117 protein-coding genes, 4 tRNA genes and 1 CRISPR repeat array (2 of these 122 running past the window's edge) are annotated in these 111,309 nt (G+C 60.7%); of the genes, 32 read left to right on the top strand and 89 right to left on the bottom strand.

Going from position 1 to position 111,309, the window contains the following annotated elements; all coding sequences use genetic code 11:
- Positions 1–338: the 3' portion of a hypothetical protein gene (locus B5495_RS14625; RefSeq protein ID WP_154045241.1), read on the top strand. 52 nt of this gene lie to the left of the window's left edge; the window shows 338 of its 390 coding nt (coding positions 53–390); its start codon lies off the left edge, out of view; it ends in the stop codon at positions 336–338.
- Positions 328–564 carry a hypothetical protein gene (locus B5495_RS14630; RefSeq protein ID WP_154045242.1) on the top strand — a complete coding sequence of 79 codons (237 nt, stop codon included), beginning with the start codon at positions 328–330 and terminating at the stop codon, positions 562–564. The genes B5495_RS14625 and B5495_RS14630 overlap by 11 nt, the downstream gene beginning before the upstream one ends.
- Positions 565–869: 305 nt before the next feature.
- On the opposite strand, the gene B5495_RS15125 is transcribed toward B5495_RS14630, so the two are convergent.
- The 12 genes from B5495_RS15125 to B5495_RS07735 all read right to left on the bottom strand — a co-directional run bounded on the left by B5495_RS15125 (position 870) and on the right by B5495_RS07735 (position 14,993).
- Positions 870–1,175 (bottom strand): NINE protein, encoded by a 306-nt coding sequence (locus B5495_RS15125; protein WP_079552684.1) that lies wholly within the window; start codon positions 1,173–1,175, stop codon positions 870–872.
- Positions 1,175–1,528: a histone-like nucleoid-structuring protein, MvaT/MvaU family gene (locus tag B5495_RS07690; RefSeq protein ID WP_079552686.1), complete on the bottom strand. Its 354-nt coding sequence runs from the start codon at positions 1,526–1,528 to the stop codon at positions 1,175–1,177. The genes B5495_RS15125 and B5495_RS07690 overlap by 1 nt, the downstream gene beginning before the upstream one ends.
- A 37-nt stretch (positions 1,529–1,565) precedes the next feature.
- Entirely contained in the window at positions 1,566–1,946 is a 381-nt protein-coding gene (locus tag B5495_RS07695; protein ID WP_079552688.1) for a hypothetical protein, read from the bottom strand.
- Between the two features lie 8 nt (positions 1,947–1,954).
- Entirely contained in the window at positions 1,955–2,410 is a 456-nt protein-coding gene (locus B5495_RS14635; RefSeq protein WP_154045243.1) for a hypothetical protein, read from the bottom strand.
- Positions 2,411–2,443: 33 nt separating this feature from the next.
- Positions 2,444–5,951: a CRISPR direct-repeat array (repeat unit 29 nt; unit sequence CGGTTCATCCCCGCGGGTGCGGGGAACGG).
- 110 nt (positions 5,952–6,061) lie between these two features.
- Positions 6,062–6,355, bottom strand: a complete 294-nt coding sequence (gene cas2e / locus B5495_RS07700; protein WP_079552689.1) for a type I-E CRISPR-associated endoribonuclease Cas2e — start codon at positions 6,353–6,355, stop codon at positions 6,062–6,064.
- Positions 6,356–6,359: 4 nt separating this feature from the next.
- Positions 6,360–7,277: a type I-E CRISPR-associated endonuclease Cas1e gene (gene cas1e, locus B5495_RS07705; protein WP_079552691.1), complete on the bottom strand. Its 918-nt coding sequence runs from the start codon at positions 7,275–7,277 to the stop codon at positions 6,360–6,362.
- A 9-nt stretch (positions 7,278–7,286) separates the two neighbouring features.
- Positions 7,287–7,976 (bottom strand): type I-E CRISPR-associated protein Cas6/Cse3/CasE, encoded by a 690-nt coding sequence (gene cas6e, locus B5495_RS07710; protein ID WP_079552692.1) that lies wholly within the window; start codon positions 7,974–7,976, stop codon positions 7,287–7,289.
- Positions 7,976–8,728, bottom strand: coding sequence for a type I-E CRISPR-associated protein Cas5/CasD (gene cas5e / locus B5495_RS07715; protein WP_079552694.1), 753 nt, complete (start codon positions 8,726–8,728; stop codon positions 7,976–7,978). The genes cas6e and cas5e overlap by 1 nt, the downstream gene beginning before the upstream one ends.
- 12 nt (positions 8,729–8,740) lie before the next feature.
- Positions 8,741–9,829, bottom strand: coding sequence for a type I-E CRISPR-associated protein Cas7/Cse4/CasC (gene cas7e, locus B5495_RS07720; protein ID WP_079552695.1), 1,089 nt, complete (start codon positions 9,827–9,829; stop codon positions 8,741–8,743).
- Positions 9,830–9,885: 56 nt separating this feature from the next.
- The gene (gene casB / locus B5495_RS07725) at positions 9,886–10,548 is read right to left on the bottom strand and encodes a type I-E CRISPR-associated protein Cse2/CasB (RefSeq protein ID WP_079552697.1); all 663 of its coding nucleotides are present in this window, start codon (positions 10,546–10,548) and stop codon (positions 9,886–9,888) included.
- Complete coding sequence (gene casA / locus B5495_RS07730; protein ID WP_079552698.1) at positions 10,545–12,239, bottom strand: type I-E CRISPR-associated protein Cse1/CasA; 1,695 nt, start codon at positions 12,237–12,239, stop codon at positions 10,545–10,547. Before casA ends, casB begins: the two co-directional genes overlap by 4 nt.
- A 93-nt stretch (positions 12,240–12,332) precedes the next feature.
- Positions 12,333–14,993: a CRISPR-associated helicase/endonuclease Cas3 gene (locus B5495_RS07735; RefSeq protein WP_079552700.1), complete on the bottom strand. Its 2,661-nt coding sequence runs from the start codon at positions 14,991–14,993 to the stop codon at positions 12,333–12,335.
- A 402-nt stretch (positions 14,994–15,395) separates the two neighbouring features.
- Between B5495_RS07735 and B5495_RS07745 the strand changes: the two genes are divergently transcribed.
- From B5495_RS07745 to B5495_RS07755, 3 genes are read left to right on the top strand one after another with little or no spacing between them, the layout of a single operon-like run.
- Positions 15,396–16,106, top strand: coding sequence for a metal ABC transporter ATP-binding protein (locus B5495_RS07745; protein WP_079552704.1), 711 nt, complete (start codon positions 15,396–15,398; stop codon positions 16,104–16,106).
- Positions 16,090–16,971 (top strand): metal ABC transporter permease, encoded by an 882-nt coding sequence (locus tag B5495_RS07750; protein ID WP_079552706.1) that lies wholly within the window; start codon positions 16,090–16,092, stop codon positions 16,969–16,971. The genes B5495_RS07745 and B5495_RS07750 overlap by 17 nt, the downstream gene beginning before the upstream one ends.
- A gap of 16 nt (positions 16,972–16,987) precedes the next feature.
- A complete protein-coding gene (locus B5495_RS07755) occupies positions 16,988–17,953 on the top strand; it encodes a metal ABC transporter solute-binding protein, Zn/Mn family (RefSeq protein ID WP_079552707.1) in 966 nt (321 codons plus the stop codon).
- Between the two features lie 18 nt (positions 17,954–17,971).
- Here B5495_RS07755 and B5495_RS07760 read toward each other — a convergent pair whose 3' ends face one another.
- A complete protein-coding gene (locus B5495_RS07760; RefSeq protein WP_079552709.1) occupies positions 17,972–18,343 on the bottom strand; it encodes a DUF6164 family protein in 372 nt (123 codons plus the stop codon).
- 2 nt (positions 18,344–18,345) lie between these two features.
- On the bottom strand, positions 18,346–18,879 hold the full coding sequence (gloA, locus tag B5495_RS07765) for a lactoylglutathione lyase (protein ID WP_079552711.1): 534 nt from the start codon (positions 18,877–18,879) through the stop codon (positions 18,346–18,348).
- 82 nt (positions 18,880–18,961) lie between these two features.
- Here gloA and thiM point away from each other — a divergent pair, with 82 nt between their 5' ends.
- On the top strand, positions 18,962–19,780 hold the full coding sequence (gene thiM / locus B5495_RS07770) for a hydroxyethylthiazole kinase (protein WP_079552713.1): 819 nt from the start codon (positions 18,962–18,964) through the stop codon (positions 19,778–19,780).
- Entirely contained in the window at positions 19,770–20,426 is a 657-nt protein-coding gene (gene thiE, locus B5495_RS07775) for a thiamine phosphate synthase (RefSeq protein ID WP_079552715.1), read from the top strand. The genes thiM and thiE overlap by 11 nt, the downstream gene beginning before the upstream one ends.
- 54 nt (positions 20,427–20,480) lie before the next feature.
- On the opposite strand, the gene B5495_RS07780 is transcribed toward thiE, so the two are convergent.
- From B5495_RS07780 to B5495_RS08010, 47 genes are all read right to left on the bottom strand, one after another.
- Positions 20,481–21,791, bottom strand: coding sequence for a D-alanyl-D-alanine carboxypeptidase (locus B5495_RS07780; RefSeq protein ID WP_231897134.1), 1,311 nt, complete (start codon positions 21,789–21,791; stop codon positions 20,481–20,483).
- A 170-nt stretch (positions 21,792–21,961) separates the two neighbouring features.
- The gene (rplQ, locus tag B5495_RS07785; RefSeq protein WP_079552718.1) at positions 21,962–22,345 is read right to left on the bottom strand and encodes a 50S ribosomal protein L17; all 384 of its coding nucleotides are present in this window, start codon (positions 22,343–22,345) and stop codon (positions 21,962–21,964) included.
- A gap of 39 nt (positions 22,346–22,384) precedes the next feature.
- On the bottom strand, positions 22,385–23,380 hold the full coding sequence (locus B5495_RS07790) for a DNA-directed RNA polymerase subunit alpha (RefSeq protein WP_079552720.1): 996 nt from the start codon (positions 23,378–23,380) through the stop codon (positions 22,385–22,387).
- 112 nt (positions 23,381–23,492) lie between these two features.
- Positions 23,493–24,113, bottom strand: coding sequence for a 30S ribosomal protein S4 (rpsD, locus tag B5495_RS07795; protein ID WP_079552722.1), 621 nt, complete (start codon positions 24,111–24,113; stop codon positions 23,493–23,495).
- 12 nt (positions 24,114–24,125) lie between these two features.
- A complete protein-coding gene (rpsK, locus tag B5495_RS07800) occupies positions 24,126–24,512 on the bottom strand; it encodes a 30S ribosomal protein S11 (protein WP_027337525.1) in 387 nt (128 codons plus the stop codon).
- Between the two features lie 39 nt (positions 24,513–24,551).
- Positions 24,552–24,908, bottom strand: coding sequence for a 30S ribosomal protein S13 (rpsM, locus tag B5495_RS07805; RefSeq protein WP_079552724.1), 357 nt, complete (start codon positions 24,906–24,908; stop codon positions 24,552–24,554).
- Positions 24,909–25,044: 136 nt separating this feature from the next.
- Positions 25,045–25,158, bottom strand: a complete 114-nt coding sequence (gene rpmJ, locus B5495_RS07810) for a 50S ribosomal protein L36 (RefSeq protein ID WP_008959154.1) — start codon at positions 25,156–25,158, stop codon at positions 25,045–25,047.
- 31 nt (positions 25,159–25,189) lie between these two features.
- The gene (gene secY / locus B5495_RS07815) at positions 25,190–26,521 is read right to left on the bottom strand and encodes a preprotein translocase subunit SecY (RefSeq protein ID WP_079552726.1); all 1,332 of its coding nucleotides are present in this window, start codon (positions 26,519–26,521) and stop codon (positions 25,190–25,192) included.
- Positions 26,522–26,956, bottom strand: coding sequence for a 50S ribosomal protein L15 (gene rplO, locus B5495_RS07820; protein ID WP_079552728.1), 435 nt, complete (start codon positions 26,954–26,956; stop codon positions 26,522–26,524).
- 3 nt (positions 26,957–26,959) lie between these two features.
- Positions 26,960–27,142 carry a 50S ribosomal protein L30 gene (gene rpmD / locus B5495_RS07825; RefSeq protein ID WP_079552729.1) on the bottom strand — a complete coding sequence of 61 codons (183 nt, stop codon included), beginning with the start codon at positions 27,140–27,142 and terminating at the stop codon, positions 26,960–26,962.
- A gap of 6 nt (positions 27,143–27,148) precedes the next feature.
- Positions 27,149–27,649, bottom strand: coding sequence for a 30S ribosomal protein S5 (gene rpsE / locus B5495_RS07830; RefSeq protein ID WP_079552731.1), 501 nt, complete (start codon positions 27,647–27,649; stop codon positions 27,149–27,151).
- A gap of 11 nt (positions 27,650–27,660) precedes the next feature.
- Positions 27,661–28,011, bottom strand: coding sequence for a 50S ribosomal protein L18 (gene rplR, locus B5495_RS07835; RefSeq protein WP_079552733.1), 351 nt, complete (start codon positions 28,009–28,011; stop codon positions 27,661–27,663).
- Positions 28,012–28,020: 9 nt separating this feature from the next.
- Positions 28,021–28,551 carry a 50S ribosomal protein L6 gene (gene rplF / locus B5495_RS07840; RefSeq protein ID WP_079552735.1) on the bottom strand — a complete coding sequence of 177 codons (531 nt, stop codon included), beginning with the start codon at positions 28,549–28,551 and terminating at the stop codon, positions 28,021–28,023.
- Positions 28,552–28,560: 9 nt separating this feature from the next.
- A complete protein-coding gene (rpsH, locus tag B5495_RS07845; RefSeq protein ID WP_079552737.1) occupies positions 28,561–28,953 on the bottom strand; it encodes a 30S ribosomal protein S8 in 393 nt (130 codons plus the stop codon).
- Between the two features lie 34 nt (positions 28,954–28,987).
- Positions 28,988–29,293 carry a 30S ribosomal protein S14 gene (gene rpsN, locus B5495_RS07850; RefSeq protein ID WP_079552739.1) on the bottom strand — a complete coding sequence of 102 codons (306 nt, stop codon included), beginning with the start codon at positions 29,291–29,293 and terminating at the stop codon, positions 28,988–28,990.
- Positions 29,294–29,303: 10 nt separating this feature from the next.
- Positions 29,304–29,843, bottom strand: a complete 540-nt coding sequence (gene rplE / locus B5495_RS07855; protein WP_079552741.1) for a 50S ribosomal protein L5 — start codon at positions 29,841–29,843, stop codon at positions 29,304–29,306.
- Positions 29,844–29,861: 18 nt separating this feature from the next.
- Positions 29,862–30,176: a 50S ribosomal protein L24 gene (rplX, locus tag B5495_RS07860; RefSeq protein WP_079552743.1), complete on the bottom strand. Its 315-nt coding sequence runs from the start codon at positions 30,174–30,176 to the stop codon at positions 29,862–29,864.
- Between the two features lie 14 nt (positions 30,177–30,190).
- Positions 30,191–30,562: a 50S ribosomal protein L14 gene (gene rplN, locus B5495_RS07865; protein ID WP_079552745.1), complete on the bottom strand. Its 372-nt coding sequence runs from the start codon at positions 30,560–30,562 to the stop codon at positions 30,191–30,193.
- Between the two features lie 51 nt (positions 30,563–30,613).
- Positions 30,614–30,874 carry a 30S ribosomal protein S17 gene (gene rpsQ / locus B5495_RS07870; RefSeq protein WP_079552746.1) on the bottom strand — a complete coding sequence of 87 codons (261 nt, stop codon included), beginning with the start codon at positions 30,872–30,874 and terminating at the stop codon, positions 30,614–30,616.
- Between the two features lies 1 nt (position 30,875).
- A complete protein-coding gene (gene rpmC, locus B5495_RS07875) occupies positions 30,876–31,067 on the bottom strand; it encodes a 50S ribosomal protein L29 (RefSeq protein ID WP_079552748.1) in 192 nt (63 codons plus the stop codon).
- Positions 31,067–31,480 carry a 50S ribosomal protein L16 gene (gene rplP / locus B5495_RS07880; protein ID WP_079552750.1) on the bottom strand — a complete coding sequence of 138 codons (414 nt, stop codon included), beginning with the start codon at positions 31,478–31,480 and terminating at the stop codon, positions 31,067–31,069. Before rplP ends, rpmC begins: the two co-directional genes overlap by 1 nt.
- Before the next feature lie 15 nt (positions 31,481–31,495).
- Positions 31,496–32,194, bottom strand: a complete 699-nt coding sequence (gene rpsC / locus B5495_RS07885) for a 30S ribosomal protein S3 (protein WP_079552752.1) — start codon at positions 32,192–32,194, stop codon at positions 31,496–31,498.
- Positions 32,195–32,205: 11 nt separating this feature from the next.
- Positions 32,206–32,538, bottom strand: a complete 333-nt coding sequence (rplV, locus tag B5495_RS07890; protein ID WP_079552754.1) for a 50S ribosomal protein L22 — start codon at positions 32,536–32,538, stop codon at positions 32,206–32,208.
- 17 nt (positions 32,539–32,555) lie between these two features.
- On the bottom strand, positions 32,556–32,831 hold the full coding sequence (rpsS, locus tag B5495_RS07895; protein ID WP_079552756.1) for a 30S ribosomal protein S19: 276 nt from the start codon (positions 32,829–32,831) through the stop codon (positions 32,556–32,558).
- Between the two features lie 33 nt (positions 32,832–32,864).
- On the bottom strand, positions 32,865–33,695 hold the full coding sequence (gene rplB / locus B5495_RS07900; protein ID WP_079552758.1) for a 50S ribosomal protein L2: 831 nt from the start codon (positions 33,693–33,695) through the stop codon (positions 32,865–32,867).
- Positions 33,696–33,712: 17 nt separating this feature from the next.
- The gene (rplW, locus tag B5495_RS07905; RefSeq protein ID WP_079552760.1) at positions 33,713–34,009 is read right to left on the bottom strand and encodes a 50S ribosomal protein L23; all 297 of its coding nucleotides are present in this window, start codon (positions 34,007–34,009) and stop codon (positions 33,713–33,715) included.
- Positions 34,006–34,611 carry a 50S ribosomal protein L4 gene (rplD, locus tag B5495_RS07910; RefSeq protein ID WP_079552762.1) on the bottom strand — a complete coding sequence of 202 codons (606 nt, stop codon included), beginning with the start codon at positions 34,609–34,611 and terminating at the stop codon, positions 34,006–34,008. The genes rplW and rplD overlap by 4 nt, the downstream gene beginning before the upstream one ends.
- Before the next feature lie 14 nt (positions 34,612–34,625).
- Positions 34,626–35,264: a 50S ribosomal protein L3 gene (rplC, locus tag B5495_RS07915; protein WP_079552764.1), complete on the bottom strand. Its 639-nt coding sequence runs from the start codon at positions 35,262–35,264 to the stop codon at positions 34,626–34,628.
- Positions 35,265–35,425: 161 nt separating this feature from the next.
- A complete protein-coding gene (gene rpsJ / locus B5495_RS07920) occupies positions 35,426–35,737 on the bottom strand; it encodes a 30S ribosomal protein S10 (protein ID WP_079552766.1) in 312 nt (103 codons plus the stop codon).
- Between the two features lie 159 nt (positions 35,738–35,896).
- Complete coding sequence (tuf, locus tag B5495_RS07925) at positions 35,897–37,090, bottom strand: elongation factor Tu (RefSeq protein WP_079552768.1); 1,194 nt, start codon at positions 37,088–37,090, stop codon at positions 35,897–35,899.
- A gap of 31 nt (positions 37,091–37,121) precedes the next feature.
- The gene (fusA, locus tag B5495_RS07930; RefSeq protein ID WP_079552770.1) at positions 37,122–39,245 is read right to left on the bottom strand and encodes an elongation factor G; all 2,124 of its coding nucleotides are present in this window, start codon (positions 39,243–39,245) and stop codon (positions 37,122–37,124) included.
- A 192-nt stretch (positions 39,246–39,437) separates the two neighbouring features.
- Complete coding sequence (gene rpsG, locus B5495_RS07935; RefSeq protein ID WP_079552772.1) at positions 39,438–39,908, bottom strand: 30S ribosomal protein S7; 471 nt, start codon at positions 39,906–39,908, stop codon at positions 39,438–39,440.
- A gap of 166 nt (positions 39,909–40,074) precedes the next feature.
- Positions 40,075–40,449 (bottom strand): 30S ribosomal protein S12, encoded by a 375-nt coding sequence (rpsL, locus tag B5495_RS07940; protein ID WP_079552774.1) that lies wholly within the window; start codon positions 40,447–40,449, stop codon positions 40,075–40,077.
- Positions 40,450–40,612: 163 nt separating this feature from the next.
- The gene (gene rpoC, locus B5495_RS07945; RefSeq protein WP_079552775.1) at positions 40,613–44,830 is read right to left on the bottom strand and encodes a DNA-directed RNA polymerase subunit beta'; all 4,218 of its coding nucleotides are present in this window, start codon (positions 44,828–44,830) and stop codon (positions 40,613–40,615) included.
- A 9-nt stretch (positions 44,831–44,839) separates the two neighbouring features.
- A complete protein-coding gene (rpoB, locus tag B5495_RS07950) occupies positions 44,840–48,919 on the bottom strand; it encodes a DNA-directed RNA polymerase subunit beta (protein WP_079552777.1) in 4,080 nt (1,359 codons plus the stop codon).
- A gap of 259 nt (positions 48,920–49,178) precedes the next feature.
- Positions 49,179–49,547: a 50S ribosomal protein L7/L12 gene (rplL, locus tag B5495_RS07955; protein WP_079552779.1), complete on the bottom strand. Its 369-nt coding sequence runs from the start codon at positions 49,545–49,547 to the stop codon at positions 49,179–49,181.
- Between the two features lie 107 nt (positions 49,548–49,654).
- A complete protein-coding gene (gene rplJ, locus B5495_RS07960) occupies positions 49,655–50,158 on the bottom strand; it encodes a 50S ribosomal protein L10 (RefSeq protein ID WP_079552780.1) in 504 nt (167 codons plus the stop codon).
- Between the two features lie 375 nt (positions 50,159–50,533).
- On the bottom strand, positions 50,534–51,226 hold the full coding sequence (rplA, locus tag B5495_RS07965; RefSeq protein ID WP_079552782.1) for a 50S ribosomal protein L1: 693 nt from the start codon (positions 51,224–51,226) through the stop codon (positions 50,534–50,536).
- A gap of 2 nt (positions 51,227–51,228) precedes the next feature.
- Entirely contained in the window at positions 51,229–51,660 is a 432-nt protein-coding gene (gene rplK, locus B5495_RS07970) for a 50S ribosomal protein L11 (protein ID WP_079552784.1), read from the bottom strand.
- A gap of 114 nt (positions 51,661–51,774) precedes the next feature.
- Positions 51,775–52,308 carry a transcription termination/antitermination protein NusG gene (nusG, locus tag B5495_RS07975; RefSeq protein ID WP_079552786.1) on the bottom strand — a complete coding sequence of 178 codons (534 nt, stop codon included), beginning with the start codon at positions 52,306–52,308 and terminating at the stop codon, positions 51,775–51,777.
- An 8-nt stretch (positions 52,309–52,316) separates the two neighbouring features.
- A complete protein-coding gene (gene secE, locus B5495_RS07980; RefSeq protein WP_079552788.1) occupies positions 52,317–52,700 on the bottom strand; it encodes a preprotein translocase subunit SecE in 384 nt (127 codons plus the stop codon).
- Between the two features lie 72 nt (positions 52,701–52,772).
- A tRNA-Trp gene (locus B5495_RS07985) sits at positions 52,773–52,848 on the bottom strand.
- A gap of 155 nt (positions 52,849–53,003) precedes the next feature.
- Positions 53,004–53,078: transfer RNA gene (locus B5495_RS07990), tRNA-Thr, on the bottom strand.
- A gap of 27 nt (positions 53,079–53,105) precedes the next feature.
- A tRNA-Gly gene (locus B5495_RS07995) sits at positions 53,106–53,179 on the bottom strand.
- Between the two features lie 27 nt (positions 53,180–53,206).
- Positions 53,207–53,290: transfer RNA gene (locus tag B5495_RS08000), tRNA-Tyr, on the bottom strand.
- Positions 53,291–53,440: 150 nt separating this feature from the next.
- A complete protein-coding gene (locus tag B5495_RS08005) occupies positions 53,441–54,280 on the bottom strand; it encodes a type III pantothenate kinase (protein WP_079552789.1) in 840 nt (279 codons plus the stop codon).
- Positions 54,277–55,260 (bottom strand): biotin--[acetyl-CoA-carboxylase] ligase, encoded by a 984-nt coding sequence (locus B5495_RS08010; protein WP_079552791.1) that lies wholly within the window; start codon positions 55,258–55,260, stop codon positions 54,277–54,279. Before B5495_RS08010 ends, B5495_RS08005 begins: the two co-directional genes overlap by 4 nt.
- 210 nt (positions 55,261–55,470) lie before the next feature.
- Between B5495_RS08010 and typA the strand changes: the two genes are divergently transcribed.
- Positions 55,471–57,297 (top strand): translational GTPase TypA, encoded by a 1,827-nt coding sequence (gene typA, locus B5495_RS08015; RefSeq protein WP_079552793.1) that lies wholly within the window; start codon positions 55,471–55,473, stop codon positions 57,295–57,297.
- Positions 57,298–57,392: 95 nt separating this feature from the next.
- On the opposite strand, the gene B5495_RS08020 is transcribed toward typA, so the two are convergent.
- Positions 57,393–57,629 carry a hypothetical protein gene (locus B5495_RS08020; protein WP_079552795.1) on the bottom strand — a complete coding sequence of 79 codons (237 nt, stop codon included), beginning with the start codon at positions 57,627–57,629 and terminating at the stop codon, positions 57,393–57,395.
- Positions 57,630–57,709: 80 nt separating this feature from the next.
- On the opposite strand from B5495_RS08020, the gene B5495_RS08025 reads away from it, so the two are divergent.
- The gene (locus B5495_RS08025) at positions 57,710–58,516 is read left to right on the top strand and encodes a TlpA family protein disulfide reductase (protein ID WP_079552797.1); all 807 of its coding nucleotides are present in this window, start codon (positions 57,710–57,712) and stop codon (positions 58,514–58,516) included.
- A gap of 151 nt (positions 58,517–58,667) precedes the next feature.
- The gene (rapA, locus tag B5495_RS08030) at positions 58,668–61,613 is read left to right on the top strand and encodes an RNA polymerase-associated protein RapA (RefSeq protein WP_079552799.1); all 2,946 of its coding nucleotides are present in this window, start codon (positions 58,668–58,670) and stop codon (positions 61,611–61,613) included.
- On the opposite strand, the gene B5495_RS08035 is transcribed toward rapA, so the two are convergent.
- Entirely contained in the window at positions 61,610–62,551 is a 942-nt protein-coding gene (locus B5495_RS08035; RefSeq protein WP_079552800.1) for a TIGR01777 family oxidoreductase, read from the bottom strand. The genes rapA and B5495_RS08035 overlap by 4 nt on opposite strands.
- A 162-nt stretch (positions 62,552–62,713) precedes the next feature.
- On the opposite strand from B5495_RS08035, the gene B5495_RS08040 reads away from it, so the two are divergent.
- From B5495_RS08040 to B5495_RS08080, 9 genes are all read left to right on the top strand, one after another.
- Complete coding sequence (locus B5495_RS08040; protein WP_079554973.1) at positions 62,714–63,796, top strand: NAD(P)/FAD-dependent oxidoreductase; 1,083 nt, start codon at positions 62,714–62,716, stop codon at positions 63,794–63,796.
- Between the two features lie 132 nt (positions 63,797–63,928).
- Positions 63,929–64,849: a MerR family transcriptional regulator gene (locus B5495_RS08045; protein WP_079552802.1), complete on the top strand. Its 921-nt coding sequence runs from the start codon at positions 63,929–63,931 to the stop codon at positions 64,847–64,849.
- A gap of 19 nt (positions 64,850–64,868) precedes the next feature.
- Entirely contained in the window at positions 64,869–66,290 is a 1,422-nt protein-coding gene (phrB, locus tag B5495_RS08050; RefSeq protein ID WP_079552804.1) for a deoxyribodipyrimidine photo-lyase, read from the top strand.
- A 27-nt stretch (positions 66,291–66,317) separates the two neighbouring features.
- A complete protein-coding gene (locus B5495_RS08055; RefSeq protein WP_079552805.1) occupies positions 66,318–66,752 on the top strand; it encodes a nuclear transport factor 2 family protein in 435 nt (144 codons plus the stop codon).
- A gap of 40 nt (positions 66,753–66,792) precedes the next feature.
- Positions 66,793–67,572 (top strand): SDR family NAD(P)-dependent oxidoreductase, encoded by a 780-nt coding sequence (locus B5495_RS08060; protein ID WP_079552807.1) that lies wholly within the window; start codon positions 66,793–66,795, stop codon positions 67,570–67,572.
- Entirely contained in the window at positions 67,569–68,927 is a 1,359-nt protein-coding gene (locus B5495_RS08065; RefSeq protein ID WP_079552809.1) for an NAD(P)/FAD-dependent oxidoreductase, read from the top strand. Before B5495_RS08060 ends, B5495_RS08065 begins: the two co-directional genes overlap by 4 nt.
- Positions 68,924–69,763 (top strand): DUF1365 domain-containing protein, encoded by an 840-nt coding sequence (locus tag B5495_RS08070; RefSeq protein WP_079552810.1) that lies wholly within the window; start codon positions 68,924–68,926, stop codon positions 69,761–69,763. The genes B5495_RS08065 and B5495_RS08070 overlap by 4 nt, the downstream gene beginning before the upstream one ends.
- Positions 69,760–71,028, top strand: a complete 1,269-nt coding sequence (locus tag B5495_RS08075; RefSeq protein ID WP_079552812.1) for an SAM-dependent methyltransferase — start codon at positions 69,760–69,762, stop codon at positions 71,026–71,028. The genes B5495_RS08070 and B5495_RS08075 overlap by 4 nt, the downstream gene beginning before the upstream one ends.
- Positions 71,025–71,543 (top strand): DUF2878 domain-containing protein, encoded by a 519-nt coding sequence (locus tag B5495_RS08080; RefSeq protein WP_079552814.1) that lies wholly within the window; start codon positions 71,025–71,027, stop codon positions 71,541–71,543. The genes B5495_RS08075 and B5495_RS08080 overlap by 4 nt, the downstream gene beginning before the upstream one ends.
- Before the next feature lie 12 nt (positions 71,544–71,555).
- On the opposite strand, the gene B5495_RS08085 is transcribed toward B5495_RS08080, so the two are convergent.
- Positions 71,556–73,415, bottom strand: a complete 1,860-nt coding sequence (locus B5495_RS08085) for a putative bifunctional diguanylate cyclase/phosphodiesterase (RefSeq protein ID WP_079552816.1) — start codon at positions 73,413–73,415, stop codon at positions 71,556–71,558.
- A 319-nt stretch (positions 73,416–73,734) separates the two neighbouring features.
- Between B5495_RS08085 and fabA the strand changes: the two genes are divergently transcribed.
- The gene (fabA, locus tag B5495_RS08090; RefSeq protein ID WP_079554975.1) at positions 73,735–74,250 is read left to right on the top strand and encodes a 3-hydroxyacyl-[acyl-carrier-protein] dehydratase FabA; all 516 of its coding nucleotides are present in this window, start codon (positions 73,735–73,737) and stop codon (positions 74,248–74,250) included.
- A gap of 12 nt (positions 74,251–74,262) precedes the next feature.
- The gene (gene fabB, locus B5495_RS08095; protein WP_079552817.1) at positions 74,263–75,480 is read left to right on the top strand and encodes a beta-ketoacyl-ACP synthase I; all 1,218 of its coding nucleotides are present in this window, start codon (positions 74,263–74,265) and stop codon (positions 75,478–75,480) included.
- An 84-nt stretch (positions 75,481–75,564) separates the two neighbouring features.
- Here fabB and B5495_RS08100 read toward each other — a convergent pair whose 3' ends face one another.
- From B5495_RS08100 to B5495_RS08110, 3 genes are all read right to left on the bottom strand, one after another.
- Complete coding sequence (locus B5495_RS08100) at positions 75,565–76,320, bottom strand: lysophospholipid acyltransferase family protein (RefSeq protein ID WP_079552819.1); 756 nt, start codon at positions 76,318–76,320, stop codon at positions 75,565–75,567.
- Positions 76,317–77,207: a sugar nucleotide-binding protein gene (locus tag B5495_RS08105; RefSeq protein ID WP_079552821.1), complete on the bottom strand. Its 891-nt coding sequence runs from the start codon at positions 77,205–77,207 to the stop codon at positions 76,317–76,319. Before B5495_RS08105 ends, B5495_RS08100 begins: the two co-directional genes overlap by 4 nt.
- Positions 77,208–77,337: 130 nt before the next feature.
- On the bottom strand, positions 77,338–78,165 hold the full coding sequence (locus B5495_RS08110; protein ID WP_079552823.1) for a LysR family transcriptional regulator: 828 nt from the start codon (positions 78,163–78,165) through the stop codon (positions 77,338–77,340).
- A 148-nt stretch (positions 78,166–78,313) separates the two neighbouring features.
- On the opposite strand from B5495_RS08110, the gene B5495_RS08115 reads away from it, so the two are divergent.
- From B5495_RS08115 to B5495_RS08135, 5 genes are all read left to right on the top strand, one after another.
- Positions 78,314–78,694 carry a DUF488 domain-containing protein gene (locus tag B5495_RS08115; protein WP_079552825.1) on the top strand — a complete coding sequence of 127 codons (381 nt, stop codon included), beginning with the start codon at positions 78,314–78,316 and terminating at the stop codon, positions 78,692–78,694.
- Positions 78,695–78,864: 170 nt separating this feature from the next.
- On the top strand, positions 78,865–80,481 hold the full coding sequence (locus B5495_RS08120) for a cbb3-type cytochrome c oxidase subunit I (protein WP_079552826.1): 1,617 nt from the start codon (positions 78,865–78,867) through the stop codon (positions 80,479–80,481).
- Positions 80,478–81,083: a cbb3-type cytochrome c oxidase subunit II gene (locus B5495_RS08125; protein WP_079552828.1), complete on the top strand. Its 606-nt coding sequence runs from the start codon at positions 80,478–80,480 to the stop codon at positions 81,081–81,083. Before B5495_RS08120 ends, B5495_RS08125 begins: the two co-directional genes overlap by 4 nt.
- Positions 81,084–81,089: 6 nt before the next feature.
- Complete coding sequence (locus B5495_RS08130) at positions 81,090–81,692, top strand: c-type cytochrome (RefSeq protein WP_079552830.1); 603 nt, start codon at positions 81,090–81,092, stop codon at positions 81,690–81,692.
- A complete protein-coding gene (locus B5495_RS08135) occupies positions 81,693–83,879 on the top strand; it encodes a heavy metal translocating P-type ATPase (protein ID WP_079552832.1) in 2,187 nt (728 codons plus the stop codon). It begins immediately after the preceding gene.
- A 92-nt stretch (positions 83,880–83,971) separates the two neighbouring features.
- On the opposite strand, the gene B5495_RS14960 is transcribed toward B5495_RS08135, so the two are convergent.
- From B5495_RS14960 to B5495_RS08155, 5 genes are all read right to left on the bottom strand, one after another.
- Complete coding sequence (locus tag B5495_RS14960; protein ID WP_231897135.1) at positions 83,972–84,100, bottom strand: putative transporter small subunit; 129 nt, start codon at positions 84,098–84,100, stop codon at positions 83,972–83,974.
- A 44-nt stretch (positions 84,101–84,144) separates the two neighbouring features.
- Positions 84,145–85,854: a sodium:solute symporter family protein gene (locus B5495_RS08140; RefSeq protein ID WP_079552834.1), complete on the bottom strand. Its 1,710-nt coding sequence runs from the start codon at positions 85,852–85,854 to the stop codon at positions 84,145–84,147.
- Positions 85,855–86,338: 484 nt separating this feature from the next.
- A complete protein-coding gene (locus B5495_RS08145; RefSeq protein ID WP_231897137.1) occupies positions 86,339–87,424 on the bottom strand; it encodes a DUF2955 domain-containing protein in 1,086 nt (361 codons plus the stop codon).
- Positions 87,414–88,475 (bottom strand): HlyD family secretion protein, encoded by a 1,062-nt coding sequence (locus B5495_RS08150; protein ID WP_079552836.1) that lies wholly within the window; start codon positions 88,473–88,475, stop codon positions 87,414–87,416. The genes B5495_RS08145 and B5495_RS08150 overlap by 11 nt, the downstream gene beginning before the upstream one ends.
- A 195-nt stretch (positions 88,476–88,670) precedes the next feature.
- Positions 88,671–89,012, bottom strand: a complete 342-nt coding sequence (locus tag B5495_RS08155) for a zinc ribbon domain-containing protein YjdM (RefSeq protein WP_079552838.1) — start codon at positions 89,010–89,012, stop codon at positions 88,671–88,673.
- 206 nt (positions 89,013–89,218) lie between these two features.
- On the opposite strand from B5495_RS08155, the gene B5495_RS08160 reads away from it, so the two are divergent.
- The 3 genes from B5495_RS08160 (at position 89,219) to B5495_RS08170 (ending at position 92,558) form a co-directional block, all read left to right on the top strand.
- The gene (locus tag B5495_RS08160; RefSeq protein ID WP_079552840.1) at positions 89,219–90,118 is read left to right on the top strand and encodes an aldo/keto reductase; all 900 of its coding nucleotides are present in this window, start codon (positions 89,219–89,221) and stop codon (positions 90,116–90,118) included.
- Positions 90,119–90,285: 167 nt separating this feature from the next.
- A complete protein-coding gene (locus tag B5495_RS08165; RefSeq protein ID WP_079552842.1) occupies positions 90,286–90,660 on the top strand; it encodes a hypothetical protein in 375 nt (124 codons plus the stop codon).
- Positions 90,661–91,049: 389 nt separating this feature from the next.
- Entirely contained in the window at positions 91,050–92,558 is a 1,509-nt protein-coding gene (locus tag B5495_RS08170) for a methyl-accepting chemotaxis protein (RefSeq protein ID WP_231897139.1), read from the top strand.
- A gap of 88 nt (positions 92,559–92,646) precedes the next feature.
- Here B5495_RS08170 and B5495_RS08175 read toward each other — a convergent pair whose 3' ends face one another.
- The 5 genes from B5495_RS08175 to B5495_RS08195 form a co-directional block, all read right to left on the bottom strand.
- Positions 92,647–92,880: a glycine zipper 2TM domain-containing protein gene (locus tag B5495_RS08175; protein WP_331712875.1), complete on the bottom strand. Its 234-nt coding sequence runs from the start codon at positions 92,878–92,880 to the stop codon at positions 92,647–92,649.
- A 100-nt stretch (positions 92,881–92,980) separates the two neighbouring features.
- Positions 92,981–93,298: a hypothetical protein gene (locus B5495_RS08180; RefSeq protein ID WP_154045244.1), complete on the bottom strand. Its 318-nt coding sequence runs from the start codon at positions 93,296–93,298 to the stop codon at positions 92,981–92,983.
- Positions 93,299–93,341: 43 nt separating this feature from the next.
- Entirely contained in the window at positions 93,342–94,115 is a 774-nt protein-coding gene (gene cysQ, locus B5495_RS08185; RefSeq protein ID WP_079552844.1) for a 3'(2'),5'-bisphosphate nucleotidase CysQ, read from the bottom strand.
- A gap of 13 nt (positions 94,116–94,128) precedes the next feature.
- A complete protein-coding gene (locus B5495_RS08190; RefSeq protein ID WP_079552846.1) occupies positions 94,129–94,716 on the bottom strand; it encodes a hypothetical protein in 588 nt (195 codons plus the stop codon).
- A 100-nt stretch (positions 94,717–94,816) separates the two neighbouring features.
- Positions 94,817–95,527, bottom strand: coding sequence for an SIMPL domain-containing protein (locus B5495_RS08195; protein WP_079554981.1), 711 nt, complete (start codon positions 95,525–95,527; stop codon positions 94,817–94,819).
- 113 nt (positions 95,528–95,640) lie between these two features.
- Here B5495_RS08195 and B5495_RS08200 point away from each other — a divergent pair, with 113 nt between their 5' ends.
- Positions 95,641–96,966, top strand: a complete 1,326-nt coding sequence (locus tag B5495_RS08200; protein WP_079552848.1) for a serine hydrolase domain-containing protein — start codon at positions 95,641–95,643, stop codon at positions 96,964–96,966.
- Positions 96,967–97,136: 170 nt separating this feature from the next.
- Positions 97,137–98,135, top strand: coding sequence for an LLM class flavin-dependent oxidoreductase (locus tag B5495_RS08205; RefSeq protein ID WP_079552850.1), 999 nt, complete (start codon positions 97,137–97,139; stop codon positions 98,133–98,135).
- Between the two features lie 29 nt (positions 98,136–98,164).
- Here the strand turns inward: B5495_RS08205 and B5495_RS08210 are convergent, their stop codons facing one another.
- The 7 genes from B5495_RS08210 to B5495_RS08240 form a co-directional block, all read right to left on the bottom strand.
- A complete protein-coding gene (locus B5495_RS08210; protein WP_079552852.1) occupies positions 98,165–99,310 on the bottom strand; it encodes an iron-containing alcohol dehydrogenase in 1,146 nt (381 codons plus the stop codon).
- Between the two features lie 76 nt (positions 99,311–99,386).
- A complete protein-coding gene (locus B5495_RS08215; RefSeq protein ID WP_079552854.1) occupies positions 99,387–100,766 on the bottom strand; it encodes an aldehyde dehydrogenase family protein in 1,380 nt (459 codons plus the stop codon).
- 57 nt (positions 100,767–100,823) lie between these two features.
- Positions 100,824–102,185, bottom strand: a complete 1,362-nt coding sequence (locus B5495_RS08220; RefSeq protein ID WP_079552856.1) for a glutamine synthetase family protein — start codon at positions 102,183–102,185, stop codon at positions 100,824–100,826.
- 140 nt (positions 102,186–102,325) lie between these two features.
- A complete protein-coding gene (locus B5495_RS08225) occupies positions 102,326–103,378 on the bottom strand; it encodes a TRAP transporter substrate-binding protein (RefSeq protein ID WP_079552857.1) in 1,053 nt (350 codons plus the stop codon).
- Positions 103,379–103,554: 176 nt separating this feature from the next.
- A complete protein-coding gene (locus B5495_RS08230) occupies positions 103,555–104,877 on the bottom strand; it encodes a TRAP transporter large permease (protein WP_079552859.1) in 1,323 nt (440 codons plus the stop codon).
- Complete coding sequence (locus B5495_RS08235; RefSeq protein ID WP_079552861.1) at positions 104,877–105,473, bottom strand: TRAP transporter small permease subunit; 597 nt, start codon at positions 105,471–105,473, stop codon at positions 104,877–104,879. The genes B5495_RS08230 and B5495_RS08235 overlap by 1 nt, the downstream gene beginning before the upstream one ends.
- Positions 105,466–106,278: an N-formylglutamate amidohydrolase gene (locus B5495_RS08240; protein ID WP_079552862.1), complete on the bottom strand. Its 813-nt coding sequence runs from the start codon at positions 106,276–106,278 to the stop codon at positions 105,466–105,468. The genes B5495_RS08235 and B5495_RS08240 overlap by 8 nt, the downstream gene beginning before the upstream one ends.
- Positions 106,279–106,405: 127 nt before the next feature.
- On the opposite strand from B5495_RS08240, the gene B5495_RS08245 reads away from it, so the two are divergent.
- Positions 106,406–107,290, top strand: a complete 885-nt coding sequence (locus B5495_RS08245) for a MurR/RpiR family transcriptional regulator (RefSeq protein ID WP_079552864.1) — start codon at positions 106,406–106,408, stop codon at positions 107,288–107,290.
- 33 nt (positions 107,291–107,323) lie between these two features.
- Here the strand turns inward: B5495_RS08245 and B5495_RS08250 are convergent, their stop codons facing one another.
- The 5 genes in view from B5495_RS08250 to B5495_RS08270 are tightly spaced (at most 60 nt apart) and all read right to left on the bottom strand, a layout consistent with a single transcriptional unit that may run on beyond the window.
- Positions 107,324–108,085, bottom strand: a complete 762-nt coding sequence (locus tag B5495_RS08250) for a 2-keto-4-pentenoate hydratase (protein WP_079552866.1) — start codon at positions 108,083–108,085, stop codon at positions 107,324–107,326.
- A gap of 2 nt (positions 108,086–108,087) precedes the next feature.
- Positions 108,088–109,518: a dihydropyrimidinase gene (hydA, locus tag B5495_RS08255; RefSeq protein ID WP_079552867.1), complete on the bottom strand. Its 1,431-nt coding sequence runs from the start codon at positions 109,516–109,518 to the stop codon at positions 108,088–108,090.
- 60 nt (positions 109,519–109,578) lie between these two features.
- Positions 109,579–109,992, bottom strand: a complete 414-nt coding sequence (locus tag B5495_RS08260; RefSeq protein WP_079552869.1) for an allophanate hydrolase-related protein — start codon at positions 109,990–109,992, stop codon at positions 109,579–109,581.
- Positions 109,993–110,024: 32 nt separating this feature from the next.
- Entirely contained in the window at positions 110,025–110,729 is a 705-nt protein-coding gene (locus B5495_RS08265) for a GntR family transcriptional regulator (RefSeq protein WP_079552871.1), read from the bottom strand.
- 45 nt (positions 110,730–110,774) lie between these two features.
- Positions 110,775–111,309: the 3' portion of a serine hydrolase domain-containing protein gene (locus tag B5495_RS08270; protein WP_197685612.1), read on the bottom strand. 605 nt of this gene lie beyond the right edge of the window; only the last 535 of its 1,140 coding nucleotides appear in the window; its start codon lies off the right edge, out of view; its stop codon occupies positions 110,775–110,777.

Genomic DNA, 111,309 nt, shown 5'->3' on the forward strand with positions numbered 1-111,309 from the left:
TCGCAGACGCTGCAATAATACCTGTTGGGGCTTCAAATTTTGATTCTGCCGCTGTGTCGGGGTTTCTAGAAGTCGTGGAACTGGCTAAAGACTTCAACCCAAACCTTTCAATAAGGGTTCTCCTGGCACGTATAGACGCAAGGACTAAGGACACTGGCGAGATGTTAGATTGGCTTGAGAAGCGGGAATTACCCCTACTGACTTCTAAGATTTGTGAAAGGGTGGCTTTCAGAAGAGTTTTACCACTAGGTTTATCAGTACATGAGCATAAGAAGGACAATGTAGCTATTGAAGAAATGGAGAAGTTTTTTTTGAGGAGGTCACAGCATGAAAGATAGCCCAAGCAACCTTGATGGTTTTCTGAACGGTGCAAGTAAGAAGCCGGAAGTAGAAGCGGCACCCTCAAGACCTGAGCCAAAGGTTCAAAAGAACTTCAGAGTCCGTCGAAGTATTGCAGAGGAGCTAACGCGTGAAGCTCTAGAGGAGTCGATAAGGACGGGTGTTAGAGTCACACAAGAAGGTATTGTTGAGGCTATCTTAGAAGAACGATATAAAGACAGGTAGGAAGGTAGTTTTAAAGCCGCTTATGAAGCTCTCTAGGCGGCTTTTTCTATAGATGTACATACGCCTAGGCTCGTACCTTCAAAGCCCTATAGAAGCTTTTATAGCTACTGACAATGCTATATAGATGCATAGACAAAAAGAAAGCCTTGAAGCTGTTTATGCAACAAGGCTTATAGAGTTATTTCTAGCCATCTAGTCGAAGTCTTCCTTACATATCCACTTGAATAAGCCAAGAGTATTAAGAATACCCAGGAACATAGCGAATACAAAAGCACCAATAATCATATCCATCTCTCTTTCTCCTTTTATCGTTCGTTGACGTAGTTGTCAAAGCTTTCTTGTGAAGCAAATACAAAGTAGATTGCCATTAATGCTGGCGGGAATAGGAACAGGTTAGACCACCAGCTACTAGAGGGTAACAAGGCTAAGCAAGAGAAGGTGATAAACCACATTGCAAAACCTTCAAATGAGTGCCTTGTGTAGAAGTGATGGACACCTAATGCTCCTAGTGTTATAGCTAGAATAAAAGCTATCCATCTATCTCTCTTGTAAACTTTGTAGGTGATAGTAGACCCATCATCCTCTAGCTCGGTTATCTCTCGATAAGACATTAAGTTGTCAACAGCCAGTCTTCCACTGCTCCAGCACCGTACTCTTCTTTCCACTCCCGTAAAACCTTGTTGTTGCCGCCGTAAGTCTCAACAACTTCGCCGGAATGTGGATTCTTGAAAATCTTCAGCTTACGAGGCTTGCGTGACTGCTTTTGCATCGTCTTTGAAGCATGGGGTTTCAAGAGACTGACAAGATCATCAGCATCCTTTCCGTACTTAGTCATGACTTCTTCAATCTTTTGCTTAAATTCAAGCTCAGTTTTCAAGTCCTTATTAGTCTCTAAAGACCTGATCTTAGACTGGATTTGCAGAAGTTGAGCTTCTAGTTCTGTGTACTGATCAAGTAATGACATTCTTTGATTCCTTTATTTAGTTGCTTACAAGTTCAGACTATTGGTTTTTAGATAAGAGGTCAAGAAATTTCTTATGTTTTTCTTCCACTATCTTAATCCAGTAGATATCTTCTAATCTAACCCTGTACTTTCGAATAGAACCTTCAACAAGCTCTCCATCGTAGACTACACAGTTATCTCCTATGAGAGTTATATCATCACGGTTGTCCGTACAAGCAACACCAAGTAAGTTACCTAGCGCTGAGAAACCGTAGTCGTAATCACTATCAACAAATATATCAAACTCAGTAGGCGGGTTCATGTGAAACAGCCATATCTCTAGGTCGGCAGCTTCCTCTTCAGTAAGGGCAGAACCCCTGTTGAGGAGTTCTAAACCCTGTTCGTTAGTAATTACCACTTCGCTCTCTAGGTCTTCCATACATCACCTCAACTCTGCTCGGGAATCTCAACGCCTTCTAGCTCAAGAATCATCTCGTAAGCTTCTCCGGCAGTAGGGTAAGGGCCATGGCCAGAATCATAGACACCTTCTGAATTGAATTTGACAAGAAAGAAACCCTTTCCACTAACGTGATCCTTGCGGATTTTGTAGAACTGGCGGATACGAAGCTTCTGTTCAGTTGTTAAAAAGTCAGTCAGCTTACCAGGAGCCTTTGAGGCCTCGTCTTCATCGTCTACCTGAGTTTGAGATTCAGTCTTGAAGGCTGCTTTCTCAGGCTTAGACTCCTTAAAGAAGTCACTTTCTACGTACTTCTTAGACTCACCTAGAGCGACATCAGTCCCGTACTGCCCACGTTTACCGTATTGACGAATCGGTTTATCAGCAAGCACCCAATCTAGCCGCTTCTGTTCAGCGTTTAAGACGTTCTTATAAGCCTCAATCAACGCCTTTGAGCGAGTTCCCGCAGCAGCTAAGAGCGGTTCATCCCCGCGGGTGCGGGGAACGGATCCTAAAATTCGCCCCGGTGAACAGTTGATTCGGTTCATCCCCGCGGGTGCGGGGAACGGTGCTGCGTCCGCGACCGGCGTCCAGCGCTGATCGGTTCATCCCCGCGGGTGCGGGGAACGGCTTTTCTTGGTGCTGAACGGTGGCGATGTCGACGGTTCATCCCCGCGGGTGCGGGGAACGGCACTCGCAGGGGTTACAAAAAGGTCTCAATCTCGGTTCATCCCCGCGGGTGCGGGGAACGGTGCCTGTCTTGAATACTCCATGTCACACCCGCCGGTTCATCCCCGCGGGTGCGGGGAACGGTTTGAGGGCGTTGACAGGCAGTTACGGATTACCGGTTCATCCCCGCGGGTGCGGGGAACGGTGGCCCAGATATATCACCCGAAGGAGACATTACGGTTCATCCCCGCGGGTGCGGGGAACGGCGGCTGCGTCTAGGACGTCTTTTCTCTCCCAGCGGTTCATCCCCGCGGGTGCGGGGAACGGGCCAGATCACCGAATACATAGGCGCCGTGGTCGGTTCATCCCCGCGGGTGCGGGGAACGGATGCGGCCGTAAAAGCCGGCCACGGCGGCGTCCGGTTCATCCCCGCGGGTGCGGGGAACGGGCTGTACCCGTTGCGAAGCGGCTGGAAGTAGCCGGTTCATCCCCGCGGGTGCGGGGAACGGTTTAGAGGACTTTACAGGAAATGATCGAATTACGGTTCATCCCCGCGGGTGCGGGGAACGGAAAGGGAAGGTGCGACGAGACTTCAGTTTCAACGGTTCATCCCCGCGGGTGCGGGGAACGGTTCGTCAGGCTCGAACAGGTTCTCTTTGCCTTCGGTTCATCCCCGCGGGTGCGGGGAACGGGAGGCGTTCAGTCCAGTAGCCTGCCGACTCTGCGGTTCATCCCCGCGGGTGCGGGGAACGGAAATGCGCGAAATACTCCATCCAAGCGATAGCCGGTTCATCCCCGCGGGTGCGGGGAACGGGCCACCATCTGGCGCACAAGCTGTGCTGCGATCGGTTCATCCCCGCGGGTGCGGGGAACGGTGGGGCGCGATTCGTGCAGGCACCAACGTGTTCGGTTCATCCCCGCGGGTGCGGGGAACGGGGTAAGCTAATCACTACGCTGGACAAACTACGCGGTTCATCCCCGCGGGTGCGGGGAACGGTAGGCTTTGATGCCGACGGAAACCTAACGCTGCGGTTCATCCCCGCGGGTGCGGGGAACGGCTGCTCAATCGCCCACTCGAGCAGGCTGTCGCCGGTTCATCCCCGCGGGTGCGGGGAACGGGCTCTTCGCCAAAAGTGACGCCGGTGCCATACGCGGTTCATCCCCGCGGGTGCGGGGAACGGATCAAGCATGCGCAGAGCCTGATCGGCGATTTCGGTTCATCCCCGCGGGTGCGGGGAACGGGCATCAAAAAATGTCATAACGTTCTCCTTGATCGGTTCATCCCCGCGGGTGCGGGGAACGGTCGCGCCGATTAGCGCGACATTAGCTGAATACCGGTTCATCCCCGCGGGTGCGGGGAACGGCTGTTCTAACACCAAGCGCCACGCAGGCCATGCGGTTCATCCCCGCGGGTGCGGGGAACGGGATGCTGCCGGTGTCGTATTTAACGAATCGGCCGGTTCATCCCCGCGGGTGCGGGGAACGGCGGCACGCCAAAGCCAAAAATGCTGGAACCGTCGGTTCATCCCCGCGGGTGCGGGGAACGGGCCTGAAAGTTTTTTCCACCCTACAGCATTGGCGGTTCATCCCCGCGGGTGCGGGGAACGGAGGGATTTGAAACGGATCACAGATAATGTCTTCGGTTCATCCCCGCGGGTGCGGGGAACGGATGCCCACGAACCGGCAAGCAGGGTTCATAATCGGTTCATCCCCGCGGGTGCGGGGAACGGGCCAGCGGGTTTCAATCTGGTTCTTAGCGGCCACGGTTCATCCCCGCGGGTGCGGGGAACGGTGAACCACGGGCTTTGCCAGCCTATTGGTACACGGTTCATCCCCGCGGGTGCGGGGAACGGTGCAGCGGCTCGAGCTCATTGGCCACGAACACCGGTTCATCCCCGCGGGTGCGGGGAACGGTCATTACGTGGGCGCGTCTGGTGCCACTCGCGCGGTTCATCCCCGCGGGTGCGGGGAACGGGGTGAGTTGCCAGCTACCATCCAGGCGTTTGGCGGTTCATCCCCGCGGGTGCGGGGAACGGTCTGTCATTGTAGCCTCCTCCTCCTGTAAATGCGGTTCATCCCCGCGGGTGCGGGGAACGGGCTTTCGCCACCGGCTAATAGCGCGGTACCCGCGGTTCATCCCCGCGGGTGCGGGGAACGGTGCTTGCCGGTTCGTGGGCATGACTGCCACTCCGGTTCATCCCCGCGGGTGCGGGGAACGGTGGGCCACGCCGCCGGCGTCGCCTGGTACCGCCGGTTCATCCCCGCGGGTGCGGGGAACGGTACCAGAACCTGACCGAGGGCCAAGACGAACCCGGTTCATCCCCGCGGGTGCGGGGAACGGGACCTGTACGACCTGCTTGTTGAGCACCAAACCGGTTCATCCCCGCGGGTGCGGGGAACGGTGGCGGCGTCGGCAAGGGTGTGCCCAGATTGCCGGTTCATCCCCGCGGGTGCGGGGAACGGCTATGCGAACACACCCCGGAAAGACGGATGCCCGGTTCATCCCCGCGGGTGCGGGGAACGGCGGAGAGATGGCTATGCATTGTGGGCTAAAGGCGGTTCATCCCCGCGGGTGCGGGGAACGGGGCGTTGCGGTGGGCACCATTATCATCAATGTCGGTTCATCCCCGCGGGTGCGGGGAACGGCTCATGGCTCTGATGCCTCCCAACTCCCCTTTCGGTTCATCCCCGCGGGTGCGGGGAACGGTAGCGGGTGGCGTCCATCAGGTGGTCATTCTGCGGTTCATCCCCGCGGGTGCGGGGAACGGATTAACGTTAGAGGGTAGGGTCAGGCGGCTTGCGGTTCATCCCCGCGGGTGCGGGGAACGGCGTATGACGTAATCCGAGCGCCGCTGAAAGCACGGTTCATCCCCGCGGGTGCGGGGAACGGCAATACGAACCACGCGCCATATTTGATGTGCGCGGTTCATCCCCGCGGGTGCGGGGAACGGGCCTTCGATACAATCAGCCGTTACCGTGAGTCGCGGTTCATCCCCGCGGGTGCGGGGAACGGCAACATCCGCGTTAATCATCTTGCGGTTGTGCCGGTTCATCCCCGCGGGTGCGGGGAACGGCAGTAATTGACAAGTCTCTCCCTCTGAAAAAACGGTTCATCCCCGCGGGTGCGGGGAACGGTCCTGTTAGCTGGATAGGGCTTCGAAACGGCTCGGTTCATCCCCGCGGGTGCGGGGAACGGAAGGACACCAGCCGGTTTTTGTCCAATAACAACGGTTCATCCCCGCGGGTGCGGGGAACGGTCCAAATCAACCATGCGGCTGTCGGCTTCGGCCGGTTCATCCCCGCGGGTGCGGGGAACGGACTAATTGTAGCCAATTGTTTTACAACAAGAAAATAGGCGGCATCTTTTCCACCGACTATTTTGCTTGTTTTTCAGTTAAGCCGAATTATTAAAGATCCTTTTAAAACAGCTAGTTAGTTTTTTCAGGCAAAAACCGCACCAACCTTAGTCCATCATAATCAATGGGTTGTCGACGGTTATCACCGTAAGTCTGAAATTCAAAGCCGGATTCGTGGGAGCTGGCCCAAGCCATTACGACGTTGCCGCCTTCAGCAAGCGCCTGTACTTGCTCCCAGATCATTTCCCGAATTCGTTTAGTGACGTCTCCCACATAAACCCCAGCGCGCACTTCAAGTAGCCATATCGCCAATCGGCCGCGCATACGCGGAGGAACCGCCTCGGTTACCACCACCAGCATTGCCATATCGTTAACTCCTGTGGCCGGCATCGCCTATCGAAGGCGGTTCGGGAATAGCCGGTGGAACCGCCTCGGGTGCTGGCAGTGGCGGATCAATATCGCCGGCACTCAGCACTTCTTCGATCATGGGAATCAGGCGCTGTAAAAGGCGCGACTGCTTGAAAGCATCGCGGCAGGCGATACGTACATCACGATCGGGCCTGGTGGGGTTGCGTGCGGCGACGCGAAAAGCGGCGGGCACCACCGTTTCAAACTTGACGATATCGGCAATGTCATACACAAAACTAAGCGGTTTCCCCGTATGCAAAAAGCCAATAGCCGGCGCATAGCCCGCCGCCAGGATTGCCGCCTCGGTAATGCCATAAAGGCAGGCGGTGGCTGCCGATAAGCACTGGTTAGGGACATCCGAAGCGCCCCACTCAGCCGGATTGTAGCGCCGCCCGTGCCATTTAACGCCGTATTGTTTGGCTAACAGCTGATAGGTTTTCCGCACCCGCGCGCCTTCCAGCCCACGCAACTGCTCAATACTGCGCCGCGACGGTGGCTCTTCGCCAAAACGCAGCTCGAACATTTTACGCACGACTTTCAGCCGTAGAGAGTCGTCCAGTGCCAGCTTGGCTTGATATAACAGCTTGTCGGAACGGGCGCCGCCGGGCTGGCCGGCGCTGTAAAGGCGTACTCCGGCGTCTCCCACCCAAATCAACAGCGTACCTACCGTGGCCGCCAGCTTGACCGCGGCGTGTGATACGCGCGTCCCCGGCTCCAGCAGCAGGCAAGCCACTGAGCCCACGGGAATATGCATACGCTCGCCGTTGACTTCATCAATCACGACGAAGGCGCCGTCGCGCACATCAATCTGCCCCATTCCTATAAAAATCATCGACATGCGATCTTTTTCCGGAATGGGCTTCAGCGGAATAAAACCCATGCTTCCTCCCTAAGGCCGGCGCAGCAGGAACAGCCCGCAGCCAAAGGCTTTTGCGCGGCCCAGCCCGTTTGCCAGCGTTTCCATCAGAGCGCCTGGATCCTGGACTTCCAGCAAGCCTTCATAATCCACAGAAGAAAATTGCACGCGCTGGCCGCTGCCCTTATTCAGCGCATGCTGGCGATAGGCTCCCAACTCAGGCTCCACGGGCAAGATAAAACCGGCGGCCTCTGCGCGCTGGTGCAGCCAGGCGCGAGCGGCATCGTTCATGGCCTCTGTGCACGCCTCGCTTTTACGCTGACCTTTGGGGAACGGTTTTTTCGCCGCCATGAGTACATCGGCACGGCGACCGCGCTGGCCTTTTTCTGCCTTGGCGATGGTTGGGTTAGCGCGCAAACGAAACGCCAGCTGATCTCCTTGCTTAAGATCGGGTGAAAACGGCTTGATCTCAACGCTTAACAGCCCTTCTACCGCGGTAGGCTTCTGCGGTGACAGGACATAAAATAACGGCAATCCCTTGGGCACTGCCTCGTGTTCTGTCTCGTCCATTTCCTGCCGGAATAAAAACGGCCGAGCGCCTTCATGTTCGGGAAAAAGCCGCCAGAGAAGCTGGTGGGCGCTATAGGCTTCCCCCGCCATCACGTCAAACAACATGGCGCGGGAAAGGTTATTCAGATCCACCCTGATGCGCGAAAGGTACATTAGCGACTCTCCTTATCCTGCATGACACGCCGGCACTCTAGCCGGGGGCCAAACTGCCAGCGGCGACGATTCAGCGGCAGGTCCCATACGTCGTTATATTCCACGCCCACTGCGCTTCCATCTAGCTGATCGATACTGCCTTCCCAGGCATACAAGACTTGGCCGGAAAGCCGTAATGCTTTTTCGCCGGCGTCGTTACGGCCGTTCAGCGGCGGGAAGCCGCTATCCAACGCTTCTTTCAACGTTGAACAGGTGACGACTTCAGGCGCCAGCGGCGCTGCCGGCGGGCAGGCTTTACGGCCCAAGTAAAGGCAAAAATGCGGTGTTTCCAACGCCTGCTTAAGTTCAGCCAGCGTCCAATTTGCGCCGGGAGTCAACCAGAAGGCAACAGTCCAGAGCCCGTCACAGCGGTAATCACGGCTAGAGAGTATGGTTGTAAGGTCACTTTTGGGTGCACTCAGTTCTGCCTTGCGTGTGCTATAGCTGACCTTTGCTCTGGACTGTGGTGCCTGCACCGTGTGGTAGTCACGCATCAACGTACCTTCCGAGCGCTGCTTTACCGCGACCGCCAGACTTTCACCCAGCGCCTTTTGCCCTGCATCATCTTCACGGCGAATGCCCAGCGCCGCGCCGAGCAGCCCCAGCAGCGCACTTTTCCCCGGATAGGTTGCCGTGGGCCGGGTTTCACCGACGGCGGCCTCCCCCCAGCTAGCCAGGGGGGCATAGAGCCGAAATACCAGATATTCCGTCATATCAGCCCCGCTCTACTGGTCGTGCAAAAAAGCGAGCAGCTCATCAAGGCTGCCTTGTTTCGCATCACCGGTCAGCTGGGTGGTGCTATAGGCAGGCTCCGCCGACACGATAAAGCGGCTGTCAGCGCCGCTGCCGTAGGCGTTATCAAACGCTTGGGCCTGAGCTTCAAGCCGCTGAATCGCGTCCAGCGATTGGTCCTGCCCGGTGACCGGGCGCAAATACGCCATGGACAGCGAGCGCGGCTGTTGGCTGCCCTTCTCTGCCAGTACGTAGCTCGCATGTGCCCGCGAGCCAAAGCTGTTCTGCTTGCCCTTGGGTGAGGTTTTCACCGCGGCTTCTGCCAGTGCCGCAATGGCTTTATCAGCAAGATCCTGATCATCATTCAAGTTTTCGACCATCTGTTGGCGATCAATGCAGATATAGGTATAAAACAGGCCCGCACCGAATCCGGCCTCGCCGATATGCGCCGCCCCACGGTCTTCATCCCCCGGATTCAAATCGTCTACAGCGGTAAAATAATCGTCTTCTACTTCGGCGGCATGCACGGTAATCGCATGAGCCACCTGGCACGCGGCATCAACGTTATACGTCGGTACGGCGGCAAGCATGCGCCCAAACAAGGCTACATCCGCAGCAGCGGGCGTGTGGCGCAGCAGCTTCAGCTCTTCGGCCTCTGGCTCGCGGCCGTCAGCCGCCAGGGTGGCGACCAGTTTGCCGACGGCTTCGCGCTCTTCCGGCCCGACGTGTACCAGCTGCTCAATCTCGAATTCGCGTGGCTCGCCCTTGCCCACTGTGCGCAACTTGCCGAAGACACCGGCGATTTTTTCTGCACTGGCTGCCGCTGTTTTTTGCTTAACGCCCTGTTCGATCAGCTGGTCATAGGCCTCCTTGCCCAGCCGCTTAGTGCGCGTGCCCACATGGCCGGCCAGCGCTTGCTCAAAAATATCCGAGGTGCGCCAGGTACGCTTCAGGCTTTGTGACGAGACGCGCAGACGCTTAGCACCGCCCATCAGTGCGGTTTTCGGCCGCCCCAGATCGTCCCGATTCAGGTTGGCCGGCGGGTAAGAGGTCAGCAGGTGCAGTTGGATAAAATGGCTCATGATTCACTTCCTGTGGAATAAAAGAACAAGGTAATGGTGTTCGTCACTCAAGCGGGCTACGTATCATCATGGCGATAGCCCGCCGCTGCGCCGAAGTAGTCGTTGGCCAGAATGAAGCCAAAGCGGTGGGTGGGCCGTGCGGATAACGACCCGCGATGTTCACGCCACCACAGGGCGATCACATCGGCCAGCCTGACTGCGCTCATTTCGCTTCGCCCGGCCAGCGCCAGCGCGCGCCTTAGCCGCTGCACCAGCTCTTCTGGCGTGCGGCAGGTCAAAATTTGCTGAAAACGCAGCTCGCTCATGATGGGCTTGCCGGTCGAGGCCTGCTGCCCAAGGCGCGCGGCCAGCGCTTTACCCGGGGTTTCCGCACGCAGTTCGGCAAGCACCAGCGCAATACAGCTCCACTGTTCCAGCCGGGCATCAACAAACGACGACTCCACCGTGGTGCTGGGCAATGTATGCCACAGCTCGCGAAAGGCCTGGGTCAACAGGACTGCATCGAGCGCATCGCAGCGCCGCAGCGCTGCCCGTACGCCCCGCGGCAAGCCGGGCTGCGGCGTCAGCTGTTTGAGCTCCACGGGTGAAAGCGCCAGACGCTGCCACCAGCGGCGCACAGCGACGGCTTCATCTAGCGATAATGCCGCCAACGACTTGAGCTCCTGCTCCCCGACAATGAGCCGTTCTTGTGAGCTATCGGCTTCGGGCTTTTCACTCATGCCGCACCTCCTTGGGTTAACGATGACTTGTCTGCTTTGGCCGTCGACTCAAAGCCGTGCTGACTGATGAAGTCTTTAACGACTTTACTGCCTTTACTGCGGCCGCTTAAAAAGCCTTGTAGCTGGCGGCGTGCGCCCGTTGCGCGCTGCCAGTTCATATTCTCCTGAGCACCGCTCAGGGCCTGATCATCAAATATCGCAAAGGCCTGACGGCGCAGAGACAAATACCAGCTCTGGGCAATATCCGATGGCATGGCGCCCATCTCTGCTTCTTCCTGCAAGACGACGGCCAAACGTGACACCGTATGGAAAAAAGCGTCATGGGTGGCCGATAAAAACTGCTTATCAACCTGGCTCATATCCCCTTTAGCATCAGCAGGACGCTTAAACCACGCGGCCTTGATCTGATTGCGCGTGGCGCTGGCCACCTGCTGCGCCAACCCGGTTAGCTGCTGAATCCATGCCCGCAGGGTGTCCTGGCTCGACGCGGGCAGCTCCATCAGCGGCATTTCCACGCTGTACCAGCCACGCGTCTTGCCCTTATCCAGGTCGTAACCGGAGATCCATAGCCGCATCTGTTTCAACAGCGCCGGTACGTCCTCACCCCAACGGCGCTCTTCATCCACCAGCTTTTGTTTATTGCTTATGTAGTCCATTACCACGACAGCGGGCAGTGCGCCGCTGCCTTCGGGGTCGCTCAGGACAAGCCCCGGCCAATGGCGGTAGCCCAGCCCGCCGGGCTGGCCCTTCTGCGATAACGGTAGTTCCGCCGGCTTTTTCGGGTCACGCCGGTACGGCGTCAGCGGATGCAGCCAGGGGCCGTCGTAGTTTGCGCCATACGTTTTGATTTTCACCTGCCGGACCGTTCGCTCTGTGTCATGCCCGCACAGATCACAGCGGCACTGCTCATGCTCAAACAACAATCGAAAACGCCGGGGTACCGACCAATAGGCATGCAGCGGATGTACGTTTTCCGGCAACACTTTAGTGCCTTTTTTATGGCTTATGAGCGTATCCACCATCCAGAAAAATAAATCGGGAGCCTCTTGGTGCGGCGACGTCCAGCTTTGTCCCTGCTGAATCAGCCTGTTCATGGGAAGCACGTTGAGCCACAGGCGTTGCCACAGGCTGGCGTCGGCAGATTCGGGCATCACCAGCGTGGTCAGCGGCCCGCCACCCCTGAGCCCAACCAGATGACCAGCACCGCCGGCCGGCCCGTTCACTTGCATGGTAAATAGCGCCAGCGCCGCGCAGGCGTCACACATCGCGTCAACACGGCCGCGTTTGACGAAAAAATCCGTGTTATTTTTCAGCCCGTTTGCACCCGGCGCGTCAATCAGCAGAGCGCTTACGGTAGTTTCTTTTACGTCATCCAGCGGGTCGAAATCTTGCATGAAGCGCGGGCCATCGCCGTCCAGCTCAAATGCGCTTTCCAGCGGTGCAAAGGCTTGCTGTAACGCCTCAACGCTGGGCGGTTCAATCAGGTAGTCCAGCCACTCATCATGATCGGCAAGCGGCAACGCCGTTTGCAGCAGACCCAATAAAAACTGGTAGGCCCCCGCCTGAAAATCTGCCCGGGGGCAGGCCAGGTTGATCACGTCAGGATCAGCCATGGCCGCGGGCGTGCGATACTCCACTTGGCCGTTACGCAACAGGCAAGGCAGCCAGTGAGCGTCATTAAGCAGATTCATACTCTACTCCGCATAAAAATACATAAGGTTCAAAACAGTTTTTGAGTCCATTCCCCGCACGGGGGGGCTCCTCTGCTTAGCTGGTCTCGACTGTCAGTCACCCAGTCGCACGCCCCACTGTGGGCTATAGGTGCAAGCCTCATCGGCATCAACAAGCCACGGCTGTGCGTAGTGCAGCGCTTTATGCTGTTCCTGTAGTGCCTCCCACCGCTGTTGATAAGGCGTCGGTAGTACTGCCAACTTGGCTGCTTGGCTCTGGCGTAGCTTGGCTTGACTCAGCATGGCGGCGTGATGCTCACCGGAAGCCCAAAGCGTCAGGTCGCCTTCAGCGGTGCGCACCAGCAGCACGACGTTAACCGTCGGCTCGTCAATCAAGCGCGTGCCGATCTCCTGCTCCTCTTGCCACTGTTGGCCGCTGATGTAGCCGTCTTCCAGCCTGAGCGAGTTGAAGTTGGCCATGGAGGCAGCCATTTTCTGCATGCCTTTTTGCTCAAAACGCGCGTCCTGGAGCGCGTCGGGCACAAGGTCAATCACGGCCCCGTAAACACTCTCCAACAGCTGACGCGCGTCATCCGGCATCCGCAAGGCGCCAGCCTCGCGCAAGACACGCTGAGTCAGCCACATAAGAGAGGTATCGCGGTATACCGCCTGGGTCCCCGGAAGTGCCCGCTGCAGCCACTGAGCATCCGGCGAGTCGGTCCATTCAGGAGCCAAAACCTGTAATAGCGGTTCTCTGCGGGGACCCCGTGCGTGACGCTGCAAACGCCCGGCACGCTGGATTAGCAAATCAATCGGGGCGATATCGCTGATCATCAGGTCAACGTCGCAATCCAGCGACTCCTGGAAAACCTGGGTACTGATCAGTACCTGCCCGCGGCGGATATCGGGTGTGGAGTGCTTGCCCAAACGCTGGATAACATCGGCTTCAATACGCTGACGGTCGCACATGGCAAAGCGGCTATGGAAAAGCAAACAGCGCGTGGCATCGGGGTGGCGTTGTTGGATGGCTTCGAAGGCCCGAATGGCATCGTCCACGGTATTACGCACCCAGGCGACGCACTCTCCTCTAGATACCGCCTCAAGTATGGCGTCAACGCCCTGCTCTTCGTCGGTTAACCAGCCGATATCCACAGAGCGGGCAACTTCAGGCCGCGTTGCCAAAGCCGTTTCAGTCACGCCATGGGAACCTGTATGAGTCAGCAACGGAAAGTCATACTGCTGCGAGGCCTGGGGCTCCACTCCCAGACCCGCTTGCCAGGCGTGAAGCAGCTCATCACGCATACGTAGCGGCAAAGTTGCGGTTAGCAGAATGGCACTGCCGCCCTGACGGGCGTGGTAGGTCAAAAGCTGGCCGAGAAGACCCTGCATGTAGTGGTCATAAGCGTGGACTTCATCCACCACCAGCACCTTGCGTGCCAGCCCGTAGAGCCGTAATGACTGGTGCCTGAAAGGCAGCAGCGCCATCAATGCCTGGTCGATTGTCCCCACGCCCACGTCTGCCAACAGAGCCTTTTTTCGCGAGTCGGCAAGCCAGCGATTACACCGGCTGGAAGCAGTCATATCGTTGGCGGCATATTCGCCGTCTTCGGGCTGGGCATCTTCCACCGAGCCCATGAACTCATCATTGAGATCCCGAGCGCCGTGAGACAGCACCAGCGAGGGTGCAGAATCCGACGTAAAGAAATGCCGATGAAGGTTGCCCATTCGGGAGTACATGGCGTTGGATGTCGCCATGGTAGGTAGCGCGAAGTAGAGGCCCTCGCCGTGCCCCGCTGCCAGCAGCCGCTGGGTGAGTATGCAAGCTGCCTCGGTTTTTCCGGCCCCGGTCACGTCTTCAAGAATGCATAGCTGCGGCCCATCTGAAAGCGTTAGCTCTTCTGTCGCTTTTTGCAGGGGCGTCGGCGTTATCTGCGGACTATCAAACCAGCTCGCCATGCCGGTATACGGCAGGGCTTTGGGCCGGCGGGCAAAGCCCGTTCCTTTCAGCACCGCTTCAGCTCGCTTAAGCGCCAGCGTCCAGTATTCCGCTAGCGACATTTGCTCCTGACAGTACGTGAAATATTCGCGACTGGATCCGAGCCAGTCACTTAGCGTGGCCCAGCCGGCAATGGTCCAACTTAACGCTTGCAGCGTGTCGCGCCAGTCAGAAGATGACAGCTGTTCTACCGTCCAAACCGGTGGGACGATTCTCCCCCAGTCGGCAATAAAATGCCGAGCGGCCTCGACGTCATTACCGGATTCATCATGGATAAAAAACTGCTCAGCTCGGCACTGGCCGCTTTCCACCGGCTTACCGTGGTGGCCAAAAAACGGGGTGGAAAGCATGGTTAGCGTTTTACCAAGCTGCCGCCTCTGCTTGCTGGCTAGCCTACCGTGCGGCCATTGCAAAGTGTCGCACCCGAGCCATTCAATCCAGTTTGCCTGCCAAAGCACGGCACCCAAACGATCATGTCGCTCGAGATAGGTAGGAGCGTTTGCTGACGGCACCAATTCAGCGCGAGACGGTTGAAAAAGCCCTTGGAATGCCCTGGAAAACTTGCCCAGGTCGTGAATTCCCAGCCAGAAAACCAACAGCTTGCGCAATGCGTCTGGCTCAAGCCCGAGCCGGGCAGCCAGCTGCTGGGTCAACCTTTTTTCCGGTGCCAGCAAATGCCAGCCCACGGCGGCTACGTCCAGGCTGTGATAAGGCAGTAAGTGGCATTCCGCATTGCCGTCGTCAGAGGCGGCTTTTCCCCAATAAGAAAAATACGACATCGTTGCTTCCTTGCTCCGTGTACATTTTCCCTATCTAAGCATTTCTACCTACACCCGACCATTGACTCGCATCATCTTTCGCCGTGACTTCTCTGTGAAGCAAACCTCTCGCAACGCGCTGAAAAAATCGTCTCGGCAATTCCCTCGACACGTTTTGTTATGTTATAACAACGCTTCTTTTTCATGCCGATTGCATCAGCACCACCGCTGGGGAAACACCATGCACGCACAACACCGTAGCGCGGGAGCCCACGACGCTCACTCGCCCCCTCACCGGCACAATCGCGAGGGGCCGTGCCATTTTTCGTTGATGTCGCTGTCGGCAGTGCGGCGGTTGGCGCTTTGCGCCTTGCCGTTGTTGGCGTTGTGGGGTCTGGTGGCGTGGGCCGCGGGGTGGTTGTGATGGCTCAGGCGGCAAAACTCCGGCTACATAACCTGCATTTGGCTCAGGCGCGGCGCAGCGTGCTGGAGGGGCTTGACGGTGCTTTTTCCAGCGGCGCAATTACCGCGCTGATCGGCGCTAACGGGGCGGGCAAAAGCACGCTGGTACAGGCGCTGATGGGCGAGCTGCGACCGCTTTCCGGCAAGGTCGAATGCAGCGTTCCCAAGGCAAGGCGCGCCTGGTTGCCCCAGCAGCTGGCGCTGGATTTATCGTTTCCCATGAGCGTGGAAGAGCTGGTGATGACCGGCAGCTGGCCAAGCCACGGCGCGCTTAAAGGCTACTGCGCGGCGCACTACCGCCGCGGCCGCGAGATCATGACGCGGCTGGGGATTTCAGCGTTGGCGCATCGGCCGCTGGGCGAGCTTTCCGGCGGCCAGCGCCAGCGCGCCCTGATTGGCCGCACGCTGATGCAGGAAGCCGAACTTTTGCTGCTTGACGAGCCGTTTGCCAACGTCGATAGCGAGACGGTCGATATTTTGATTCCGATTATTCGCCAGATGGCCGACGACGGCGCCACGATTATCGTCGTGCTCCACGATATGGATCACCTCAAGCGCCTGGCCGATGCCGTCTTGCTGCTGCGCGATGGCCACGGCCACTGGCTGGCACCGAGCGAGGTGGCCGCGCCGTCGTATTTATCCACAGGAGGTCGCCATGCTGGATCTGCTTAACGCCTGGCTGATTGCGCCGTTCGACTACGGCTTTATGCGCCGCGCCGTGGTCGGCGGGCTGGCGCTTTCGTTGGCCGCCCCGCCGCTGGGGGTATTTCTGGTGCTGCGCGGCATGAGCCTGATTGGCGACGCCATGGCGCACGCCATTTTACCCGGCGTGGCGCTGGGCTTTTTGGTGGCGGGGTTTTCGCTGCCGATGATGAGCCTGGGCGGCGTGTTGTTTGGCCTGGCCGTGGCGCTGCTGGCCGGCGCGGTGTCGAAAATGGGCGGCCAGCGCGAGGACGCGGCCATGGCGAGCTTCTTTATTATCTCGCTCGCCGCCGGGGTGATGTTGATTTCGCTGGGCGGCAGCAGCGTCGATCTCACCCACGTGCTGTTCGGCTCGGTGCTGGCGATCAATTCAACGGCGCTGGTGCTGATTGCAACGATCAGCAGCGCGATTGTGATCACGCTGGCGGTGATTTTTCGCGCGCTGGTGGTGGAATGCCTCGACCCGCTGTTTTTGCGCGGCCAGAGCCGGCGCAGCGGCTGGGTGCACAGCGTGTTTCTGGGGCTTCTGGTGCTGAACCTGACCGCCGGCTTTCAAACGCTGGGCACGCTGATGGCGGTGGGCCTGATGATGCTGCCGGCCACGTCGGCACGCTTCTGGAGCAAGCGGCTGGAGGGGCTGATGGGGATCGCCGTAGTCCTGGCAATGCTGTCGAGCACCGGCGGGCTATTGCTCTCGTTCCATCTGGACTTGCCGTCCGGCCCGAGCATTATCCTGCTCGCCGGGGCGGGGTATTTTTTCTCGGCGCTGTTTGGCCGCTACCACAGCCTGGCCGCCCGCTGGCGGCGCAAGGCCACACCGCTGGTGCACGATTAATCCAAGGAGCTTTTTTATGCGTTTATCTTCCGTTTTGCGCTGGGCAACCGGTACCGCTTTTCTGCTGGCATTACCCGCCACTATCACCACTGCGATGGCCGCCGAGCGCCTTCAGGTCGTCACCAGCTTTTCCATTCTGGCCGATATGGTCGACAACGTCGGTGGCGAGCACGTCGAGGTGACGTCGCTGATCGGTGCGGATAGCGATGCCCACAGCTATTCACCCAGCCCGGGCGATGTGCGCACGCTGTCTCACGCCGGATTGGTGGTGTTCAACGGCCTGCGCTTTGAAGGCTGGATGGAGCGACTGCTTGATACCAGCGGCTATAAAGGCACGCTGGTGACCGCGACCGACGGCATTACCCCGCTGATGAACGATGGCCACGATCATGATGCGCATCATGAGCATGATCACGAGGAGCACCACGGCCATGGACACGACGGTCACGATCAGGGCACGGCAGACCCCCACGCCTGGCAGGACATGACCCGCGCGCGCACTTACGTCACCAACATCCGCGACGGGCTGATCGCCGCCGACAGCGATCACGCCACCGACTACCGCGCCAATGCCAAACACTATCTGGATGAGCTGGCCAGCGCCGATACCGAGATCCGCCAGCTGCTGAGCGACGTACCCGCGGATACCGCGGTGATTACCGGCCACGACTCGTTTGGCTACTTTGCCGGTGCCTATGGCCTGCGCTTTCTGGCGCCCGAGGGGCTTGCCACCACGGCCGATCCCAGCGCCGCACGCATGGCCGAGCTTGTGGATGTCATCAAACAACAGCGTGTACAGGCCCTGTTTCACGAGAACATGACCAGCCCCGTGGCCGTTACCCAGCTGGCCGAAGAAACCGACCTGTCCGTGGCCGGCACGCTGTACACCGGGGCTTTGGCACAAAAGGGCGAGGCATCCAGCTACATCGGCATGATGCGCCATAATGCCCGGGTACTCCATGAGGCGCTGGCGGACGACTAAGCGGCGGCGCACGCCGATTCAGCCGGGATTGATCCCGCTGATAAACGGCGCCAGGGTGATCAGCGCGATCAATAGCACCGCCACGATCACCAGCGTAACCTGCAGCGGATGTGCCAGAAACCGGCGCCATTGCGTCGGTTTCTCGCCGCGTTGAACCGCATCGGCATATTCCTGCCTGGCTTGTGCCAGGCGTTCGCGCTGGTAGTCGGCCAGCGCCGCCTTGGCCGCCTCCCGCTGGTGCTCGTTGCGCAGCCAGATGGCATCCACGCCCATGCGAAACATGCCCGCTTGGGTCTCGTAAGTGTCGAAGCCGCGATCGTCCAACAGTTGGCGCACTTCCTGCGCTTCCTCGTCGGTGACATGGCGCAGGCGAAACAGCAGCAGCGCCATGGTTAATCGCCCTTGCCGGCCATACGGTCGGCCTGCACCACCTCGATCCAATAGCCGTCGGGGTCCTTGATGAAGATGACGTCTTTCATCTTGCCCTGATCGGCACGCTTGATGAAGGTGGCGTCGTGGGCGTCAAACCAGGCCTGCGCCGCCTCCAGATTGGGTACGCTGATGCAGATATGGCCAAAGCCCTGAGGTTCGGCGTTGCCGTCGTGGTAGGCAAAATCGGCATCGTCTTCGGTACCCCAGTTGTGGGTCAGCTCGAGAATGCCGGTCTGGCTGAACGTCCATGCGGTGCGCGCGGCCACGTCTTCGGGCACGGCGTGGCTCTCTTCGACGTGGGCGAGAAAATACAGCGAGAAGCTCATCTCGTCGAAATCCAGCCGGCGCATTACCTGCATGCCCAGCACCCGGGAATAAAACGCCAGCGCGCGAGCGGGATCCTTGATCCTCAGCATGGTGTGGTTGAAACGGAACCCTTGCGTTTCAACCGGCGTGGGGGCGATCCCGGGATGCGATTCTCCGTGAAACGACATGCACTCTCTCCTTTACCGTTACCTGTATATTAGGCTACACGCCTCACTTTACCTTAACAGCCGCACCGACGGGAGGACTGGCATGACCTTATCCACACCCGGGCGCCACCTTGATGCCCTGCAACAGCGTACGCCGCTGGTCCACTGCATCACCAACTTTGTCGCCATGAACTCAAGCGCCAACATACTGCTGGCCGTTGGCGCCTCGCCGGCGATGCTTCACGCCCGCGAAGAAGTCAGCGAATTTGTGCCGCTGGCCGGCGCACTGTCGATCAACATCGGCACCGTTAGTCCCGATTTCGCCGAAGCGATGCTTGACGCCACGCGCGCCGCCCACCAGACCGCCACGCCCTGGGTACTCGACCCCGTGGCCGTGGGCGCAACCCGCTACCGCCAGCGTCTGTGCGCCGAGCTGCTCGAACACGCGCCCAGCCTGATTCGCGGCAATGCATCAGAGATTTTATGCCTGAATGGCATCGCCAACCCGGGCCGCGGGGTAGACAGCACCGCCAGCCCCGACCAAGCCCGCGACGCCGCCGTTGAGCTGGCCCGCCGCCAAAACTGCCTGGTGGGCGTCAGCGGTGAGGTTGATCTGATCACTGACGGCGAGCGCATCGTGCACATCAGCGGCGGGCACGCGCTGATGCCACGTATTACCACCCTGGGCTGCGGGTTAAGCGCCACCGCCGCGGCATTTCTGGCCGTCGCCGACGACTCCCCTTCAGGCCGGCTTACCGCAACGACCGCGGCCTTTGGCTGCTTTTCGCTGGCCGGCGAGCGCGCCGGTGCCCAGGCCGCAGGCCCCGGCAGTTTTACCGCGCCGTTCCTTGATGCGCTTTATCAACTTACCCCACACGACCTTGATACCCACCTCGTTATGGAGACCCGCAATGCACTTTGATTTATCCGTTTATTTGGTGACCGATGCCACGCTATGCGGCGACGCCGGCGTTGAGCATACCGTGGAAGAGGCCGTGGCCGGCGGTGTCACGATTATCCAGCTGCGCGACAAGCATGCCTCGGACGAGGCCATGATCGAGCAGGCTCGGCGGCTGAAAAACGCGCTGGAGGACTACGCTGAACTCACCGGCCGCTATGTGCCGCTGATCATCAACGACCGACTGAACGTGGCGCTGGAAAGCGGCGCCGACGGCCTGCACGTGGGCCAGAGCGATACCGCCGCACAGGATGCGCGGGACGCCATGGGCGAAGACGCGATTATCGGGCTGTCGATCAACAATGCCGAGCAGCTCGCCGCCGCGCCGGTCGCGTTACTCGATTACGTCGGGCTGGGGCCGGTGTTTGCCACCCAAAGCAAGCAGGATCACGCAGCACCCATTGGTTTTGACGGGCTGGCCGCGCTGGCAGCTGCCTGCCCGCTGCCCGGCGTGGCAATTGGCGGGGTAAAAGTCGAACACGTTGAGGCGGTCAAACAAAGCGGCGCCCACGGCATGGCGGTGGTCTCGGCCATTTGCGGCCAGCCCTCGCCACATGACGCCGCCAAAGCGCTAGCGCAAAAGTGGCAGGCGGCGCCGACAAAAGCCTGAGGATTTGCTGAAACGCCAGGCACCGGGGCGGCGACTGCCTTGTCAGCCCTCGCGCTACAGGCTGGCGTTGACCACCATGCAGTCCATGCCTTCGGCCTTCAGCCGCTGACAGGCCTGACGTGCCTGAGTCTCACCCAGCGCTACCAGCCGCGCACGAAACACCCGCTGAGGGCCGTCCAGCGCGTCCACCGATATCTCGCCACCGACGCTGCGGGGCAACTGATTGGCGGCCTGATGGGCCAGTCGCCGAGCGTTTGCCTGCTCGCTGAACGCGCCTACCTGAATGCCCCAGCCGCCGGTGGCATCACCCATCGCCGGCGTATTGCGCGCGGCCAGCTGCTTGAGCGGCTCGGGCTCGGGTGCCGGTGCGGCGGCTTCCACGGTATTCACCGCGGCGAGCATCGGCTGTGTCGAACGCGGCGCTGGCTGCACCGGCTCGCGTACCGGAGCGACAGGACCAAACTCCATGAACTCGCGTGAAAACCGCGTATCAGCAAGCCAGGTGGCCCGATCACGCAGCGAGGCGCGGGCAAAGCTGCGGTCAAGCAGATCGGTCATGTGGGTGTCGCGGGAGCCGGAAGAAAAGCCGCCCATCACCACGCCCACCATGCGCCGGCCGTCATGCACGGCCGTGGTCGCCACGTTAAAGCCCGAGGCACGAATAAACCCGGTTTTGAGCCCGTCGGCACCAGGATAGTTTTTCACCAGGCGGTTATGGCTGGTATGGGTCGTGCCCCGGTAGGAAAACGTCTGCAAACCAAAGTAGTGATAGTACTGGGGAAAGTCCTGCATGACGCGTACGGCAAGCGTCAGCAGGTCGCGGGCGCTGGTGGCCTGCCGGTCATCGGGCAGCCCCGACGCATTGCGAAAGGTGGTATCGCTCATGCCAAGCTCCCGGGCCTTTTGCGTCATCCGCCGAGCAAACTGGGTCTCGCTTTCGCCCAGCGCTTCGGCCAGCACCACCGCGACGTCGTTGGCAGATTTTACCGTTAGTGCTCGAATAGCCTTGTCCACGCTGATACTGCTGCCCTTGGCCAGCCACAGCTTCGAGGCCGGCATCGCCGCCGCCGCGCCGGAAACCCCCAGCGGCTGGTCAAGCGTCAGCTCGTTGTCCACCAGCGCTTCAAACGTCAGATACAGCGTCATCATCTTGGTCAATGAGGCCGGATAACGGCGGGCGTCGGCGTTTTCCGCATAGAGCACTTCGCCGTTATCCATATCCACCACAATGCCCGCGTAGCGCGGGTTAGCGGCCTGGGCACTGCTGCCGATCAGCAGCGCGGCCAATAGCAAAACAACGGCCAGCGCCCATCGTTCAAGAGGTTTGCGGCGGGTCGGCGTGACAGTCATTGGCGCGTGTGGCATGGTCAGTCCCCCAGGGTAGGCGCGGGCGGCACGATAAATCGATAAGTACGGTATCAATCTTAGAGATACCGTATCTAAACGCAAAAAAACCGGCCGAACAATCCATTATGGTTAATCCATCATGGAAGGTTCGGACCGGTTTTCGCTTGCGGCGAGGCAAACGCAGCGTATTACTCTTCTGCGGCTGCTTCCACCACGGGGCGGTCAACAAGCTCGACGTACGCCATGGGCGCGTTGTCGCCGGTGCGGAAACCGCACTTGAGAATACGGACGTAACCGCCCGGACGCTCGGCGTAACGCGGACCCAGCTCGTTGAACAGTTTGCCCACGGTTTCTTGCGAACGTGTGCGGGCAAATGCCAGACGGCGGTTGGCGACGCTGTCCTGCTTGGACAAAGTGATCAGCGGCTCGATAACGCGACGCAGCTCTTTGGCCTTGGGCAGGGTTGTCTTGATCATTTCATGCTCGACCAGCGAGGCTGACATGTTCTTGAACATGGCCTTGCGGTGCGTGCTATTGCGGTTTAATTGACGACCACTCTTACGATGACGCATGGTTGTAATTCCTTACCAAACTGGGACTTGAGGCGACGCTCACGCGGAGGTCTTGTCGTCCTTCAGGCTAGCGGGCGGCCAGTTTTCCAGCCGCATGCCCAGCGACAAGCCGCGCGCTGCTAGAACATCCTTGATTTCATTCAAGGACTTTTTGCCGAGATTAGGTGTTTTCAACAGCTCCACTTCAGTGCGCTGAATCAGATCACCGATGTAGTAGATGTTTTCGGCTTTCAAGCAGTTCGCGCTGCGGACGGTCAGCTCAAGATCGTCTACGGGGCGCAGAAGGGTCGGATCAACGTGATCCTCTTCTTCCTCGACTTCCTGCTCTTTGTCGGCTTTCAGATCGACGAAGGCGGCCAGCTGCTCTTGCAGGATGGTCGCACTGCGGCGGATAGCCTCTTCCGGATCCAATGTGCCATCGGTTTCCAGATCGATAATCAGCTTATCGAGGTCGGTACGCTGCTCGACACGAGCGGCTTCGACGGCATAGGAAACACGACGCACGGGGCTGAAAGTGGCATCCAGCTGCAGGCGGCCAATGGCACGGGTCTCTTCATCAGAGTCGCGCACGTCGGCCGGCTCGTAGCCACGCCCCAGCGCCACCTTGAGCTGAATGTTCAGCTCGGCACCTTCGTTAACGTGTGCGATGACGTGTTCCGGATTGACGATATCGACGCTATGATCAAGCGCAATATCGCCAGCGGTAACGACGGCCGGGCCCTGCTTGTTCAGCGAGAGCACCGCCTCGTCCCGGCTGTGCATCTTGATCGCAACATCTTTCAAGTTCAGGAGGATTTCAATGACATCTTCCTGCACCCCTTCAAGCGCACTGTATTCGTGCTCGACGCCTTTGATCTCGGCTTCCACCACGGCAGCACCGGGCATGGACGAGAGCAGAATGCGACGCAGTGCATTCCCCAGGGTGTGGCCAAAGCCGCGCTCAAACGGTTCGAGCACGATCTTGGCGTGATGTGCGCTGATTTCTTCGACCTTGATATCGCGAGGACGGAGAAACTCTGTCACTGAACGCTGCATAAGAACACCTTTCAGGCTGCCAAACGGATACATGGTACTCGATTCGCCCGGGCAGTGCGCACATGGCGACGGCCCAGGCGAAAGAAGCTGACTATTAACGGATTAACAGTGCTTACTTCGAGTACAGCTCGACGATCAGGTTTTCGTTGATGTCGGCAGACAGGTCACCGCGTTCAGGCAGAGCCTTGAAAGTGCCTTCCATCTTCTTGGCATCAGTTTCAATCCAAACCACATCGCCGCGGTTGGCCGCCAGTGTCAGTGCGCTCTGGATGCGAACCTGATTCTTCGCCTTTTCGCGAATGGCAACCACGTCGCCCGGCTTCACCTGGTAGGAAGCCACGTTGACGGTTCTACCGTTCACGGAAATCGCCTTGTGGCTGACCAGCTGACGCGCTTCAGAGCGAGTCGAGCCAAAGCCAATGCGGTAGACGACGTTGTCCAGTCGGGCTTCGAGCAGCTGCAACAACACTTCGCCGGTCGCGCCTTTGTTGCGCGCCGCGCTCTTGTAGTAGTTGCGGAACTGCTTTTCGAGTACGCCATACATACGGCGTACTTTCTGCTTCTCGCGAAGCTGCAAGCCGTAGTCGGAAAGACGCTGACGGCGCTGGCCGTGTACACCCGGAATCTGCTCGGATTTACACTTTTTCTCGAAGGGAGTCACGCCACTCTTTAAAAAGAGGTCCGTGCCTTCACGACGAGATAATTTGCACTTCGGTCCAATATAACGGGCCATGAATCTGTCTCCTTAAACGCGGCGTTTCTTCGGCGGACGGCAGCCATTGTGGGGGATGGGCGTCGCGTCGATGATGCTTTGCACGCGGAAGCCGGCGGCATTCAGTGCGCGCACGGCGGATTCACGACCGGGACCGGGGCCTTTGACCAGCACGTCGACGTTTTTCACACCATACTCGGCTGCAGCAGTCGCTGCACGTTCACTTGCTACTTGAGCAGCGAACGGGGTGCTCTTACGAGAACCACGAAAACCCGAACCACCGGCGGTCGCCCAGGAAAGAGCGTTGCCCTGGCGGTCTGTGATCGTCACGATCGTGTTGTTAAAAGAGGCATGGATATGCGCAACGGCATCCACTACCTGCTTTTTAACCTTTTTGCGGTTACTACGCGGGTTAGCCATGTTGATGTCTATTCCTGTCTTTACGCCAGAACGTGCGTGTTATTTGCGGATCGGCTTACGCGGGCCCTTACGGGTACGCGCGTTAGTCTTGGTCCGCTGACCACGCAGCGGAAGACTACGACGATGACGCAGACCACGGTAGCAACCCAAGTCCATGAGACGCTTGATGTTAAGCGTGACATCACGGCGAAGGTCGCCTTCTACGGTGTACTTGCCAACTTCAGAACGCAGGGTGTCGACTTCTTCAGAAGACAGCCCCTGGATCTTGGCAGTCGGCGCAACACCCGCGGCGGCACAGATGTGCTCCGCGCGTGTACGGCCGATCCCGAAGATATAGGTCAGCGAGATCGCCGCATGCTTGTTGTCCGGGATATTGACGCCTGCAATACGGGCCATCAGCTTACTCCGAAATATGAGCGGCTTGCTCGTTGTTCATCTTTAAAAGGCGCAACAGCATACCCCATTAACCGCCCCCGTGCAACTGCACGGTGCGTGGGGTATGCCGGCACCCGGCTAAAATCAGCTCCGGGGATTAACCCTGGCGCTGTTTGTGCCGCGGTTCGCTGCAAATGACGCGGACGGCGCCATTGCGACGAATAATCTTGCAGTTACGGCACATCTTTTTTACGGAAGCTCGAACTTTCATCGTTCTTTCTCCAAAACGGCTGCGACGCGCCTCAGCGCATGATGCCGCCGCTACCATAGCCTTTCAGGTTGGACTTCTTCATCACCGAGTCATATTGATTCGACATGAGATGCGACTGCACCTGGGCCATGAAGTCCATGATCACCACCACCACGATCAGAAGCGAGGTACCGCCAAAGAAGAACGGCACGTTCCACGCCACGATGAGGAACTGGGGCATCAGGGAAACTGCAGTGATATATAAAGCACCGAACAGGGTCAGACGTGTCATCACCTTGTCGATGTAGCGAGCGGTCTGCTCGCCGGGGCGAATGCCCGGCAGGAACGCGCCTGACTTTTTCAGATTGTCAGCCACATCCTTCGGGTTGAAGACCAGCGCTGTGTAAAAGAAGCAGAAGAATACCACCGCGAGCCCAAAAAGCAAGATGTAGAGCGGCTGACCCGGACCTAATGCCTGGGAAGCCCGCTGCAACCACTCCATACCTTCACCGGCTCCGACCCACTGGCCGATGGAGGCGGGGAACAGCAAAATGCTTGAAGCAAAGATCGCCGGAATAACACCGGCCATGTTCACTTTCAGCGGCAAATAGCTGCTCTGGCCCGCATACATCTTGTTGCCTACCTGACGACGCGGATAGTTCACCTTGAGCCGGCGCTGGCCGCGTTCAATGAACACGACAAACGCCACGGTCGCAATACCTAACGCCGTAAGCGCCAACAGCGGAAGCACATTCCAGGCCCCTTCGTTGCGGGCAAGCTCAAAGGCCTGCCCCACGGCGCTGGGCAGCCCGGCGACGATACCGGCGAAAATCAGCAGCGAAATGCCGTTGCCGATCCCCTTTTCGGTAATCTGCTCGCCAAGCCACATCATGAACGTCGCACCGGCCACAAAGGTGATAACCGCGGTGAAATAGAAGCTCAGGTCAGCGCTGTAGGCGATGCCTTGGCTCGCCAGGCCCACCGACATGCCGGTGGCCTGAACAAAGGCCAGAATCACCGTGCCGTAGCGAGTGTACTGGCTGATCTTGCGGCGGCCGGCTTCGCCTTCCTTCTTGAGCTGCTCAAGATGGGGCGAAACCGCAGTCATTAGCTGCATGATGATCGACGCCGATATATAGGGCATGATGCCCAGGGCGAGAACACTCATGCGCTCCAGCGCACCACCCGAGAACATGTTGAACATGCCCAGGATGGTGCCCTGCTGCTCCCTGAACAAGGCAGCAAGCTGGTCAGGATTGATACCGGGAACGGGAATGTGGGCACCGATACGGTACACCACGATGGCGAGAAGCACGAAGCGCAGACGCGCCCATAGTTCACTCAGGCCGCTACCCATCGCCGGCATGTTTCCTGACTTGGCCATTTAGTCCTCTACCTTGCCGCCGGCAGTTTCGATCGCGGTACGGGCACCCTGGGTGACCTTGATACCGCGGACCGTAACCGCCTTTTTCAGTTCGCCGGAAAGGATGATTTTCGCGTGACGCGTAGCATCCTTCAGCACGTTGGCCTGCTTCAGCGTTTCCATAGTGACTTCGTCACCGGCAACCTGGGCAAGTTCAGCCAGACGCACTTCTTCAGACACGAGCGATTTGGCAGAGGTAAAGCCAAATTTCGGCAGACGACGCTGCAGCGGCATCTGGCCGCCTTCGAAACCGGGCTTGACGCTGCCACCGCTGCGTGACTTAAGGCCTTTGTGGCCACGGCCACCGGTCTTGCCCAGACCGGAACCGATGCCACGACCGACACGCTTTTCAGCGTGCTTGGAACCCGCTGCGGGGCTCAGGCTGTTAAGTTTCATGGATTACTCTCCCTCAACACGCACAAGGTAATTCACCTTGTGGATCATGCCGCGAACGGCGGGGGTGTCTTCCAGCTCAACCGTGTGACCGATACGGCGCAGGCCAAGGCCGTTAATCGTGGCCTTGTGCTTGCCCAGAACACCGATGGTGCTACGGACCTGGGTAACTTTAATCAAAGCTGCCATGTTGAATTACCCCGTGATCGCTTCGACTGACAGGCCGCGCTTGGCCGCCACGTCGTCCGGCGAATGCATTGCGGCGAGGCCATTGACCGTCGCGCGCACTACGTTAACCGGGTTGGTGGAGCCGTAGCACTTGGCCAGTACGTCTTGGACGCCGGCAAGTTCAAGCACGGAGCGCATCGCACCACCGGCGATAATACCGGTACCTTCAGTGGCCGGCTGCATGTACACCTTGGAAGCACCGTGACGGGCTTTTACCGGGTACTGCAGCGTGCGGCCAGCGAGGCTGACCTTGACCATGTTGCGACGCGCCTGATCCATCGCTTTCTGGATTGCGACCGGCACTTCACGTGCCTTGCCGCGACCAAAACCGATACGGCCTTTGCCATCGCCCACGACGGTCAGTGCGGTAAAGCCGAATACACGACCCCCCTTGACCACCTTGGCGACACGGTTGATCTGCACAAGTTTCTCTTGCAGATCACCGTTTTGCTGTTCGTTCTTCGCCATCGTAAAACCCTTTAGAATTCCAGGCCGCCTTCACGAGCGGCGTCGGCCAAAGCCTTGACGCGACCGTGAAACTTAAAGCCAGCACGGTCGAAGGCTACCTGGGTGATGCCTGCTTCCTTAGCGCGCTCGGCAATCAGGGCGCCCACTTTCGTGGCCGCTTCTGAATTACCGGTTGCACCCTCGCGCAGTGCCTTGTCCAGCGTAGATGCACTGGCCAGCACTTTGCCACCATCCGGCGAGATAACCTGCGCATAGATGTGACGCGGAGTACGGTTGACGCACAGGCGGAACGCGCCTAGCTCGCGGATCTTGGCGCGAGCGCGGCGGGCACGACGGAGACGAGATTCTTTCTTCGCGTTCATAACCCTGCCTTACTTCTTCTTGGCTTCTTTGCGACGCACCTGCTCGTCGGCGTACCGGACACCCTTGCCTTTATACGGCTCGGGCGGACGGAAGGCGCGGATTTCCGCAGCAGCATGGCCGAGCTTCTGCTTATCCGCGCTTTTCAGCACGATGACCGTGTTCTTGGGCGTTTCCGCCGTAACACCGTCAGGCAGTTCATAGTCGACCGGGTGCGAGAAGCCCAGTGAAAGATTGAGCGTCTGGCCCTTGGTCTGGGCACGATAACCGACGCCAACAATTTCGAGGGTCTTGCTAAAGCCCTCGGATACACCCGTGACCAGGTTTTGCACCAGGGCACGGGTTGTGCCGGCCATCGCCCAGCTTCTTGCCGACTCACTCGGGGCGAAGGTCAGCTGGCCGTCTTCCTGACCAACCACCACATCAGGGTGGATGGTCAGCGACAGCGTGCCCTGGCCGCCCTTGGCGGTCAGCTGGTCGGCGTCAATCTTGATTTCGACGCCGGCGGGCACTTTAACCGGATATTTCGCTATGCGGGACATTCCAGCCTCCTAGAATACGGTGCAGATGACTTCACCACCGACACCCGCCTGGCGCGCGGCGCGATCGGTCATCACCCCGTTGGAGGTAGTGACAATCGCGATACCCAGACCGTCGGCAACTTTGGGCAGATTGCTCTTGCCCTTGTACTGACGCAGAGAGGGCTTGGAAACCCGCTGGATGTGGTCGATAACCGGCTTGCCCTCAAAGTACTTGAGAGACACGGACAGTTCGGGCTTGCTGCTTTCAGCCACCGCGTATTCGGCGATGTAGCCCTCTTCTTTCAGCACGCGGGCCACTTCCACTTTCAGCTTGGAAGACGGCATGGTGACCGTCTCCTTGGTGGCCATCTGCGCATTGCGGATACGGGTGAACATATCCGCCAGAGTGTCTTGCATGCTCATTTAATGTGCGCTCCTGATGTTTCTACGTGGCCCATTACCAGCTGGACTTCTTGAGTCCAGGGACGTCGCCACGCATGGCGGCTTCACGCAGCTTGTTACGACCGAGGCCGAACTTAGTATAAAAACCGTGCGGACGGCCAGTTACGCGGCAGCGGTTACGCTGGCGTACCGGGCTTGAGTCGCGCGGCAGTTGCTGCAGCTTGAGCTGCGCGTCGAAGCGCTCTTCGTCAGAAGCGTTCACGTTTTGAGCGATAGCCTTGAGCTCAGCCCGCTTGGCCGCATACTTCGCGACCAGCTTGGTGCGCTTGTGCTCACGCTCTACCATGCTTTTCTTTGCCATGATCCAACCCTTATTTCTTGAACGGGAAGTTCAGCGCACGGAGTAGTGCACGACCTTCCTCGTCGGTGTTGGCAGTAGTGGTGACAGTGACATCCAGCCCCCGAACGCGATCGACTTTATCATATTCGATCTCGGGAAAGATGAGCTGTTCACGCACCCCCATAGAATAGTTGCCACGACCGTCAAAAGACTTCGGGTTGAGACCACGGAAGTCACGCACGCGAGGAATCGCGATGTTGACCAGACGGTCCAGGAAGTCCCACATGCGCTCAGCGCGCAGCGTGACCTTGACACCGATCGGCCAACCTTCACGCACCTTGAAGCCCGCGATGGACTTGCGTGCTTTGGTCACCAGCGGCTTTTGCCCGGAAATCTTTTCCAGGTCGCCGATGGCATTGTCGATCAGCTTTTTATCGCTGACCGCGTCGCCGATGCCCATGTTCAGGGTCACTTTCGTGATCCGGGGCACCTGCATTACGTTGGCGTAGCTAAACTCATTTGTGAGCTGCGACACCACTTCGTTTTGATAACGTTCTTTCAAGTTCGCCATTTTGCTACCCGACTCACGTTAGGCGTCGATCTGCGACTGCGTCGACTTGTAGATACGTACCTTGGTACCGTCTTCCTTTACCTGGAAGCCGACGCGATCCGCCTTACCGGTCTCCGAATTGAAGATGGCTACGTTGGACGCGTGAATCGGAGCCTCGCGCTCGACGATACCGCCCTGATTTCCCGCCATGGGATTTGGCTTGGTGTGACGCTTGATCATGTTCACACCGGACACCACGAAACGGTTTTCAAGTATCCGCTTCACGGTGCCACGCTTGCCCTTGTCCTTTCCGGCGAGGACGATGACTTCATCGTCACGTTTGATCTTTTGCATATCCGCCTCGCTCCTTACAGCACTTCAGGCGCTAAGGAAATGATCTTCATGAACTTTTCGTTGCGCAGTTCACGAGTGACCGGCCCGAAAATACGAGTGCCGACGGGCTGTTCGTTGGTGTTTTGCAACAGAACCGCCGCATTTCCATCGAAACGGATCAGCGAACCGTCGGAACGACGGACGCCGCTTTTGGTGCGAACGACTACCGCTTTCATGACTTGGCCTTTTTTGACCTTGCCACGCGGAATCGCTTCTTTTACTGATACCTTGATGACGTCACCAACGCGAGCGTAGCGGCGATGCGAACCGCCCAGCACCTTGATGCATTGCACCCGGCGCGCTCCGCTGTTGTCAGCGACATCCAGTACTGTCTGAGTCTGAATCATCGGTTTTCTCCAAACCTAATCTGACTGCACTTGCTGAACAGACACAGGATTTTACTCCTTGGCCTGCTCAACCACTTCGACCAGCGTCCAAGACTTGTTCTTGGACAGCGGACGGCACTCCTGAATGGACACCGTGTCGCCGTCATTCGCCTTGTTCGCCTCATCATGGGCGTGCAGCTTAGTGGAGCGCTTGACGTATTTTCCGTAGATCGGGTGACGCTCACGACGCTCGATCATCACAACGATGGACTTGTCCATCTTGTCGCTCACCACCTGGCCGGTGAGCGTACGTGTTTTCTTTTCTTCGGCCATCTCAGTCACCTGCCTTCTCGTTGAGCACAGTCTTCACGCGGGCAATGTCCCGACGGACCTGCTTGAGCAGATGGGTCTGGCTCAGTTGGCCGGTGGCCTTCTGCATGCGCAGGTTAAACTGCTCGCGGAGGAGTTCAAGAATTTGCTCCTGAAGCTCTCCAGCGGATTTCTCACGAATTTCCTGGGCTTTCATCACATCACCGTCCGTTTAGCAAAGGTGGTGGATACGGGCATTTTCTGTGAAGCAAGCTCAAACGCTTCGCGCGCAAGCTCTTCAGAAACACCTTCGATCTCGTAAAGAACCCGACCCGGCTGGATCTGGGCAACCCAGTACTCGACAGAGCCTTTACCCTTACCCATACGAACTTCGAGAGGCTTTTTGGAGATTGGCTTATCCGGGAATACGCGGATCCAGATCTTGCCGCCACGTTTGACGTGACGCGTGATCGCACGACGGCCGGCTTCGATCTGGCGCGCGGTAACGCGACCACGACCGGTAGCCTTCAGGCCGTATTCCCCGAAGCTAATCTTGCTTCCACGATGCGCGAGGCCACGGTTACGGCCTTTTTGCACCTTGCGGAATTTTAAACGCTTGGGTTGTAACATCGACTCACTCTCCCCTTACCTGGAACCTTTCTTCTTGGGCGCGTTACCGGCAGGCTGCTTGGCCTTGGCACGAACTTCCTCGATACCGCCGAGGATTTCACCCTTGAAGATCCACACTTTGACGCCGATGACGCCGTAGGTGGTGTGAGCTTCGTAAGTGGCGTAGTCGATGTCCGCACGCAGCGTGTGCAGCGGAACGCGACCTTCGCGATACCATTCGGTACGTGCGATTTCAGCACCACCCAAACGTCCTGACAGCTGAATCTTGATACCGCCCGCACCCAGGCGCATGGAGTTCTGTACCGCGCGCTTCATGGCACGACGGAACATCACACGGCGCTCGAGCTGGCCGGCAACGTTTCCCGCTACCAGTTTGGCATCCAGCTCCGGCTTGCGAACTTCTTCAATGTTCACATGCACCGCAACGCCCATCAGCTTGGCAAGATCTCGGCGCAGACGGTCAACGTCTTCACCTTTCTTGCCGATCACAATGCCCGGACGGGCCGTGTGAATCGTGATGCGGGCGTTGTTCGCCGGACGCTCGATGTGAATGCGGCTTACGGAGGCGTGTTTAAGACGCTCTGCCAGGAAGCTACGCACTTCGAGATCGTTATTGAGCTTATCGGCATAAGCGCCGCGCTCGGCATACCAGACAGAAGCATGGTCTTTGACAATGCCCAGTCGAATGCCTATTGGATTGACTTTCTGACCCATCTGGTCGACTCCTACTTCTCGGCTACCTTGACGGTGATGTGGCAGGTGCGCTTCAAGATACGATCCGCGCGGCCTTTGGCACGCGGCTTGATACGCTTGAGCGTCATGCCCTCATCGACGCAGATGGTCGAGACACGCAGCTCGTCGATATCCATGCCGTTATTTTCTTCCGCGTTTGCAATGGCGGACTGAAGCACTTTCTGGACCAATGTGGCAGCCTTCTTCGGTGAGAAGGCCAGCAGGTCGAGTGCCTCGGCGACCGGTTTATCACGCACCTGGTCAGCCACCAAACGGGCCTTTTGGGCGGATAATCGAGCGCCACGCAGCTTAGCTGTGACTTCCATCTCTAAACCTCTCTGGCTTACCGTTTGGCTTTCTTGTCCGCCACGTGCCCGCGATAAAGGCGGGTGGCAGCGAATTCGCCCAGCTTGTGGCCAACCATTTCCTCGGAGACGTGCACCGGGACGTGTTGGCGACCGTTATGAACTGCAATGGTCAGGCCTACCATATTGGGCAGAACCATCGAACGACGCGACCAGGTCTTGATCGGTTTGCGGTCGTTCTTTTCCGCTGCAGTCTCGACCTTCTTCAAAAGGTGAAGGTCAATAAAGGGACCTTTCTTTAGTGAACGTGGCACAGCCGTTACCTCTTAATGTCTTGGCGTGGGATCTTATTTCCGGTTCTTGCGACGACGAACAATCAGCGAATCATTACGCTTGTTCTTGCGGGTCTTGTAACCCTTCGTCGGCACACCCCAGGGGGTGACCGGGTGACGACCGCCGCTTGAGCGACCTTCACCACCACCGTGTGGGTGGTCGATCGGGTTCATCGCCACACCGCGGACGGTCGGGCGGACACCGCGCCAGCGCTTAGCACCGGCCTTACCCAGACGACGCAGGCTGTGCTCGGAATTGCTCACTTGCCCCAGGGTCGCACGGCACTCAGCCAGAACCTTGCGCGTTTCGCCGGAACGAAGACGCAGGGTAACGTAGTTGCCTTCACGCGCGACCAGCTGTGCGCTTGTGCCGGCACTGCGAGCCAGTTGTGCGCCCTTAGCCGGCTTGAGTTCAACACCGTGAACGGTAGAACCCAGCGGGATGTTACGCAGCGGCAAGGCATTGCCTTTCTTGATGGGCGCGTTGACACCTGATTCCAGCACGTCGTCGACGCTAACGCCACGCGGTGCAATGATGTAACGACGCTCGCCATCAGCATACTTCAGCAGCGCGATATGTGCGCTACGGTTCGGGTCGTATTCCACACGCTCAACGGTGGCGGGAACGCCATCCTTGGTGCGTTTGAAATCGATCAACCGATAGTGGTGACGGTGACCACCGCCGACGTGGCGGCTGGTGATGCGACCGTTGTTGTTACGACCACCGGTCTTGGACTGCTTTTCCAACAGCGGTGCATACGCACGACCCTTGTGCAGCTTGTCGCCCACGATCTTGACGACGTGGCGACGACCGGCGGATGTTGGTTTGGTCTTGACGATTGCCATTATCCGTACTCCTGCCCTTATTCGGCGCCAGCGAAGTCTTCGAGCGTTTCGCCCGCAGCCAAGGTCACATACGCCTTGCGATAACCCTTACGCAGGCCAACGCCGTGTGCTGTACGCTTGGTTTTACCCTTGACGTTAAGCGCCTGAACACCATCAACCTTCTTGCCAAAAAGAGCTTCAACAGCCTTTTTGATTTCAGGTTTGGTAGCGTCGCTCGCCACTCTGAAAACGTACTGATTGCGCTCTGCTGCCATCGCGGCCTTTTCGGTCACGTGCGGCCCAAGCAGAACCTTGAATACGCGTTCCTGGTTCATGCCAGCTTCTCCTCGAATTTACGCAGGGCGGAGACGGTGATCAGCACCTTGTCAAAGGCGACCAAACTCACCGGGTCAGCTGCCGCAACGTCCACCACGTCAATGTGGGGAAGATTGCGCGCGGCCAGATAGAGCTTCTCGTCAATGTCTTCGGTGACGATCAGCGCTTTTTCCAGCTCAAGCTCTTTAAGCTTGGCAGCTACCTGCTTGGTCTTGGGCGCATCAACGGCGAATTCTTCCACCACCACCAGACGTTCCTGGCGTACGAGCTCAGACAGGATAGAACGCATCGCAGCGCGATACATTTTGCGGTTAACCTTCTGGGAATGATCCTGCGGACGTGCCGCGAAGGTTACGCCGCCGCCGCGCCAGATTGGCGAGCGGATGGTGCCGGCACGAGCGCGACCGGTACCCTTCTGACGCCACGGCTTCTTACCACCGCCACGTACGTCAGAACGATTCTTTTGTGCACGAGTGCCCTGGCGGCCACCGGCGAGATACGCCGTGACGACCTGGTGAACCAGCGCCTCGTTGAATTCTTTGCCAAAGGTGGCGTCGGCTACTTCTACGGTACCCGCGCCTGCAGCAAGATTCAGATTCATTGGTATTATCCTCTTCAGCCAGCTTTCACGGCGCTGCGTACGATAACGTCGCTGCCGGTTGCTCCCGGTACGGCGCCCTTGATCAGCAGCAGATTACGCTCGGCGTCGATGCGGACGACTTCAAGGCTTTGCACGGTGCAGCGGACGTTGCCCATCTGACCGGCCATCTTTTTGCCCTTGAATACGCGACCCGGTGTTTGACACATGCCGATAGAACCCGGCGCGCGGTGCGCAAGCGAGTTACCGTGGGTCATGTCCTGGGTGCTGAAATTCCAGCGCTTTACGCCGCCCTGGAATCCCTTACCCTTGGAGGTACCGGTCACGTCGATCAGCTGACCAGCTTCGAAGAGGGATACGGTGAGTTCGCCGCCAACCTCAGGAGCCTGATCGCCTTCTTCCAGACGAAACTCCATCAGCGAACGGCCAGCTTCAACACCTGCCTTGGCAAACTGTCCAGCTTGCGCTTTGGTAAGGTGTTTTGCTTTGCGAGAGCCAGTTGTCACCTGAACCGCCGCGTAACCGTCAGACTCGACGGATTTAACACGCGTGACGCGGTTAGGATCAACTTCAATAACGGTTACGGGCACTGATGCACCGTCTTCGGTAAAGACACGGGTCATCCCTGCCTTTGTACCGACCAAACCGATAGTCATTCTCAGTTCTCCTATAGTGTACGGGGCTGTCACCCGCTATGGCTGCCCTTTCCAGAGCATTCCACTAGCACGTTGTGTGGCGCCTCACGGCGCGGCGGCTGCTGCTCACTGATAACACAAAAAGGTGGAAGTGAGCGCTGGGCCGCAAGTGACTAGTGTTATTAGTCGAGCTTGATCTGCACGTCTACGCCAGCGGCGAGGTCGAGCTTCATCAGCGCATCAACTGTTTTTTCCGTCGGCTCAACAATGTCAAGCACACGCTTGTGAGTGCGAATCTCGTACTGGTCACGCGCGTCTTTGTTGACGTGCGGCGATACCAGAACGGTATAGCGCTCGCGATTGGTCGGCAGCGGGATCGGACCGCGAACCTGAGCACCAGTACGCTTAGCGGTATCAACGATTTCCGCAGTAGACTGGTCGATCAGGCGGTGGTCGAACGCTTTCAACCGAATGCGAATCTTCTGGTTCTGCATTGCCCTAAACTCCAATGGATGTCGACGGCGCGAGCCGTCTACCCACGCATTCAAAGGATGCGCATTATAGGCACGCAGACGAAAGGTGTCAAACACTTCTCGTCAGTGCGCCGAAAAGGGGGCTCGACTGAGCCCCCTTCGAACCCCTGGAGGCTCTACTTACTTGACGATCTTGGCAACAACGCCAGCACCAACGGTACGACCGCCTTCGCGAATCGCGAAGCGCAGGCCGTCATCCATGGCAACCGGTGCAATCAGGCTGACAACCATTTTCACGTTGTCGCCCGGCATAACCATTTCAACGCCTTCCGGCAGTTCACAGGTACCGGTAATGTCGGTGGTACGGAAGTAGAACTGCGGACGGTAGCCCTTGAAGAACGGCGTGTGACGACCGCCTTCTTCTTTCGACAGCACGTAGACTTCGGCTTCGAAATCAGTGTGCGGCGTGATGGTGCCGGTTTTGGCCAGAACCTGGCCACGTTCGACGTCGTCACGCTTGGTGCCACGCAGCAGCGCGCCAACGTTCTCGCCTGCACGACCTTCGTCGAGCAGTTTGCGGAACATTTCCACACCGGTAACGATGGTCTTGGTGGTGTCGCGGATACCCACGATTTCCACTTCTTGACCGGCTTTAACAACGCCACGCTCTACACGACCGGTAACAACGGTGCCACGGCCAGAGATAGAGAAGACGTCTTCGATCGGCATCAGGAACGGCTGATCGATGGCACGTTCCGGCTCCGGAATGTACTCGTCAAGCGCTTTGATCAGGCTGGCAACGGCGGTGGTACCCATGCCGTTGTCGTCCTTGCCTTCCAGTGCCATCAGCGCAGAACCGGTGATGATCGGCGTGTCGTCGCCCGGGAAGTCGTATTCGCTGAGAAGCTCACGAACTTCCATTTCTACCAGCTCGAGCAGCTCTTCGTCATCAACCATGTCAGCCTTGTTCAGGAACACGACGATGTACGGAACGCCAACCTGGCGAGACAGCAGGATGTGCTCGCGCGTCTGCGGCATCGGGCCGTCAGCGGCAGAACATACCAGGATCGCGCCGTCCATCTGCGCAGCACCGGTGATCATGTTCTTGACGTAGTCGGCGTGCCCCGGGCAGTCAACGTGCGCGTAGTGACGCACTTCAGACTGGTACTCAACGTGAGACGTGGCGATGGTGATGCCGCGCTCGCGCTCTTCGGGAGCGTTATCGATAGCCGAGAATTCACTCCAGTCACCGCCGAATACTTCGGCAGAAACGCGAGTCAGGGCCGCTGTCAGCGTGGTTTTGCCGTGGTCAACGTGACCGATGGTGCCGACGTTGATATGCGGTTTTGTACGTTCGAATTTTTCCTTAGCCACTGCTATAACCTCTTTACGTTAGCTAAAACGGTTAACCGTTTTGGTTGATGACGGCTTCTACGATGCTGGAGGGCGCCTCTTCGTACTGCGCAAACTCCATGGAGTAGCTAGCACGGCCCTGGGTCTGAGAGCGCAGATCGGTTGCATAACCGAACATCTCGCCCAGCGGCACCGTGGCGCGGATGACTTTACCAGCGGATGTGTCATCCATGCCCTGCACCAGACCGCGACGACGGTTCAGGTCGCCCATGACGTCACCCATAAACTCTTCGGGGGTCACGACCTCGACCTTCATCACCGGTTCCAGCAGCACGGCCTTGGCCTTTCTGGCACCTTCTTTGACTGCCATGGAAGAGGCAATCCTGAACGCGGTCTCGTTGGAGTCCACGTCATGGTAGGAGCCATCAAACAGCGTGACCTTGACGTCAATCATCGGGTAGCCCGCGATAACGCCGTTCTTCAGCTGTTCAGCGGCCCCTTTTTCGACGGCAGCTACGTATTCCTTGGGAACAGCACCGCCAACGATTTCGGAGTTGAACTTGAAGAAGATCTCGTCGTCGCCTTCGCCTTTTTCCTCGTAGGTTAAAGGCTCGATGCGCATGACCACGTGACCATACTGACCGCGACCACCGGACTGGCGAACAAACTTGCCTTCCTGTTCAACGCTGCCACGAATGGTTTCACGGTAAGCCACCTGCGGCTTGCCGATGTTGGCTTCTACCTTGAACTCGCGACGCATACGGTCAACGAGAATATCGAGGTGAAGCTCACCCATGCCCGAGATAATGGTCTGGCCAGTCTCTTCGTCGGTTTTCACCTGGAAAGAGGGGTCTTCCTGGGCCAGCTTACCTAGCGCAACGCCCATTTTTTCCTGGTCAGGCTTGGACTTGGGCTCCACTGCAACCGAGATAACCGGATCCGGGAACTCCATGCGCTCAAGAACGATCTTGTCGTTAAGGTCGCACAGCGTATCACCGGTGGTCACGTCTTTCAGGCCGATACATGCCGCGATATCGCCGGCACGCACTTCCTTGATCTCTTCACGCGTGTTGGCGTGCATCTGCACGATACGACCAACGCGCTCTTTCTTGCCTTTGACCGAGTTGAACACGCTGTCGCCCGAATTCAGCACGCCCGAGTAGACGCGGATGAAGGTCAGCGTACCCACGAACGGATCGGTAGCGATCTTGAACGACAGCGCCGAGAACGGTGCACTGTCATCGGCTTCACGCGTCGCCACGGTGCCGTCTTTATCGTCGAGCTCGCCTTCAATCGCCTTGACTTCGGTCGGCGACGGCAGGTATTCGATAACCGCGTCGAGCACCGCCTGAACGCCCTTGTTCTTGAACGCGCTGCCGCAAGTGACCAGGACGATTTCGTTATCGCACGTACGGCGACGCAGGCCGGCCTTGATTTCGGCCGTGGTAAGCTCCCCTTCCTCGAGGTACTTTTCCATCAGCTCTTCAGACGCTTCAGCAGCCGCTTCGACCATCTCTTCGCGGTACTTATCGGCGGTTTCCTGCAGCTCGGCGGGAATATCCAGCAGCTCGTAGCTCGCGCCGAAGTCATCCTTGTTCCACAGGATGGCCTTCATTTCGACCAGATCGATCACGCCCTTGAAGTCTTCTTCGGTGCCCCAGTTGATCTGGATTGGCACGGCGTTGGCATTCAGGCGTTCGCCCAGCTGGTCAACGACGTTGAAGAAGTCAGCACCGGTGCGGTCCATCTTGTTGACGAAGACCATGCGCGGCACTTCGTACTTATCGGCCTGACGCCATACGGTTTCGGTCTGCGGCTGAACGCCGGAGCTGCCGCACAGTACGACAACCGCGCAGTCCAGCACGCGCAGAGAACGCTCAACTTCGATGGTGAAGTCAACGTGCCCCGGGGTATCGATGATGTTGATGCGATGCTCGTCGAACTGGTGGCTCATGCCCCTCCAGAACGTGGTGACAGCAGCGGAGGTAATCGTGATACCACGCTCCTGCTCCTGAGCCATCCAGTCAGTCGTCGATGCACCTTCGTGTGTTTCACCCAGCTTGTGGTTGATGCCCGTATAAAACAACACGCGCTCGGTGGTGGTTGTTTTACCGGCATCGACGTGGGCGACGATACCAAGGTTGCGGTAGCGATTTAGTGGAGTCTTGCGTGCCACGGTGGAAACTCCCGTTTGTTGGCAATGCTCGTTAATCCAGCTAGCGACGCGTGAAGGGTTAAATCACCGCCGCTGCCCGATGGCAGCGGCGGGGCTGTTGTCACAAAGCGACCGGCAAAAGCCGTAAACGACGCCATGCCCAACAACGTGCCTCCAAAACGCGAAACCGGTACGTTTCGCTCAGCGCCGCTATTAGAAGCGGAAGTGAGAGAAGGCCTTGTTGGCTTCTGCCATGCGGTGCACGTCTTCACGCTTCTTAACGGCAGAACCCTTGCCATCGGCGGCGTCCAGCATTTCACCGGCCAGACGCAGCACCATGGTCTTCTCACCGCGACGACGCGCCGCATCAGCCAGCCAGCGCATAGCAAGCGCTTGGCGGCGAGACGGACGAACTTCTACCGGCACCTGATAGGTCGCACCGCCAACGCGGCGCGACTTGACTTCGACCATGGGCTGAATGGCTTCCAGCGCCTTGTCGAAGATCTCCAGCGGGTCTTCTTTACTACGATCGGCAACCTTGTCCAACGCACCATAGACGATACGCTCAGCTACGGACTTCTTGCCGCTGATCATCAGGTGGTTCATAAACTTGGCCAAGCGCTCACTTTTGAACTTCGGATCCGGCAGGATCTCGCGCTTCGCTACAATCTTTCTTCTAGGCATGATAAGCCCTCTATCAAGGATCCTTCAGGTAAACCCGGAACTCGCGCCGCGCGCCAGGCGCCAAAAGCGCCGTCCGACCTTACTCTTATCAGACCGTTACATGAATATTGGCCGTTAGGCAGCGCACTTTTTATCGCTGCCTGGCGTTCGATTCAGGCCCGTTGAATCAGGACTTCGGACGCTTGGTGCCGTACTTGGAACGACCCTGACGACGGTTCTGTACGCCAGACGTATCCAAGGCGCCACGGACGGTGTGATAACGCACACCCGGCAAATCCTTTACCCGGCCGCCGCGGATCAACACCACGGAGTGTTCTTGCAGGTTGTGACCTTCACCACCGATGTAGGAGGCGACTTCAAACCCGTTGGTCAGCCGCACACGGCAAACCTTACGCAGGGCCGAGTTCGGCTTTTTCGGGGTGGTGGTGTAAACGCGGATGCAAACGCCGCGCTTTTGCGGGCAGGCCTGCAGCGCCGGCACGTCATTATTAGTGACGGGGCGCTTGCGCGGCTTGCGCACTAGCTGATTAATCGTTGCCATAGTAAGTAGCTGACTCCAATGGTTGCCTTGCTTTAGCAGCAGATTCGGGCGTACCCGCCCCACTGTTAAAGGTGGCGCATTCTAATGGCTGAGCCAGCATGGCGTCAAGAGCTGCGGGCTTTTTTGCCGGCCTTGACGCCATGCTTGGCTGCAGTGCCTCGGGCTAGAGCTCGTCGTCGTCAGAATCAAGAGCGGTCAACTGAGCCCCAAGCTCCTGCTCGACTGCCGTCGCTGACGGATTGAGCAGGGGCTCGACGTCGTCGCGCTTGCGGCGGCGTTCGGCGTGGTGGGTAAGCCCGGTACCGGCCGGAATCAAACGGCCGACCACCACGTTTTCTTTCAGGCCGCGCAGATAATCGCGCTTGCCGGTTACCGCCGCTTCGGTCAGCACACGGGTCGTTTCCTGGAACGACGCCGCCGAGATGAACGATTCAGTGGCAAGGCTGGCCTTGGTGATACCCAGCAACAGGCGCTGATACTTGGCCGGGAATTTGCCTTCCTTCTCGAGGCGGGCATTTTGTTCCAGCACGCGTACCAACTCGGCCTGATCGCCGGTAATAAAGTCGGAATCGCCGGCGTCGGCAATTTCCACCTTGCGCAGCATCTGACGCACGATCACTTCGATATGCTTGTCGTTGATGCCTACGCCCTGCAGACGGTAGACGTCCTGCACTTCGGCGGTGATGTACTTGGCCAGCTCCGCCACGCCCAGTAGCCGCAGGATATCGTGCGGATTGCTTGGGCCGTCGGAAATCACTTCGCCTTTCTCGACGTTCTCGCCTTCAAATACCGCGATCTGACGCCACTTGTGAATCAGCATCTCGAACGGATCGCCGTCTTCGGGCGTGATGGTCAGGCGACGCTTGCCTTTGGTTTCCTTACCAAAGCTGATCATGCCGCTGATTTCGGCAAGAATGCCCGATTCCTTGGGCTTGCGCGCTTCGAACAGGTCGGCCACGCGCGGCAGACCACCGGTGATGTCCTTGTTGCCGGACGCTTCTACCGGAATACGTGCGACCACCTCACCGACGCCGATCTTGTCACCGTCATCGGCCGAGATGATCGCCTTGCCCGGCAGCAGGTACTGAACCGGCGTGGTCGAGCCGGCAATCGCCACGGACTCGCCCGCTTCATCCTTGAGCATGATCATCGGACGCTTGTCACGGCCGGCCATGGGACGCGCCGCCGCTTCGATAACTTCCATCGACGACAGACCGGTCATTTCATCCACCGAGCGGTGCATGGTCATGCCTTCGTCGAGATCGACAAACTGCGCCCGACCTTCCATTTCGGCAACGATCGGGTGCGTGTGCGGATCCCACTTGGCCACTACCGCACCGGCATCGACCACGTCGCCGTCGCGCACGGCAAGCTCGGCGCCGTAGGGCAGCTTGTAGTACTCGCGTTCGCGGCCATGATCGTCGGCGACGGCCAGGGCACTGGAACGTGAAACCACCACCAGCTTGCCGTCAGCGCGTTCAACGTGCTTGATATTATGCAGACGTACGCTGCCGCCGTGCTTGACCTGAACGCTGTCAACCGCCGAGGAGCGCGATGCCGCCCCGCCGATGTGGAACGTCCGCATGGTCAGCTGGGTACCCGGCTCGCCGATGGACTGCGCGGCGATAACGCCGACCGACTCACCCACGTTGACCTGATGCCCGCGCGCCAGATCACGCCCGTAACACGATGCACACACGCCGTGGCTGGTTTGACAGGTGATCGTGGAGCGCACGATGATTTCGTCCACGCCCATGTTCTCAAGCGCCGCACACCAGGCTTCATCGAGCAGCGTGCCGCGGGCGATCAGTATGTCGTCGTTACGCGGATCAATGACGTCCAGAGCGACCACGCGACCCAGTACGCGCTGGGACAGCGGCACGATGATATCGCCGCCTTCGATGATCGGGTGCAGCGTCAGGCCTCTTTCAGTGCCGCAGTCGGTCTGGGTAATTACCAGATCCTGCGCCACGTCAACCAGACGGCGCGTCAGGTAGCCCGAGTTGGCGGTTTTCAGTGCCGTATCCGCAAGCCCTTTACGCGCCCCGTGGGTCGAGATGAAGTACTGCAGTACGTTCAGACCTTCACGGAAGTTGGCGATGATCGGCGTTTCGATGATCGAGCCGTCCGGCTTGGCCATCAGGCCACGCATACCCGCCAGCTGACGAATCTGTGCGGCACTACCACGCGCACCGGAATCGGCCATGATGAACACGCTGTTGAACGAGTCCTGCTCGACTTCGTTGCCGTCGCGATCGATCACGGTTTCTTTCGAGATGCCCGCCATCATTGCCTTGGCCACTTTATCGTTGGCCTTGGACCAGATGTCGATGACCTTGTTGTACTTCTCGCCGGCGGTAACCAGACCCGACGAGAATTGATCTTCGATTTCTTTCACTTCGGCTTCGGCCGCGTCGACGATCTCGGTCTTGGCGTCGGGGATAACAAAGTCGTTAACACCGATGGAGGCGCCCGACCAGGTCGCCAGACGGAAGCCGGTATACATCAGCTGATCGGCAAAGATGACCGTGGGCTTGAGGCCCGAACGGCGATACACCTCGTTGATCAGCCCGGAAATGGCTTTTTTCTTCATCGGCTGATCGATCAGCGCGAACGGCACGCCTTCCGGAAGAATCCGGAACAGCATGGCACGGCCGACCGTGGTGTCTTCGAGCCGCCGGTGCTGGCTTTTCTCACCGGTTTCTTCGTCAACGTCGACTTCGTCCAGACGCACCTTGATCCGCGCATGCAGCGAGACCGCCCGGGTGGCGAAGGCGCGTTCGACCTCGTTGAGGTCGGAGAAAATCATGCCTTCGCCCTTGGCGTTGATGCGCTCACGGGTCATGTAGTAAAGACCCAGCACCACGTCCTGGGACGGCACGATAATCGGCTCGCCGTTGGCCGGCGAAAGCACGTTATTGGTGGCCATCATCAGCGCGCGGGATTCCAGCTGCGCTTCAAGCGTCAGCGGAACGTGCACGGCCATCTGATCGCCGTCAAAGTCGGCGTTGTAGGCGGCACACACCAGCGGGTGCAGCTGGATGGCCTTGCCTTCGATCAGCAGCGGCTCAAACGCCTGGATGCCCAGACGGTGCAGCGTCGGCGCACGGTTGAGCAGTACCGGGTGCTCGCGAATGACGTCGGCAAGAATGTCCCAGACTTCGGGCAGCTCGCGCTCGACCATTTTCTTCGCCGCCTTGATCGTCGAGGCGTAGCCCAGCGACTGCAGCTTGGAATAAATGAACGGCTTGAACAGCTCCAGCGCCATTTTCTTGGGCAGACCACACTGGTGCAGGCGCAGGGTCGGGCCCACGGTAATCACCGAACGACCCGAGTAGTCGACGCGCTTGCCCAGCAGGTTCTGACGGAAACGCCCCTGCTTGCCCTTGATCATGTCGGCCAGCGACTTCAGCGGACGCTTGTTGGAGCCGGTGATGGCACGGCCACGGCGGCCGTTATCCAGCAGCGCATCGACCGCTTCCTGCAGCATCCGCTTCTCGTTGCGCACGATGATGTCCGGCGCGCTGAGGTCGAGAAGACGCTTCAGACGGTTGTTGCGGTTGATTACCCGGCGGTACAGATCGTTGAGATCCGAGGTCGCAAAACGACCGCCGTCAAGCGGCACCAGCGGACGCAGGTCCGGCGGCAGTATCGGCAGCACTTCCATGACCATCCACGCCGGCGCGTTGCCGGAGTAGTAGAAGGCCTCAAGCAGCTTCAGACGCTTGGACAGCTTCTTGATCTTGGTTTCCGAGTTGGTCTGCGGAATTTCTTCGCGCAGATGATTGATCTCTTCTTCAAGATCAATGTCCTTGAGCAGCTCCTGCACCGCTTCGGCACCCATGCGGGCGTCGAAGTCGTCGCCGAACTCTTCAAGCGCTTCGAAGTACTGCTCGTCATTGAGCAGCTGGCCACGTTCGAGCGTGGTCATGCCCGGATCGATCACCACAAAGGACTCGAAGTACAGCACGCGCTCGATGTCGCGCAGGGTCATGTCGAGGAACATGCCGATACGCGAGGGCAGCGACTTCAAAAACCAGATGTGCGCGACCGGCGAGGCCAGCTCGATATGGCCCATGCGCTCGCGGCGCACGGCGGCCTTGGTGACTTCCACGCCGCACTTTTCGCAGATGATACCGCGGTGCTTCATGCGCTTGTACTTGCCGCACAGGCACTCGTAGTCTTTTACCGGGCCAAAGATCTTGGCGCAGAACAAGCCATCACGCTCCGGCTTGAAGGTACGGTAGTTGATGGTCTCGGGCTTTTTCACCTCACCGAAGGACCAGGAGCGAATCAGGTCCGGCGACGCCAAGGTAATCTTGATGGCGTCAAATTCTTCGGACTGAGATTGCGATTTGAGGACTTTCACCAAATCTTTCATTGGGGGCTCCTAGCTCTCTAACTCGATATCGATGCCCAGCGAGCGGATTTCCTTCACCAACACATTGAAGGATTCCGGCATGCCTGCCTGCATGGTGTGATCGCCGTCCACGATGCTTTTGTACATCTTGGTGCGCCCTTCGACGTCATCCGATTTAACGGTGAGCATCTCCTGCAGCGTATAGGCCGCGCCGTAGGCCTCAAGTGCCCAAACTTCCATCTCACCGAAGCGCTGACCACCAAACTGTGCCTTACCGCCCAGCGGCTGCTGGGTTACCAGCGAGTAAGAGCCGGTGGAGCGCGCGTGCATCTTGTCGTCAACCAGGTGGTTGAGCTTCAGCATGTACATGTAGCCAACGGTGACCGGGCGGTCAAAGGACTCGCCGGTACGTCCGTCGTAAAGCGTCATCTGACCGGAATCCGGCAGGTCGGCCAGGCGCAGCAGCTGCTTGATCTCGAACTCTTCGGCACCGTCAAACACCGCTGTGGCCATGGGCACGCCGCCCTTGAGGTTCTTGGCCAACGCAATAACGTCGTCGTCGGTCAACAGCGACAGATCCTCGACCTTCAGGGTGCTTTCGGTGTTGTACACCTGCCCCAAAAAATCGCGTATTTCAGCCACTTGCGTTTCACGAGCATCCTTCAGCATACGGTCAATCTTGACCCCTAGCCCGTGCGAGGCTAACCCCAGGTGGGTTTCAAGCACCTGCCCCACGTTCATCCGTGAAGGTACGCCCAGCGGGTTAAGCACCACGTCGACAGGCTCGCCTTGCTCGTCAAACGGCATGTCTTCCACCGGCATAATTGCCGAGATGACACCTTTGTTACCGTGACGCCCGGCCATTTTATCGCCCGGCTGGATGCGACGCTTCACCGCCATGTAGATCTTGACGATCTTGAGCACGCCCGGCGCCAGATCATCGCCCTGGGTAAGCTTGCGCTTCTTGTCCTCAAAGCGCTCGTCCATTTCCTTGCGGCGATTTTCCAGCTGCTCGTCGGCCTGAGCCAGCAGCTCGTTGTGGGCTTCTTCCTGCATGCGCAGCTTGAACCACTGCTGACGCGGCAGCGCATCAAGGTAGGCGTCGTCAAGCACATCGCCCTTGGCAAGCTCGGGCCCGCCGTTAACGGCCTGACCCACGAGCGTGCGCTGCAGACGCTCGAAGGTAGCGTCTTCAGCGATGCGGTAGGTTTCCTGCAGGTCGCGGCGCACTTCGTCGAGCTGCATTTCTTCGATGGCAAGCGCGCGTGGGTCTTTCTCCACACCGTCGCGGGTGAAGACCTGCACGTCGATTACCGTGCCTTTCATGCCGGTCGGCGCGCGCAGCGAGGTGTCTTTCACGTCGCTGGCCTTCTCACCGAAGATGGCACGTAGGAGCTTTTCTTCCGGCGTCAGCTGGGTTTCGCCCTTGGGCGTTACCTTACCCACCAGAATATCCCCCGGCCCGACTTCGGCACCGATGTAGACCACGCCCGCTTCATCCAGACTAGACAGCGCCGATTCGCCCACGTTGGGAATATCCGAGGTAATTTCCTCAGGCCCCAGCTTGGTGTCGCGCGACACGCTGGTCAGCTCCTGAATATGGATCGTGGTGAAACGGTCCTCCTGAGCCACCCGCTCGGAGATCAGGATGGAGTCCTCGAAGTTGTAACCGTTCCACGGCATGAAGGCCATGCGCATGTTCTGACCCAGCGCCAGGTCGCCCATGTCGACCGACGGACCGTCGGCGAGGATATCGCCGCGTGCCACGCTGTCGCCCGGGCGCACAATGGGGCGCTGGTTCATGCAGGTGTTCTGGTTGGAGCGCACGTACTTGGTCAGGTTGTAGATATCCACGCCGGCTTCGCCGCCGATGATCTCATCCTCGTTGACCCGTACCACCACGCGACGGGCATCGACGGAATCGATGATGCCGCCACGGCTGGCCACTTCACAGACGCCGGAGTCACGCGCAACAAAGCGTTCCATGCCGGTACCTACCAGCGGCTTGTCGGCGCGCAGCGTAGGCACGGCCTGACGCTGCATGTTCGCACCCATCAGGGCGCGGTTGGCGTCATCGTGCTCCAGGAACGGAATCAGCGCGGCGGCAACGGATACCACCTGACGCGGCGAGACGTCCATGCGCGTGACCTGCTCGGGGCGCATGAAGGTGGTTTCGCCGCGGTGACGAACCTGCACCAGGTCATCAATCAGCTTGCCGCTTTCGTCCACGGCAGCAGACGCCTGGGCGATAACGAAGTCGCCTTCTTCGATAGCCGACAGATAGACGATCTCGTCGGTCACCTGACTATCAACCACCTTGCGGTACGGCGTTTCCAGAAAGCCGTAGCTGTTGGTATGGCTGTACGTCGCCAGCGAGTTGATCAGGCCGATGTTGGGGCCTTCCGGCGTCTCGATCGGGCACAGACGGCCGTAGTGCGTGGCGTGTACGTCGCGCACCTCGAAACCGGCGCGCTCACGGGTCAGACCGCCCGGGCCCAGCGCCGAAACGCGACGCTTGTGCGTCACCTCGGACAGCGGGTTGTTCTGATCCATGAACTGCGAGAGCTGGCTGGAACCGAAGAACTCTTTCACCGCCGCCGCGACGGGCTTGGCGTTGATCAGGTCTTGGGGCATCAGGCCTTCGCTTTCGGCCATGGACAGGCGCTCACGCACCGCCCGCTCAACGCGTACCAGGCCCACACGGAACTGGTTTTCGGCCATCTCACCCACGCAGCGAATGCGGCGGTTACCGAGGTGGTCGATGTCATCCACGTTGCCAAAGCCGTTACGGATACTGATCAGCTCGCGCAGCACATCGAGGATATCCTCGCGGCCGAGCACACCTGAGCCGGTGTCGGTACCGCGGCGCAGGCGACGGTTGAACTTCATGCGGCCCACGCCCGACAGGTCGTAGCGGTCCTCAGAGAAGAACAGGTTGTGGAACAGCGTCTCGGCGGCCTCTTTGGTGGGCGGCTCGCCGGGGCGCATCATGCGATAGATTTCCACCAGCGCGCCAAGGCGCGAGTCGGTGGTATCAAGCTTCAAGGTATCGGAAATGAACGAGCCGCAGTCCAGATCATTGGTATACAGCGTCTCGATCTGGGCAATACCGCCCTGCCCGATCTTTTCCAGCAGTTCAGGGGTGATTTCGGTATTGCTCGGGCAGATCAGCTCGCCGGTCTTGGCGTCGATCTGATCTTTGGCCAACACCTTGCCGCACAGGTACTCCATCGGCACGTCCAGACGATCCAGGCCGGTCTTTTCCAGCTGGCGGATGTGCTTCTGGGTCACTCGACGGCTTTCTTCGACGATAATATTGCCGTCGCTGTCCTTGATGTCGAACGTCGCAGTTTCACCGCGCAGACGTGCCGGCACAAGCTCTACCGCGAAACCGTTTTTCTCGATGTGGAACACGCTGGTAGCAAAAAACTCGGCGAGGATTTCCTCGGTGCTCATGCCCAGCGCGCGCATCAGCACGGACGCCGGCAGCTTGCGGCGGCGGTCGATACGCACAAAGACGTTGTCTTTGGGATCAAACTCGAAATCGAGCCAGGAGCCGCGGTAAGGAATCACGCGAGCGGAGTACAAGAGCTTGCCGGAGGAGTGGCTCTTGCCCTTATCGTGGTCGAAGAATACACCCGGCGAGCGGTGGAGCTGGGAAACGATGACGCGCTCGGTGCCGTTGATCACAAAGGTGCCGTTTTCGGTCATCAGGGGGATTTCCCCCATGTAGACTTCCTGCTCTTTAATATCCTTGATGGCCTTGTTGGAGGAATCGCGATCATAAATGATCAAGCGAACCTTGACGCGCAGCGGGGCGGAATACGTCACGCCGCGCAGCTGGCACTCCTTAACATCGAACGCCGGCGTGCCGAAACGGTAGCTGACATATTCAAGTGCCGCATTACCGGAGAAGCTCGCAATCGGGAACACGGACTTGAACGCCGCGTGCAGACCGATTTCGTGCCGCTCGTCGGGCGAACGATCTTGCTGGAGAAAGTCGTAATAGGAATCAAGCTGGATGGCCAGCAAGTAAGGCACATCCATCACTTGGGGCAGTTTGCCGAAATCCTTGCGGATGCGTTTTTTCTCAGTGTATGAGTAAGCCATCTGTATTCCCCAGCTTGTTCACCATGGGTGACCGATGCGCGTGGTCATCTGCCCCGCGGGCGTTTCAGACGCAGACAGCAAGCTCCTGAATGGGTAGCTCGCCGTCAAAAATCTTTATCTCGTCGCGTATGTTTCAACGCATTCTGTTGCCGCTTGGCTGATATTAAAGCGTAACAGCAACAGAAAAAGGCCGGCAGCGGGAAAGGCCCGCCGCCAGCCAAGGAAGCTTACGCAGCGCGTAAAGCCGACAGTATCAAGATTACTTGATCTCGACGGCAGCGCCAGCTTCTTCCAGCTTGGTCTTCGCTGCTTCAGCGTCGTCCTTGGACATACCTTCCTTGATAGTCGCCGGAGCACTGTCAACAGCACCCTTGGCTTCTTTAAGGCCAAGGCCGGTGATCTCGCGAACTGCCTTGATCACGTTAACTTTCTTATCGCCGGGGCCGTTCAGCACCAGGTCAAATTCAGTCTGCTCTTCTTCAACTTCAGCTTCGCCACCCGGGCCAGCAACAACAGCGGCCGCGGCGGTTACGCCGAATTTCTCTTCCATCGCTTCGATCAGCTCGGCGACTTCCATAACGGACATGTCAGCGACGGCGTTGATGATATCGTCTTTGCTCAGTGCCATTGTTTCATTCCTAACGTTGCGGGAGTTTCGCATCGGCGAAACTCAAAAGTTTTGCCTGGTTCATGCCGCCTGCCTGTATCGCGCAGTGCCGCATTCGGAAAAGGGGCTTACGCCGCCTCTTCTTCTTTCTGGACGCGCAGGGCATCCAGGGTACGAACCAACTTGCCAGCGGAAGCTTCTTTCATGACCGACATCAACTGGGCAATTGCCTCGTCGTACGTCGGCAGGCTTGCCAGACGGTCAATGTCAGCAGCCGGAATCAGCTCACCTTCGTAGGCCAGCGCCTTGACTTCGAAATCCGGTGCGGCTTTGATGAAATCCTTGATCAGACGCGCAGCGGCGCCGGGATGTTCATTGGAAAAAGCCAGCAGAGTCGGACCTACGAACGTCTCATTCAGACACTCCCACTGAGTGCCTGTCAGGGCGCGGCGTGCCAGCGTGTTGCGCACAACACGAATCTGGACGCCATTCTCGCGGGCCTGCTTGCGCAGAACGGTCATTTTGTCGACCGCGACGCCACGAGAATCGGCAACAACGACGGAGAGTGCGTCCTTGGCCGCTTCACTGACTTCGGCAACAATCGCTTTCTTGCCTTCAAGTGCTAGTGGCACAGTGATCACTCCTTCGTGCCGAAACCTGTCACCAGATTCCGGAGTTACCATCCCTTTCCGCACTCTTGAGTAGCGGAAAGCCGTAAAAGATGGTGCTCACCCGAAAGTGCAACGCGATGCTTTCGCTTGACGTTGAACTGGCTGGCGGCAACACCATCTGCGCAGGCGCTTGCGCATTAAGCCGCTTCATGCTGTCAGACGACAGGCAGCAGCACCTGCGGTCTTTGACGGTGCACCGCGTTCAGCACGGAGACCGCAAAGTTCTTGCTCATAAAACTGTCTACCTAAAACCGCCTGTCTAACACGGTCTGTCTAAAACCATCTACCACAACGTCTGGCCGAATATATCGTTCCGCCAGACGTTCGCTGCCCGGTTTATACCAGCGCGGCGTGATCAATCGTCAGACCCGGGCCCATGGTGGTGGACAGCGTCATCTTCTTGAAGTAAATGCCTTTGGACGTGCTCGGCTTGAGGCGCTTCAGGTCGGCGACCAGCGCTTCAAGGTTGCCTTTGAGTGCGGTGACGTCAAAGTCGGCCTTACCCAGCGTCGTGTGGATAATACCGTTCTTGTCGGTACGGAAACGCACCTGACCGGCCTTGGCGTTCTTGACCGCGGTCGCAACGTCGGGCGTTACCGTGCCGACCTTGGGGTTCGGCATCAGGCCGCGCGGACCCAGAATCTGGCCCAGCTGACCCACAACGCGCATGGCGTCGGGAGAGGCGACGACGACGTCAAAGTCGAGGTTGCCTTTCTTCACTTCAGCAGCCAGATCGTCCATGCCGACGATGTCAGCACCGGCGTCTTTAGCGGCTTGCTCGTTGGCACCCTGGGTAAAGACGGCAACGCGTACGTCTTTGCCCGTACCGTTGGGCATCACGGTTGCACCGCGAACCACCTGGTCGGATTTACGCGGATCAACGCCCAGATTAACGGCGATGTCCACGGACTCCTTGAAGTTGACGGTAGACAGCTCGGCCAGCAGGGCCGCTGCTTCGTCAATGGAGTAAGTCTTGTTGGCATCGACTTTTGCGCGAATCTGCTGCGCACGCTTGGTTAGCTTCGCCATGATTACAGACCCTCCACGTTAAGACCCATGCTACGGGCGCTACCAGCAATGGTGCGCACCGCGGCGTCGAGATCGGCAGCCGTCAAGTCAGGCTCTTTGGTCTGGGCAATCTCTTCGAGCTGCTCGCGAGACACGCTTCCGACCTTGGTCTTGTTCGGCTCACCCGAACCCGACTTGATGCCTGCGGCTTTTTTCAGCAGCACGGCAGCCGGCGGCGTCTTGGTGACGAACGTGAAGCTACGGTCAGAATAGACGGTAATAACCACAGGCGTCGGCAGGCCGGGCTCAATGTCTTGAGTCTCGGCGTTGAACGTCTTGCAGAATTCCATGATATTCACGCCGTGCTGACCCAGCGCGGGGCCCACGGGCGGACTCGGATTGGCTTTGCCTGCAGCAACCTGCAGCTTGATATAAGCCTGTACTTTCTTGGCCATTTTCTACTCCAGATGGGTAATAGCGCCTTGCGGCTCCCCGGTGACAGCAAATCGCCCCAAGGGCGATTTGCACGTTAAATACGTTGCGTCGTGCTTCACTGACTTTTTCGACGACTACTCTTTTTCGACTTGGGCGAACTCAAGCTCAACCGGCGTGGCACGGCCGAAGATCAGCACGCTGACCTGCAGACGGCTCTTCTCATAGTTGACTTCTTCGACCACGCCGTTGAAGTCGGCAAACGGCCCGTCGGTGACGCGCACGGACTGGCCCGGCTCGAACATGGTTTTCGGCCGCGGCTTGTCGGTGCCGTCTTTCACCCGGCGCAGGATGGACTCCGCCTCGCGGGTGGTAATGGGCGCGGGCTTGTCTTTGGTGCCGCCGATAAAGCCCATTACACGCGGCGTTTCGTTGACCATATGCCAAGTATCGTCGGCCATTTCCATCTCGACCAGCACATAGCCGGGATAGAACTTGCGCTCGCTCTTGCGGCGCTTGCCGTCACGCATTTCGACGACTTCTTCGGTCGGCACGAGAATCTCGCCAAAGCGATCCTCAACGCCGTAAAGCTTCACGCGTTCGGCTAGCGAACGCATGACGTGCTTTTCAAAACCGGAATACGCGTGAACGACGTACCAACGCTTGGACATGAAAACTCCTAACCGATCACGCCGGACATCGCCCAGCCGAGAAGCGTATCAATTAACCACAGCAACAAGCCGACCACCATGACGGCGACCAGCACAATTGCGGTTGTTTGCACGGTTTCTGCCCGCGTGGGCCAGATAACGCGCTGAATTTCTTTCTTTGATTCACGGGCCAGGGTGACCAGGCTGCGCCCCTTGGTCGTGGTAAGCGCGACCGCGGCGGCAAGCACACAAAAAACGACAACGCCCAGCACGCGATACAACAGGCCAACACCGGAAAAATAGGTGTTGCCTACCACTGCAACTGCCAACAGCGCTACTACCGCCACCCATTTGAGCCCGTCATGGCGCGTCTCTTGCACCTCGGCGCCATGTTTTACAGAATTAGGCTTCATAAAAACGAGACTCCTCGGGAGTGCGGCAAACGATAAAGGAAATCTGGAAAGGCACGCCAACTTGGGGAAAGCTGGCAGGCCAGGAGGGACTCGAACCCCCAACCTGCGGTTTTGGAGACCGCTGCTCTGCCAATTGAGCCACTGGCCTGTATCGTTGCTGCTACGGGCATCATTGCGATACCCAGTAACAGCGGCCGTCATACTAGCGGACAAAAACCCGCCTGACAACCCCTATTACCATCAGCACGAAACAGCTGCTGATGGAGACAAAAAAAGCGAGCTACGCTCGCCTTCTCTGCAATATGGAGCTCATGAACGGAATTGAACCGTTGACCTCACCCTTACCAAGGGTGTGCTCTACCCCTGAGCTACATGAGCGCAATTCGTACGAACTGGCACGCATATTGGAGCGGGCAGCGGGGATCGAACCCGCATCATCAGCTTGGAAGGCTGAGGTTCTACCATTGAACTATGCCCGCAGCTCTTATCGCTGCCAGTCATGAAGCTGGTGGAGGGAGAAGGATTCGAACCTTCGAAGCTTTCGCGGCAGATTTACAGTCTGCTCCCTTTGGCCACTCGGGAATCCCTCCAACACTGGCGGCGAATTATACCGCCTTCCAAAACAATGTCAACTAGCTGTCAATAAATACGCGATAAAAACGTTATTAAAAACAATACTATCAACATCAAGCCGGCGCTTTATGGCCGCTGCTTTCTGCCTTGGAACGCGCTGCATTCTGTCAAAGCAGCATTGAGAATGCAAGCCCTGCACGAATTTTTTCCAGCGCCAGCGTTGCGGGCACGCCAGGGGCACCGGCCATCTTCCCGGCACGCTCGGCCATGGTCAGCGGAAAGCAGGCTTCAAGTCCGCCATAGACCATATCCGGCCAGACCGCATGGGGCACGTGCATGCCTCTGGATACCACGCGCGCATCGCCGCCGGTCAGCAGCAACGGCAGCGCCACGCCGTGCTGATCGCACACTTCGCTATACATGCGATGCACCGCGCTGGTGGCCGCCATGTAGATGCCGTGATTGACCGCATCCACGGTTGAACGCCCCGGCGTGAGCAGGGTGTCGGCCTCTTCCTCGGGGTCGATGGACACGTTGCGCGTGCCCAGCTTGAGACTTTCTTTCATCAGCCGCAGCCCGGGGACAATATAGCCGCCCATATGCGCGCCGCCGGGCAGCACAAAGTCCACGGTGATCGCACTGCCGCAGTCTACCGCGCAGCAGCCGCCGGCCAGCTGATAGCCGGCAAGGGCACCCAGCCAGCGATCAACCCCCAGTCGCCACGGCTCGCCGTAGCCGTTGGTCACGCCCAGCGCTTCACGGGTTGAGCGGGCCACGTGAACCTGGGGCACACGCCGACGCAGCAGCTCCACGGTTTCATCCAGCACCGCGTGGCGCGCTACGCTGGAAATGCGCACTGCTTCGACGACATCGAGATCGGGAATATCCGACCCCGGGCGCCATTCTTCACGCGTCCATACGGCCCCGCGAGAACGGATTTCGCTACTTTTGGTGTCTTTCAGCCGCCATTTTGACAGCGTATTACCAATATCCAGATCCAGAATCATAGCCGCCTGCGTACGCTGATTTCACCGCCGGCCAGCCGCCGGTCATGGCCGTCTTCGCACACCCAGAGATTACCGCCGGCATCGGCCTCGCCGGCCACCGCTGCGCTGCGCGCGTTGCCTACCAATACATCGACCGCTTGCCCGGCGTAGGCGTGGCGCTGGTTCCACGCCGCCTGCCAGGCGCCAAAGCCATGGGTCTCGAAATTGACCAGCATGCCCAGCAGTCCGGCCACTACGTCGGCGGCAAGCGCGTTGCGGTCGATGTCCGGGCAGGCGTCAGCCAGCGCCGCTACCGGCTGGCCGATGGCCTCACGCATGGCGGGCGGCAGCGACAGGTTCATGCCCATCCCGATGACCACGTCACACGGCCCCGCCGCATCGCCCGTCACCTCCACCAGAATACCGGCCAGTTTGGCCAACGCGCCGTCAGGCGTTGCCAGCAGAATATCGTTGGGCCACTTGAGCTGCGGCCGGGCACCGTGTTGCTCAAGTACCTGCGACACCACCACGCCCACCGCCAGACTCAGCCCCTCAAGCGCGGCCACGCCGCTGTCAAAGCGCCAGCCGACCGAGAGCATCAGGCTCTGCCCCCAGGGCGTCGTCCACACTCGGCCGCGCCGGCCGCGCCCGGCGGTCTGCAGTTCGACAAAGCACACCTCGCCGTGGCCGGCGCCCTGCCCGAAGCGCTGGCGGACATATTCATTGCTCGACGGCAGCGTGTCTTCCACAAACAGCCGAGCCAGCCGGCGCCGTGCCGCGGCGGGAAGATGTGCCACGATGCGCGCACCGTCCAGCGGCGTCAGCGGCTGCACCAGACGATAGCCGCGCCCCTTGACGGCATCCAGCTCGACGCCCATTGCTTCCAGCTTTTTCAGCTGCTTCCATACCGCCGCCCGCGAAATGCCCAGGGACCCGCCCAGCTGCTCGCCGGAATGCACCTCGCCGTCGCTTAACAAACGCATCAGGTTGCCGATGGTCATGTGCCTGCCCCGCCTGGGAAAACGGCTATCTTACCGGATGCGCTGCAGCCGCGAAAAGCATCTTGCCCCCGACCTAAGTCGTGCCGCGCCGAACACTGTCATCGCGCGTCTCTTGACGACCGTCTTCCACATCGTTTAAAGACAAAGCTAGCCGTGACGTGCTTCCTCCCCCTATAATGCTGCCCTATTTTTTTCAAGCAGGATCGCTTCGTGATCGAGAACCTTCGCAACATCGCCATCATCGCCCACGTCGACCACGGTAAAACCACGCTGGTTGACAAACTCCTGAGCCAGTCCGGCACGCTGGACCGCAAGGCCGAAGGGCAAGAGCGGGTCATGGACTCCAATGACCAGGAAAAAGAACGCGGCATTACCATCCTGGCCAAGAACACCGCCATTCAGTGGCAGAGCGACGCCGGCACCGACTACCACATCAACATTGTGGACACGCCCGGGCACGCAGATTTTGGCGGCGAGGTGGAACGCGTCCTCTCGATGGTCGATTCGGTACTGCTGTTGGTTGATGCCGTTGACGGCCCCATGCCGCAAACCCGCTTTGTGACCCAGAAAGCCTTTGACCAGGGCCTCAAGCCGATCGTCGTAGTCAACAAGATCGACCGCCCCGGCGCGCGGCCGGACTGGGTCATCGACCAGATCTTTGACCTGTTCGACAACCTCGGCGCCACCGACGAGCAGCTCGATTTTCCGATCATCTACTGCTCGGCGCTCAACGGCGTTGCCGGCCCCGAGCCGGAAGAAATGGCCGACGACATGTCGCCCATGTTCCATTCCATCGTGGATATCGTCCAACCGCCCCAGGTGGAAGTTGACGGCCCCTTCCAGATGCAGATCTCGGCGCTTGACTACAACAGCTACGTCGGCGTTATCGGCCTCGGCCGCGTCACACGCGGCAGCGTCAAGCCCAACCAGCAGATCACCGTGATCAGCAAGGAAGGCAAAGAGCGTAAAGGCAAGGTTGCCCAGGTCATGACCCACATGGGTCTTGAGCGCGTGCAAACCGACGAAGCCACCGCCGGTGACATCATCTGCATCACGGGCATCGAAAACCTGGCCATTTCCGACACGCTGTGCGACCCGGCCGCTGCCGAAGCGCTGCCGCCGCTGTCGGTCGACGAACCCACCGTGTCGATGACCTTCCAGGTCAACGATTCACCGTTTGCCGGCAAGGAAGGCAAGTTCGTCACCAGCCGTAACATCAAGGATCGTCTTGAGCAGGAGCTGATCCACAACGTCGCGCTGCGCGTGGAAGAGGGCGAGACCCCGGAGAAATTCGTCGTTTCCGGCCGCGGCGAGCTGCACCTGTCGGTACTCATCGAGTCCATGCGCCGTGAAGGCTTCGAGCTGGCCGTAGGCCGTCCGGAAGTCATCATTCGCGAGATTGACGGCGAACAGCAAGAGCCCTACGAAGAAGTCATCATCGACTGCGAAGAGCAGCACCAGGGCTCCATCATGGAAGAGCTCGGCTACCGCAAGGGCGAGATGACCAACATGAACCCTGACGGCAAGGGTCGCGTACGTCTGGACTTCTTGATCCCCGCGCGCGGGCTGATCGGTTTCCGTGGCCAGTTCATGACGCTGACCTCCGGCACCGGCATCCTCACCAGCCGCTTTGACCATTACGGCTCGCTCAAGCCCGATGCCGGCACCGAACGCCGCAACGGCGTACTGGTGTCCATGGCCACCGGCAAGGCCGTGGCCTACGCGCTGTTCACCCTGCAGGACCGCGGCAAGATGCTCGCCGAGCACGGCACCGAGGTCTACGAGGGCATGCTCATCGGCATCAACAACCGTGCCGACGACATGGCCGTCAACCCGACCAAGGCCAAGAAAGTCGACAACATGCGCGCCTCGGGCACCGATGAAAACCTGGTGCTGACGCCGCCCGTCCGCTTTACCCTTGAACAGGCTATCGAGTTCCTTGACGACGACGAGCTGGTGGAAGTTACCCCCAGCCACATCCGTCTGCGCAAGAAGCACCTCACGGAAAACGAGCGCAAGCGCGCCAGCAAGAAGTAAGCCGCAACGGCTTATCGCGCGGCCCGCTGCGCACTCTCAACAGCCCGCCTCGGCGGGCTGTTTTTGTGTCTGGCCTCGGCGTTTCCAGCCCGCTTCTAGCCCCTGTCGATGCCATCGCGGCGGCGCGCACGGGCGCGCTGAGCACGCTTGCGTCGGTAAAGCCGCGCCAGCGCAACACCCAGCGCGGCGGCCACCATCAGCCCCAACGTTACCCCCTGCCACGGCCGCGCGGCATCGCCCAGCACGGTTTCCAGCATGATGATCGCGATCAGCCCCGCTGCCTGAGAGCCGATCGCCAACGCCCGCAAAGGATCATAGGTGGGCTGTGCCATAAAGCGCCTCCGGTTGTCGCTGTCGCATGATAAAGTCGCCCATTGTATCCGTTTAAAGGACCCCATGGGATGAGACCATCATGAATGCCATCGCACTAGGACCGGTGCTGCTTTCACTGCCGCGCCTGTACGCGCTGGCCTGCGCTCTCTTGTTGCTGGCCGGCGCGCGCTATTTTTCCAGTCTGCCGACCGCAACGCGCAAGCGCTGGTTCAGCGGCGTGGTCATTGTCTGGGTAATTGCCGCAAGGCTGGGTTACGTGGCGCTCAACGCCGAAAGCTACGCCGCCGAGCCGCTGGCCGCACTCAAGCTCTGGCAGCCCGGCTATCACGGCGCCATCGGGCTGATGGGCGCGCTGGCTTACAGCGCCGTGATGCTGCGCTGCCGGCTTGGCGCGCTCATGCGCATCGCGTTACTGCTGCTCGCCACCTTCGGGCTGTGGCTCGGGCTGGCGGCATTTTCTCCGCTGGGCGACAGCGATGCCCCGCGCACCCTACCCGACATTACCCTGGACGATCTGGACGGCAACCCCGTAGCGCTTGCCCAACTGGCAGAAGGCGACGACACGCCGGTAATCGTCAACCTGTGGGCGACCTGGTGCCCGCCGTGCCGGCGCGAAATGCCGCTGCTGGAAGAATTCAGCCAGCGCGACGACGTCCGCGTCGTCATCGTCAATCAGGGCGAAGACCTGCTGCCGGTGGTGCGCTATCTGGACAATCAAGGACTTAACTTTGACACCGCCCTGCGCGACCCGCAGCAGCGGCTGATGGCGGCGTTTGAAACGCCCGGCCTGCCCACTACGCTGTTGCTTGACGCCCGCGGCCGCGTGCAGCAACGCCACGCCGGCGAGCTGACCCGGGCCACGCTGAATCGCTGGCTAAGCGACTGATACGCCTGCGTCAGGATCCACCGGCACGACTAAACCTTTCGTCGCACCTTAATCCTCCCGCCGCTTTGCGTTAGAATCCCCCGCCCCTAATGCGCGGCCGGTTTTCCCGCCGGGCGCGCTTGTCCCGATTTACTGCATCCTCCGAGGCACCATGAGCGAATTTTCTCCCGGCCAGCGCTGGATCAGCGACGGCGAAGCCGAACTCGGGCTTGGCACCGTCCTTAACGGCGACCCCCGCAGCGTGACAATCCTGTTCAGCGCCAGCCAGGAAACCCGCACCTACAACACCCGCCAGGCCCCGCTCACCCGCGTTGCCTTTGGCAGCGGCGACCGTGTCATCGCCGCCGACGGCTGGCAGATGACCGTCGACGACAGCCGGGAGCATCAGGGGTTGATCATCTACCTCGGCAAGGACGCCAACGGCGACGCCTGCGAACTCCCCGAAACCAAGCTCGCCGACACCATGCAGTTTGATCAGGCCCGCGACCGGCTGCTGACCGGCCAGGTGGATCGCAACGACTGGTTCGACCTGCGCTTTCGCACCCTGCACCACTACCAGCGCACCGAAAAGCACCCGGCGCTGGGCTTTGCCGGGCCGCGCATTGACCTGATTCCCCACCAGCTCTACATCGCTGACGAAGTCGCCCGCCGCCATGCACCACGCGTGCTGCTTGCCGACGAAGTGGGGCTGGGCAAAACCATCGAAGCCGGGTTGATTCTGCATCGCCTGCTGCTCGCCGGCCGCGTCGAACGCGCGCTGATCGTGGTGCCCGACAGCCTCACCCACCAGTGGCTGGTCGAGCTGCTGCGGCGTTTTTCGCTCAGCGTCACCCTGCTTGACGAAAGCCAGAGTCAGGCACTGGGTGAAGGCAACCCCTTTGACAGTGGCCAGATCATTCTCGCCAGTCAAGGATGGCTGTTCGCCAATCCCAACCGCCAGCAGCAGGCGCTCGCCAGCCGCTTTGATCTATTGGTTGTCGATGAAGCTCACCACCTCGACTGGCGCGAAGACGGCAGCGGCGCCGGGTACCAGTGCGTCGAGGCATTGGCCGCCGAGATCGACGGGCTGCTGCTGCTCACCGCCACCCCCGAACAGATGGGCGTGGAGAGCCATTTTGCCCGCCTGCGCCTGCTCGACCCCGAGCGCTACCACGATATCGCCCGCTTCAAGGAGGAAGAACGTCACTACGCCGACGTCGCCGCCGCCATCGAAGCGCTCGACGCGCTGCCGGAAAGCGCTGACGCCCGCGCCGCGATAGACGCAGTAATCGACGACCGCGAAAGTCAGGCGCTGCTGGCAACGCTTGCCAACGCTGAAGCCAGCGACGAGCAGCGGGACACCGCGCGCGACCAGCTGCGCGATGCCCTGCTTGACCGCCACGGCACCGGCCGGGTGATGTTTCGCAACAGCCGCCGCCACGTAGGCGGGTTCCCCGAGCGCCGCCTGCACACGGCCACGCTGGCGCTGCCGTCGGCCTACCGCCGGGTGCTGCGTCGGCTGGAGCGCGACGAGGACTACCTCGACGAACTGCTGATCGAAACCGGTCTGGACCACCCGGACGTGCTGATCTACCCCGACGCCATGTACCGCGAACTCTCGAGCGATCCGCTCAACGCCGAGGACTGGTGGCACGTCGATCCGCGCATCAACTGGCTGCTCGAGCAGCTGAGCGACGACAGCGGCAGCGGCTTTGCCGGCGAAAAAGTGCTGGTCATCGCCCACCACCGCGAAACCGCCGAAGGCGTGGCCGAAGGGCTGCGCACGCTGGGTGGCTATCACGCGCCGGTGTTCCACGAAGACCTCTCGCTGATCGAACGCGACCGCGCCGCCGCGGCCTTCGCCGACGAAGAAGACGGCTGTCAGGTGCTGGTGTGCTCGGAAATCGGCTCTGAAGGCCGCAACTTCCAGTTCTGCCGCCATCTGGTCATGTTCGACATGCCCCAGCACCCCGACCAGCTGGAACAGCGCATCGGCCGGCTGGATCGCATCGGCCAGCAGCACGCCATCGAGATCCACGTGCCCCAGTTCGAGCACAGCCCCGGCGAACGGCTGATGCGCTGGTATCACGAAGGCATGGATGCGTTCAGCGCGCCCCACGGCGTGGGCAGCGACCTGTTCGAGGCCTTTGGCGATGCGCTGGCCGACGCCCTGCTGGACGACGAGGAGCTCGACGCAATCATCAGCGAAACCCACGCGATGTACACCGCCAAGCTTGCCGAGCGCAACGCCGGGCGCAACCGCCTGCTGGAGCTCAACGCTTGCCGCCCCGCACGCGCCGCACGCATTATCGACGCGGTCCGCGAGCTGGACGCCGACAAGGCGCTGCCGCGCTACGTCGAGCGCGCGCTGGATATTTTCGGCGTCGACAGCAAGGACATCGGCGAGGGCCTGATCCACCTCAAACCCAGCCAGCAGATGCTCGACGGCCTGCCGGGGCTGGCCAAGGGCGAAGACGGCTTTACCGCCACCTACAACCGCGACAAGGCGCTGGCCCGGGACGACGTGCAGCCGCTTTCCTGGGAGCATCCGCTGGTGCGCGAAATGATGGGGCGCATCGTTGACGGCACCATGGGCAACACCGCGCTGGCGCTGTTCAAGCATCCGTCGATTCCCGGCGGCCGGCTGATGGCCGAGCTGGTGTTTCGCACCCACTGCCCGGCGCCCAAGCGGCTACACCTGAACCGCTTTCTGCCGCCCACCGCCGTGCGCGTGCTGCTCGACGAATCGGGCGCCAACCTGACCGACAAGATTTCCTTTACCGGGCTGGGGAAAAACCTGCAGAAGGTCAATAAATCGCTCTCGCGGGACCTGATCAAAAGCCGCCACGATCAGCTGCGCGGACTACTCGATCAGGGCGAAAGCGAAGCCGAACGCGAGCTTTCCAGCATTGTGGAAGGCGCCGAGACGCGTATGCGTGCCCAGCTCGACGGCGAACTGGCGCGCCTTAACGCGCTGGCCGAGCACAACCCCGCCGTGCGCGACGCCGAGCTTGCCGCGCTGGAAAGCGAACGCGCCGCCCTGAGCGACGCGATTGAAACCACCCGCCTGCGCCTTGACGCCGTGCGGGTGGTTATCACCGTGGACACCGACGGCTAGCGCGGGGCTCCCGGGCGTGAAGACAAAATGGCCTCCAGCGCGCGGTCAAGCGTGCGATAGCGAAAGGTAAACCCCGCCTGCTGCAGGCGCACCGGACGCATATCTGCCCCGGTCAGCAGCAGGCGCGACATTTCCCCCAGCCCCGCCTTGAGCACAAAGGCGGGCACCGGCAGCACCGCCGGACGATGCAGCGCCTGGCCCAGCGTGCGAGTAAACTCGGCGTTGGTCACCGGGTGCGGCGCACTGGCGTTGAACACCCCGCTGGCGGATTCGCGCTCGAGCAAAAACAGGATCGCGGCGACCAGGTCATCGCGATGAATCCACGGCATGAACTGGCGCCCGCTGCCAAAACGCCCGCCTAGCCCCCACTTGAACGGCGGCAGCATTTTCTGCAGGCTGCCGCCGCCTTCGCCCAGCACCAGCCCGATCCGCACAGTCGCCGTGCGCACGCCAAGCGCGGCCACTTCCTGCGCCGCCGCTTCCCACTCGGCGCACAGCCGGTGGGCAAACTCCTCGTGGGGCGGCGTGTCTTCGCTGACCACGGTATCGTCCTGATCGCCATCGTTTTGCTCACCGTAGTAGCCCATGGCCGAGGCCGATACCAGCGCTCGGGGCAGCGCCTCACCGGCTTCTTTCAGCTGCTCGCAGAGCGCAACAAGATCGCCGGTGGCGCGCAGGCGGGAGTCGATCAGCTCGTGCTTTTGCGCCTCGCTCCAGCGCTTGGCGGCGATCGACTCACCGGCCAGATTGACCAGCGTCTCGGGCGGCGTATCGGCAAAGGCCAGGGCGCTGTCGCGCACGTCGCAGCCGTCCGGCAGCTGCTCGCGCGCACGCGCCGGCGAGCGCGACACCACCTGCAGCTCGTGCCCCTGACGCGCCAGTGCCTGGCACAGCCGCTGGCCGACAAAACCGCTGCCGCCGGTAATCAGTACACGCATAAAAGACTCCTTTCCCGAGATAAGACGCTAATAAAGCTGCGCTTATATTGTACGTTAATTATACGACTCTGCTACATTGTGGCTGACGGACACGCTGCCGACACGTTTTTCAGCGCTCTTTTTTCAAAATGCGTTTTTCAGGACTTTTTTCAGGACATCGCCATGACCGATCATTCATCTTCCGCGGCGAATAACGTTGGCGATAACGCGGCTGCAGGCCGCATAGCCATTATCGGTGCGGGTATCGCCGGGCTTGCCTGCGCCCGGGCGCTGACGGATGCCGGCCTGCCGGTGACGCTGTTTGACAAGGCGCGCGGCCCCGGCGGGCGCATGTCGAGCCGCCGCCGTCCCGATGCCATTATCGACCTTGGCGCCCAGGCGTTTAGCGCCCGCGATCCGGCGTTTATCGCCGAGCTGGATGCCTGGCGGCGTGCCGGCTGCGCCGAGCGCTGGCCGACGCATGCCTACCGCGCCAGCAACGCGGGCTGGCAGCGGCTCAGCGACGATCGCGAACGCTTTACCGGCGCACCGCGCATGAGCGCGATCACCCGCCATCTGGCGCAAACGCTCGCCGCCCGTGGCACCGCTCTGCACGCCGGCACCCGGGTCAGCGCGCTGGAACGCCACGCCGACGGCTGGCAGATCCGCACCGACGCAGGCGCCGCGTTCGGGCCTTATACAGAGGTCGTCGTGGCCGTGCCGCCGCCCCAGGCCGAGCCGCTGGTACAACCCTGGGACAACACCCTCGACGCACTTTGCCAGCGCCTTGAGCAGCGCGCCTGCTGGGCAGGCTGGGCGATATTCGCCGCCCCACTGCCCGTCCCGGACGGCGTTACCGAAAGCTGGCAGCAGGCGCACTTGCAACATCCGGCGCTGCGCCTTGTCTCGCGCAACCAGACCAAGCCCGGGCGCGAACACCAGCCCGAAAGCCTGAGCCTGCTGGCCCACACCGAGTGGAGCGAAGCGCACCTGGAAGACGACGCCGAGCACGTGGCGATGACCCTGATCAGCGCGCTCAAAGCGCTTTTTCCGGCGTCGCAGCCGCTACCCGAGTTGGTCGACCACGGCGCTCACCGCTGGCTTTACGCCCAGCCGGCCGAACCGCTTGCGGCGATGCCCGACGCCGGCTTTGCGCTGGGCCACGCGGGCCTGTCGCTGTGCGGCGACGGTCTGCGCGGCGGTCGCGTGGAGGAGGCCTGGCTGTCCGGCCACCGGCTGGGCCAGACGCTTGCGGGTTGTGCTTGAATGCCACAAGTTGTACAAAGGCTACGTGTATAAGATCCGCCACACTTTTTTGACTGACGTGTTTGCATCACGGCTTTTCACCCATGGTTTCCACACCGGTTTTACCACGGCATCCAAGAGGCACAGGCGCCCATGAGCCACAAGGCGACCCATCCCCCCGACACCCCGCTGTATCCCATCCGGGAAGTGTCCCGGCTGACGGGGGTAAACTCGGTGACCCTGCGCGCCTGGGAGCGGCGTTACGGCCTGATTTGTCCGCAGCGCACGCCCAAGGGCCACCGCCTCTACGCTCAGGACGACATCACCCGTATCGAGCGTATTTTGCAGTGGCTCAATCGCGGCGTGTCGGTCAGCCAAGTGGCAGAGCTGCTCAACCAGCCGGAAGCCGTGGAAACCCCGGTCCCCGCCAGCCACGACTGGGAAAGCCAGCGCCAGCAGCTGATCGCGCTGGTCAATGCGCTGGACACCGCAGGGCTGGAGGCACTTTATCACCAGAGTCTGGCGCTCTACCCGCTGAGCGTTGCCATCAACGAACTGTGGCAACCGGCCATCAAGGCCCTTGAGGCACGCTGGCAAAGCGCGCCGGATGCGCTGGCGCAGCGCACCTTTGAGGCGCTGCTGCGCAGCCAGGTGGGAATTCGCCTGTACTATGCCAACAAGGCCACCCGCGGCCCGCTGGTGATGATCGCGCCGATGCCCGACGAGCCCGGCCCGCTGTGGGTGCTGATGACCGCGCTGCTGGCGAGCGAACACGGCTATCGCGTGCAGCTGATGGATCGCCACCTGCCGCTCGACGCGCTGCCCCAGGCGGTGACTCGCCTGCACGTCTCTCTGGTGCTGTTCGCCAGCGGGCAGGTGGAAAACGACGCCCATGTTCATCAGGCACTGCCCGAAGCTGCTGCGACGCTCGGCGTGCCGGTGGGTCTCTGCGGCGACATCGCCCGCCGGCGCGAGGGCGAATTCAACGACGGCCGCGTCCATCTGCTGGGCGACGACCTGCCCCGGGCCGTTGCCCGCCTGCGTCCGCTGCTGCGCGAAGCCGGCGTTTTATAGCCGACTTTCGGGAGACGGTATGACCTTGCAGCTAGTCTGGTTTCGTAACGACCTGCGCATTCACGATAACCGTGCGCTCGCCGCCGCGGCGGCCAAGGGGCCTATCCTCGGCGTATTTCTGCCCAGCGTGGCCCAGTGGCAGGCCCACGGCCACGGCGCCAGCAAGGTCGACTTCTGGGCGCGGGGCGTCAGCGCGCTCAAAGACGCGCTCCACGGGCTCAACATTCCGCTGGTGCAGCGCAACACCGACACCTTTGACCGGGCGCCCGAGACGCTGCTGGCCATTGCCCGGGAATACGGCGCCCAAGCGCTGCACTTCAACCACGAATACCCGCTCAACGAACGTCGCCGCGACGACGCCGTGCTGGCCGCCTGTGCCCGCGAAAACATTGCTGCCCACGGCCATCACGATGCCGTGGCGTTTGCGCCCGGCGAACTGCTGACCGGCAAGGGCGACTATTACGGCGTGTTTACCCCCTTCGCCAAGGCCTGGCACCGCCAGATTACCGCCGAGCGTCTGGCGCTTGATGACGCGCCGACCGCCCAGACGCCGCTGGATATTCACATCGGGGCGTCCGACGACGCGCTTATCGCGCCTGACACCCAACCGGCGGATACGGCCGTTGACCCGCAACGCTGGCCGGCCGGCGAAGACGCCGCTGCCGATCAGCTGGCACGCTTTCTGCGCTTTCGCGGCCGCTACTATAATGTCCAGCGCGACTTTCCCGCGGTCAGCGGCACCAGCGAGCTGTCGCCCTATCTGGCGCTGGGGATGATTTCTCATCGCCAGTGCCTGCAGGCGGTCATGAGCGAAAATAACGGACAGCTGGCCGAGGGCGATGCCGGGCTGGGTACCTGGGTCAACGAGCTGGTGTGGCGCGAGTTTTATCAGCACGTGGCAGCGGGCTTTCCCCAGGTGTGTCGCCACCAGCCGTTCAAGGACAATACCCGCGCACTGGTGTGGCGCGACGACGACGCCGGCTTTACCGCCTGGTGCGAAGGGCGCACCGGCTACCCGCTAGTAGATGCCGCCATGCGCCAGCTGGTCGCCACCGGCTGGATGCACAACCGCCTGCGCATGGTCACGGCGATGTTTCTGGCCAAGCATTTGCTCATCGACTGGCGCCGCGGCGAAGCGTTTTTCATGCGCCACCTGATCGACGGCGAGTTTGGCGCCAACAACGGCGGCTGGCAGTGGGCGGCGTCCACCGGCACCGACGCCGCGCCGTATTTCCGCATCTTCAACCCCACCACCCAGTCCACCCGCTTTGATCCCGACGCCGCGTTTATCGCCCGCTGGCTACCCGAGCTTGCGCCGCTTGTGCCCAAAGCGCGCCACAATCCACCCGCCGCAGAACGCTCGCAGCTGGGCTATCCTCAGCCTATTGTGGAGCACAAGGCTGCTCGCCAGCGCGCACTTGACGCGTTCAAAGCGCTCTAAACGATCGCCGCAGAGGATGAGGTTGCCATGTCACAGCGTACGCCGCTCGACGCCTTTTGCGCCTTCTTCAACAAGCTGGACAAAAGCTGTACAGAAAAGCTGTACACTGTATATACTCAAGACGTGACGTTTATCGACCCGCTGCATCGCATCGACGGTCGCGACGCGCTGGAAGGGTATTTTGCCGCGCTCTACGACAACGTCCGCTACTGCCGGTTTACCTACCACGACGCCCGGCAGGACGGCGACATCGCCTTTGTCACCTGGACGATGCATTTTGCCCACTCGCGACTTGCCGGCGGGCGGGATATCAGCGTAGACGGCTGCACCCGGCTGCAGTTTGCCGCTGACGGGCGCGTCAGCCAGCAGCGCGACTACTTCGACGCCGGCGCCATGCTCTACGAAAACGTACCGCTGCTGGGCAGGGTCATCCGCTTTTTAAAGCGCCGGGCGAGCGGCTAGAACCGCGCAGATACAAGCAGGCCAGCCAACAGGAGATCTCATGGGCACATGGACCACCCCTCAACGCATCTGGCTGACCGGCGCCACCTCGGGCATTGGCAAGGCGCTGGCCGAGCGGCTGCTGGATGACGGCCATCGCGTCGTATTAAGCGCCCGCAGCGACGACAAGCTGGCCGCCCTTTGCCAGGGCCGCGACAACGCCACGGCGCTGGCGCTGGATATCAGCGACCGCGAGGCCGTGCAGGCCGCGGGCCAGCGCATCGAAGCCGAGCTTGGCGGGCTGGACGTGGCGCTGTTCAACGCCGGCACCTGCGAATACCTCGACACCCGCGACTTTGATATGGCGCTGGTCGAGCGCGTGTTCACGGCCAATTTGTACGGCACGCTTTACTGCGTAGAAGCCGCCCTGCCGCTGCTGCGCGCCGCCCGCCGGGAAGGCCGCCCCGCGCTGCTGGCCGCCACCTCCAGCGCCTCGGCCTATCTACCCTTGCCCCGGGCCGAGGCCTACGGCGCCTCCAAGGCGGCAGTGAGCTATTTTCTCGAATCACTGCGTCTCGATCTGGCCACTGAGGGCATCGGCGTCAGCGTGATTCATCCGGGCTTTGTCAAAACCCCGATGACCGAGCAAAACGATTTCCCCATGCCGATGCAGGTCAGCGTCGAACAGGCCGCCGATGCCATTCTTGGCGGGCTTGTCAAAGGGCGGCGGGATATTCACTTTCCCAAACGCTTCACCTATATCGTCAAGCTGCTGGGCATCCTGCCTCCGGCGCTGCGCTTTGCCGTGGGCGAGCGCATGGTGCGCAAGGAGGACCAATGAGCGCTCAGGGCGCGCAGCGCATCGCCGTCATCGGCAGCGGCATCAGCGGCATGGCCGCCGGCTGGTATCTTTCCGCACGCCACGAAGTGACGCTGTTTGAGGCCGCCTCGCGCCTTGGCGGGCACACCGCCACGGTGGACGTCGCCGTCAACGGCAACGACTACGCCATCGATACCGGCTTTATCGTCTTCAACGACTGGACCTACCCGCACTTTCAGCGTCTGCTGGAGGCGCTTGAGGTGCCTGCACAGCCCACCGAAATGAGCTTTTCGGTGCACGAAACCGAGCGCGACTTCGAGTACAACGGCCACACCCTGAGTTCGCTGTTTGCCCAGCGGCGCAACCTGGTGTCGCCCGCGTTCTACCGCTTGCTGCGCGAGATCATGCGCTTTAACCGCGAGGCTACCCGGGATCTTGACCAGCAGCAGCTGGAAAGCGCCATGACGCTGGGCGACTATCTTGACCAGAACGGCTACGGCGACGCCTTCCAGCGCCGCTACCTGCTGCCCATGGGTGCCGCCATCTGGTCGGCCAGCCTTGACGACCTGCGCGGCTTTCCGCTGGCGTTTTTCGTGCGCTTTTTTCGCAATCACGGGCTGTTATCGCTCACCAACCGGCCCCAGTGGTACACCGTGGCAGGCGGCTCCCGGGCGTATATTCCCGCACTGACCGCGCCCTACGCCGAGCGTATCCGCCTGAATACGCCGGTCACAGCGATCACCCGGGACACCACGGGAGTCACTGTCACCACGGCGTCGGGCAGCGAACGCTTTGACCGCGTGGTGCTGGCCTGCCACGCCGATCAGGCGCTGGCGTTGCTGGTTGATGCCTCCCCCGCCGAGCGCGACGTGCTGGGCGCCATGCCCTATCAGGACAACGAGGTAGTGCTGCACACCGACACCCGCCTGCTGCCACGGCGCCGCCGCGCCTGGGCGAGCTGGAACTATCGCCTTGACCGGCGTGGTGTCCGTGACGGCGTCTCGGTAACCTACAACATGAACATTCTCCAGCGCCTGAATGCCGATACCACCTTTTGCGTCACCCTCAACGACAGCGCCAGCGTTGACCCAACGCAGGTACTGGGGCGCTTCACTTACGCCCACCCGCGCTTCACGCTGGAAGGCCAGGCCGCGCAGGCGCGCCACGGCGAGATTTGCGGTGCACCGGCGACCCACGGGCGCACCCACTTTTGCGGCGCCTACTGGCGCAACGGCTTTCACGAAGACGGCGTATGGAGCGCGCTACGCGTGGCGCGGGCACTCGGCTGCGACGAACCCGCCGTCCCCCCGGCGGCGCCCACGGCGCTGCCCGCCCATGACTTATTACCCGACGCCGGGCCGGGAGATATGGGATGACACAGCGCACCGTAGCCGCCCCCAATGCCGACCTCCAGCGTTCACAGGTACGCTCACGCGTGTATCGCGGCACCCTGCGCCACCGGCGCTTTACACCCTGCCGGCACGAATTCGCCTATCAGGTATGGATGGCGTGGCTTGACCTCGACGAGCTGCCCGCACTGTTTGACGGCGTGCCCGGCTTCAGCGCCCGTCGCCCGGCGCTGGCGCGCTTTCGCCGCGAAGACTATCTGGCGCCGGCGGATATCCCGCTGAAGGACGCCGTGCGCCAGCGCCTGACCGACGAGCTGGGCGACGCCCCCGACGGGCGCATTTGCGTGCTCACCCAGCTGCGCGTGCTGGGAGCGGTGTTCAACCCCGTCACCCTGTACTACGCCTTTGATCGCGACGACCGCCTGGCCGCGATACTCGGCGAGGTCACCAACATGCCGTGGCGCGAGCGCACCGGCTATGCCGCCGCCGTTGACCCGTCCCGCCACAGCCACGCCGCCCGCTTTGCCAAAGCCATGCACGTTTCGCCGTTCAACCCCATGGCCATGACCTACCGCTGGCGCTTCAACACCCCCGGCGAGCGGCTGATGATGCACATGGAAAACTGGGCCGCCGACGAACAGGGCATTGAGCGCCGCCACTTTGACGCCACGCTCACGCTGACGGGCGCGCCGGCCACGCGGCGCGCGCTCACCGGCACGCTTGCCCGCCAGCCGTGGATGAGCCTGAAAACGCTGGCCGGCATTCATCTGCAGGCGCTCAACCTATGGCGCAAACGCGCGCCCATTTACGACCACCCCGGCCCTCATAACGATTCGAAAAACCATCGGGAGACGCCACGATGACGAGCGTAAACTCACTTCCCGCCGCCCGTCAGGCAGCCCCCCACAATCGCCTGACGCGCTGGCTCAAACCGCGCTTGCTCAAACAGCTTGATGCGCTTCAGGGCGGCACCATCACGCTGGTGGAAGACGGCGTAAGCCGGCGTCTGGGCCAGGGCGGGGCGCTTGAAGCGACCGTGGTCATTCGTCATCCGCGCGCATGGAAACGCCTCGCGCTGGGCGGCACCGTCGGCGCCGGCGAAGCCTATATGGACGGCGACTGGGAAGCCGATGATCTGGTAGCACTGGTACGGCTGTTTGCCGCCAATCTGGAGCGGGTCAACGCGCGGATGGAAAACGGCAGCGCCCGGCTGGCGCGCTGGCTGCTGGCCGGCGCCTATCGCCTGCAGCGCAACAGCGCCAAGGGGTCGCGGCGCAACATTGCCGCCCACTACGACATCGGCAACGCGCTTTTCGCCACCTTTCTGGACCGCAACCACTGGATGTACTCAAGTGCGGTATTCCCCCGCCCCGAGGCAAGCCTTGAGGAGGCGTCCACCTACAAGCTCGACCGCATGCTCGACAAGCTCGACGTGCGCCCCGAGCACCACCTGCTGGAAATCGGCACCGGCTGGGGCGGGCTGGCCATTCACGCCGCCCGCACCCGCGGCTGCCGAGTGACCACCACCACGATCTCCGACGAGCAGCACGCCCACACCGCACGGCGCATTGAAGAAGAGGGGCTGGGTGAGCGCATCACCCTGCTGAAAGAAGACTATCGCGCGCTGACCGGCACCTACGACCGGCTGATTTCGGTGGAGATGATCGAAGCCGTGGGCCATCAATATCTGGATACCTATCTGGCCAAGATCGACAGCCTGCTGACCGCCGACGGCCAAGCCATGCTGCAGGCCATCACCATTCGCGACCAGCGCTTTGAGTCTGCCAAGCGCGAAATGGATTTCATCAAGCGCTATATTTTTCCCGGCGGCTTTCTGCCCTCGCACCACGCCATTCTCACCAGCCTGTCGCGCAAAACCACGCTTAACGCGCTGGCGCTGGACGACATCGGCCTGCACTACGCGCGCACGCTGCGCGAATGGCGTCATCGCTTTGAAGCACAGCTGGAACAGGTGCGCGCGCTGGGCTACGACGAACGCTTTATCCGCATGTGGCGCTACTACCTGTGCTACTGCGAAGGCGGTTTTCTCGAACGCTCCATCGGCACCTGCCAGCTGCTGCTGGCCAAGCCCGGCGCACGCCCGGTGATGCCTGCCGCTGCGCCATGAAACGCCTCTGGCCGCTTTCGCACCGGGGCCGCGCGCTGCTATTCAACGCGCTGGCGTTCGAGGCCGGCTGGTTGGCCTGCGTGCTGGGTGGCTCAACCGTGGCGCTGGGGGCAGGTGTCCTGCTGATCGGCTTTCATCTGTGGCGGGTGGCCGATAGCGGGGAGTGGCGTTTGCTGGGCGGGCTTGCCCTGGCGGGGCTCTGCATTGACGGCGGCTTCGCACTGGCCGGCGGCTTTACCTTCAACGAGGCAGCGCAGCCCGTATGGGATGCCGGGCCGTTGCCGCTGTGGCTCTGGATGCTGTGGCCGCTGTTTGCCACCTTGGTGCGTCATTCGCTTGATTGGCTGTGGCGCTATCCATGGCTAGCGACACTTTGCGGCGGTACGGGCGGCGCGCTTTCCTACTACGGCGGCAGCGTGCTGGCGGGCGTGGAGCTGGCCGTTTGGCTGCTGCCCGCCGAGGCGCTGGTGTGGGCGCTGTTATGCGCGCTGCTGTCGTACCATAAGCGCGGCTAAACCCACGCTCTGCTACATGGCCTGCTGCATCTGCGCGGTTTCAACCTGCGGCTGGGCTTCGGTCAGCCAGCGCGCTTCCAGCTCGGTCACCGGCAGCGGACGGGAAAAATAAAAGCCCTGCACGGATTCACAGCCGGCATCAATCAAGAACTGCCGCTGCACCTGGGTTTCCACGCCTTCGGCCACCACGGAAAGCCCCATGCCTTCGGCCATGGCTAGTACGGCCTTGACGATCGCGGCATCGGCCACGCTGTCGGGCAGCTCGCGGATAAAAGCGCGGTCAAGCTTGACCTTGTCCACCGGCAAGCGCTTCAAATAACCCAGCGACGAATAGCCAGTGCCAAAGTCGTCAATGGCCAGAGGAAAGCCCAGCCCCCGCAGCGTTTCCAGCCGGGGCCCCATGTCGCCGGCGCGTTCGTCAAGCAGCACGGACTCGGTCAGTTCAAGGCCGATCTGCGACGGCATAAGGTGGTAGCGCTTTAAACAGCCGGCCAGCTGGCTTTCCAGATCACCCTGAAACAGCTGCAGCGCCGAGATATTCACCCACACGGTGGTATCGGGCATGGCCGTATTCTGCCAGTGGGCCTGCTGGGCGCAGGCCTTTTCCACCACCCAGGAGCCCAGCTCAGCCATCAGCCCGTGACGCTCGGCCAGCGGGATGAAGTCCCCCGGTGAAATCATGCCGTCGCGCGGATGACGCCAGCGTATCAGCGCCTCCATGCCGGTCAGCGCCCCGGTAGCAGGATGGTGCTGGGACTGGTAGAAAAGCTCCAGCTGATCACCGGCCACCAGCGCCGCACGTAAATCGCTCACCAGCGCCAGCTGCGGATTATCCTGCTGGTCAAGCGCCGGGCGAAACCGCAGGCTGTGATTGCGCCCCTGACGCTTGGCGCTGTAAAGCGCCGATTCCAGCCGTTGAAACAGCACGCCCGAATCGCGCCCGTCTTCCGGCGCGCGGCAGCTGCCCATGGTCAGCCCCAGCCGCAGGGTCTGCTGGTTGATATCAAATGGGCGGCACATGTGCTCGCGCAGCCCGGCCATCCAGTCGTCGTGATCGTCAAAGGTGGTGGTGCGAATCACCAGAAACTCGTCGCCCCCCAGACGCCCCACCACGCTGCCGGCCACGTGGCCCGCCAGGCGCTGCGCAAAGCGCCCCAGCAGGCGGTCGCCTTCTTCCACGCCGAAGCTGTCGTTGACGATTTTCAAGCCGTCGATATCAATCAGCGCCATATCCAGGCTTTCGCCGGCGCGCAGGTGGCGCAGCCGCGAGGCCATCAGATCGTGCAGTCGCCGGCGATTGGGCAGCCCGGTCAGCGGGTCTTCAAAGCCGATGCGCCGCAGATCATTTTCACGCGCTTTCTGGGCCGAAATATCGGCATACAGGCCGATAAAGTGGCTGATTTCGCCGCGCTTGTCGGTCACCGCGCGAATCTTGACCCATTCCGGATATTCATCGCCGTGCTTACGCCGGCTCCACATTTCGCCTTCCCAGCGTCCGGTGGTGCGCAGCGTCTGCCAGAACTTCTGGTAAAACGCTTTATCGTGGCGCGCGGCAGACAGCGTTTCGAGCTGGCGCCCGATAATTTCAGCGCTGGTAAACCCGGTGATTTCAGTAAACGCCGGATTAACCGCCAGCACGCGGTTCTGCGCGTCGCTGACCACCACGGCGTCGCCGGCAAGGCTGATGGCATCCTGAGACAACCGGGCGCGCTGGCGCTGTGTGAGCACCTGCCGCCAGGCGTCCCACATACCGATGGCCACCACGCCTGCCGCCACCATGCGCATAGCCACACCGGGGATCCAGATGCAGGCCGGCAGCGCCACAAGCGCTGCCCACACCAACGGACGGTTGAGTGAAACATAAGGCCACATGAAAATTGGCAATCCTTGAAAGTGAATCGTAACGGCGGCGCACTTATGATGCGGCGCTGCGCCCGTGGATGCCCAGCATTAAGTTAATAATGCGTTTATTGTGCTAAAAAATTCAAACGCTTTACATGAAAAAGCACTCACTTTTCTATCGGCCGATGAGTAAAAAACTATAGCCTGGCGGTTAAAGCCGAGGGCAGACGTGCATTAAAGTGTTTCGGGAAGTAGACTAGACGTGGCCTTGCGGGTCGCGTCCCGGAACCCTGCTTCGGCACAGGTGCCGCACGCGGCCTACAATAATTTCGATACTTGGAACGATTCAGTGACCAAGCAATACTCTTTTGATCGCGAAGACCTGCTGACCTGCTCGCGCGGCGAGCTTTTTGGTCCAGGCAACGCACAGCTTCCGGCACCTAATATGCTGATGCTTGACCGCATTACGCATATCAGCGAGTCCGGTGGCGAATCCGACAAAGGCGAGCTAATTGCCGAGCTGGATATCAGCCCTGACCTATGGTTTTTTGACTGCCATTTTCCCGGTGATCCGGTAATGCCCGGCTGTTTGGGGCTCGATGCCATGTGGCAGCTGGTGGGCTTTTATCTCGGCTGGCTTGGCCACCCGGGTCGCGGCCGCGCGCTTGGCTGCGGCGACGTCAAGTTTTCCGGCCAGATTCTGCCCGAGGCGAAAAAAGTCACCTACCGTATCAACATTAAGCGCGTAATTACGCGGCGTCTGATTCTGGGTATGGCCGACGGTACGGTTTCCGTCGACGGGCGCGATATTTATCAGGCTAACGACTTGCGCGTTGGCCTATTTACCTCCACCGCGAACTTTTAACAGGAGGCTCCCATGCGACGAGTGGTAGTCACCGGCCTGGGCATCGTGTCGTGCCTGGGCAACGATCAGCAACAGGTGTTGGACGCGCTGAAAAACGGCCGCAGCGGTATTCGCTTTAAACAAGCGTATGCCGATCTGGGGTTTCGCAGCCACATCGCCGGTAGCGTCGACATTGACTTAGAAGCGCTCATTGACCGCAAACTGCGCCGTTTTATGGGCGATGCGGCGGCGTATGCCTACGTCTCGATGGCCCAGGCGATCGAAGACTCGGGGCTGACGCACGAGCAGGTCTCCAACGAACGTACCGGGTTGATCGCCGGCTCCGGCGGCGCGTCAAGCGCCAACCAAGTCGAAGCCGCCGATATACTGCGCGACAAGGGGCTGCGCCGGGTGGGCCCTTACCGGGTCACCCGCACCATGGGCAGCACCGTCTCCGCCTGCCTGTCCACGCCGTTCAAGATCAAGGGCGTTAATTACTCGATTTCCTCGGCCTGCGCCACATCAGCACACTGTATTGGCAGCGCCATGGAACAAATCCAGCTAGGCAAGCAGGATGTGGTCTTTGCCGGCGGCGGCGAGGAAGAACACTGGACGCTGTCCTGCCTGTTCGACGCCATGGGTGCGCTTTCGACCCACTACAACGACACCCCGGACAAGGCCTCGCGCCCCTACGATCAGGCGCGTGACGGTTTTGTGATTGCCGGCGGTGGCGGCATGCTGGTGCTTGAAGAGCTTGAGCACGCCCGTGCCCGCGGCGCCAAAATCTACGGCGAGCTAGTGGGCTACGGCGCCACCTCTGACGGTCACGACATGGTCGCGCCGTCCGGCGAAGGTGCTACACGCTGCATGCGTCAGGCCATGGCCACCGTCGACGGCGATATCGACTACATCAATACCCACGGCACCTCGACGCCGGTGGGCGATGTAGCCGAGCTCAAGGCCGTGCGTGAAGTCTTTGGTGACACCACCCCGGCGATGAGCTCAACCAAGTCGCTAACTGGACACTCCTTGGGCGCTACCGGCGTGCAGGAAGCCATCTACTCCCTGCTGATGATGCAGCACGAGTTTGTGGCGGCCTCGGCTAACGTGGACACCCTCGACGAGCAGGCCGACGGCTTTGATATCGTCACACAGCGCCGCGATGGCGTCCGGCTGGAGCGCGTGCTTTCCAACAGCTTTGGCTTTGGCGGCACCAACGCTTGCCTGGTATTTGAGCGCATGACGGATTAATCCATCGCCCGCGTTCACGCACATAAAAACGGCGCCGAAAGGCGCCGTTTTTATAGGTATCTGTTCGTTTAGGTATCGTTTCTTTTAATGCGCCTTTTTCGCGGCCGCCGGGCGCTCAGGGCGCGGCACGTCGGAAATCTCGCGCAGCTGGCCTTCGACCCATTCCTCAACTTCGGCGATTACCGTGTCCGGTGTTTTGCCGACGGTTGTAATCGGTGCGCCGATGCGTACGCGCAATACGCCCGGGCGCTTGACCCAGTGGCGCCCCGGCCAACGCTCGCCGGCATTGTGTGCCACCGGTAGCACCGGCACGCCGGCACGGCAAGCAATGATAGTGCCACTTTTGTTGTAGCGCTTATAAACCCCGGGATCAACGCGGGTGCCCTCAGGGAAAATCAGCACCGAAAGCCCGCTGTTCAATCGCTCAACGCCCTGAGACAGCACCTGCTTTAACGCCCGCGACGGGCGCGAGCGATCAAGGCTGATCGGACGCAGCAGGCGCAGCCCCCAGCCAAAGATGGGAATCCGCAGCAGTTCACGTTTGAGCACTGTGCATACCGGCGGCATCATCACCTGCAAAAACACGGTTTCCCATTCGCACTGGTGGTTGGCCTGAATCACGCAGGGGCCGTTTGGCAGGTTTTCACGCCCCTGAATGTCGTAGCGCACGCCGCAGGCCAGCTGAAACCAGCGGATAAGAAAGTGGTTATACAAATTAAGCAGGCCGTAACGCCGGGCCAGCGGTAAAAACGGCGCGATGGGCAGCAGAAAAATGCCGCTGGCGAGCACCCCGGCAAAGTAGCCGAGATAAAAAACGCCGCTACGCAGTACGTCAATCACGGCGTGCCCCCTTCGTCGGGCGCGCGGCCGTCGTCGCGGGCCAGACACCAAACGTCCAGCATGCGCTCGACCTCCAGCCGCCAGGGCTTTTGATGCACACCAAACACGTCGAGCACGCGGCGGCAGTTAAGCACGCGATGCAGCTTGGCATCGTGGTGGTGGCTGAGCGCCTTGACCTCGCCCAACGGCACCGTCTCGCCGCGGCCTTCCAGATGAGTGGCCAGCAGGGTGCGCACCATCGAGGTAAAGCCGAACGCGCTGACGGGCTCGGTGCCGGCCAGATGATACGCCCCCCAGGCGTTGGCGCCGCAGTTAAGCTGCTGCAGCATCCCCACCAGCGCAAGCGCTACCGCATCCGCCGAGGTGGGGCAGAAAATCACGTCCTCGGCGGCGCGGGCTTCGTCGCCGGCCATCAGGCTGTCGATAATCCGGTTAAGCCAGGCATGGCTGCCTTCCAGCGCAAACAACGGCCCCAGCCGCACGATCACATGGCGATGATATTCGGCGCGAATACGATCCCCGGTCTGCACCAGCCGACGCAGGCCGGCATCCTTGGGCGCCGGCACCAGATGCTCGTCGATGGGTTCGCTAAAGCCTTCTTCATAAAGCTGGTCAGATACACACCAGACTAACGCCACGTCTTGAGAAAGGCAGGCGTCAAGGCAGGCTTCCACCGCGTCGGCGTGAGCCATCACCGCCGCCGGCGCGAGGCTCAGCGGATGCGAAAGCGGCGGCACAATAACCGCGTCCGGCGCCACCTCAGCCAGCCGCTCCGGGGTCAGCCCAGTGTCTGGCTCGATCACCAGCTGGGTATCAAAGCGTCGGCTTGCCTCGCGCGCAAGCGCCAGGCTAAGACAGTGTCCGGCATCTAAAATCAGCAGCTTCACAACAGCCTCTCTGTTATCCGTTCAGGCATTGGCAGCGCCGCGCGTTAACCCGGCACTGGCGGGCGCCCCGCTTCTCCTGCAAGGCGTGACACTTTACCGGATTGGCGGGGGTGGCAAAAGCGCGCCGGCATCAGGCCGCGCCGTTTAACAACGACAGCGCATCTTTGAGGGGCGATGAGAGCCGCTCGCGAGGGTGGACAAGATATACCGGATAGGCGAACTCGGGCATGCGCGACACGCGCTCAAGGCGGCCGGTGTCCAGATAATCCTGCACCGCACTCAGGCGGAAATACCCGCTGCCGGCATTGGCCAGCAGATATTCAAGCGCCAGCGGCCCAAGGTTTAGCATCATCACCGGGCTTGCCAGCTGCGGCAACACCGCGTCGTGTTCGCGGCGGAACACCTCGCCCCAGTCCACATAGACATACGGGTCGGCCGCGCCGGCGCCCGGCGTTTGTACCATTACCAGTTTCTCTTCCTGCACCAGCGCCACCTGCATGCCCGGCCAATAATCGGCCTGATGCACCAATATGGCATCCAGCGCGCCCTGAGTCAGTTTTTGCTGCAGTTCGCGGCGCTCGCCAATCTGAATGCGCACCGCCAGCTGCGGAAAACGCTGGCGCAGCTCGCTCATCCAGCGGGAAAGCAGCGGGTGCCACAGACTCGCCTCGCCGCCAAGCGCCACGACGCGATCAATCCCCTGCGGCAGCGGCAACTCGCGCTGTAGCGTTTCCCAAATTTGTACTAGCTGGGCGGCGTGGTCAGCAAAGCGCTCGCCGTCACCGGTCATGGTGATGCCGCCGCGGTCGCGCGTCAGCAGCCGGCATTGCAGATGCTCCTCCAGCTTATGGATACGCGCCGTCACCGTCGTCTGGGTCACATGCAGCGCCTTGGCTGCAGCGCTGAAGCTGCCCTGGCGCAAAATCTCCAGAAAGGTTCTGGCAAGCTCAACTTCCATTGCCGGCTCCATTGCCTCGACATTATCCCGTCATTATATCAATAAAAATGATACAAAACCGCTGCACTTTTCATTATACGCCGCGCGCACTTGGGGCTATGGTAAAAACAGCGTCTGCAAAAACCGGAAAAAGCAGCGGAGGTTGACCATGCCGGCAGCTAACGTACCCTTACCTGAAAAGATTCACTGCAAGCGCGCCTACGACGATCTCTCAGCCGGTGACGGCTACCGGGTTCTCGTTGACGGCATGTGGCCGCGCGGCGTAAGCAAAGACGCCCTAAAGCTTGATGACTGGCAAAAGGCGTTGGCGCCGTCTACCGAGCTGCGCCGCTGGTTTGGCCACGACCCCCAGCGCTGGGCAGGATTCTATCAGAAGTTCTTCAACGAGCTTGAACAGAGCGCTGACGCAACTGCCGCCATCGACGCGTTGCTTAGAGCCTGCAACGGGCGCACGCTGACGCTGGTTTATGCTGCCAAAGACGAACAACACAACAACGCCGTGGCGCTAAAACGCTATCTCGATGCCTGATAAGCAACGCTCGACCCACAAGATCGGACGGCGCGGCCTTAACGGCTAGCGCCAGAGCCGGCGCAGACGTTTTCCCCTGACTCTGAACGCCCAAAAGGACATGCAAAAACCACAATGACTTACGTTGCTTTTAAGCCCCCTGACACCAGAACTGCCGCAGGAACTGTGATATGACTCCTACCATTGCTGTCTTGCTGATCGTTACCTTCCTGGTTTCCGTGGTGGGTTTGCTCGCGCTGATCTGGTCGATTGCGACAAACCAGTTCGGCCACGGCAAAGAGGCCGCCAAGACCATATTCCCTCCCGGCGAAGAAGGCCACGGCGAGGATCCCGCCCGCGACATCTCGGACACCCTGGACGGCAATCTGCCGCCCAACTCCGAGGCCATCAACGCCCGCCAGCGCGCCGATTTCTCTTCGCGCGGGCCGGTGCTCGCCTGGCTCTGCTCGGCGGTGTTCTGGCTGGTGGTGGGGTCTTTTTACGGCCTGATTTCGTCGACCAAGATGCACATGCCGGAGTTTCTTGCCAACAGCGAATGGCTGACCTTTGGCCGCGTGCGCCCCATGCACCTGAACGCCGTGACCTACGGCTGGGCGTCCATGGCCGGCATCGGCGTGGCGCTGTTTTTGCTGCCGCGGCTGTTTCGTACCGCGCTGGTCGGTGCGCGCTTCGCCATCACCGGCAGCGTGATCTGGAACGTCGGCCTGGTGCTGGGGCTTATCGCCATTAACCTGGGCCTTTCCGACGGCGAAGAATGGCTGGAGTTTCCCTGGCAGATCGACATTCTGTTCGTCATTGGCGGGGCGCTGTGCGCCGTTCCGCTAGTGCTGACCGCCGCTAACCGCAAAGTCGAACACCTCTACGTCACCAGCTGGTATTTTATGGCCGCGCTGGTGTGGTTCCCGTTCCTGTTTCTGATCGCCAACCTGCCGTTTACCTTTCCCGGCGCCTCGGGCGCGACCGTCAACTGGTGGTTCGCACACAACGTGCTGGGGCTGTGGGTCACGCCGATCGGTATCGGCACGGCCTACTACCTGATTCCCAAGATTCTGGGACGGCCGATCATTTCCTATCAGCTTTCGCTGCTGGGCTTCTGGTCGCTGGCGCTGTTTTACAGCCAGGTAGGCATTCACCACCTGGTCGGCGGCCCGATTCCCACCTGGCTGGTAACGCTTTCCATCGTGCATAGCGTGATGATGTCGATCCCGGTGATTACCGTGGCGATCAACCACCACGGCACCATGTGGGGCCACTTTGGCCGCCTCAAGGATTCACCTACCCTGCGCTTTGTGTGGATAGGCGCGCTGATGTATACAGTGTCGTCGCTGCAGGGCTCCATGGAAGCGCTGCGCAGCGTTAACGTGATTACCCACTTCACCCACTACACCGTGGCGCACGCGCACCTCGGCATGTACGCCTTCCTGAGCTTTATCCTGTTTGGCGCAGTGTACTTCATCATGCCCCGCCTGATGGACTGGGAATGGCCGTGGCGCCGGATGATCAGCGTGCACTTCTGGCTGGTGTCCGTGGGTATCCTGATTTATTTCGTCTCGCTGACTATAGGCGGTTGGAAAGAAGGCGTGGCACTGCTGGACGCCGACATGCCGTTCATGGATATCGTGCGCATGACGCTTCCCTACCTTGAAGCGCGCACTATAGGCGGTGCCCTGATGACGCTTGGCCACCTAGTCTTTGCCGTGCACTTTATCGCCATGCTGCGTCGTAGTGGTGAACGCCGCTACCAGCCCACGCTGTTCCGCTCTGCCAAGCAGGAGGCCTCGCAATGAAACGTGCTCTCGCGATTATGGTAGGCGCCGCCTTTATACTGCTGCTGGCCATGCTGACGCTGGTGGTGCTGCCCTATATTCAGATGACGACCGAGCAGGTGCCGCCTGATCTTGAGCCCTACACCGAGCTTGAGCAGCAAGGCCGCGACCTGTACATCGCCAACGGCTGTGTGTACTGCCACAGCCAGCAGCCGCGCGACCCAAGCTTTGCGCCGGGCGACAAGGCTCGCGGCTGGGGCCGGCCCTCGGTACCGGGCGACTACACCTATGATCAGCCTCACCTGATGGGCACCATGCGCACAGGGCCTGATCTGTTCAACATCGGCGCACGCCAGCCCAGCGACGACTGGCACCTGCTGCACCTCTACAACCCCCGCGCGGTGGTAGAAGACAGCATCATGCCGCCGTACCGGTTCATGTTCCGCGAGGTGGAAGCCGCCGCTGAAGACGACCGCGTGGTGAACATCCCCAAGCCTTACGGTCCTGATTCGGGGCAGGTGGTCGCCACCGACGACGCCCTGGCGATGGTGGCCTACCTCAAGGCGCTGGACCATACCTATCCGGCGCCCACCCTGCCGCAACCCGAAGCAGCCGAGGAGTAAGGTGTTATGAAGCGTCACGATCAACGTCATAACGACAGTCATAACCGCAATGCACAGCACCGTGAACACCACGAGCCGGAAGAGGGCCAGCGCCCGGTACCCAAGCTGGTCGTCGTGTGGATCGGCATTTTGCTGGTGTGGGGCGTGGGCTATTACGCCTGGCAGATCGGCAAACCGATGCTCGGCGGCGACAGCCGCTCGGTGGTTGAAGCCCCCGCCACCGGCGACGATATCGACGGCGGCGCCATCTTCAGCGCCCGCTGCTCGGCCTGCCACCAAGGCAACGGCCAGGGGGTTCCCGGCGCCTTTCCGCCGCTGGTGGGCAGTGAATGGCTGCTCGGTGATCCCAGCGTGCCGGTGGCTATCGTCCACGACGGCCTGCAGGGCGAAATCGAGGTTGAGGGCACCACCTACAACGGCGTAATGCCGGCGTTTGGCGGCCAACTCAGCAGCGCCGAAATTGCCGCGGTGTTGAGCCACGTTCGTCAGGAATGGGGCAACGACGCTGAGGCGGTCGAGGCCGACCGCGTTGATGCCCACGCCGAGGAGTACGGCGAGCGCGGCGCCTGGTCGCCCGACGAGCTGCGCGACACCTTCGAGGCGCCCTAAGTGGCCGACGCAGCGGCCACAGCGCAGCTGCATGAAGACGTTCTGATCGTTGAAGGCCTCCACTGCGGCAGCTGTGCTGCCGCCGTGGAGGCCTTGCTCAAGCGCCAGCCGGGCGTGGTGGAGGCGGCGGTCAACTTCGCCGCCGACAGCGCCATGGTACGCTTTGACACCACGCGCACCGAGCTTTCAAGGCTACAGCACGCCGTGTCCAAGCTTGGCTACCGGCTGCTGTCGCCGGGCGAAGAAGGCGCCAGCGCCGGTACTACCGAGCGCCTGCGCCGCCGCTTGCTGATACGTTTAGCCGTGGCGCTGGTATTTGGCATGTGGTGCATGATGCCCGCCTACTTGGTGTATCTCGCACCGCTCGGCATTATTGAACCCGCCGCCACCTGGCCGCTGGCACTTGCCAGCGGCTTTTTTGCGTTACCCGTCCTGCTTTATTCCGGCGGCCACTTCTACCGCGTGGGGCTACGCACCCTGCGCGTGGGCGCACCGGGGCTCGATGCGCTGATTACGCTTGCCGTGTTCGCCGCCGTCGGCGTCTCTGTCTGGCGCCTGGCCACCGGCCATGCCGACGTGTATTTCGACGCCGCGGTGATGCTGATCACCTTTCAGCTTATCGCCCGCTTTATTGACGGTCGCGTGCGCCGCCGCGCCGCCGACGTCGTACGCAGCTATTTAAGCCAGGCGCCGGAAACCGCCACCCGGCTCCACGAAGATGGCCGCCTGGAGCGCGTCCCTGCCACCGATCTCAGCGTCGGGCAGACGATTCAGCTGGCCAGCGGCGAGCCGCTGGCGCTTGACGCCACGGTGCTTGCCGGCGACGGCGAGGTCGATCAATCATTGCTGACCGGTGAGCACGAACCCTGCCGGGTAAGTCCCGGCGACAGCGTACGCGCCGGCTGCCGGCTGCTGGCGGGCGAGCTTGAGCTCTGCGTGACCGCCCCGGTGGGCGAGCGGCGCATTGACGCGCTGGCGCGCTCGGTTCGTGGGCTTTTGAGCCGCAAAACCGCGCTGCAGCGGCTCACCGATGCGCTGGCCCGAATACTGTTGCCGATTATCGTCAGCGCCGCGCTGGCTGCCGCCGCGTTGGCGCTGTTACTCGGCCTGGGCGCCGAACAGGCGGCAACGCGCGGCCTGGCGGTATTAATTGTGGCCTGCCCCTGCGCGCTGAGTCTGGCCATTCCGCTGGTGGTGGTGATCGGGCACGCGCGCATGGTGGCCGACGGAGTGATCTTTCGTGACCCCGCCGCACTTGAAACCGCCGCCGATACCCACGTCGTGGTGTTTGATAAAACCGGCACCCTGACCACCAACACCCCCCGCGTAGCCGACGTCATGCCTGCCCGCAGGGGTGATTCGGCCGACCTGTTGCAGCTTGCCGTTGATACCCTGGCCGACACCGCACACCCCGTGGCGCACGGCCTGGCCGCAAGCGCCACTCCCTCCCCCGGCGCCGCTGATGGGCAGCGTTACATTGATGCTGGCCTGGGCACACGCTGGGAGCACGCAGCCGCCTGCGTGTTGGCCGGCCGCCCCGCCTGGCTTCGTCAGCAGGGCATTGAGGTGCCGCCGTCAGACGATGCGCGCATGACGCTGCACCTGGCGCACAACGGTCGCTATCAGGGGTTTATCGCCTTTGAAGAGGCGCTGCACCCCGATGCCATCAGCACGGTGCACACCCTGCAGCAGCGCGGCCACGACGTGTATCTGCTCAGCGGCGACACCCGCGCTTCCTGCCTGCGTCAAGCCGAGCGGCTCAACATTGCCCCCGAGCACGTCGTTGCCGGCGTCACGCCAGAGGCCAAACAGCGCTTTGTCGAAGCGCTGGAAAAACGCCGCGCCGTGGCCTTTATCGGTGACGGCCTGAACGACGGCCTGGCACTTGCCGGCGCGCGGCTGGGTATTGCCGTAGGTGAGGCCACGCCCACCGCCCGCGCCGCCGCCGCGGTCTACCTGCCCGACGGCCTAAGCCATGTGCCCACCACCCTGATGCTTGCCCGCCGCGCCCGCCGGCTGATGCGTCAGAACCTGGGCTGGGCGATTGGCTACAACGCCCTCGCCCTGCCGTTGGCCATAGCCGGCTTTGTGCATCCGGTGATTGCCGCCATTGCCATGACGCTGAGCAGCCTGTGCGTGCTGCTCAACAGCCTGCGCATGAACGTCCGCCGCGAAGCTGGAAAATAAGCGACGCCTCAAATAGCGGACATAAAAAAACCCGGCCTGCACAATGCAGGCCGGGTTTTTTTGTGCCACGTACTCGCCACACGCGTGCGGCGTTACACCATATCGCGGTGTTCCTTGCGCGCCTGGCGACGGTCGCGCATTACCGCGCGACAAATCACGATCAAAACAACCAGCGTCAACGCCGGCCAGATCAGTACATAAAACCCCATCAATGCGGTCATGGTCATGTTCTCCTTGTCATTAACGGTGATGACTTAGCGGCCACTTACGACTGGCCTACAGGCTGGCCCGCAACACCGCTGTCCGGCGTGTCATCCGCCTTCTCGCTGGCGGTTTCGTCGGTATCATCGTAGTTACCTACGCGTTCGCGGATCGTGTCGAAGTCGAAGGGCTCTTCCTTGCTCGCAAGACTCATCACGATGCATACCAGCGTACTGGTGCCGTAGGCGGTCAACGAGGCCAGCAGTACCGTGTAGTCGCGCAGAAAATCGGTGGCAAAGACCAGCATGGCGACAAACGCCAGCACGCCGGCGACCAAGCCCATCGCGCGGCCCAGAAAACCAAACGCCATCAGGGCAATGATAATACCGCCGCCGATGCTTGCCAGAAGTTCGAACATCAGGCCGGTAGCGCCAGTCAGCGGCAGCAGCTCAAAGCGCGCCAGGCAGAACATGATCATCGCGATCACCACCGAGGTGGTAAAGGCCTTGTTGGTCACGCGGTTCCAGAAGCAGCTGGCAATCACCGGGAACACGATCGCCCCCCAGAGTGCGCCAACAAACACCAGCATCACCAGTATATCCAGCGAGAAGCTGGCAAAGACGATGCCCACCACGGTGGCCACAATCATGGTCAGCCGGCCCACCAATAGCATGCGTTTGGGGTCAGCCTTACCCTTGGCGATGTTCTTGCCGTAAACGTCGGCCATCATGATCGCAGACAGCGCCGAAAGATCAGAGTCAGCGGTAGACGACAGCGAACCGATCACCAGAATAAAGAACAGCCCGATGAACACCGGCGGCAGGTAGCCCGAGACCATCTGCGGAATCAGATTGTTCATGTCACCGTTAAGCGGCTCGATACCCAGCGTCAGCGCCATCAGGCCAATCATGCCAAGGCCGATGACAATCGCGCCGTAGCCTAGGGTGGCGGTCACGAAAGTCGGTTTGATGTGGTTTTCGTTTACCGCGAACAGGCGCTGGGAGATAGTTTGGTTACCGATGGCGTAAGCCAGCACGGCCACGAAGAACGGCGCACCCTGATTGAGGATCGCGTCCATGGAAAAGAAGTTGGCCTGCTCGGCGGTCAGGTTATCCAGCCCGGCCACCAGCTCGGAAGGGCCGCCCATGGAGAAAAATACCGCGGGGATAATCACCACGGCAATGGCCATCAGCGCAACCAGCTGGGCAAAGTCGGTCATTACCGAGGCACGGAAACCCGACCACAGGGTATAGAGCAGCACGCCGGCGCCGGCAATAATCACCCCGGTCTGGAAGGAAAGCGGCGACAGCACCGAGACCAGCGCGCCGGCGGCGGTAAAGTTAACCATCAGGCTGATTATGCTGCCCATCACGTTGGACGCCGCCAGAATCAGCTGGCTTGAAGAGCCGTGGCGGGCGTGGATCAGCTCGCCAAGCGTGGCGGCGTTGGGTGCCAATTTACGAAAGCGTCGACCGAACGGGTAAATGAACAAAATCATCAGCGCGCCCCACAGCCCATAGTGAATGGGGCCTGAGACACCGTAGGTAAAGCCCGACGTTGCCGCCGCGTAAAAAGAAGCCGCCCATATCCAGGTGGCGGTCATACTGGCCGCGCCAATGCCAAAACCGAGGCGATGGTTAGAGACCATGAACGCATCGGCATCTTCGTTTTTCTTACGGATACCCAGCGTCAAAAGATACGTGCCGCCGTAAAACGCCAGCAGCATCAGGAGCACGGTCACGGTCGAAAATTGATATAGTGATTCGCTATTCAAGAGCAATCTCTCTGTCGGTTGAACACACGCACCCGCAGGCAAAAACTCCCAAGCGGGCACAACGGAATGGAGAGGGTAGAGCGCCGCGCGCAAGGCCGGCAGACGGTCGCGGACACAGGCGATGCACGTCCCCGTGCCAGGGATCGCCATCAATATGGCGTGATCAAAGCGTAAAACGCGCGGCGCGCAAAAGGCGGCCGTTCAGACGCTACCCGAAACGGGTATTAAGGCGGTGGACGGCGCGACATGCAGCGGCCTGCGTCGGAATAGTGGGATGGCATGACTGCCTTCTCCTATCGATGACGTTAGCCGATAAAATCGAAGAGGCCTGGGCGTTGCTGCGCGTGGGCAGGCTAGCCGTAACGGCTTTCGTGGATTATCGTACAGCCACACAGGGTAAAAGTCTAACCGGCGCCCTCTCGGGGGTTAGTGCATCCTCGCTTTTAGGCTTCAGCAACCCGCGCTAGAAGGCGCATCAGGTGCGCTAGCCGCGGGTCGGCTCCCAGGCGTTAAGCAAGCGATCAAGCAGTGCCATCACCAGCACCGTCAACGCCATGGCCACGCACATCGAAGAAAAACGGTATAGCGCGCTGTAAATCAAATCCTGATGGGGCGAAAGCGACTGGCCAAACAGAATGCCCAGCGTGGTCAATCCACCAAAACCGACGCCCGAACCGGCGCGTTCCAGCATATGCATCCGCGAAAACAACATCAGCCCCAGCCAGTAAAGCAGCGTTACCAGCACAAAATGCTGACTTTGGGTATACAGCAAAAGCTGGGCGAACACTGCCAAATTACAGCCCAACAGCGTGCCCACGGCGCGCTTGCCCGCCGACAGACGCGCGCCGGGGTAGCCCAGCGCAAACAAAATCAGCACCGTGGACATCTGTGCTGAGAGCGAGTCGCGCAGGTCAAACGTCTGGAACACCGCAAACGACAGCGTCACGGTCATCGCCCCGATCAGGGTTTCGTGACGAATTCGCGACGGTGTTTTTGCCATTTTAGGCGGCGGCTGTCGCGGAGTGACGTCGGGAAACACCACGTGCATCAGCCCGGCAATGGCCACCGCCAGCAAACTTGCCACCACATTGCTGGCAAACAGATCAGCCAGATCCACCTCGGGATAGCTGGCAAAATGCAGCAGAATGCTCAGCGTCAACACGCCGTTGGCGCCGAACAGGAAAAACGGACCACGCGCCATCAGCCGAAAACGCGTGTAAAACAGTCCGAAGGCAAAACCCAGCATCACCAGCGGCATATGCTGGGTTAGCCCCACCACCAGGCTAACCTCAACGCAGTTGACCAGCGCATTACCTAGAAACTGGCGCACGACATGGCCGTTGAGCACCGGCACAATCCCCAGCAGAAACATCGGAAACACGGTAAAAAACACCCCGTAGTTCCAGTTCATCAGCTGGCTGACCACAAAACCCAGTGCCGCGCCGCAGGCCACGCGCAGGCACTGACGAAAATCGTTCTCGCCCAGCGCGTGTGGCTTGCCGGTAGACCCGGTATTAGTCGACTGGGTATTGGTAGCCCTGGTGCTAGTGGACTTCGTATCAGTAGACATGGTGCAGCATGCTGAGTAGCGCGACCTGCACCCGCGCCAGCGCGTGTGCTACGGGGTTGGCCACCGGCGCCAGCTGCACCGTGGCACGCGCCCCGGTAGGCGGCAGCGCCTGTAGCGGAGAATCAAGGCGCAGGTGCACACGAATGCGCTGGGCATCGCGCACCCAACGGTCGGTCTGGGGAATGTGCGCCAAGTTGCCATCGGGCAGTAGTTGACCATCGCGCACGCCGGCATCGATGGAGGTGATTCGTGCTGCATATTCCTCGCCGGGGCGGGCATCAAAGGCGATCCAGGCTTTATCCCCAGGGCCCATATGACGCAGGCTTTTCTCGCGGAAATCCGCAACGATATCTAGCCGGTCGCCCACGGTGGCCAGCACCGGCGAGCCGGCGCTTACGCTATCGCCCGCGTTGAGCTGCAGATTGCTGACGTAGCCGCTTTGCTCGGCATGCACTGTGGTGCGGCGCACATCGAGCTCGGCTTCGGCCAGCGCATTGCGCGCCTGACGCAACAACAGATTATCTTCGCCGCCCTCCCCGCGTTGCACCTTTAGCACACGCACCTTGGCCTCAGCCGCCTTCACCGCTGCTTCGCCGGCCTTGGCATCGGCGCTGACCGACTCAAACCGCTGGCGCGACACACTTCCACGCTCAAGCAGCGACTGCATGCGGCGGCGCTCCTGGGCGAGCTCACGGGTTAACGCCTGCTGCCTGGCCAGGCTTGCACGGGCCTCGGCAAGCGAGGCATCCAGCCCGGCGTTATCGCGCCGCGCTTGGTCAAGCGCCAGCTGCGCTTTGTCGACCACCAACGCAAACGGCTCCGGGTCAATCCGGAACAGCACCTCGCCGCGGCGCACACGGGCGTTATTATTTACCTGTACCTCAACCACCTGGCCGCTTACCTGCGGCGCCACCCGCACCACTTGGCGCAGCGCCCGCGCCTGAGGCGTGGCGGGCATGTAGGTATCAGCAAACACAAAGTACACAAACATTACGACGAACAGCACAATCGCCGCGCGTACCCAGCGGGCAAAACGCTGCTCTGGGGTCATGGCATTCTCTCTGGCATAGCTTGAGGGGGAAACAAACAAAAACGGCGAACCAAGGGGATTCGCCGGTGCAGCGGTCAGGCCGCTGCCAAACTGCACAATACGATTCGCTTCAACACGGCAGGCTGAAGCACGATTAGCCCGCTAAACATAACACAGTTTAGCAGGCTAACAAACAGCGGAGGTGTTGATACGCCGTCAGGCCTTTTTGACAAACTCGGACTTCAGTTTCATGGCGCCGATGCCGTCGATCTTGCAGTCAATGTCGTGATCGCCTTCGACCAGGCGGATGCCTTTCACTTTGGTGCCGACCTTCACCACCGACGACGCCCCTTTGATCTTTAAATCCTTGATCACGGTGACGGTGTCACCGTCTTTAAGCAGGCTGCCGTAGGCATCGCTGATCAGCGGCGCGTCGCTGTCTTCTTCCACCGCGCCGTCGATCACCCACTCGTGGGCGCACTCGGGGCAAATCAACATATCCTGATCTTCATAGGTATATTCGGACCCGCACTGCGGGCAAGGGGGCAGCTGACTCATGGACGTTTCCTCAATAGCGGGGGCATGAATAGAACAAGGCCTGCAGTCTAGCAAAAACCCGCCCGACACGAGCCGTTCGGCTGTCCCCTTGCATCACCCGCAAGTAGTATGGAAAGCTTTTTAGTATGGAAAGCTTTTCCATTATCAGGCGTACCTGCGCAGCCAAGCAGGCCACCGCCCACCCGCAATAGAAAAGGAGAACTGCCATGTCGTCACATCCCCACGTGCGCCTGGCCGCGACCGCCCACGAGCCCGCCGTTGAGCTACCCGCCATTGGCCAGGGCAGCTGGTTTATGGGCGAGAACCTCACGCCCCGCCGCGACGAAGTCCGCGCGCTGCAGCACGGCCTCGAACTGGGCCTGACGCTTGTCGACACCGCCGAAATGTACGGCAACGGCGGCGCCGAAGAAGTGGTCGGTGAGGCCCTTGCCGACCGCCGCGAACAGGCGTTTCTGGTCTCCAAGGCATTTCCCTGGAACGCCGGGCGCGACAGCGCCATTGCCGCCTGCGAGGCAAGCCTCAAGCGTCTGGGCACCGACTACCTGGACCTTTACCTGCTGCACTGGCCGGGCGGTATTCCGCTGGACGAAACCCTCGAAGCCTTTGAGCGGCTGCAGGCGGACGGCAAAATCCGCCGCTTTGGCGTGTCCAACTTCGACGCCGACGAAATCGACACCTTCTACAACCTCGACGGCGGCGATGCCTGCGCGGTCAACCAAGTGCTTTACCATTTAGGCTCGCGGGGCATCGAACACTCGCTGTTGCCGTGGATGCGCGAACGCCGTATGCCGGCTATGGGCTATTGTCCGCTGGCCCAGGGCGGCACCCTGCGGCGCAAGCTGCTGGACAACCCCGAGGTGCTGAGCATTGCCGCAGATCTCAACATTACCCCTGCACAGCTGCTGCTAGCCTGGGCGATTCGCCCCCACGATTTTCATAGCAGCGACGGCCGCCGCGACGTCATCGCCATTCCCAAGGCCGCGCAAATCAGCCACGTTGAGCAAAACGCTGCGGCGCTTAGCGTCACACTTGATGACGCCATCTGCCGGCGGCTGGACGCTGCTTTTCCCGCGCCCAAGCGCAAAGAGCCGCTGGATATCGTCTAAGCCACCCAGCCAATACGCACACGGCGGCGAATGTCGCCGTGTTCAGCCTGTCATCACTCAACGTAACGCTTTGCAACCAAGCGGCCATTTTTGTCACCGTGCTTGCCGGTGCGACGGCGTCGCGTAAACTTGGCGGGCCATCTTCTTACCGTGCCCGTTGAAACCCCATGCAAACCTACAGCGCTCCGCTTTCGCTTTACGACGTGGTGTACGTCATTGTTCCCCGCCTGCACCGTGCGCAAAAGCTGGTAAACCAGACCCTGGAAACCCTGATCAACGGGGCGGCCACGGGTGACGACCTCGCCAGGCGGCTTGAACAGCGTCGCCAGTTCACCCTGGAACTACAGGTGATCAACACCAACCTTGAGCACCTGCTTGAGCGCTATCGCGGTGACGTGAAAAGCCTGCTGCAAAGCCACGGCAGCCAAGGCAACATCCCCATCACGCCGGACGAGATGGAAAGCGACGCCGTCGAGCATGCCAAGGAAATCTACCGCAAGGTGGTAGCGTTTCAAACCGGCCGGCGCGACGTGCCGTTTTAATACCACCGCGGTAACGCGCCGGCCGCCTTATCCGAACGCCCCGCTGCCCACGCAGCGGGGCATTTGCGTTTCACGCATACCTTCATGAGCCTGCACAGGCGCGCGTTATCAACGTTGCGTTGAGCAGTTCAACGCAACGCGCCTCAAGGAAAAAGAACTCAGGCCGATAGCTGTTTATAACCAGCCATTCGGCTTTATCTGCATGTTTTCTATCTTCAATAAGGAACTGTTCATGCCCAAATCTCATGCTTCCCACAGCACGTCCCGCTTTTCCGGCCTGCAGGCCAAAATACTCGCGCTAGTGCTGATTCCACTATTTCTGGTGGCCGCAGTGCTGGTCACAAGTCCAAAGCATCGTCGAAAGCGCCCACAGCGCCATTGCGCCACTGTTGACAGATCCCGCGCTTAGCGATCAAGCCATGCGCCAGCGCGTCCATGAACTGCTGCAAAACGTCCGCTTTGACGACGGCAACTATCTCTGGGCCTACGACTACGACGGCGTCAGCACCGTGCTGGGTGATAACCCAACGCTGGTCGGTCAGGACAATTACGACATGCAGGGCAGCGACGGCACCTACATTGTGCAGGGCATGATTGAAACCGGGCGCAACGGCGGCGGTTTTTACGGCTACGACTGGGAACACCCCAACACCGGCCAGGTAGAACCCAAGCAGTCCTACGTGCTCAATATGCCCGAGCTTGGCTGGGTAATGGGCGCCGGCGTTTACATGACCGACATCGAACGCACCATGGCTGCCGTACGCGCAGATGCTAAAGATGCCCTGCAGACCAGCATCATTATCGCCGTGCTCATTGGCCTCGGGGTCTTTATCATCATCGCGCTGATGGCGATCTGGCTGGTGCGCCGGTTGGTGCGGCCAATCAATCAGACCGCGTCTGCCATGCGCGATATTGCCCAGGGCCGCGGCGATCTGACCCAACGGCTTGAGGTGACCACTGATGATGAAATCGGCGCGCTGGCCGAGCAGTTCAACGCCTTTGTCGAACGCATGCAGACCACGCTGATCAACGTACGCCGCAGCGTTTATGAGGTTCACCACGGCGCCAGTGAAATGGCCCAGGGCAGCGAAGAGTTGGCCTCGCGCACCGAACAGGCCGCCGCCAATCTGCAGGAAACATCGTCGTCGATGGAAGAAATCACCTCGACGGTCAACCATAGCTCGGAGTCTGCGCAGCAGGCCAACCAGCTGGCGACCTCCACCGTCACCGTGGCGCGCCAGGGCGGCGAAGCCATGACCGAGGTCGAGCAGACCATGGGCAACCTGAGCGATTCGGCGACGCGCATTGGCGAGATCATCACCATGATCGACGGCATTGCGTTCCAGACCAACATTCTCGCGCTTAATGCCTCGGTGGAAGCCGCACGCGCCGGCGAACACGGCCGTGGCTTTGCCGTGGTCGCCCAGGAAGTACGCGATCTGGCCAGCCGCAGCGCCAATGCCTCAAGCGAAATACGCGGGCTGATCGATACCGCCACGACGTACACCCGCCAGGGCAGCGAGACCGTCCAACGCGCCGGCACCACCATGCGCGAGATTGTGGATAGCGTTACCCGCGTGACTGACGTGATCGCCGAAATCAGCGCCGGTGCCCGGGAGCAAAGCGCCGGTATCAGCCAGGTCAATACCGCGGTGACCGAAATGGACACCATGACCCAGCAGAACTCGTCCATGGTGCAGCAAACCTCCAGCACCGCGGAGTCCATGCGCGACCAGGCGGCTCGCCTGAGCGAGCTGGTGGATACCTTCGTGCTGGGCGACGATGACGCTCAGCCTGCTGCCACGCGCAAAGCGCCGGCGCCGCTGCCCAGCGCGCGGAAAACGCCGGCCCGCCCTCCGGCACCGGCCAGCACCGCCGACGAGTGGGAGGAGTTTTAACACAGGGCCTTTCAGGCAGACGTGCTAACACAATAAAGGGCGCCGCATAAGCGGCGCCCTTTATTTGATTTGGCCATCAGGGCGATAATCAGTCGTCGTCAACTTCATGACCAATGACGCCGCCAACAACGGCGCCACCCACGGTGCCCGCGGTGCTGCCACCGGTCAGTACGGAGCCGCCCACGGCACCCGCACCGGCGCCCACGGCCGTGTTCCTATCCTGATCGGACATGCTGGAGCAGGCGCTCAGGCCAAGCATCAGGGCCACGACAGTAGCGCTCAAAGCGGCTTTTTTCAGCGTTTTGATCGATGTTGCGTTCATAAGTCACCTCTCCTCGTTAGCGTGACACCTACTTTACCATGCCCGATACGAGTCGCTGGGGTTCCCTATGTGGAGCAAATGCGAAGTTTGGCGGGCAACGTTACTGGCCGCCGATGCCCAGCCGCAACGCCTCCAGGCCGCCCAGCTCAAGAGAAAGCTCATCGGTAAACAACGGATGCCCCACCACACGCAGGTTCACGCTCGCATCAAGGCCGCCATAGGCCACCTCAGCGCTTACCTCCGTCTCGGTCAGCAGCGGCGCCAGCGGGCTGAAGTCCACCGCTTCTACTGTGACATCACTCAACCCGGCATTGCCCAAGCGCTCCTCAACGGCGCGAGACAGGCTGGCGTCGTAATACACATAGAGCCCGCCGTAGACCAGCCCTGCCAGCACCGCCAATGTCATAATAAAACGCACAGCTATATCCTTTAAAAACAACACCATAACACGGTAGAAACGCCTAAAAGCCCCAGGCAACAAACGACGGATTCAGCGTTTGCGCAGGGTCAGCGTAATCCAGCGACTCCCCGGCCAGATCCACCACGCGGCCGCCGGCCTGCTCCAGCACCGCCTGCGCCGCACCGGTATCCCACAGGCTGGTGGGCCCCAGGCGCGGGTAAACATCCGCCCGACCTTCGGCAATCAGGCACGACTTGAGCGAGCTGCCTACCGGCGTCAGCTCATGGGCGCCCAGCGTTTCCAGCCAGCCGGCAAGCGCAACGCCTGCATGCGAACGGCTGCCCATCACCCGCCAGGTTGCCCCGGCGGCCGGGCGCCCCGCCACGCTAATCGCCACGCATTTTCCGTCGGCATGAATTTTGTGCGCACCCAGCCCCGCTGCCGCCACATAGGCCACGCCGGTAACCGGCACCAACACCACGCCCAGCACCGGCCGGCCACGTTCGATCAGCGCGATATTGACGGTAAACTCGTCGTTACGCTTGATGAATTCTTTGGTGCCATCCAGCGGGTCAACCAGCCAGTAGCGCGCCTGCGCGTCGGGCCTGGAAAAGCTCCCGGCATCTTCCTCAGATAATATAGGAATGGCCTCGGGCAGTGCGGCAAGCCCCGCCACGATCACCCGGTGCGCGGCCAGATCGGCCTCGGTCAGCGGGCTGTGGTCGGCTTTTTCGGTCACGCTGAAACCCCGCGCGTACACGTCCATTATCGCCTCACCGGCGTCGCGGGCAATGCGCGTGACGGCGCTGAGCAACGTCTGATCAATCCACGTCATGGGCAGCGTCCTTTTACACTCTGGCATTGCCGTTGATCACGGCCTGGAAGCCCTGCTCGGAAACGGGGTGCTTTTCTGCATCCACGGCCTTGCCGCCCAGCCGGGTAATTTCACGGGTAAGCGTGACCAGACGCGCCAGCTGCAGCTTGTTGGGCGTGGCCGAGCGGTTCTTTTTGATCATCTTTACGCTGATGCCCTTGATCGGCATCGTGCCGTTATCCTGATTGAACGACGGCAGCGTGCCCGGCGGGTAGGCGTTGGCAATGTGGATGGGATTGCGCGGCGAGTCTCCCGCCAGGGTAAACGTTTTGGTCCGGCTTTCAGACACCGCCCCGGCTGATGCCAGCAGCGTGCCCAAGCGTTCGTTAAGCCCCATGCTCGGATTATCAAACATCACAAACAGCCCCCAGGCGCCCGCCTCGGCATCGATCAACGCAGGCGTGTCGCTCACGGCGCCGCCAGCGCCAGCAACCGTCCGAGGCGGTGCGGCCTTTTTACCCGGCCCCGCCTTCTTCTCCGCCAGCAGCAGATAGACAATGCACAGCAGGCTAACCAAGCTAAACCAGCCCGACACAATCGCAATCACCAACGTCCAGCGCATAGTATCCCTACGTATTATATGATTATTGCACTACCTGATTAGCGCTAAACAAAATTAGCGCTAATCATAGACTGCCGGGCACGTTTAACCAAACGTGCGTTTAATCCAGGTAATAGTCGATGGTGGTGACCACACGCACGGTTTTCTCCGCCTGCTGGGTCTGGCTCATACCCGCGGCCTGATCCCGGGCGCGGATCTGGAACACACCCTGATTGGCGCGGCGCAGCTCGCCCACCTCGGCGTTGGCATCCCGGGCAAACTGCTCGGCAGACTCCCGGGCGGCGGCGGTGGCCCTGGCGATCATCGCGGGCTTGATCTCGTTCAGCCGGCTGAACAGGTAGCTGGGGCCGCTTGCGCCGTAGTCAGACGAGAGCACGACGCCGGCATCGACCAGCTCGCTGACGGCCTGGGCGGCCTTGCGCACGCGTTCAACGTTATGACTGCGCACGGTCAGCGTCTGGTTGATGATGAATTTCTGCTCGACGTCGCCGCGCTGGTAAGGGTCAGCGCCGGTATCCTTGACGCTGAGCTTTTGCAGCTCTACCGCCTCCGGCTTGATGTCCTGACGCTTGAGAAACTCAAGCACCGCATCGTGGCTGTCACGGGCATTGGACTGCGCCTCGTTAAGCGTCTCGCCGGAGGCCACAAAGCGCAGCGGCCACAGCGCGGTATCCGCCGTCACCTCGCGCTCGGCCAGGCCTTTTACCGTGACGTAGCGATCGCCGGTGCCCAAGTCGGTCAGCCCGTTGCCCACAAACAACGCGGCAATCATGGCCGCAACGCCCAGAATCAGTGCAGGAATTACTTTCATCATTTGTCCTCGCATGGTTTGCAATGATGCGGGTCGATTATACGCGCCGCTTGGTTTAGCTTTGAGCATAGAGCGTAGAATAAACGCAAACGCTGACAAAAAGGACGCCTCTCATGTCGACTCGTTACGGCCTGCTATTAAGCAGCGCACTATTGATGCTAAGCCCGCTGGCTGCGGCTCAGTCCGCCGATACTGCCGACACCAAAGCGGATGCCAGCGCTGACGCTGGACCAGACGGCTGGATGCAGGGCTTTCCGCCGCCGGAAAACCGCACCATCCGCTTTACCGACGATGATTACTTCGCCCCGCCCAAGCTCGGCTGGACGGTGTGTCACTTTCGCGAGCTGATGCCCACCGCCGGCGTGGATAACGGCACTGCAGGCGCGCGTGAGCTGCCCCAAGCGCTTGACGACGGCATCGGCGACGTGACCTTTCAGCCCACCGGCAGTGACGACCGCATGACCTTCGACGAGGCCTTTGACGTCAACCACAGCGACGGCGTGCTGGTGATGCACCACGGCGAGGTAGTCTACGAACGCTACGCCGGCTGCCTCGATGAAAACACCCTGCACGGCGTGATGTCGGTGACCAAATCCATCACCGGATTGGTGGGTGAAACGCTGGTGGCCGAAGGCACGCTGGACGACCAGGCGCTAGTACGCGACGTGATCCCCGAGCTTGCCGACAGCGCCTTTGGCGATGCCAGGGTGCGCGAGGTAATGGACATGACCACCGCGCTGGACTACTCCGAAGACTACTCGGACCCCGACGCCGACGTCTGGACCTACGCCAAGGCCGGCAGCCCCCTGCCGCCGCCGGACGACTACGACGGCCCGCGCAGCTACTTTGAATTTCTGCAAACGGTAGAAAAAGACGACCAGTACGCGCACGGCGAGGCCTTTGGCTACCGCACCGTAAACGCCGATGCGCTGGGCTGGCTGATTGCCCGCAGCGCCGGGCAAAGCGTCGCTGACTGGCTGGCCGAGCGGGTATGGTCGCGCCTGGGCACCGAGCGCGAGGCGTTCTACACCGTTGACTCCATCGGCACGCCGTTTGCCGGCGGCGGCTTTAACGCCACGCTGCGCGACGTCGGCCGTTTGGGCCAGCTGGTATTGGACCGCGGTGAGCTCGACGGCGAGCAGGTTCTTCCCGCCGAGGCCATCGACAGCATTCGCCAGGGCGGCGATCCAGACGTCTTTGCCAAAGCCGGCTACGACGGCCTCAAAGGCTGGAGCTATCACAGCATGTGGTGGGTTAGCCACGACGACCACGGCGCCTTTGCCGCTCGCGGCGTACACGGCCAGACGATCTGGATCGACCCCGAAGCCGACATGGTCATCGTGCGTCTGGCCTCGCACCCCAAAGCCGCCAACGCGGCCAGCGACGCTACGTCACTGCCGGCCTACCGCGCCGTGGGCGACTACCTGATGGCGCGATAACGCAAGGGAAACAGAACAGGCCGGCGCCACCTCGGGTTCCGGCCTGCTCGTTGCAATTTTACGGCTCAGCCAGCCTTTATCATGGCCTACTTTTGCATCAGCGCCGTGTTACAGGCATCCTCGGGGGTCAAGAAATAAATTAGTCGACTAACTACTTTTCCGAGGCCGGCATGTCCTTACTCAGCAACACTCCTCTTTCTGTGCTGGATCTGGCGCCTATCCGCCAAGGCGGCACCGCCAGCGAAACCTTTAACGATAGCGTCGCCCTCGCGCAAAAGGCCGACGAGCTTGGCTATAACCGCTACTGGCTGGCCGAGCACCACAACATCGACGGCATTGCCAGCGCCGCCACCTCGGTGCTGATCGGCCATATCGCCGGCCAGACCCAGCGCATTCGCGTGGGCAGCGGCGGCATCATGCTGCCCAACCATGCGCCGCTGGTGATTGCCGAGCAGTTCGGCACGCTGGAAACCCTTTACCCCGAGCGTATTGACCTGGGGCTGGGGCGTGCACCGGGTGCCGATGGTGCGACCATGCGCGCCCTGCGTCGCGACCCGTTCGCCGGCGTGGATGATTTTCCCGAGCGGCTTGAAGAGCTGCGTAGCTACCTGAATAAGGCCGCGCCCGGGCAGCGTATTCAGGCCGTTCCCGGCCAGGGCACCAACGTGCCGATCTGGCTGCTTGGCTCCAGCGGTTACAGCGCCCAGCTGGCGGCACGGCTGGGTCTGCCGTTTGCTTTTGCTGCCCAGTTCGCCCCCGGCTACCTGCTCGAGGCGCTGCACCTTTATCGCAGCCAGTTCCGCCCCTCCGCGATGCTCGACGAGCCCTACGCCATGGTCGGCATGCCGCTGCTGGTCGCCGACAACGACGCCCACGCGCACTACCTCAACACCACCGCCGAGCAGAAGTTTCTCAACCTGCACCGCGGCAAGAGCATTAAATCATTGCCGCCGACGGAAAGTATCGACTGGTCGCCCCGCGAGCGCGCCGCCGTCGGACAAAACCTGGGAGCGGCGATCGTCGGGGGTCCCGCTACCGTGCGTGAGGGGCTGGAAGACTTTTTGCAGCAAACCGGCGCCAACGAGCTGATGGTGGTGACCGATGTGTACGACCGGGCCGACCGGCTGCGTTCCATCGAGCTATTGGATGCGCTGCGGCGGGATGCGTAAAAGAAGCCGCGGCGGGCACATCACCCGATTCACATACAGCGCTGGAACAGCGCCTTGAGGTTATCCACGCTTAGCGTCACCGGGTTGCCGCCACAGCTGGGGTCTTGAAGGGCCATGGTGGCCAGCTCATCGATACGCTCGGGGTTTGCCCCGAGCGCCGAGAGCGTGTGTGGAATGTCCAGCTGGTCATTGAGTGCCTGCACGAAGTCCCTGAAGCCGTCGAACCCACCGTCGATACCCAGATACGCGGCGGCCATGTCGAAACGCGGGCGAATGTGGTCGGCGTTAAAATCCAGCACGGCAGGCATGCAGACCGCGTTGGTGGTGCCGTGGTGAGTGTTGAAAACCGCGCCGATGGGGTGGCTCATGGCGTGTATCGCCCCCAGTCCTTTCTGAAAGGCGGTGGCCCCCATTATTGCTGCGCTCATCATCTGCGCGCGCGCTTCGATATCGCTGCCGTCAGCGTAGGCGCGCGGTAGGTAATCCTTGACCAGCCGCATGCCTTCCAGAGCAATGCCCTGACTCATCGGGTGGTAATGCGGGCTGGAAAACGCTTCGACGCAGTGCGCAAAGGCGTCCAGCCCGGTACCGGCGGTAATCGGCCGGGGCATACCCACCGTCAGCTCGGGATCACAAATCACCACCGCCGGCAGCACCTGGGGGTGGAAGATGATCTTTTTCTCATGGGTGTGAGAATTGGTAATCACGCTGGCGCGACCCACTTCCGCGCCGGTGCCGGCAGTGGTGGGCACGGCTACAATGGGCGCAATGGCATCGGCATCGGCGCGGGTCCACCAGTCGCCAATATCTTCAAAATCCCACACCGGGCGCGTCTGGCCTGCCATGAAGGCGACCATCTTGCCCAGATCCAGCCCCGAACCGCCGCCAAAGGCAATCACGCCGTCGTGGCCGCCCGCGTGATAGGCCTCAACCCCTGCAGCCAGGTTCTGTTCATGCGGGTTGGGGTCGACCTCGGCAAACAGGCCACGGCCAAGCCCCGCCGCTTCCATAATGCCTAGCGTGGCCCGGGTGATGGGCAAGTCGGCCAGCCCCCGGTCGGTCACCAGCAGCGGCCGGGTGATGCCCGCCTCGGCGCAGGCCCCGGGCAGCTCCGCAATACGGCCAGCCCCGAACCGGATGGCGGTAGGATACGACCAGTTTCCTGTCAGCGGCATGTCGCCACCTCCTTCAACACATGGGTGTTTTTTGGCATGTGGGTTGCTTTAACTAAGTTGCTTTAAATACGTCGCTTTAAATAAGTTGCTTTAAATAGTAGGACTTGGGGCGTGTCAGGTTGTGGTAGCCAATCACCGACAGACTGCCCCCGCGGCCGGTATTCTTGCAGCCCGTCCAGCACAGGCCGGGGTCAAGATAATCCGCCCGATTCAGAAACACGGTGCCGGTCTCGAGCTGGTCACCGACGCGCTGCGCCCGCGCCATATCCGCGCTCCACAGGCTGGCGGTCAAGCCGAACGGGCTGTCATTCATCAGCCGGATCGCCTCGTCATCGCCAGACACCTTCATGATGCCCACCAACGGGCCGAAGTTTTCATCGCGCATCACGCGCATGTCATGGGTCACATCGGTCAGGATTTGTGGCGTCAGGTAGGCGCCGCCGTCATCTGCAGATTGTTGCGCGATATGGCGCGTGGCGCCGGCGGCCACGGCTTCATCAATCTGAGCGCGCACCTCATCGGCAACGCGGATATTCGCCATGGGGCCGATATCCGTCGTGGCGTCCAGCGGATGGCCCAGGGTATAACCCTCGACAATTGCCACTGCCTTATGGACAAAGGCTTCATATAGGCTGTCGTGGACATAGATGCGTTCGATGCCGCAGCAGCATTGCCCCGAGTTGAACATCGCCGCGTCGATCAGCGTCGCCACCGCCGCATCAAGGTCGGCATCTTCCATTACATAGCCGGGGTCCTTGCCGCCCAGTTCCAGTCCCAGCCCGGTAAAGGTGCCTGCCGCTGCTGTTTCCATGGCGCGCCCGCCGCCGACCGAGCCGGTAAAATTGACGAAGTTTAAGGCCCGCTCGGCAATCAGCCCCGAGGTGGTGTCGTGGTCGAGAAAGACATTCTGGAAAACGTCTTCGGGCACGCCCACCGCATGAAAAGCTCGCGCCATGCGCTCGCCTACCAGCAGGGTCTGGGTGGCATGCTTCAACAGCACGCTGTTGCCTGCGATCAAGGCCGGCGCCACGCTGTTGATCGCCGTCATATAAGGGTAATTCCACGGCGCGATGACCAGCACCACGCCGTGCGGCACGCGCTTGATATAGCGTGTAGTGGTGGCGTCCTCGCCCACCTCGATAGTGGCCAGAGCGCTTTGGGCAATGGCCGCCATGTGGCTGCCGCGCTCTTCAAAGCCTCCGAATTCACCGCCATAGCGCACCGGGCGACCCATCATGTGCGCCAGCTCCGGCACCACTTCGTCGTTCATCTCGCCCACGGCGGCAATGCCGGCCATGACCAGATCGATACGCTCCTGCAGCGGCCGTGCTGCCCATTCCGGCTGCGCCGCACGCGCCCGTTCGGCGGCCTGCCGGGCGGCATCGTGCGATAGCACGTCACGCTCGGCAAAGACCGAGCCATCAATCGGTGAGATACATTGCAGCTTGTGCCCCATCTTTATCTCCTCTGTTCACGTCCTACAGCACGCTTTACGACAAGATAACGGCACGCGTCAGGCGCGCTCGAATCCGCGTGCGATCTCGTAATCGGTCACGACCTGGTTGAAGGCCTCCATCTCGACCTCGGCGGCGCGGGCGTAGTGGTCAACTACGTCATCGCCCAGCGCCTCCCGTAGCATGGCCGAGCCTTTCAGCGCATCTCTTGCGTCGCGCAGGTTTTGCGGAATCAGCCCGCCTTCGCCCTGATAGGTATCGCCTTCGGCGGGCGGCGTCAGCTCCAGCTGATCCTCGATGCCCTTGATGCCGGCGGCCAGCTGCGCGGCCATGGCCAGGTACGGGTTCACGTCCGAGCCGCCAATGCGATTTTCCACCCGCACGGCCCTGGTGCCCGCCGCACAAAGACGAAAACCCGCGGTGCGGTTATCCACCGACCAGACCGTGCGCGTGGGCGCGAAAGTGCCTTTCTGAAAGCGCTTGTAGCTGTTGATATACGGCGCCAGAAAGTAGGTGCAGTCGGGGGCATATTTCAGCAATCCGGCCAGGTAGTGCTTCATCAGCGCAGACATACCCAGCGCATCGTTGGCATCGAAAAAGGCAGACTCGCCGCCCTGCCGCAGCGACTGGTGAATATGCGTTGAGCTACCCGAATGGGCATGATGCCATTTGGGCAAAAAGGTCACCGCGCGCCCCTGCTGCCAGGCCACCTCTTTGATCGCGTGCTTGGCAATGGTGTGGTAATCCGCGGTATCCAGCGCCGCGGCATAATTGATATTGAGCTCTTCCTGACCGCAGCCGGCTTCCCCCTTGGTGCCCTCCACCGGGATGCCCGCCGCATAAAGATGGTTGCGCACCGGGCGCAACACATGCTCCTCCTTGGTGGTCTGGAAAATGTGGTAGTCCTCGTTATAGCCGCTGATCGGTTCCAGATCGCGAAAGCCCGACTTGCGGATCTCCTCGACGCTTTTCTCGAACAGGTAGAACTCAAGCTCGGTCGCCATCACCGTGTCGAACCCCATGGCTTTTAGCCGTGCCAGCTGACGCTTGAGCACCGCGCGTGGCGAATGCGGCACCGGCGCGTTGGCGTCGTGGTCCAGCACATCGCACAGCACCATCACCGTGCCTTCAAGCCAGGGCGCCGGGCGCAGCGTGGCCATATCAGGCTGCATCACGTAGTCGCCGTAGCCCGCCTGCCAGGAGGTGCTGGCATAGCCACCCGGCGTCTCCATCTCAAGATCGGTGGCCAGCAGATAGTTGCAGCAATGGGTATCGCCCCCTTTACTCTCCAGGAAATAGTGCGCATGCAGGCGCTTGCCCATCAAGCGGCCCTGCATGTCGACAAAACACACCAGCACCGTATCCACTTCGCCACTTTTCACCTGAGCCGTCAGGGCATCCAACGTCAGCGCGCTACTCATCAATGAGGCTCCTTTGCGGATCGCCGTCAGTCAGGCCCTGAACGGATTCAAAAGCTCGCTCAAGAGTTCATTCAAGAACCCGGCCAGAACCTTGCGTTGTAGGGTGCGCCCCGGCGATTGGCCGGGGCGAAGGGAGTGACTCAGGCCTGGCCATAGCGGTAGGGCCGCCCGGCTTTGCGCATATCCGCGTTGTATTTTTTGAATATCTTGACCACCTTGGCCTTGATCTCGGACTGCGCCGCAATTTCGTCCCAGAAGTCTTCCGCCGCGTTCTCCACCTTTTCCCACTCGGCATCGGGGATCGAGGTCAGCTCAAGCTTGGTGCCATTCACGCGCAGGTCGGCCTCGCCGCCCCAGTACCAATACTGACGATAGTAGTGCGACTGTTCGCAGCACACTTCGAACAGCAGCTTGAGGTCTTCCGGCAGTGCTTCCCAACGCTCCATGTTGACGAAGAAGTGGCCAATCCAGGCGCCCGAGATATTGTTGGTCAGGAAGTAGTTGGTCACGCTGGCCCAGCCCACCGTGTAGTCCTCGGTGATACCCGACCAGGCAATGCCGTCGAGCTCGCCGGTCTGTACGGCGACCTCGATATCCTCCCAGGGCAGCGTCACCGGCACCACGCCGAACTGCGACAGAAAGCGGCCCGCGGTGGGGAAGGTGAAGATGCGCTTGCCTTCCAGATCTTTGAGGCTGCGGATAGGATCCTTGGTCACGAAGTGACAAGGATCCCAGGCGCCGGCACTCACGTGCTTGACCCCCACTTTGGCGTACTCTTCCTCCCAGATTTCCTTGAGGCCATAGCGGTTGAACAGCACCGGCACGTCCAGGCTGTAGCGCGAGCCAAAGGGGAAGTAGCCGCCGAATACGGCCACTTCGGTGGGCGATGCCATGGAGTCATCATCCGACTGCACCGCATCAATGGTGCCGCGCTGCATGGCGCGAAACAGCTCGCCGGTGGGCACCAGCTGATCCGCATAGGACAGCTCGATTTGCATGCGGTCGCCGGCAATCTGGTTGAACAGATCAATCGCCGGCTTGGCCACATGCTCGGCCAGCGCGGCGCCGGCATAGGTCTGCATGCGCCAGCGGATGGTGGGCTCGGATGAAGTCTGGGCGACAACCCGGGAAGCCAGTGGCGTCATGGCGGCGGCACTAGCGGCGGTTATCAGAAACTTGCGTCTTGTTGTCATTTTTCGCTCTCCTGATGAGGCATGCCGGATATGGCACACGCGGTACTGCCTATCTGACGCTGCCCCAACATGCCGTTAGCCAAGCGCTTGTCGTTGATTGCCGCGTCACCTCTTGCTGTTTACGTCCCTTTTACAGATCGTCTTCCCTTTCTTCCTTTAGCGTAGTCTCCTTGCTGTCAGCTTCCATAAACGTAGCCGGGCAGCCATAGCGCAATTTGTGGAAAGAGCATTACCAGGCCAAGAGCGACCACCATCACGACGACGAAGGGGATAATCGACCGGTAAATATCCCGCAAACCGACCTCCGGCGGCGCCATGGCGCGCATCAAGAACAAGTTATAGCCGAATGGTGGCGTCATGTAGGCAATCTGGGTGGTGATGGTGTAGAGAATGCCGTACCAGATCAGGTCGAACCCCAGCGCATCGACCAGCGGCACGTAAAGCGGCGCGACAATCACCAGCATGGCGGTGTCGTCCAGAAAGGTGCCCATCACGATAAAGCTGAGCTGCATCAGGATCAGGATCATCCACGGCGAAAAATTCAGACGTTGCGTGAACAGGTCTTCGATTGCCTTGACCGCGCCCAGCCCGTCAAAAATGGCGCCAAAGGCCAATGCGGCCAGAATGATCCACATGAACATGCACGAAATCGCCAGCGTCTGGCGCACCGAGGTTTCAAACACCTTGCGCGTCATGCGCCCCTTGAGAACCGCCGCCACCAAGGCGGCCATGGCGCCGACGGCGGAGCTTTCCACCAGCGAGGTCCAGCCCTTCACGAAAGGCACCATCATCACCGCAAAGATCACCAGCGGCAGCACGCCCGCCCCCAGCAGCCGCAGCTTTTCAGCCAGCGACACGTCGCGCTCTTCAATCGGCAACACGGGGCCAAGCGCGGGCTGTATACGGCAGCGCAAATAGATGTAGAGGATGAACAGCGTCGCCATCATCAGTCCCGGCAACACCCCGGCCAGCCACAGCTGCCCCACCGGCTGGCGCGCGATCATGGCGTATAGCACCAGCACCACCGAGGGCGGCACAAGAATGCCCAGGCTGGAGCCCGCCTGGATCACCCCGGTGACCATGATCTTGTCGTAGCCGCGCCGCAGCAGTTCGGGCAAGGCGATGGTAGCGCCGATCGCCATGCCGGCGACCGACAGGCCGTTCATCGCCGAAATCAGTACCATCAAGCCGATAGTGCCAATAGCCAGGCCGCCCCTGACCGGGCCCATCCAGACGTGAAACATCTTGTACAAGTCATCTGCAATACCGCTTTCCGACAACACGTAGCCCATGAAGATAAACATCGGCAGAGTCAGTAGCGGATACCACTTCATCAGCTTCATCGCCGACGAAAACGGGATATCCACGCCGCCCGTGCCCCACAGCAGCACACCCGCAATGGCCCCGACAAAGCCGATCGCCCCGAACACGCGCTGCCCGGTCATTAACATCAGCATCATCGAGCTGAACATCACAATGGCGATCATCTCGTAAGGCATCAGTTGAACACTCCGCGCAGGCGACCGATGTCCTTGAAGAACTCGGCCAGGGACTGAAGAACCATCAAAAATACCCCCAGGCAGATCACCGACTTGATCGGCCACATGAAAGGCCGCCAGGCCGTTGAGCTGCGTTCCAGAAAGCCAAGGCTTTCACTCGCCGCCGACGGCCCCTGGGTCAGAAAAGTCCAGGTAATGCCAAGTAAAAACATGAACGGCTCTTTGCCGAAATAACCCAGCGAATAGGACAACGAAATCAGCCCGCCATACAGCAGCACGCCGAGATAATAGAGCAGGAAAAACACCGTAAAGGCATCGACCAGCGCCTTGGTTTTCGGGCTCCAGCTGCCATAGAAGAGATCCATCCGCACGTTGGCGTCCAGCTGAATCGAATAGGGCCCGCCCAGCACGAAATACGCCACCATAACGAACTGAGCAGTTTCCAGCGTCCACAGCGAGGGGGTCATGAACACCTTGGATGCCGACGACCACAGCAGGACGCCAATCAAGGCAAAGATCAGATACATCGCAATGCGTCCGATGAAGCGATTCAGCGCCTCAACGGCGCTGATATACAGCAGGATAGCCCTAGGCATCGCGCTCACCCTCCTGCGGCGGAACCGCAAAGCCCAATGTCGCCAACGCCGGCAGGATCAACCGCAATACTTCATTCGCCATGGTGGCTTCAGCATCCGGCGTGGCCAGCAGATCATTACGAATCTCGACCATCACGTTCGCCAGGCCGTTACCCATGCCGTGCAGCTTGAGCGAATGGGTGACGCCATCTTCCGGGCCGTAAGGCGCGTTGCGCTGAATGTCGCGGTGGGGTAAGCGATGCGTCTGCGCCAGCATGGCGTCGGCCAGTCGCGTATCGGCATCATGCAAAATGCCGATCTCTACGCGACGGGTATGCCCGTAGTAGTAGGGCGTAAAACTATGCAGAGTGAGCAGCACCGTGGGGAGATGGCGTGCCGCCCGGTCGGCCAGCACACGGGATACCGCCTGGCAAAAGGGCCGATAGATGGCATCGACCCGTGCCGCTCGCTGCGCCGGCGTTAAATCATGATTGCCCGGCACATCGATGATTTCCGAACGCTCGGGCATGGCGCTGGCGGCGTCGGGTGGGCGATTGCAGTCATACACCAGCCGCGAAACACGGCTGGCGATCAGCGGCGCATCGAGCGCGTCAGAGAGCTTCACGGCCACAGCGCGGGCGCCGGGATCCCATGCGGCATGGCTGCTACGGTGCACCGGATCAAGCCCAAGACCCTGATACATCTCGGGGATATCGCAGGCGGCATGCTCACACAGAATCACCGCCGGGCCGCTACCCTCCCGATTGCTTATCTCCACGCTTGGCGATGCCTGTTGCGACGACCCTGCCACGCCCTCTGACGTCATGATGCTCTCCTCGCCTCTGAAGAGAGATTTTCATCACACAGTTATTGTGTAAACATCCCTTCAGCTCCATATTCAAAGTTGTTCACAACGCGCGGCTTGTCAATGACCAATCAGGGCAGGAGATATTTTGACGACGGCTAACTCAACGGGGCACACCACGGTACGCGAGCTGATCCGCCAGCATTACCAGGCACTGACGCAATCGGAGCGTAAATTTGCCAATGCGCTGCTGGAAAACTATCCGGCGGCGGGATTAGCCTCGATCACGATCGTCGCGGACAACGCCGGCGTCTCGACGCCGACCGTGGCGCGCATGGTGCAGAAGCTGGGGTTCAAGGGATATCCGCCGTTTCACAAGGCGCTGCTGCACGAGCTTGAGGCCAAAGGATCAGGCCCCACCCAGCGGCGCGCAAACTGGGCCCCCGAGGCGCCCGATACGCACCTGCTGAACCGGTTCGCCCAGGCGGTGACCCACAACGTGGGGCAGACGTTTGCCAACATCGAGACGGCCACCTTCGATCAGGCCGTCAACCAGCTGGCCGAGGTTGACCAGCGGCTGTATATCATTGGCGGGCGCATCACCCATGCGCTGGCCGACTACGCCTTTACGCACCTCCAGGCGGTGCGCCCCGCCGTCACGCATATGACCGTGTCCTCGGGCACGTGGCCGCACTACGTTCTTGACATGCAGCCGGGCGAAACGCTGTTGATCTTTGATATCCGCCGCTATGAAACCAACCTGCAGCGCCTGGCCGAGCTGGTGGCGGAACGTGGCGTGCGTATTGTGCTGATTACCGACCAGTGGACATCACCGGTAGCGGCAGTGGCCGATTTCACCTTCAACTGCTGGGTCGAGATTCCCTCGGGGTGGGACTCGAACCTTTCCACCATGATGCTGCTGGAAGCCATGATCGCCGCCGTGCAGGAACAGCGCTGGCCGGAAACTCGCGAGCGCTACGAACAACTGGACGAGCTGTTCGACATGACGCGCCTGTTTCGCAAGTTTGTTTAACGGCTGCGTGTGCCTGACATCGCTTCACCTGAGTCAGTCGAGAGTCAATTCCACCTCCCCGATTCCTTCGAACACCAGTCGCGCGCGATGGCCGCGCTGCATTTCCAGTACGCCATCGAAAGTGCCCGTGGTGATGACGTCACCGGCCCGAAATCCCTCGCCACTGGCGGCGATACGGGTGTTGATCATCTGCATCAGCAACAGCGCAGGATCGCCGCCGGGGTGACCACCACGGCCCGACAAGGCGACCTCTCCATCCAGCGACAAGCGATAGACGGCGTCTTGCATCTGCTGCAAGTCTCCGGCCTCAATGCCGCTGCCCAACACGAAGCCGCCATGACTCAAGCCATCGGCGAGCTGCCATAGCGGCGGCACCTCGGGCCAACATTCGAAACGGCTATCCACCACTTCGATCGCCGCGTGCAGGCTGGCAACTTGAGCAGCGATCTCCTCCAATGGGTAAGGCGTTTCCCGTGCCGGCAAGTCGCCACCCAGTACGACGGCCAGCTCCGGCTCGAGAAACACAATATGGAAGTCATCCCGCGCAAATCGCGCCGGCGAGTGCCGGCTCAGCTCGCTGAACAGCCGCGAGAAACGCGGCACCTCACCTTTGACGATGCCACCGAGCTTCCAACCTGAGGGCGTACCCAAGTGCGCCGAGACCCGCTCCTGAATGGCATAGGCGTCCTGCACTTCGTTCAGCGGAATATCCTCGGGCAGCGCAATCTGCGTGCGCTGCTCATGGGCCTCGATCAGGCGCTGAGCGCCGGCGGTTACAATCTCCTCGTGGGTCATGCTCAAAACCCCTTGGCGTTGCCGCGTGGACGCGCCGGCTGTGGTGTGTCGCACTTGAGAAATTCACCGTAACCGGCCTCGTTCTCGGGCTCACCGGCGCGGGACACGACCCGGCCGCGGCATAGCGTCAACATGGGGCGGCCGGTCAGCTCAAGCCCCTCGTACGGCGTATAGTCCACGGCATGATGCAGGTCGGCGTTGCGTATGGTGCTTTTCGCCGTCGCGTCCCACAGCGTCAAATCGGCATCGCTGCCGATGGCAATGGTGCCCTTGCGTGGGTAGAGCCCGTAGATTTTGGCGGGGTTGGTCGCGGTCAGCGCCACGAAGCGGGTCACGTCGATGCGCTCCTTGACCACGCCTTCGGAAAACAGGATCGGCAGCCGCGTTTCTAGGCCAGGAATGCCGTTGGGGATGTGTTCGAAGTGGGCGTGTTCGCCGTGCAGCTTTTTACCCTTGACGTCCTCGAAGCGAAACGGCGCATGGTCCGAGGAGAACACCTGAAAGACGCCGGATTCCAGCCCTTGCCAGACCGCTTCCTGGGCCGCCGGATCACGGGGCGGCGGGCTACACACGTACTTGGCACCGTCGAACCCGTCGCGATCCAGGTCCTTGGCCGTGAGCATCAAATACTGCGGGCAGGTCTCGCCATAGACGCGCAGACCGCGGCTCTGTGCCCAGCGAATCTGCTCGATGGTCTGGGTGCCGGAGACATGCACGATCAGCACAGGCACGTCGACCAGCTCCGCCAGCGAAATCGCCCGGTGAGACGCTTCGCGCTCGCCGATGCTCGAATGCGCCACACCGTGATAGTAAGGCCCCGTGTTGCCGCTCTCGGTCAGCAGCTCGGTCAGATAGGCGATGCAGTCAGCGTTCTCGGCATGCACCATGACCATGGCACCCTCTCGCCGCGCCAGCGCCAGCACATTGAGAATCTCACGGTCGTTGAGCTTGAGATCATCGTAGGTCATGTAGATCTTGAAGGAGCTGTAGCCCTCCTTGATCAGCGCCGGCAGCTCCTCCTTCAATACCGTTTCGGTGGGATCGGTAACGATCATGTGAAAGGCGTAGTCGATGAAGGCCTGACCCTCGCTACGCCGATGATAATCGTCTACCGCGGCGCGCAGGCTCTGGCCCTTCTGCTGGGCGGCAAAGGGCATCACCGTGGTGGTGCCACCGCAGGCCGCCGAACGCGTGCCGCTGAAAAAGCCGTCGGCCATCACCGCACCATCGCCCAGCGGCTGATCCAGATGACAATGCGCATCGATGCCACCGGGCAATACCCATAAGCCTTCGGCATCGATGACCTCAGCGGCCTCGCCCAGCTCATGACCGAGCGCTACGATGCGCCCCGCCTTGATGCCGATATCGGCGTAATACGTGTCCACCGCGGTCGTAATCAGGCCGTTTTTAACCAAAGTGTCGAAGCGTTGCATGACGTTGCTTCCTTTATTGTCGTTGTGAAGGCACATAGTCCCGATGAAGGTTAAGTGTCTTTATGAACGCTGCGGCTGCCCACTTTTCCGATAGGCAAGCCAGCCACCACTCGCCGTGATATCCACCACGGCCGGCAGGCTGATCGCCGACTCTCTTAGGCGCATGCTCAATGAGCCCGAACCGTCTTCCAGCTTGATGACCGTGAGCTCAAGCTCCTCTGGTTCATTCGGCAACAGGCGATCTTGCAGCTGGGTATAAGAGACGTCGTACAGTTCACCGGGTATATTTGCACCGCCCTCCCGCACTGGCAAAAGTCCGGGGAATTCGTCCCGAACGGAATAAAAGCGATAGTTAGCCGCCGTATTAACGCAGCCTAGAAACGTGGCGCCTTCCAACGCAAAATTAATACAACCACCGGCCAGTGCCTGACCGTTCACAAACATACGCACCGTAATATCCTGCTCTTCCTGCATGTCGAACCCTCTCTATAAGCGACATAGCCTCGTTAATGGCTGTTCTGGGTAATGGCCTCGCCGGTATGCCGGACGTGGTCGGCTAGCAGGCGCTGCGCGCGTTCGCCATCGCGTGCCTTGAGCGCTTCCAGAATGGCCCGGTGCTCATCGGTCGATTCTTGCCAGCGGCCGATGCTGTTCAGCGCCAGGTAACGTGCCCGCTCCAGGCGCCCCAGCAGGCGCTGATGCGTTTCCTCAAGTACTGGGTTTTTGGCCCCGGCCACTAGCAGGGTATGAATGCGCTGATTGACTTCGAAATAGCCGGCGCGGTCACCCTTCGTATGCAGTTTTTCCAAGCGCTCTTGCAGTGCTTCTAACTGCTTGAGGTCAGTGTTGGTCATACGGTTTGCGGCTAGCCCCGCAGCAAGACCCTCGATGCCGGCTTCAGCCTCGAACAGGTATTCAAGCTCCCGGGAGTCGATGAGCGTCACCACGGCGTTGCGGTTGTGCCGTATAGCAACCAGCCCGTCGCTGGACAGCATGCGGATTGCTTCGCGCAGCGGGGTGCGGGAGATAGCCAGCTGTTCGCACAGCGCCGGTTCAACAATGCGTGCTCCCGGCGCCAACTCACCGTGAACAATCATTCGCTGCAGTATCCGATAGGCCTCCTGAGCCAGAGACGTGGATTGAATACGCCGCTGAGAAGGTGCCGTTTCAGCGGCGACAGACACCGAGGAGGCGTGGTTGGCTGTGCGCATGCGCAGAATCTCCTGATAAACAAATCAATGAAAGTGGCGGACTGGTCAGCGCTGTGGCGTATCCGTGGGGTCGGCGAACACGCCGGGATCAGGCTGGCTCGCCAGGCTGGCGTTAAGCTCCTCGGTCAATGCCTGTTTCCCGGCCTGCGCATTCGCCTCAGGCGCCCCGGCCTCAAGGCCTGGAATAACGTAGTCATTGACGATATCCCTGAAAATGCGCACGTTCTTGGCATGCCGCAATCCGCCTTCGATGGGCAACATACTGGTCATGACCACGACGGCATTCCGCTCGGGCAGCATGGTGACGAACTGGCCCTTGAACCCCATCATGGTCAGGCTCGGCTCGGTATCCACAATGTGGTTAATCCAGAGGTAATAGCCGAAGTCCCGGGCGGCCTTTGGCGTGCTCATTTTTTCGATCCATGCTGCCGGAACGAGCTGCTCGCCCTGCCACGTGCCCTTGTTGATAATCAGCTCGCCGAGCTTGGCCATGTCGGTGGGCCGTAAGCGCAAGCCCCACCCGCCTGACACCAGCCCTTGCTCGTCGGCGCGTTCCCACGCGTAATTTTTCATACCCAGC

This window comes from Vreelandella subglaciescola, from assembly GCF_900142895.1.
Classification (GTDB): Bacteria; Pseudomonadota; Gammaproteobacteria; order Pseudomonadales; family Halomonadaceae; genus Vreelandella; species Vreelandella subglaciescola.

Excerpts from the sequence above, each read along its gene's own strand:
- B5495_RS14630 (WP_154045242.1), top strand. The coding sequence starts at position 328 with ATGAAAGATAGCCCAAGCAACCTTGATGGTTTTCTGAACGGTGCAAGT.
- B5495_RS15125 (WP_079552684.1), bottom strand. The coding sequence starts at position 1,175 with ATGTCTTATCGAGAGATAACCGAGCTAGAGGATGATGGGTCTACTATC.
- B5495_RS07690 (WP_079552686.1), bottom strand. The coding sequence starts at position 1,528 with ATGTCATTACTTGATCAGTACACAGAACTAGAAGCTCAACTTCTGCAA.
- B5495_RS07695 (WP_079552688.1), bottom strand. The coding sequence starts at position 1,946 with ATGGAAGACCTAGAGAGCGAAGTGGTAATTACTAACGAACAGGGTTTA.
- cas2e (WP_079552689.1), bottom strand. The coding sequence starts at position 6,355 with ATGGCAATGCTGGTGGTGGTAACCGAGGCGGTTCCTCCGCGTATGCGC.
- cas1e (WP_079552691.1), bottom strand. The coding sequence starts at position 7,277 with ATGGGTTTTATTCCGCTGAAGCCCATTCCGGAAAAAGATCGCATGTCG.
- cas6e (WP_079552692.1), bottom strand. The coding sequence starts at position 7,976 with ATGTACCTTTCGCGCATCAGGGTGGATCTGAATAACCTTTCCCGCGCC.
- cas5e (WP_079552694.1), bottom strand. The coding sequence starts at position 8,728 with ATGACGGAATATCTGGTATTTCGGCTCTATGCCCCCCTGGCTAGCTGG.
- cas7e (WP_079552695.1), bottom strand. The coding sequence starts at position 9,829 with ATGAGCCATTTTATCCAACTGCACCTGCTGACCTCTTACCCGCCGGCC.
- casB (WP_079552697.1), bottom strand. The coding sequence starts at position 10,548 with ATGAGTGAAAAGCCCGAAGCCGATAGCTCACAAGAACGGCTCATTGTC.
- casA (WP_079552698.1), bottom strand. The coding sequence starts at position 12,239 with ATGAATCTGCTTAATGACGCTCACTGGCTGCCTTGCCTGTTGCGTAAC.
- B5495_RS07735 (WP_079552700.1), bottom strand. The coding sequence starts at position 14,993 with ATGTCGTATTTTTCTTATTGGGGAAAAGCCGCCTCTGACGACGGCAAT.
- B5495_RS07745 (WP_079552704.1), top strand. The coding sequence starts at position 15,396 with ATGGCTCAGGCGGCAAAACTCCGGCTACATAACCTGCATTTGGCTCAG.
- B5495_RS07750 (WP_079552706.1), top strand. The coding sequence starts at position 16,090 with ATGCTGGATCTGCTTAACGCCTGGCTGATTGCGCCGTTCGACTACGGC.
- B5495_RS07755 (WP_079552707.1), top strand. The coding sequence starts at position 16,988 with ATGCGTTTATCTTCCGTTTTGCGCTGGGCAACCGGTACCGCTTTTCTG.
- B5495_RS07760 (WP_079552709.1), bottom strand. The coding sequence starts at position 18,343 with ATGGCGCTGCTGCTGTTTCGCCTGCGCCATGTCACCGACGAGGAAGCG.
- gloA (WP_079552711.1), bottom strand. The coding sequence starts at position 18,879 with ATGTCGTTTCACGGAGAATCGCATCCCGGGATCGCCCCCACGCCGGTT.
- thiM (WP_079552713.1), top strand. The coding sequence starts at position 18,962 with ATGACCTTATCCACACCCGGGCGCCACCTTGATGCCCTGCAACAGCGT.
- thiE (WP_079552715.1), top strand. The coding sequence starts at position 19,770 with ATGCACTTTGATTTATCCGTTTATTTGGTGACCGATGCCACGCTATGC.
- B5495_RS07780 (WP_231897134.1), bottom strand. The coding sequence starts at position 21,791 with ATGCCACACGCGCCAATGACTGTCACGCCGACCCGCCGCAAACCTCTT.
- rplQ (WP_079552718.1), bottom strand. The coding sequence starts at position 22,345 with ATGCGTCATCGTAAGAGTGGTCGTCAATTAAACCGCAATAGCACGCAC.
- B5495_RS07790 (WP_079552720.1), bottom strand. The coding sequence starts at position 23,380 with ATGCAGCGTTCAGTGACAGAGTTTCTCCGTCCTCGCGATATCAAGGTC.
- rpsD (WP_079552722.1), bottom strand. The coding sequence starts at position 24,113 with ATGGCCCGTTATATTGGACCGAAGTGCAAATTATCTCGTCGTGAAGGC.
- rpsK (WP_027337525.1), bottom strand. The coding sequence starts at position 24,512 with ATGGCTAACCCGCGTAGTAACCGCAAAAAGGTTAAAAAGCAGGTAGTG.
- rpsM (WP_079552724.1), bottom strand. The coding sequence starts at position 24,908 with ATGGCCCGTATTGCAGGCGTCAATATCCCGGACAACAAGCATGCGGCG.
- rpmJ (WP_008959154.1), bottom strand. The coding sequence starts at position 25,158 with ATGAAAGTTCGAGCTTCCGTAAAAAAGATGTGCCGTAACTGCAAGATT.
- secY (WP_079552726.1), bottom strand. The coding sequence starts at position 26,521 with ATGGCCAAGTCAGGAAACATGCCGGCGATGGGTAGCGGCCTGAGTGAA.
- rplO (WP_079552728.1), bottom strand. The coding sequence starts at position 26,956 with ATGAAACTTAACAGCCTGAGCCCCGCAGCGGGTTCCAAGCACGCTGAA.
- rpmD (WP_079552729.1), bottom strand. The coding sequence starts at position 27,142 with ATGGCAGCTTTGATTAAAGTTACCCAGGTCCGTAGCACCATCGGTGTT.
- rpsE (WP_079552731.1), bottom strand. The coding sequence starts at position 27,649 with ATGGCGAAGAACGAACAGCAAAACGGTGATCTGCAAGAGAAACTTGTG.
- rplR (WP_079552733.1), bottom strand. The coding sequence starts at position 28,011 with ATGAACGCGAAGAAAGAATCTCGTCTCCGTCGTGCCCGCCGCGCTCGC.
- rplF (WP_079552735.1), bottom strand. The coding sequence starts at position 28,551 with ATGTCCCGCATAGCGAAATATCCGGTTAAAGTGCCCGCCGGCGTCGAA.
- rpsH (WP_079552737.1), bottom strand. The coding sequence starts at position 28,953 with ATGAGCATGCAAGACACTCTGGCGGATATGTTCACCCGTATCCGCAAT.
- rpsN (WP_079552739.1), bottom strand. The coding sequence starts at position 29,293 with ATGGCAAAGAAAAGCATGGTAGAGCGTGAGCACAAGCGCACCAAGCTG.
- rplE (WP_079552741.1), bottom strand. The coding sequence starts at position 29,843 with ATGGCGAACTTGAAAGAACGTTATCAAAACGAAGTGGTGTCGCAGCTC.
- rplX (WP_079552743.1), bottom strand. The coding sequence starts at position 30,176 with ATGCAAAAGATCAAACGTGACGATGAAGTCATCGTCCTCGCCGGAAAG.
- rplN (WP_079552745.1), bottom strand. The coding sequence starts at position 30,562 with ATGATTCAGACTCAGACAGTACTGGATGTCGCTGACAACAGCGGAGCG.
- rpsQ (WP_079552746.1), bottom strand. The coding sequence starts at position 30,874 with ATGGCCGAAGAAAAGAAAACACGTACGCTCACCGGCCAGGTGGTGAGC.
- rpmC (WP_079552748.1), bottom strand. The coding sequence starts at position 31,067 with ATGAAAGCCCAGGAAATTCGTGAGAAATCCGCTGGAGAGCTTCAGGAG.
- rplP (WP_079552750.1), bottom strand. The coding sequence starts at position 31,480 with ATGTTACAACCCAAGCGTTTAAAATTCCGCAAGGTGCAAAAAGGCCGT.
- rpsC (WP_079552752.1), bottom strand. The coding sequence starts at position 32,194 with ATGGGTCAGAAAGTCAATCCAATAGGCATTCGACTGGGCATTGTCAAA.
- rplV (WP_079552754.1), bottom strand. The coding sequence starts at position 32,538 with ATGGAAGTCACAGCTAAGCTGCGTGGCGCTCGATTATCCGCCCAAAAG.
- rplB (WP_079552758.1), bottom strand. The coding sequence starts at position 33,695 with ATGGCAATCGTCAAGACCAAACCAACATCCGCCGGTCGTCGCCACGTC.
- rplW (WP_079552760.1), bottom strand. The coding sequence starts at position 34,009 with ATGAACCAGGAACGCGTATTCAAGGTTCTGCTTGGGCCGCACGTGACC.
- rplD (WP_079552762.1), bottom strand. The coding sequence starts at position 34,611 with ATGAATCTGAATCTTGCTGCAGGCGCGGGTACCGTAGAAGTAGCCGAC.
- rplC (WP_079552764.1), bottom strand. The coding sequence starts at position 35,264 with ATGACTATCGGTTTGGTCGGTACAAAGGCAGGGATGACCCGTGTCTTT.
- rpsJ (WP_079552766.1), bottom strand. The coding sequence starts at position 35,737 with ATGCAGAACCAGAAGATTCGCATTCGGTTGAAAGCGTTCGACCACCGC.
- rpsG (WP_079552772.1), bottom strand. The coding sequence starts at position 39,908 with ATGCCTAGAAGAAAGATTGTAGCGAAGCGCGAGATCCTGCCGGATCCG.
- rpsL (WP_079552774.1), bottom strand. The coding sequence starts at position 40,449 with ATGGCAACGATTAATCAGCTAGTGCGCAAGCCGCGCAAGCGCCCCGTC.
- rpoC (WP_079552775.1), bottom strand. The coding sequence starts at position 44,830 with ATGAAAGATTTGGTGAAAGTCCTCAAATCGCAATCTCAGTCCGAAGAA.
- rpoB (WP_079552777.1), bottom strand. The coding sequence starts at position 48,919 with ATGGCTTACTCATACACTGAGAAAAAACGCATCCGCAAGGATTTCGGC.
- rplL (WP_079552779.1), bottom strand. The coding sequence starts at position 49,547 with ATGGCACTGAGCAAAGACGATATCATCAACGCCGTCGCTGACATGTCC.
- rplA (WP_079552782.1), bottom strand. The coding sequence starts at position 51,226 with ATGGCGAAGCTAACCAAGCGTGCGCAGCAGATTCGCGCAAAAGTCGAT.
- rplK (WP_079552784.1), bottom strand. The coding sequence starts at position 51,660 with ATGGCCAAGAAAGTACAGGCTTATATCAAGCTGCAGGTTGCTGCAGGC.
- nusG (WP_079552786.1), bottom strand. The coding sequence starts at position 52,308 with ATGTCCAAGCGTTGGTACGTCGTTCACGCGTATTCCGGTTTTGAAAAG.
- secE (WP_079552788.1), bottom strand. The coding sequence starts at position 52,700 with ATGAAGCCTAATTCTGTAAAACATGGCGCCGAGGTGCAAGAGACGCGC.
- B5495_RS08005 (WP_079552789.1), bottom strand. The coding sequence starts at position 54,280 with ATGATTCTGGATCTGGATATTGGTAATACGCTGTCAAAATGGCGGCTG.
- B5495_RS08010 (WP_079552791.1), bottom strand. The coding sequence starts at position 55,260 with ATGACCATCGGCAACCTGATGCGTTTGTTAAGCGACGGCGAGGTGCAT.
- B5495_RS08020 (WP_079552795.1), bottom strand. The coding sequence starts at position 57,629 with ATGGCACAGCCCACCTATGATCCTTTGCGGGCGTTGGCGATCGGCTCT.
- B5495_RS08025 (WP_079552797.1), top strand. The coding sequence starts at position 57,710 with ATGAATGCCATCGCACTAGGACCGGTGCTGCTTTCACTGCCGCGCCTG.
- rapA (WP_079552799.1), top strand. The coding sequence starts at position 58,668 with ATGAGCGAATTTTCTCCCGGCCAGCGCTGGATCAGCGACGGCGAAGCC.
- B5495_RS08035 (WP_079552800.1), bottom strand. The coding sequence starts at position 62,551 with ATGCGTGTACTGATTACCGGCGGCAGCGGTTTTGTCGGCCAGCGGCTG.
- B5495_RS08040 (WP_079554973.1), top strand. The coding sequence starts at position 62,714 with ATGACCGATCATTCATCTTCCGCGGCGAATAACGTTGGCGATAACGCG.
- B5495_RS08045 (WP_079552802.1), top strand. The coding sequence starts at position 63,929 with ATGAGCCACAAGGCGACCCATCCCCCCGACACCCCGCTGTATCCCATC.
- phrB (WP_079552804.1), top strand. The coding sequence starts at position 64,869 with ATGACCTTGCAGCTAGTCTGGTTTCGTAACGACCTGCGCATTCACGAT.
- B5495_RS08055 (WP_079552805.1), top strand. The coding sequence starts at position 66,318 with ATGTCACAGCGTACGCCGCTCGACGCCTTTTGCGCCTTCTTCAACAAG.
- B5495_RS08060 (WP_079552807.1), top strand. The coding sequence starts at position 66,793 with ATGGGCACATGGACCACCCCTCAACGCATCTGGCTGACCGGCGCCACC.
- B5495_RS08065 (WP_079552809.1), top strand. The coding sequence starts at position 67,569 with ATGAGCGCTCAGGGCGCGCAGCGCATCGCCGTCATCGGCAGCGGCATC.
- B5495_RS08070 (WP_079552810.1), top strand. The coding sequence starts at position 68,924 with ATGACACAGCGCACCGTAGCCGCCCCCAATGCCGACCTCCAGCGTTCA.
- B5495_RS08075 (WP_079552812.1), top strand. The coding sequence starts at position 69,760 with ATGACGAGCGTAAACTCACTTCCCGCCGCCCGTCAGGCAGCCCCCCAC.
- B5495_RS08080 (WP_079552814.1), top strand. The coding sequence starts at position 71,025 with ATGAAACGCCTCTGGCCGCTTTCGCACCGGGGCCGCGCGCTGCTATTC.
- B5495_RS08085 (WP_079552816.1), bottom strand. The coding sequence starts at position 73,415 with ATGTGGCCTTATGTTTCACTCAACCGTCCGTTGGTGTGGGCAGCGCTT.
- fabB (WP_079552817.1), top strand. The coding sequence starts at position 74,263 with ATGCGACGAGTGGTAGTCACCGGCCTGGGCATCGTGTCGTGCCTGGGC.
- B5495_RS08110 (WP_079552823.1), bottom strand. The coding sequence starts at position 78,165 with ATGGAAGTTGAGCTTGCCAGAACCTTTCTGGAGATTTTGCGCCAGGGC.
- B5495_RS08115 (WP_079552825.1), top strand. The coding sequence starts at position 78,314 with ATGCCGGCAGCTAACGTACCCTTACCTGAAAAGATTCACTGCAAGCGC.
- B5495_RS08120 (WP_079552826.1), top strand. The coding sequence starts at position 78,865 with ATGACTCCTACCATTGCTGTCTTGCTGATCGTTACCTTCCTGGTTTCC.
- B5495_RS08125 (WP_079552828.1), top strand. The coding sequence starts at position 80,478 with ATGAAACGTGCTCTCGCGATTATGGTAGGCGCCGCCTTTATACTGCTG.
- B5495_RS08130 (WP_079552830.1), top strand. The coding sequence starts at position 81,090 with ATGAAGCGTCACGATCAACGTCATAACGACAGTCATAACCGCAATGCA.
- B5495_RS14960 (WP_231897135.1), bottom strand. The coding sequence starts at position 84,100 with ATGACCGCATTGATGGGGTTTTATGTACTGATCTGGCCGGCGTTGACG.
- B5495_RS08145 (WP_231897137.1), bottom strand. The coding sequence starts at position 87,424 with ATGTCTACTGATACGAAGTCCACTAGCACCAGGGCTACCAATACCCAG.
- B5495_RS08150 (WP_079552836.1), bottom strand. The coding sequence starts at position 88,475 with ATGACCCCAGAGCAGCGTTTTGCCCGCTGGGTACGCGCGGCGATTGTG.
- B5495_RS08155 (WP_079552838.1), bottom strand. The coding sequence starts at position 89,012 with ATGAGTCAGCTGCCCCCTTGCCCGCAGTGCGGGTCCGAATATACCTAT.
- B5495_RS08160 (WP_079552840.1), top strand. The coding sequence starts at position 89,219 with ATGTCGTCACATCCCCACGTGCGCCTGGCCGCGACCGCCCACGAGCCC.
- B5495_RS08165 (WP_079552842.1), top strand. The coding sequence starts at position 90,286 with ATGCAAACCTACAGCGCTCCGCTTTCGCTTTACGACGTGGTGTACGTC.
- B5495_RS08175 (WP_331712875.1), bottom strand. The coding sequence starts at position 92,880 with ATGAACGCAACATCGATCAAAACGCTGAAAAAAGCCGCTTTGAGCGCT.
- cysQ (WP_079552844.1), bottom strand. The coding sequence starts at position 94,115 with ATGACGTGGATTGATCAGACGTTGCTCAGCGCCGTCACGCGCATTGCC.
- B5495_RS08190 (WP_079552846.1), bottom strand. The coding sequence starts at position 94,716 with ATGCGCTGGACGTTGGTGATTGCGATTGTGTCGGGCTGGTTTAGCTTG.
- B5495_RS08195 (WP_079554981.1), bottom strand. The coding sequence starts at position 95,527 with ATGAAAGTAATTCCTGCACTGATTCTGGGCGTTGCGGCCATGATTGCC.
- B5495_RS08200 (WP_079552848.1), top strand. The coding sequence starts at position 95,641 with ATGTCGACTCGTTACGGCCTGCTATTAAGCAGCGCACTATTGATGCTA.
- B5495_RS08205 (WP_079552850.1), top strand. The coding sequence starts at position 97,137 with ATGTCCTTACTCAGCAACACTCCTCTTTCTGTGCTGGATCTGGCGCCT.
- B5495_RS08210 (WP_079552852.1), bottom strand. The coding sequence starts at position 99,310 with ATGCCGCTGACAGGAAACTGGTCGTATCCTACCGCCATCCGGTTCGGG.
- B5495_RS08215 (WP_079552854.1), bottom strand. The coding sequence starts at position 100,766 with ATGGGGCACAAGCTGCAATGTATCTCACCGATTGATGGCTCGGTCTTT.
- B5495_RS08220 (WP_079552856.1), bottom strand. The coding sequence starts at position 102,185 with ATGAGTAGCGCGCTGACGTTGGATGCCCTGACGGCTCAGGTGAAAAGT.
- B5495_RS08225 (WP_079552857.1), bottom strand. The coding sequence starts at position 103,378 with ATGACAACAAGACGCAAGTTTCTGATAACCGCCGCTAGTGCCGCCGCC.
- B5495_RS08230 (WP_079552859.1), bottom strand. The coding sequence starts at position 104,877 with ATGCCTTACGAGATGATCGCCATTGTGATGTTCAGCTCGATGATGCTG.
- B5495_RS08235 (WP_079552861.1), bottom strand. The coding sequence starts at position 105,473 with ATGCCTAGGGCTATCCTGCTGTATATCAGCGCCGTTGAGGCGCTGAAT.
- B5495_RS08240 (WP_079552862.1), bottom strand. The coding sequence starts at position 106,278 with ATGACGTCAGAGGGCGTGGCAGGGTCGTCGCAACAGGCATCGCCAAGC.
- B5495_RS08250 (WP_079552866.1), bottom strand. The coding sequence starts at position 108,085 with ATGACCCACGAGGAGATTGTAACCGCCGGCGCTCAGCGCCTGATCGAG.
- hydA (WP_079552867.1), bottom strand. The coding sequence starts at position 109,518 with ATGCAACGCTTCGACACTTTGGTTAAAAACGGCCTGATTACGACCGCG.
- B5495_RS08260 (WP_079552869.1), bottom strand. The coding sequence starts at position 109,992 with ATGCAGGAAGAGCAGGATATTACGGTGCGTATGTTTGTGAACGGTCAG.
- B5495_RS08265 (WP_079552871.1), bottom strand. The coding sequence starts at position 110,729 with ATGCGCACAGCCAACCACGCCTCCTCGGTGTCTGTCGCCGCTGAAACG.